Source organism: Isoptericola jiangsuensis (genome assembly GCF_002563715.1).
Taxonomy (GTDB): domain Bacteria; phylum Actinomycetota; class Actinomycetes; order Actinomycetales; family Cellulomonadaceae; genus Isoptericola; species Isoptericola jiangsuensis.
Window position 1 is genome coordinate 2,553,774 of sequence record NZ_PDJJ01000001.1, and the last position, 115,343, is coordinate 2,669,116.

Below are 115,343 nucleotides of genomic sequence, written 5' to 3' on the forward strand. Positions count from 1 at the left end.
CCTGCCGTACCCGGTGGTGCGGGCCCGCACGCGGATGCTGCTCCCCACACCGGCGCGCACGCGGGACGTGGTGCGGCTGGTCCACGAGCACGGCTGCGACTCGGTGTGGTTCGGCGCCGCGGCGCCGCTGGGGCTCATGGCCCCCGCGCTGCGCCGGCGCACCGCCGTGCGCCGGACGGTCGCGACGACGCACGGGCACGAGCTGTGGTGGGCGAAGGTGCCGGGCACCCGGGCGGCGCTGGGCCGGATCGGCCGGTCGGTGGACCACCTGACGTACCTGTCGGACCGCACGGTGGGGGTCCTCGCCGACGCCGTCGGTCCGGAGGCGGCGGCGCGCGCCGTGCGCATGTCCCCCGGCGTGGACCCGGAGACGTTCGCGGGCGCCGACCCGGCGGGCGGCCGGGCGGTGCGCGAGCGGTACGGCATCCCGGTGGACGCGCCCGTCGTGCTGTGCGCGGCGCGGCTCGTGGAGCGCAAGGGGCAGGACGTCCTGGTGCGGGCGCTGCCCGCCGTGCTGGCGGCGGTGCCGGACGCGCGCCTCCTGGTCGTCGGCGACGGTCCCGACGCGGACCGCCTGCGCCGCCTCGTGGCGGAGCACGGCGTGGGTGCCCACGTGGTGCTCGCCGGCGGTCACCCGCACACGGCGATGCCCGCGTTCTACGCCGCGGCGGACGTGTTCGCGATGCCGTCGCGCAGCCGGCGCGGCGGCCTGGAGGTCGAGGGGCTCGGCATCGTCTACCTCGAGGCGCAGGCCGCGGGCCTGCCCGTGGTGGTGGGCGACTCGGGCGGTGCGCCGGACGCCGTGGACGACGGCGTCACGGGGTTCGTCGTGGACGGCACCGACCCGGCCGACGTCGCCGCTCGGCTGGTCGAGCTCCTCGGCGACGCCGCGCTGCGCGCCCGCCTGGGCGCGGCCGGGCCGGGCTGGGTGCGGGACTCCTGGACCTGGGACCAGCGCTTCGCCACGCTGCACGGGCTGCTCACCGACTGAGCGCCCGCCGACGTGCGGGCGGACGCGGCGGGTCACGCCCCCTCCCCGCACGCCGTGGCGAGCCGCGCGGAGCGCACGACGAGCGCGGCGTCACCGCACCGGTCCGTCCGCAGCACCCGCGCACCGGTGCCCGTGTACAGGTCGAGGGCGGCACCGGTGGGGTGACCGTAGTCGTTGTCACCCACGCTGACCAGCACGACCGCGGGCGCCAGCAGTGCGGCCAGCCCCGGGTCCTGGGACGCCGACCCGTGGTGGGCGATCTTGACCACCTCCACCGGGTCCGCGGGGTACCCGGCGGCCCGCAGCCGCGCGGCGAGCGCCCGCTGGCCCGGCTCCTCCAGGTCGCCGAGGGCGACGACGTCGATCCCGGACGCCGTGCGCAGCGCGAGGGCGACGCTCGCGTCGTTGGCACCCACGCCGTCGGCCGCGCCGAGCACCCGCCACGCGACGGTGCCCGCGGCGCCCGCGCGGCCCTCGGCCCCGGCGGCGACCGGCACCCCGACGCCGCCGAGCAGGTCGAGGGCACGGCGCGCCGGCGCGGCGGGCTCCGCGACGGCGGACACGACCGCCGCGGTGACGGGCACGGCGGCGAGCACCGGCTCCAGCCCGCCGACGTGGTCGGTGTGGAAGTGGCTCAGCACGAGCAGGTCGACCCGTGCGACCCCGAGCCGGGCGAGGCAACGGGCGGCGGCGTCCCCGGGCGGCCCCACGTCGACCACGACGGCCGAGTCCGGGCCGCTGCGCACCACGAGCGTGTCCCCCTGGCCGACGTCGCACGCCACCACCTGCCAGTCGGGCGGGACCGGACCCGGTGCCGCGACGCGCGGGACGACGACGAGCACGGCGACCAGGACGACCGCTGCGCCGGTCAGGAGGACGAGCGGCCCACCGCCTCGACGACGGCGTGGGCTCACCCCGGCGCCGCCCAGCGGGTGACGGACCGGGCGCACGGTCGCGTCCGGCGGTCCGGCTCCCGGACCCCGGACCGCGCCGTCGCCTGGCGGCGCGAGCCGGGACCGCGCGCGCCCGGGCCGGACGAGCCGCACCCGCAGGCGTCGCAGCGACCCCGCGGCGTCGGGTCCGGCGGGGGTGTCGGCGGGCGCCCTCCGGACCACGACGGCCAGCACGGCCAGCGTGACGAGCGCGAGCGCCGCGGCACCGCCCGGGCCCGGCCACCAGGGGACACGGCTGCCGGGGACGGCCGCGCCGAGCGTGGCGACGCCGGCGAGCCAGCCGGTGGGGACGCCGGCCAGCCACGCGACGGGTCCGGCGACGGCGGGCAGCCCGGGGGCGAGCACGGTGGCGAGCAGCGCGAGGACGGTGCCCGGGACGAGCGCGGGCGCCGCGAGGACGTTCGCGGGGACGGCCACGAGGGCGACGGCGGGGTCGAGCAGCACGAGGATCGGGCCGCACGCGGCCTGCGCGGCGCAGGGCACGGCGACGGCGAACGCGAGGGCCCGACCCAGCCAGGGCGTGAGCAGGCGGGCGAGCGGCCCGGCGAGCAGCACGATCCCCGCGGTGGCGGCGCACGACAGGGCGAAGCCGTACGACCGGGCGAGCCAGGGGTCGACGACGAGCAGCACGGTGGACGCGGTGGCCAGCGCGGGCAGGCCCTGTCCCGGGCGGCCGAGCGCCAGCCCGAGGAGCCCGGCGGCGCAGGTCCACACGGCGCGCAGCACCGAAGGTTCCGGGCCGACCAGCAGCACGAACCCGACGGCCGCGCCGGCGAGGGTGACGACCCGCCAGCCCCGGGGCACCCCGGCGACCGTGAGGACCGCGGTGACGACGGCCAGCACGATCGCGAAGTGGCTGCCCGACACGGCGGTGGCGTGCGTGAGCCCGGTGACGCGCATGGCGTCGTCGAGGTCGTCGGGCACGCGCGTGGTGTCGCCGAACGCCATGCCGGGCACGAGGCCGCGGGCCTGCGGGCCGAGGGGGTCGGTCACGTCCAGCAGCGCGGTCCGCATGCGGTCGGTGGTCCGCAGGACGGCGGACGGTGCCACGTGCTCGGCGACCGGTCCGGCGGCGGTGGCCTCCGCGGTGGTCCCGGCACCGAACCGGGCCGGGGCGAGGCGGGCCTCGACCTCGACGGCGGACCCGGCGCGCGGCGGCGTGCCGGGCGCGGTGACCCGCACGTGGCCGCGGACGGGCGTCGTGGACCCGCGCGCGCTCACCGTGTCCACCGCGAGCTCCCAGGTGGAACCGCCCCCGAACGGTGCCGGTCGCGCCGCCGACACGACGGTGCCGGCCAGGGTCGAGAGCGCCTCCTGGGCGGCGAGGTCGACCAGGGCGCCGCGCGCGTCCGCCTGCACCTGGACCGACCCGGTGACCGCGACGACCCCGGCGCAGACGAGGAGCAGGTGCGCGACCCACGGCCCGCCCCGCCGGGCGGCGGCGACGCACCCGCCGAGCACCGCGGCGGCGACCAGCAGGCCGACCCCGGCGAGCGGTCGCGTCCCGGTGAGCGCCCAGGCGGCCACCCACACGGCGAACGCGAGCGGGACGAGGCGCAGGTCGCCGGTCACACGACCACGAGGTCGCGCAAGCCCTCGAGCACCGACGGCCCGATCCCGGAGACCTCGGTGAGCTCGTCGACGCTGGTGAACGGACCGTGGGTGTCCCGCCAGGCGACGATCCGCTCGGCCAGCACCGGCCCGACGCCGGGCAGGGTGTCCAGCGTGGTCACGTCCGCCGTGTTGAGCGGCACCGGGGCGCCCGGTGCGGCATCGGCGGTGGCCGCGCCCGTCGCGGACGTCCCGGCGCCGGGCACGGTCGCCACGGGCGGGGTCTCCCCCGGCGCGGGCACGTGCACCTGCTCGCCGTCGACGACGGTCCGCGCCAGGTTGAGCTGCGCGAGGTCGGCCTTGCGGGTCGCTCCCCCGGCGGCCTCCAGCGCGTCCGCCACGCGCGACCCTGCCGGCAGGGTCACCAGCCCCGGGGACGCGACCTGCCCGACGACGTGCACGACCACGCCCGGCTCCGTCGCGGACCCCGTCACCGCGGATCCGGTCGGGTCCGCTGCGGCCCCCGTGGCCGTGACGGCGCCCGCCGCGGAGGGCGCGGACGAGGCGGGTGCGGAGGACACGGCCCCGCCGAGGGCGTCGTCCGACGTCGGCGCGGCCGGGTCCGGCACACCCGCGACACCGCCCTGGTGCCCGGCGAGGTCGACCAGGTCGTCCCCGCCCGAGGGCCACAGCGCGAGCCCCAGGACCACGACGGCCACGAGCAGCAGGGCGCAGGCGGCTGCGACGGCCGTGCGGGCGTCCAGCGCCCACCGCCGCCCGACGGCCGCGTGCGCGTCGAGCGGGTGCCCGTGCGCCGCGCTGTACGCGGCGGCGACGTGGGCGGCCGAGCGCCGCCGGCGCAGGCGGTCCGCGAGCTCGTCCGCGTCCGGCGTACCGCCCGGCGGGTCCCACGGCGCCCCCGACCGCGGCCCCTCGACGGTCGCCGACGTCCCCCGGGCCGCCGGTGGGGTCGGCGGCGGAGGTCCCGCCGCGGGAGCGTCGTCCGGCCAGGGCGGGCCGACGGTCGGGGCCGCGACGGGCGGGGCGGGATCGCCGGCGAGCGCGGCGCGCAGGGCGTCGACGCGGGCCGCGACCGGGTCCGCGGGCCGGGGTGGGATGGTGGTCACGCCCCGACGTTAGGGACGGGCGCTCCCGCCCCGCCCGGCCCGACCGCCCCGCTGTGGAGACGTCAGGCCTGTGGACGCCCGACGCGCACCGTCACCAGGGGCCGCCGGGCTCCAGGTCGTGCACGTGCGTACCCCGGTCCACCACGACGACGGCCAGCGCGCCGGGCCCGACGTGCGCACCCAGCACCGCGCTGACGGGCGACACGACCGGCCGCGTACCCACGCGCTCGGCGAGCTGCGCGGCGACCTCGTCGGCCCGCTCGGGCGCGCCCAGATGGTGCACGGCCAGCGCCGGACGGGCCGCCCGGCCCGCCTGCTCCACCGCCAGGTCCACCAGCCGTGCCATCGCGGCCTTGCGGGTACGGACCCGCTGCACGAGGTCGACGCGGCCGTCCACCAGCCCGAGCAGAGGACGCACCCCCAGCGCGGTGCCGAGCGCCGCCGCGGGCGCGGACAGCCGGCCGCCGCGGCGCAGGTGGTCCAGGGAGTCCACGAGGAAGAACGCGCTCGCGGAGTCCGCGACCTCCTGCGCGCGGCGCGCCACGTGCTCCGTGTCGCACCCGGCCGCCGCGCACCGCGACGCCTCCAGCGCCGCGAAGCCGAGCGCCATCGCCGCGCTGCGGGAGTCCACGACCCGCACCGGCAGCATCGCACGCTGACCGGCCCGCGCCGCGGAGTCGACCGTGCCCGACAGGGCGCTCGACAGGTGCACCGACACCACCGAGCGGGCGCCGCCCGCGACCAGCCCGCGGAACGCCCGCGTGAACTCCTCCGTCGCGGGCTGCGACGTCGTCAGCCGCTCGCCCCGGGCGATCCGGTCCGCGACGTCCTCGGGCGTGATGTCGACGCCCTCGCGGCGCTCGCCGTCGGACGTCACGACGTGCAGGGGCACGACGAGCGGTCCGGCGGCCGGGTCGTCGAGGACGCCGGCCTCGACGAGGTCGGCAGGGTCGGGGAGGCAGGCCGTCGAGTCGGTGACGACTCGCACTGCAGGTTCGTCGCGCATGTCGCAGGCGAGTCTAGCCGCGCGCCTCAGTCGGCCAGCGGCTCCGCGTGCCAGATGCGGTCCAGGTAGTCGCGCATCGAGCGGTCCGAGGAGAAGAACCCGCTGCGGGCGACGTTGAGCACCGCGGAGCGGCTCCACGCCTCCGGGTCGCGGTAGGCCGCCTCCACCCGGTCCTGGGCGTCGAGGTACGCCTGGAAGTCCGCCAGCACCATGAACCGGTCCTCGCCGAGCAGGTTGGACACGACCGGCTCGAACACGGACCGGTCGCCGCCGGAGAACTCGCCGCGCGCCACCAGGTCGAGGGCCCGCCGCAGGACGGGGTTCTCCTCGTAGTAGGCGGACGGCCGGTAGCCGGTCTCCGCGATGGCGGCGGCCTCCGGCTCGGTGAGCCCGAACAGGAAGAAGTTGTCGTCGCCGACGAGCTGGCGGATCTCGACGTTCGCGCCGTCGTCCGTGCCGATCGTCAGGGCGCCGTTGAGCGCGAACTTCATGTTGCCCGTGCCGGACGCCTCCTTGCCCGCCAGGGAGATCTGCTCGGACAGGTCCGCGGCGGGGATGAGGGTCTCGGCGACCGTGACGTCGTAGTTCGCGGGGAACGCGACGCGCAGCACCTGCGAGGCGACCGGGTGGGAGTTCACCACCGCACCCACGTGGTTGATGAGCGCGATGATCTCCTTCGCCATGACGTACCCCGGGGCCGCCTTCGCCCCGAACACGACCGTGCGCGGCACCACCTCCGCGACGTCCAGCTCACCGGAGACGATCCGGTCGTACAACGAGATCACGTGCAGGATCTTCAGGGTCTGGCGCTTGTACTCGTGCAGGCGCTTGACCATGACGTCGAGCATCGTGTCGGTGGGGATCTCGATGCCGTCGCGGCGCTCCAGCAGCTCGACGAGCCGCTGCTTGTTCGCGGCCTTGACGTCACGGAACCGGCGCCGGAACTCGGGGTCGTCCGCGAACGGCTCCAGCTCGCGCAGACGGTCGAGGTCGGTGACCCAGCCGTCGCCGATCGCCTCGGTGACCAGCGCCGACAGGCCGGGGTTCGCGAGCCGCACGAACCGGCGCGGGGTCACGCCGTTGGTGACGTTGGTGAACTTCTCCGGCCACAGCCGCGCGAAGTCCGCGAGCACCTTGTCCCGCAACAGCTGCGAGTGCAGCTCGGCCACACCGTTGACCCTCGTGCCCGCGACGGTGGCCAGGTGCGCCATCCGCACCGCACGGAACGGGTGCTCCGCGATGATCGACATGCGACGCACCAGCAGCTCGTCGTCGCCGTACGTCGCGCGCACCTCGTCGAGGAACTCGTCGTTGATCCGGTAGATGATCTCCAGGTGGCGCGGCAGGAGCCGGCCCAGCAGCTCGACCGGCCACACCTCCAGCGCCTCCGGCAGCAGCGTGTGGCACGTGTAGGCGAAGCAGCGCCGGGTGACCTCCCACGCCTCCTCCCACGCGAAGCCCTGCTCGTCCACGAGGATGCGCATCAGCTCCGGCACGGCGATCACCGGGTGGGTGTCGTTGAGCTGGAAGCAGATCCGCTCGTGCAGCCGGTGCAGGTCGAAGCCCTCGGGCAGGAGCTGGTCGATGAAGTCGCGCAGCGAGCACGCCACGAAGAAGTACTGCTGCTGCAGGCGCAGCTCCTTGCCCTGCGGCGTGGAGTCCTCCGGGTAGAGCACCTTGGAGATGTTCTCCGCGAACGTCTGCGCACGCACCGCCTCGGCGTAGTCGCCGTAGTTGAAGATCTTCAGGTCGAACGCGTGCGTCGCCCGCGCGCTCCACAGCCGCAGCGTGTTGACGCGGCCGTTGCGGTAGCCCGGCACCATGTAGTTGTAGGGCACGCCGAGCACCTGCCAGCCCGGCACCCAGCGGGACCGCTCGACGGCGTCGTCGCCCTCGCCCTCGGTGTACTTCTCCGTATGACCGCCGAACGACACGGTCACCTCGTGCTCGGGGTGCGCGAACTCCCACGGCGAGCCGTTGTCCAGCCAGTGGTCCGGCTCCTCCACCTGGCGGCCGTCGACGAACGTCTGCCGGAAGATCCCGTACTCGTACCGGATGCCGTACCCGATCGCCGGGACCGACATCGTGGCGAGGGAGTCGATGAAGCAGGCCGCGAGCCGCCCGAGCCCGCCGTTGCCCAGACCCGGCTCGACCTCCGCCTGACGCAGCTCGTCCAGGTCCAGGCCGAGCGACGCCATCGCCTCGGCCGCGATCTCCTCCAGGTCCGCGGCGAGCAGCGCGTTGTCGAGCTGGCGTCCCAGCAGGAACTCCGCCGACAGGTACGCCACGGCCTTCGGCTGCCGCCGGTAGTGGGCCGTCGTCGTCTCCATCCAGCGCGCCATGAGGTAGTGGCGCACCGTGCGGGCCAGAGCCAGGTAGGTGTCGTTCGTGCTCGCCCGCTCCAGGACCGTGCCCTGGGTGAAGTTGAGCTCCCGCAGGAACTCCCGGACGAAGCCCTCGACGGAGTGCTCGGGGCTGGTGATGAGCGGAGTGTCGGTCACACTCGTGACCCTACTCACCGCACCCGCCGCTGTCGTCGCGTGCCCGCGGCCGACCCCGAACGGTCACACGGCCGTAGCGCGACGGACACGTCGGCCCGAGGACGAGGGACGGCCCGACCCCCGGACCGGTGACAGCCGGGCCGGGGGCCGGTATGGTCCGGTTCGTCCCCCCCACCCCAGCCCGGGAGCCACCGTGACGTCGCCTGTCACCCCCGTCCGTCGTCGCCTGGTCGCGGCCCTGCTCGGGGTCGCCGTCGTGCTGTCCGGCCTCGTCGTCGCGCCCGCCCAGGCGGCCGACACCACGCCACCCACCGCCCCGAAGATCACCGTCGACCGCTGGCTCCCCGCCAAGTCCAGCCGGTTCTCAGGGCTGTGGGCGTGGTACCCGCGGGCCACGTGGACCGCCTCCCGCGACGCCGGACGGATCGCCGCCTACCAGGTGCAGAGGCGCACCACCGGCGAGTTCGCCTCGCTGTCGCCGTGGGCGACGATCGGCCGGACGTGGCGGTCACCGGACACGCGGAGCGTGAAGACCCAGGTGTACGCGGGTGCCCAGGTCTGCCTGCGGGTCCGCGCCCGAGACGCCGCCGGGAACGTCGGCCCGTGGTCGCCGCGGCGGTGCACGACCGCACCGATCACCCCCATGGTGGGCATCGACCCCTATCCGGCGTTCGTCACCAACGACGGGCCGTTCACCCACGACTACGCCGTGGTCTCGACGCGCCTCGACGACTTCATCACTCGCAGCCGCCACCGGTTCGAGGACGTCCGCGGCGTCCGGGTCAAGGTGCGCACCGGCCCGGACGCGGGCCGGATGAAGGTGTACGTCGGCAAGCACTACCTCGGCACGGTGAACGCCCGGTCGGACCACCAGGGCTGGCACTCCCGGAAGATCCTGGTCCCCGCGGACGAGGCCGGCTCGGGTCGGATCCGCTTCGTGCCGGTCACCAGGGCGCCGGTGCACCTCCGGTTCGTCTGGGCGATCCGCTGACGGCCGACCGGCCTGTCAGGCCCCGACGAGGGTGACGGGCCGCGACCGGCCGCCGGAATCCTTGATGACCTGGACGACGACGTCGGCGTGCGGCTCCAGCGCGCTCACCTTGTCGAGCGGTGCGCCGACGACGAGCTGGAACCCGAGGCCCCGCCAGGCGCCGACGGCGCGGCCCGCGAACCGGGCGTCGGCCTTGATGAACGCCTCGTCGAGGAACACCGGCGCGTAGCGGGGACGCTCGGCACCGGCGTCGCCGAGCTGGTAGCGCAGCGCCGCACCGACGATGAACGCGACGAGCTCCTGCGACTCGCCCCCGGACTTGCCGGAGATGTGGTCGTAGACGCTGACGTGGTTCCCCGCGAGGTCGACGCACTCGGCGCTGATGCGCACGTGGTCGCGCACGTCGACCAGGCGCCGCCGTTCGGCGCTGTCGGGTCGGATGCGGTCGATGAGCCGTGCCATGCGCGCGTAGCGGCGCTCGTGCTCGGAGATCGGCACGTCCCCGGCGGGCGTGGTGGCGAGCTCGCGGAGCTGGCGCCGGAACGAGGCGACGTCCTGCCCCTCCACCGGGGTGGCGGTGATGCGCAGCCGGTGCTCGCCGTCGCGGAACGGGAGCTCGGCGAGGATCGTGTTGACGGGCTCCATGCGGTCGCGGATCTCCGCGACGGCCTGCGCGATGCCGTTGTTGAGACGCGTGAGCTGGTCGCCGGACATCTGCCGCAGGTGCGCGGACCACTTGTCGCGCAGCCGGTAGAGCTGGGCGTACTCCAGCTCCTCGAAGATGCGCAGGTGGTCGGCGAACGCGGCGTCGGGGTCGGTGGACCGGTTCGGGTCGGGCCAGGCGTCGTCGAACCGCTCGAACAGGGTGCGCAGCGCCGTGCGGGCGGCACGCTCGGCCTCCTCGGCGGCGTCGCGCTCGTGGCGCAGCTCCCGCTCGACGGCGGCGACGGCGGTCACGAGGTCGGCCAGCCCCGCGCCCTCGACGGACGCACCCGACCACCCCACCTTCGCCATGAGGTCCGCGAGGTGCCGCTCCTGCGCGGGCGTGGGCGCGATGCCGTCGTCGTCCGCGGCGTCCACGGCGTCGGCGACCTGGTCGACCTGGTCGGTGATCTGCTCCCACGCGCCGGCGAGCTCCGTGACCCGGTTCTGCGAGGCGGCACGCTCCCGGAACAGCTCCTCGAGCCGCGCCTTGAGCTGGTCCTCGTCGGCCTTGAGCGCCCGCAGCACGTCCGAGCCCGCCACGAGGGACTCCAGGCGGCCGCGCCGCTCGTCCAGGCGGGACCGGGCCCCGGCCACGTCGACATCGTCCCACTCGACGCGCAGCGCCTGGCTGTACGCGACGAACTGGTCGGCCTCGCCGCGCTGGGCCAGCCGCGCACCCGCGAGCGCCTCCCCGGCGAGCCGCAGCTCGGTGCGCGCCGCCTCGACGTCGTCGCCGAGCACCTGGAGACGCCGGTGGTTGCTGAAGCCGAGCACCGACGCGCGGCGCCGACCGCCGTGCGCGCCCCTGCGCCCCTCGGATGTCTGACCCGCGCGGGTGAGCGCCAGGTCGTGGCGGGACAGCTCGACGGCGTCGTCCACGCACACGTACGCGAACCGCTCGGCGAGCCGGTCGGCGAGCCAGCCGCCGAACGGTCCCGCCTTGACCTCCAGGCGGCCGCCGAGCAGCGACCGGTCGGTCTCCTCGTGCAGCGGCAGGCCCGTGGTGACGCCCTCGAAGCGGACGCGGACGGGCAGGTCCAGCCCGTCGATCGCGGCCCGGAACGCCGCCAGCCGGGCGTCGTCCACCAGCACGGTGAGCGCGAACCCGCCGAGCGCGAGGCCGATCGCGTCGCGCCACGGCTCGTACTCGCCGCGCACCTCCAGCAGCTCGCCGACGAACGGCAGGTCGTCGGGCGACATCCCGGCGGCGGCCGCCATCGCGACGCGCGCCTCGTGCAGCTCGCGCGGCACGTTGCCGCGCCGCTCGCGCAGCGACGCCTCCTCGCGCTCCAGGTCGGCGACGGCACGCTCCGCGGCCTTGAGCCGGGCGCTCGCCTCGACCACGGCCTCCGACCGGGAGTCGACCAGGGCCTCGCGGTCGTCGCGGTAGCGGCGGGCGTCGGCGTGCAGGCGGTCCAGGTCGCGGCGCGTGGCGACCTCCCGCTCCAGCGGGGCGAGGTGGCCCTCGAGCTCGGCGCGGGCGCGCCGGGTGGTGGCGAGCCGGTGCTCGGCGTCGTGCACGTCACGCTCGGCCGCCTCGATGGCGTCGCCGCCGTTGCGGCGCTGGTCGGCACGGACCTGCTCCAGCTCGCCCTCGGCGGCGCTGATGCGCTCCTCGGCGACGGCCACCCGCTCGGCCGCGGCCTTGTGCTGGGTGCGGTTGCGGGTCTCCGCGTCCCGCAGCAGGTCCAGCCGGGTGCGGTCCCGCCACGCGGTGAACGGCGTCGGGGCGCCGTCCGCGGCCCCGTCCAGGCCGAGGTCGTCGACGGCACGGCGCGCGGCCGCGGCCGAGTCGATGGCGGCGCGGTGCTCCGTCAGGGGGCGCAGCACGTCGACCTGCTTCTGCGCGGTCTCCATCTCGTCGCGCACCTGGGAGAGCTCGTCGAAGTGCTCGACGACGCGCTCCGCGACGCGGATCGTCTCCGGCTCCTCCAGCACGAGCGCCTTGTACAGGGCGTCCACGGTGGTGATCTGCTGCCCCGCCTGGATCCGGCCGAGGAGCTGCATCGCCTTGTCGCCGTCACCGGCGGCGCCGATGCCGAGCGCCGCGTGCAGCCGGGCGGCGAACGCCTTGTCCGTGTCGAACACGGCCGTCACCCCGGCGGCCGTGAGGCCCGGACGGGCGAACCGCTGCGCCGCGAGCGGTTCCAGGGCGTGCAGGTCGAAGTCGTCGTCGACCACCGCCCGCACCGCCACCACCGCGTCGGTGCGCTGCACCCCGCGGGGCACGTACCAGGCGCGCAGGGCCGTCAGTCGCTCCCCCGCCTGCGACGACCACGTCATCGCCACGGCCGCCCACGTGTCCGACGACTCGCCGCGCAGCACGCGGTCCTTCGCGGTGGCCGACCCCGGCGTGCGCTGCTCGTCCAGCTTGCCGCGCACGTACGACAGGACGTTGCGCTGCTCCTGACCGCGCGCCCGCCCGCTCGTCGCGCCGTTCGACGCCCCGTTGAAGGGGGTCGTGTGGCTCATCATGAGGGCGATGTAGGCGTCCAGCAGGGTCGACTTGCCGGACCCGGAGGCGCCCGTGAGCAGCGTCGTCGTCGCGGCGAACCGGATCTCGTGGTGCCCGTGGTAGCCGCCCCAGTTGACGAGCTGCATCGAGCGGGCCGTCCACTGGCGGCCGTCGGACGCCGTCGGGATCAGCCCGAACAGCGACTGCTGCATACGCGGGGCGTCGGTGCTGGTGGCGCTGGTCGTCACGGTCACGCGCTGGTCTCCTCGTCCTCGTCCACGGCCTCGGTGTCCGCCCCGGCGTCGGGCCCGGCGTCGGTCGCCGCGCCGCCGTCGCGCAGCCACGCCGTGAGCTCGCGCAGCCGCTCCACCGGCAGCAGGATCTCCACGACCGGCTCGACCCGGTAGCGGCCCGTCGCGACCTCGGTGAGCACGTGCTCGCGCACCAGGGTCGCCACCGCGTTGTCGATCTCGCGGCGCCGCGCGGCGAGGTTCGTCTCGTCCTGCGCGAGGAACCCGGACGCGTAGTCGACGAGCTCCTCGGCGTCCAGCAGCGCCGTCCGCTCGCCCGCGCCCTGCTCCTGGCGGAACCGGTTGCGGGCCAGCAGCATGAGCAGCGTCTCCACGCGCTTGTACGGCTCGTCCTTGAGCAGCACCGGCACGCTCAGACCGTCCTCGCGCACCTGCCGCTTGTACGCGATCTCGTAGTCGCGGTCCACGACCAGCTCCACGAACAGGTCGTGGCAGCGCGACGCCAGCACGTTCTGGTGCGCCAGCAGCGCCTTCCACTCCGCCGGGTGCGCCGCCGCCGACACGTACCGGCGCTGCAGCACCAGCGCGAGCGCCCGCCGCGCCGGGAAGGGCAGCACGCCGGTGTCGCCGGCGAACAGCGCCTCGACGTCGTCCTCCATCGGCCGGGCCGCGACGAACCCGTCCGTCGGCACCTGGGGCACGTCCGGGGCGACGGGCGACGACGTCGCGTCGTCGACGGCGGGGGTGGCGTCGGTCTCGACGACGTCGGTCATGCGTCGGTCTCCTCGTGCGTCAGGGGGGTGTCGTCCGGCGGGCTGCCGGCGGCCGGTCCGTCGACGGCGGCCGGCCCCGCCGGGGCGAGCGGGACGTGCGGCAGCACCATGTCGCGGGTGCTGCCGTCGGCGCGCACCGTCGTCACCCGGCGCAGCCGCGCCGCCGGGACGTCCGCCGCGGCGAGGGCGTCGTCGAGGGCGTCCGGGGTCGCGAGCTCCAGGTAGCCCAGCAGCTCCACCGGGCGCCGCAGCTCGGCCGGTGCCGAGGTGAACACCTCGTCGACGCTCGCCCCGCCCGACCGCCCGAGCACCCGCGCGGCGTGCGCCGCCGTCTCCGCGTACCGCGGGCCACCCATGCCGAGCAGCGAGTCCAGCTCCGCACCCGACGGGTCGTCGTCCAGGTCCGTCCACGACAGCGCGTCCGGCAGGGACTCCGGACGCAGGTCGTGGAGCTGGTCGCGGAACCGGCCCAGCCGCGCCCGCTCGAACCAGCGCAGCGGCTCCACCCGCGCACCGCGCGACGACGACTCGAACCACTCGGCCATCGCCGCCGTCGCCTCGCGCAGCGCCGCGTCCAGCTCCCGGTCCCGCAGCGGGTTGTGCACCCGCAGCTGCTGCGTGATCGTGCGCGACGCCCGCGTCTGCGCGTCGAGCACCGCGTCCACCGCCGACAGGAGCTGGCCGTGCAGCGCCCGCACCGCCTCGACGCGGTCCGCCGGGACGTCCCCCGCGAACGGCTGCGCCAGCACCGACCGCACCCGCGCGTCCACCTCGCCGAGCAGCTGCGGGTCGCGCAGCAGCTCCATCGCGCCCGAGAACGCCCGCCCCTCCGGCGTGCGCTGCATCAGCGTGTCCGACGCGTCCAGGTAGTCCGCCAGCACGTCACCCGTCGCGCGCTCGTCCTGCCGCAGACCCGTCACGATCGTGCGCTGCAGCTCCGCCACCGACTCCGCGACCCGCGCGAAGTCCGCCGGCAGCTCCCGCACCAGGGAGGCCACGTTGTCCAGCTGCTCCACCAGGCGCTCCCGCGGCACGGGCACGACGTCGCCGCCCGCCTCCAGGCGCGCCAGCTCGGCCTCCGCCCGGGCGATCTCGTCACGCGCGTGCGCCACCTGCTCCCGCAGGGCCGCCTGCTGCGACTCGCGGTCGGGCTGCGCGTCCCGCGCCAGCCCTTCCAGCGCCACGAACAGCGTGCGGATCCGCGACTCGCTCACCAGCGACCGCGTGCCGCGCGTCCGGTCCACGAACGCCAGCGCCTCCGCCGCGTGCGAGCTCACCTGGTACTGCTCGACGCCGTCGTCGTCCAGCGACCGCACGAGCCAGCGGCCCGCCACCCAGCGCGAGCACAGGGCGCGCGCCGGCTCGTCCGGCACGTCCTCGTGGCCCGCCGCCCGCGCGTCGGCGAGCAGGTCGTCGACCTCCACGTGCAGCTGGTCGGTCGGCACCGTCACCCGCCCCGGGGCGAAGATCACCGACAGCAGCGCCACCACCAGCGGCCCCTCACGCCGGTGCAGCAGGGACAGCGACGGCAGCCCGAAGGCGCCCCGGCTGCGAGCCAGGGCGCCCTCCAGGCGGGCGGGAGCGCGGCGAGGCCGGGCCTCCCCCATCAAATGACGATGTTGACGAGCTTGGGAGCCCGCACGATCACCTTGCGCACGGGCGCACCGTCGAGGGCGCGCACCACGTTCTGCTCGGCCAGCGCCGCGGCCTCCAGGTCGGCCTCCGAGATCGACGGCGCGACCTCCAGGCGACCACGGACCTTGCCCTTGACCTGCACGATGCAGGTCACGGTGTCCTCGACGAGGTACTGCTCGTCCGCGACGGGGAACGCCTCGCGCGCCAGCGAGGCGCCGTGGCCCAGGCGCTCCCACAGCTCCTCGGCCAGGTGCGGCGCGATCGGCGCCACCATGAGCACCAGGGGCTCCACGGCGGCGCGCGGCACCGACGCCAGGCCGGTCAGGTGGTTGTTGTACGTGATGAGCTTCGCGATGGCCGTGTTGGGTCGCATCTGCTCCATCTCGACGCGGACGTCCGCGATGGTGCGGTGCAGGGCGCGCAGGGTGGCGACCTCGGGCTCGTCGTCCGTCACCGTGACGGCGCCGGACTCCTCGTCGACCACGTTGCGCCACAGCCGCTGCAGGAACCGCTGCGCGCCGACGACGTCACGCGTGTTCCACGGCCGCGACAGGTCCAGCGGGCCCATCGACATCTCGTAGACGCGGAACGTGTCCGCGCCGTACTGGGCGTACATCTCGTCGGGCGTGACGACGTTCTTCAGGGACTTGCCCATCTTGCCGTACTCGCGCTGCACGGGCTGGCCCTGGTAGGTCCACCCCGACTGCTCGTCGCCCTCGACCTCGGCGGCCGGCACGTAGGCGCCACGGGCGTCGGTGAAGGCGTACGCCTGGATGTAGCCCTGGTTGAACAGCTTGCCGAACGGCTCCAGGGACGACACGTAGCCCAGGTCGTGCAGGACCTTGTGCCAGAACCGCGCGTACAGCAGGTGCAGCACGGCGTGCTCGACGCCGCCGACGTACAGGTCGACGCCGCCCGCGGGTCCGGAGGTGGCGTTGTGCCGCGGACCCATCCAGTACTGCTCGAGGGCCGGGTCGACCGCCGAACCGCCGGTCGCGCGGGCCGCCGAGCCGTCCGTCGGGTCCAGGTAGTTGAGGTAGTACCAGCACGACCCGGCCCAGTTGGGCATGGTGTTGGTGTCGCGGCGGTACTGCTGCGGGCCGTCGCCCAGGTCCAGGGTGACCTGGACCCAGCCGTCGTTGCGGCCCAGCGGCGCCTCGGGCTCGGAGTCGGCGTCGTCCGGCTCGAACGTGCGCGGCGCGTAGTCGGGGACGTCGGGCAGCGCCACGGGCAGCATGTCGGCCGGGATCGCCACCGGGCGGTCGTCGGCGTCCCACAGGATGGGGAACGGCTCGCCCCAGTACCGCTGGCGGGAGAACAGCCAGTCGTTGAGGCGGTACGTGGTGGTGCCCGCGCCGGCACCCTTCGCCTCCAGCCAGGCGATGATGCGCGCCTTGGCGTCGGCGACGCCCAGGCCGTCCAGCGAGATCTCGTCGTTGGCGGAGCGCACGGCCACGCCGTCGCCCGTCCACGCACCCTCGTGACCCTCGGGCAGGCCGCCCGCGGGCTCGACGGTGTGGACGACGGGCAGCTCGAACGCCTCCGCGAACGCGAAGTCGCGCTCGTCGCCGCCGGGCACGGCCATGATCGCGCCGGTGCCGTAGCCCATGAGCACGTAGTCCGCGGTGAAGACGGGGATCGTCTCGCCGTTGACGGGGTTGACGGCCAGGTGGCCGGTGAACACGCCCGTCTTCTTGCCCGCGTCGGCCTGCCGCTCGACGGCGGTCTTCGCGGCGGCCTCGCGGCGGTAGGCGACGACGGCCTCGGACGGCGACGCGTAGCCGCCGGTCCACACGGCGTGCGTGCCGTCGGGCCACGCCGTCGGGACCTCGTCCAGCAGCGGGTGCTCCGGGGAGACCACCATGAACGTCGCGCCGAACAGCGTGTCGGGGCGGGTGGTGAACACCTCGACCTGCGTGCCCGCGCCCGCGGCGTCCAGATCGGTCGAGCCGACCACGTCGAAACGCACGTTCGCGCCGGTGGAGCGGCCGATCCAGTTGCGCTGCATCGCCTTGACCTTGTCGGGCCAGTCGATGAGCGCCAGGTCGTCGGTCAGGCGGTCCGCGTACGCGGTGATCCGCATCTTCCACTGGCGCAGGTTGCGCGTGAAGACGGGGAAGTTGCCGCGCTCGGAGCGGCCGTCGGCCGTGACCTCCTCGTTCGCCAGGACGGTGCCCAGGCCCGGGCACCAGTTCACCGGGGAGGAGTCGACGTAGGCCAGGCGCTGGGCGTCGACGACGTCGCGACGCTCGGCCTCGGTCAGGGCGGCCCACACGGCGCCGCCGGCGTTGTCGCCCTCGTGGCCCGGCACCGGGCGGGTGCCCGCGGCCAGCTCCTCGCGCAGCTCGGCGATGCGGCGGGCGCGGCCACGGCCGGTGCCCACGGTGTCCCCGGGCCGCTCGGCGTCGGCGTCGTACCAGGAGTCGAAGATCTGCAGGAAGATCCACTGCGTCCAGCGCACGTACTCGGGGTCGATCGTGGCGAAGGTGCGCCGCGAGTCGTGCGCCAGGCCCATGCGGCGCAGCTGGCGCTTCATGGTCTCCATGTTCGCCTCGGTCGTGACGCGCGGGTGCTGGCCCGTCTGCACGGCGTACTGCTCGGCGGGCAGTCCGAACGCGTCGTAGCCCAGGGCGTGCAGCACGTTGTCGCCGCACATCATGCGGAAGCGCCCGACGACGTCCGTGGCGATGTACCCCAGGGGGTGCCCGACGTGCAGGCCCGCGCCCGAGGGGTACGGGAACATGTCCATGATGAAGTACGGGTCGCCCGCGGGGGCGGCGCCGTCGGGGCCGGTGAGCTCCCCGCCGGGGTTCGCGGCGTGGAAGGTGCCCCGCTCCTCCCACCGGTCCTGCCACCGCTCCTCGATCCGCTGGGCGAGGGCCGGGGTGTACCGGTGCTGGGGTTCGTCGGGGCGCTGCGTGACCGTGTCGGCGTGGGGCGTGCTCACCTGCGCGAGTCTACCGGCCGGGCACGACGCCCCCCGCAGGGTTTTCGGCTCAGAACGAGCCGACGAGCGCGGGCCCGACGGCGAGCAGCAGCCAGGCGACGGCCACGACGTAGCCGATGACGAGGAACACCCAGTGGTGGGACACGACGGCGTCGCGGACGGTCGCGCCGACCCGCAGGTCTCCGTCGCGCACGGCGCGCACCACCTGGTACCAGAGCAGCGGCCACATGATCGTCCAGACGACCAGGCAGACGGGGCACAGCGCGACCAGCGCGTAGAAGCTCGTCCACATGAGGAAGAACACGAGGCACTGGCCGAGCACGGTGCCGGCGAGCAGGCTCAGGTGGTACCAGCGCGGCAGCCGGGCCCCGGTGAGGAGCACGACGCCGGTGGTGATCACGACGGGGAACGCCGCGACGCCGAGGAACGGGTTGGGGAACCCGAGCAGCGAGCCCTGCCAGGAGCCCATCGCGACCCCGCAGTCGAGGAACACGTTGATGGAGCAGGACGTGACGCGGTCGGGGTCCTGGAGCTTGAGGATCTTCTCGATCGCGAGCCACATCGCGCCGCCGAACCCGATCGCGCCGAGCACGACGAGGAGCGTGCCGTAGGTCCGGGCGGTCAGGGGGCCGGGGCCGGCGGCCGGCGCGTCCGGCGCGCTCACGGTGGTGTCCGTCACGGGCGTGACCGTACCGCACGTCGCTGGGAGCGACTCCCGGGCCTGGTTGCGGTCCCGGTCCGGCCGACGGCGACGGCTCTCAGGCGGCCGGCGTCGTGGCGGGCGACTCGGCGGCCGGGGTGCCCGCGCCCGGCGCGGCGACGGTGGCGGGGTCGCCCGCGGCGGTGCGCCACCGGGCCGTGGCGAGCACGAGGGCGAGACCGACGACGGTGAGCACGAGCCCGACCCACGCCGGGGCGACGTAGCCCCACCCGGCGGCGATGACGAGCCCGCCGAAGAACGCGCCGCTCGCGTTGCCGAGGTTGAGCGCGGAGTGGCACAGCGCGGCGCCGAGGGACTCGGCACGCGGCGACAGGTCCATCAGCCGGGTCTGCATGGCCAGGCCGAGCACCTGGGAGGTGACGCCGAGGAGGAACAGCCCCGCCACCGCGCCGACGACGGTGGAGGCGGTCAGCGCGAACAGCACGAGCGCGACACCGGTGGTGACGAACCCGCCGATCACGGTGCCGAGCACCGAGCGGTCGGCGAACCGCCCGCCGAGCAGCGTGCCGACGGTCATGCCGACACCCATGACGGCGAGGACCCAGGGCACGGCGCCCTCGTCGAGGCCGGTCACGCGGGTGACGGTGGGCGCGACGTAGGTGTAGACGGCGAACAGCCCGCCGAACCCGATGGCGCCGGCGACGAACGCGACCCACAGCGGCCCGTTGGCGAGAGCGCCGATCTCCTGGCGCACGCTGGACTCGACGGGCCCGCGCTCGGGGACGAACCGGAACAGCCCGGCGAGCGCGGCGAGCCCGAAGACCCCGATGAGGAGGAACGCGGCGCGCCAGCCGAGGCTCTGCCCGACCGCGGTGGACAGGGGCACCCCGACGACGTTCGCCACCGTCAGCCCGGTCATCATCATGGCGACGGCGTGCCCGCGGCGGCCCGGACCGGCGACGGCGGCACCGACGGCAGCACCGACGCCGAAGAACGCGCCGTGCGGGAGCCCGGCGAGGAACCGCCCGGCGACGAGCCACTCGATGCTGGGCGCGGCGGCGCTGAGCACGTTGGCGAGCGTGTAGGAGCCCATGAGCACCAGGAGGAGCCTGCGGCGGGACATGCGCGCCGCGGCGACGGTGAGCAGGGGCGCCCCGACGACGACTCCCACCGCGTAGGCGGTGATGGCGTGCCCGGCGACGGGGTCGGTGACGCCGAGGTCGCCGCCGATCTGCGGCAGCAGACCCATCGTGGCGAACTCCGTGGTCCCGATGGTGAACCCGCCGAGGGCGAGCGCGAGCAGGGCGCGGCCCGCACCCGTGGTGGCGGGCGGCGCGGAGCGTGCGGCGGTGGCGGTCACGAAGGTCCTCTCGAAACGATTCGACGGCGCCACGCGGATATCGCGTGCACGCCGTCGGGGATGCGGACAGCCTACGCGCGGACCACCCGGACGCGCGAGGCCGCGAGGTGGCCGAGGTCCACGGCGACGGGACCGTCCGGCCCCTGCCAGGTGAGCGACATCGTGCCCGCGTAGTCGCGGCGCTGGACCACGGTCACCTCGACGTCGAGGTCGAGGCCGAGGCCCGCGAGGTAGCGCAGCGCCTCCGGGTCGGCGTCGGAGATGCGGGCGACGACGCCGCTCGCGCCCTCGGGGAGCTCCTCGAGGGGGACGGCGTCGGGGCGGCGCACCTCGCCGTCGGCGGTGGGGATCGGGTCGCCGTGCGGGTCGCGGTCCGGGTGGCCGAGGCGGGCCGCGATGCGTTCGACCAGGCGCTCCGAGACGGCGTGCTCCAGGACCTCGGCCTCGTCGTGCACCTCGTCCCAGCCGTAGCCGAGCTCGCGCACGAGCCACGTCTCGATGAGGCGGTGGCGCCGCACCATCGCCAGGGCGTGGCGACGGCCGGTGTCGGTGAGCCAGACCCCGGCGTACGGCTCGTGACCGAGCAGACCCTGCGCGGTGAGACGGCGCACCGTCTCGGACACGGTGGAGGGCCCGACGCCCAGGCGGTCGGCCAGCATCCCGGTGGTGACCTTCTGCTCGCCCCACTCCTGCGCCGACCACACGGCCTTGAGGTAGTCCTGCGCGACGGGCGTCAGGTCGGCGGGTCCGGGAGGCGCGCTGTCGGTCACGGACAGAGCCTACGTGCCGGTCGCGGCGGTCACCCTACGGTTCCGCCGTGGCGTCGTCCCCCGCCGCGGGGGCCGAGGCCGGGCTCGACGCCGACGGCGAGGCCGGGGCCGACGTCGGGGACGTCGGGCCGTCCGACGAGCCGGCGTCGGCGACCTCGAGCTCCCCGACCGGCGGCACGGGCACAGGGATCGGCTCGCGGTCCAGGACGGTCGCCGCGCCCGCGGGGGTGATCTCCACGACCTGGAGGTCGAGCATGGTGCGCGTGGTCGGGTCGAACCGCAGCAGGGTCATCTCGGCGGTCCCGCGCAGCGGCCCGACGGTCGCCTGCCCGGAGGCCGCACCCGCGGTGCTGGCGTTGACGTAGCGCATCCCCTGCCCGATCTGCGTCGGCCCCGAGCGCGCGTGCGTGTGGCCGGACACCTGGAAGGGCACGCACCCGGACTCCAGCGCGCGGTTGCCCACGGGCGGGGTGTGGATCAGCAGCAGGTCGACGTCGCCGTCGTCGCACGCGGCCTCGGCCAGGTCGCCCGCCTGCTCCGTCGGGGTCCGCTCGCGGGCGACCGACGTGCCGACCCCCACGCGCGTCTCCAGGACGTCGCGGTCACCGAGGATGCGCACCCCGCCCACCTCGACGACGTCGCCGTCGAGGATGACCTGCCCGCGGGCGGCCTCCTGGTCGGACGTCAGCTGCGAGTCGTGGTTGCCGTCCGCGACGACCATCGGCACCCCGTCGGGCACCGCGTCGGCGAAGGCGTCGACGCAGACCTTCTCCACGGCGGTGCCGTTCATGGTCGTGTCGCCCGCGTTGAGCATCACGTCGACGCCGGCGCGCGTCGCGACCTCCTGGATCGGCCCGGCCATGCCGGTGTTGCAGTGCAGGTCGGACACCACGAGCATCGTCACGACGTCCTCGTCGTCAGGTGCGTCCGTGCCCGTGGCGACCCGGACGGCGTGCCGCACCTCCCAGGCCCGCCAGGCCGCGGCGACGTCGTCGCGCGCGGCGGCGTAGAACGCCTCGTTCTGGTCGTACAGGGCCAGGAGCTGCCCGCCGTAGGTGTCGATGACGCCGGCGAGGCGGCCGGTGATGGTGGCGCCCTCGAGCGCGGTGCCGTCGAACACGGACGAGGCGGGTCGACCGCGCGTCGGCTGCTCGACGTCGGACGCGACGAGCGTCGCCCCGACGAGGGAGACCACGACGAACCCGGCGGTGAGTTGCCACGTGCGCGGCGCGAGGGTGCGGGTGAGCTCGCCGCGGCGCGCCGGCCCGAGCAGCAGCGCCACCCCCCAGCCGACCAGTCCGACGGCGGCGAGCGCGAGCCCGGCCCGCCGCGCCGCGTCGAGGACGAGGGCGTGCGCGACGGCGTCGAACGTCGTCGACGGGCTCGCGTAGAACTGCAGGTAGCCGTCGAGGTCGCCGGCGAGCCGGTCGAGCGTCGTGGTGTCCTCGACGGCCGTGAGGTCGGCGGGGATCTCCTTGACGGTGACGTCCACGCCGAGCCCGACCGGCAGCGGCGAGTCGATCTCGAGGGTGCCGAGCGGGCCGAGGTCGACCACGACGAGGCCGTCGGTGTCGACCTCGTACAGCGCCTCGTGGGGTCCGAGGCCGAGCGTCGCCGAGGCCGTGGTCACGCCGTAGAGCAGGCACGCGACCAGCGCGGCCACGGCGGCGAGCGTCCAGCGCAGCCAGCGGGGAGGTGTGCGTCGTTCCGTCATCGTGGTCCACCTTCACCGAGATGCCCGGAACGCGCCAACCCGGCCGGTCAGACCTCGGTCTCGCGGAAGGTCCGCAGCGCGACGACGGCGGCGACCAGGGCGAGGACGACGCCGATGCCCGCGGTGACGCCCACGCCCGCGGCGAACGCGTCACGGGCGGACGTCAGCAGCGCGTCGGCGGTGTCGGCGGGCAGGCCGGAGGCGACCTGGACGGCTCCGCCGAGGGTCTCGGCCGCGTTGGCGGCGTCGGCCGCGCCCACGCCGTCGGGCACGACGACCCCGCGGTGGTAGGCCGCGGTGAGGATCGACCCGAGGACGGCGGTGCCGAGGACGGCACCCAGCTCGTAGGCGGTCTCGGAGATCGCGGACGCCGCGCCGGCCTTCTCGGCGCGCACGGACGACACGATGAGGTCGTTGCTGATGGTCTCGGCCGCGCCGATGCCGACGGACAGCACGACGAACGCGACGACGAGCGGCGCGAGCTGCCCGGAGCCGCCCCAGAGCGTGACGATGCCGTAGCCGGTGGCGGACAGCAGCAGCGCGACGGCGACGACCCGTGACGGCGGGGCGTGCCGGACGACCCGGACGACGCCGAGGCCGGCGAGCACCATGCCGATCGTGCCCGGCAGGAGCGCGAGACCCGCCTCCACGGGGCTGAGTCCGTGCACGAGCTGGAGGTCCTGGGACACGAAGAACAGGAACCCGACGAGCGAGAAGACGCTGAGCAGGTTGACGACGACGCCGCCGGAGAACGCGGGGACGCGGAACAGCCGCACGTCCAGCATGGGGACGGGTCGGGCGAGCTGGCGGCGCACGAACGCGACGCCGGATCCGAGGCCGATCGCGGCGGCGACGGCCGCGGCGGGAGACGGGCCGTGCGCGACCTCCTTGATGGCCCACACCAGCGGCGTCATGGTGGTCATGGCGAGCGCGACGGAGACGAGGTCGAGCGGCCCCGGCGCGGGGTCCTTGGACTCGGGCAGCGTGAGCGGCGCGAGCACGAGGAACACGACGAGGACGGGCACGGCGAGCAGGAAGACGGAGCCCCACCAGAAGTGCTGGAGCAGGGTGCCGCCGACGATGGGGCCGAGCGCGGAGCCGGCCGCGAAACCGGTGGCCCAGATGGCGATGGCGAGACGGCGCTCGACGCGGTCGGTGAACACGTTGCGCAGCAGCGACAGGGTGGACGGCATGAGCATGGCGCCGAAGAACCCGAGCAGGGCGCGGGACGCGACGAGCGCCCCGGCGGTGGGCGCGAACGCGGCCAGCGCGGAGACGGCGGCGAACCCGACCGACCCGACCAGGAGCAGGCGGCGGCGACCGACGCGGTCGGCGAGCGAGCCCATGGGCACCAGCAGCCCGGCGAGGACGAGCGGGTAGACGTCCACGATCCAGAGCAGCTGGGTGCCGGTGGGCTCCAGCGAGGCGGAGATCTGGGGCAGGGCGAAGCTGAGGACGGTGTTGTCCACGGACACGAGCAGCACGGGCAGCATGAGGACGGCGAGCGCGGTCCAGCGGCGGGCGCCGAGGGTGGCGGCGGGCTGCGTCGGAGTCGTCACCTGGGTGGTCACGACGGTTCCTTCCACGACGACGGACGGCCAGGGCGACGCGTCGCGCCGAACTTCTGTACCGTCCAGCCGGTACAGTATCACTGGACGACGATAAGGTGCCACCTATGCCTCCCGCCCCCGCGGCCCGCGCCAAGGTCCTCCAGGCCTTCGCCGACCTCCTCGTCGACTCCGGCGAGCGCTCCGCCACCCTCGACGCCGTCGCCGAGCGGGCCGGCGTCTCCAAGGGCGGCCTGCTCTACCACTTCCCCTCCAAGGACGCGCTCGTCGAGGGCGTCGTCGACCACCTGCGCGACCTCATCACCGCCGACGTCGCGAGGATGCGCGCCGCCGAGGAGGGTCCCGTCGCCTACCTGCTGCGGACGTCGTCCGACGTCGGCAGCGCGTTCGACCGCACCTACCTCGCCGTCACCCAGCTCGCCCAGGGCCCCTACCCGTGGGCCCGCGCCACCCTCGACCACGCGCAGGAGGCCTGGACCGAGGCCGTCACCACCGAGGTGCACGACGCCGCCGTCGCCCGCGCCATCGTGCTCCTGTCCGACGGCATCTACTACCGCGCCTCCACCGGCATCGCCGCCCCGCCGCTGGCCGAGCTCCTCGCCCTCGTCGGCCGGCTCCGCTCCCCCGCCACCGCCTGACCGTGACCACCACGACACCGGAGCCGTTCCGCCTGGTGTCCACGTGGCTCCTGCGCGCCCCCGCGCCCGTCGTGTGGCGCCTCCTCGCCGACCCGGGGTTCACCTGGCCCGGCTGGTGGCCGCTGCTGCGCACCGTGGACACCCACCCCCGCACCGACGCCGACGGGCGGGCCGCCCCCGGCGCGAGCGTGACCCTGCGCGTGCGCAGCCCCGCCGGCCGCGCCCTGCAGGTCCGCCTCGCCCTCGACGCCGTCACCCCGCCCGGTGACGTGGACGGCGTCGGGCACGCCCGGTTCACCGCCGACGGCGACCTCGCCGGCACCGCGCTCGTCGTCGTTCGCCCCGTGCCGGGCGGCTGCGTCGTCGCCCTGCGCTGGGACGTCACGCCCGCCGCCGACCACCCCGGCCTGGCCGCCCACCGCCACCTGTCGACGCTCGCGCACGCCGCCGTCATGCGCGCGGGCGAGGCCGGGCTGCGACGGCACCTGCGCCGAACGACCGCACCGACCGGCCGCCACCAGCGCTGAGTCGCGTGGATCTGCGCTGAGTCGCGTGGATCTGCGCTGAGTCGCGGAAGATTGCGCCGAGTCGCGAGTCAGCGCGGTTTCGCGCGAGTCAGCGTTGGGCGGCGCGAGTCAGCGCGGTTTCGCGGGAGTCAGCGCTGGCCGGCGCGAGTCAGCGCTGGTCGCCGTCAGCCCGTCTTCTTGCGCTTCTGGCCCGACCCGGACGACGTCTTCGCGGCCTTCTTCTGGGAGTCCACGGAGCGGCGCAGCGCCTCCATGAGGTCGACGACCTCCGCGCCCTCGCCCTCGGGCTGCTCGCCGAAGGTCTCGGCGGGGTCCATGGTGTCGCCCTGCTCGATCTTGGCGTCGATGAGCTGGCGGAGCTGGGCCTGGTAGTCGTCGGTGTAGTCGCCGGGCTCGAAGTCCGCCTCGTAGCTGGACACGAGCTGGGCGGACATCGCGAGCTCCTTGTCGGACACGGTCGTGGAGCCGTCGAGGGCGGGGAAGGCGGCCTCGCGGATCTCGTCGGCCCACAGCAAGGTCTGGAGGGTGAGCACCTCGTCGCGCACGCGCAGCGCGGCCAGGCGGGTGCGCTGGCGCAGCGCGAACTTCACGATGGCGGTGCGGTCGGTCTCCTCCAGGGTGCGGCGCAGCAAGACGTACGCCTTGGGGCTCTTGGAGTCGGGTTCGAGGTAATAGGTGCGGTCGAACAGGATGGGGTCGACCTGGTCGGTCGGCACGAACTCGACGACCTCGATCTCGCGGTTGGCCTCGGCGGGCAGCGCGGCGAAGTCGGACTTCGTGAGGACGACGGCCTGCTCGCCGTCGTCGTACGACTTGTCGATGTGCTCGAACGGCACGGTCTCGCCGCACACCTCGCAGACGCGCCGGTAGCGGATGCGTCCGCCGTCGGCGTCGTGCACCTGGTGCAGGGGGACGTCGTGGTCCTCCGTCGCGCTGTACACCTTGACCGGGACGTTGACGAGGCCGAACGTCACGGCGCCCTTCCAGATCGCCCTCATGACCCCATGGTCACGCGACGGACGGCGGGGCGCGAGCGGTCGGGGCGGCGGGCGGCGGTGCGGTGCGCGCCCGAGGGCGCCGTCAGCCGAGCAGCCCGAGGACGCCGACGACGCCCACGAGGACGGCCAGCACCACCGAGACGCCGACGAGCACGGCGTGCACGGTGTAGAAGCGGGTGGGGCGACCGGCGGCGTCGCGGGCACGCGGGTCGGTGGTCACGCGGCGCCAGAACCGGGGCCACACCACCAGGTTCCACACGGCGGCGACGAGCAGGACGACGGACCAGACGACGGGGATCTCCACCCGGCGAGTATCCCCCGTCTCCCCCACCTGCCGTCCCGGCCGCCGCCCGGACTCTGCGGTCGGGCGGCGGCCGTGGTGCGTCGTCGCGTCAGGAGCCGAGGGCGTCCAGCACGGCGTCGGCCATCGCGGCCTCGCCGCGCGCGTTCGGGTGCACCGGCACGGTGTTGGTGCCCCACAGCAGCGGCTCCACCCAGCGGGTCGTCGACGACGCGCACGCGTCGTGCCCCTCGCTGCGCTGCGCGAGGTCGACGAACGTCGCGCCGGTGTCGGCGGCCGCCTGCTCGACGACGCCGTTGAGCGTGGCCTGCAGGTCCCGCAGGTAGGGGACGTCGCCGCGTGCGATCGGCAGCTTCGCGAAGCAGCCCTTCGTGGGCGGCAGGATCCACGGGTACCCGAGCACGAGGACCTGCGCCTGCGGGGCCCGGGCCCGGACGTCGGCGAGCGCCTGGCGCACGGCGGGGTAGGTGGTCTGCTCGACGGTGTCGGTGAAGCGGTCGCCGTAGCGACGCTCGCACGGGTTGCCGTACCCGAGCGTGGCGGCGCCGGCGGCGGCGCACGCAAGGATCGCGGTGATGAACGTGCTGGAGTCGTTGCCGCCGATGGTGAGGGTGACGAGGTCGGTGTCGGCGGTGAGGGCGTCGAGCTGGGCGGGCACGCGCCAGTACTGGGCGCTGTAGAGGTCGGCGGTCTCGGCTCCGCCGCAGGTGACGTCGGTGAGGTCGGCGTCGAGCGCGGCGGCGGCGACGTGCGGGAAGTTGCGGATGCTGCGCTGGCAGATCGGGCGGGCGTCGGGGTCGAGCGGCAGGACGCCGGACCCGGCGGAGTACGAGTCGCCGAGGGCGACGTAGTCGAGCGGGCCGTCGTCGGCGCCGGCGGGCGGGGCGAGGACGCCGGCGGCGAGGGCCGCGACCAGGGCGGTGAGCGCTGCCGTGAGGCCGTGGCGGGTCCTGCGGGGGGCTGCGTGCATGAGACAACTCCTTCGTCGTTCGTGCCGAGCGGGGCGCGCGTCGTCGAGCGCCTGCGACCGAGCGTGCGGCCACCGGCGCCCGCACACAACCCGGGACGCGGCGTCGCGGGTACCGGGCCGGGCGGCGCCCGGACCTGCGGCGCGCCGCCGCCCGGGCCACGATGTCCCCGTGAGCCCGCCCACCCAGCGCGTGACCGTCGCGGGGCGCACCCTGTCCCTGTCCAACCTGGACAAGGTGCTCTACCCCGCGACCGGCACCACCAAGGCGGAGGTGCTGCACTACCTCACCCGCGTCGCGCCCGCGCTGGTCGCGCACGCCGCGCACCGTCCCGCGACCCGCAAGCGCTGGCCCGACGGCACGGGCGGGCAGGCGTTCTTCCAGAAGAACCTCGACGCGTCGACACCGACGTGGGTGCCGCGCCGCACCATCCGGCACTCGTCGTCGTCGAACGACTACGTCCTCGTCGACGACCTCGCCACGCTCACCTGGCTCGGCCAGACCGCGACCCTGGAGATCCACGTCCCGCAGTGGCAGTTCGGTCGCACGGGCGTCCCGCTGCCGCCCGACCGCCTCGTGCTCGACCTCGACCCGGGGCCCGGGGTCGGTCTGCCGGAGTGCGCGCAGGTCGCCCGGTGGGCGCGCGACATCCTCACCGGCATGGGCCTGGACCCGCTGCCCGTCACCAGCGGGTCCAAGGGCATCCACCTGTACGCGGCGCTCACCGGGCACGGCACCCTCACCAGCGACGCCGTGTCGGCGGTCGCCCGCGAGCTCGCCCGGCACCTCGCCGGCGAGCATCCCGACCTCGTCGTCGCCGACATGAAGAAGTCCGTGCGTCCCGGCCGGGTGTTCATCGACTGGTCCCAGAACAACGGCGCGAAGACCACCATCACCCCCTACTCGCTGCGGGGCCGCGAGCACCCGACCGTCGCGGCTCCGCGCACGTGGGGCGAGCTCGACGACCCCGGGCTGCGTCACCTCACCGCCGACGAGGTCGCCGACCGGTACGAGGCCGACGGGGACCTCCTCGCCCCGCTGCTCGCCGGGCACCTCTCCCAGCTCGAACCCACCCCGGAACGCCTCGCCACGTTCGCCCGGCTCGGCACCTACCGCGCCAGGCGCGACCCGGACCGCACCCCCGAACCGTTCGACGACGGCACCGCGCCGGCGGTCACGGCCGACGCGCCCACGTTCGTCGTGCAGGAGCACCACGCCCGCCGCCTGCACTGGGACTTCCGGCTCGAGCACGACGGCGTCCTGGTGAGCTGGGCACTGCCCCGCGGCGAGCCCACCGACCCCGGCCGCAACCACCTGGCGGTGCAGACCGAGGACCACCCGCTCGCCTACGGCGGCTTCGAGGGGTCGATCCCGGCGGGCGAGTACGGCGCCGGCGAGGTGACCATCTGGGACGCCGGCACGTACGAGCTGGAGAAGTGGCGCGACGACGAGGTCATCGTCACGCTGCACAGCGAGCGCCGCGGACCACGCCGCCTCGCGCTCGTCCGCACCGGCGGGCGGGGCGGCGACGACGAGAACTCCTGGCTGATCCACCGCACCAAGGACCAGCCGCGCGACGCCCGCCCTGCGGTGCCCGACGACGGCGGCGCACCGCACGACGTCGCCCCCGCCACCGGCGGTCCGGTCCCGCCGCGACCCGACGGCTCCGCGGCACCCGACGGCGCGGCCACCGCCCCGACCGCGGACGCCGCGGCGCTCCCGGCGCCGCCCGGCCCCGCACCCCGCCCCATGCTCGCCACGGCCGCCTCCCCCGGCGAGCTCGCACGCCTCGACGCCACCGACTGGGCGTTCGAGGTCAAGTGGGACGGGTTCCGCACGATCGCCGAGGTCCTGCCGCCCGACCCCGACGACACGGCCGACGCCCCCGGCCCCCGCGTGCGGCTCACGTCCCGCTCCGGGCGCGACCTCACGGCCACGTTCCCCGAGCTGCAGGCGCTCGCGGACCGCGTCCCCGCGGACGAGCTGCCCGTGGCGCTCGACGGGGAGGTCGTGGCGCTCGACACCGCGGGCCGCCCCAGCTTCCGCCGTCTCCAGCAGCGCGCGAACCTCGTCAGGCCCCGCGAGGTGGAGCGGGCCCGCCGGGCGGTGGGGGTGGACCTGGTGCTGTTCGACGTCCTGCGCGTCGCGGGGATCGACGTCACCGACCACCCGTACGACGAGCGCCGCGCGATCCTGCGCCGGGTGGTCGCGCCGCGCCGTCCGGTGCACGTGCCCGACGCCCTGACGGGCACCGTGGCCGAGGCGTCCGCCGAGTCCCGCCGCCTCGGGCTGGAGGGGCTGGTGGCCAAGCGGCGCCGCGCGCCGTACGCGAGCGGCCACCGGTCGCGCGACTGGTTGAAGGTCAAGCACGTGGGCGCCCAGGAGTGCGTCGTGGTGGGCTGGCGGCCGCTGCGCGCCGGGACGCCGACGCAGGACCCGCGCTCCGTCGGCGGCCTGCTGCTCGCCGTGCCCGACGGCGACCGCCTGCGGTACGTGGGACGCGTCGGCACAGGGATGTCGGACCGGGAGCGTCGTGAGCTCGCCGCGCGGCTCGCGGACGCCGAGGTCGCCCGCGCCCCGGTCGACGACGTCCCCCGGCCGGACGCCGTCGGCGCCCGATGGGTGGAGCCGACCACCGTCGTCGAGGTGGTGCACGCCGGCTGGACGGGCGACGAGCCCGGGGAGGGGAGCCTGCGCCACACCGTGTGGCGGGGGCTGCGGCCCGACAAGGACCCGGCGTCGGTGGTGATCGAGGCGACGGACGGGGCGCGTCCGGACGCCGGGTGACCCCGGCCGGGCGTCGGGCCCGGCTGGCGTCGGGCCCGGCTGGCGTCAGGCCCGGCTGGCGTCAGGCCCGACGGGCGTCCAGCTCGGCGCGGCTGGTGCGCAGGTGCTCCAGCGCGATCCTTTCCGCGGTCCGTGCGTCGCGGTCACGCACGGCGGCGAGCAGCTCGCCGTGCTCGCGCGCCATCGCGGCGACGTCGTCGTGCTGGCCGAGGAGCCACCGCACCCGGCTCCCGAGCACGGCGTGCAGCTCGGTGACCACGGGGTTGGCGGCGGCCTCCACGACGCGTTCGTGGAAGTCCGCCCCGGCGCGGCGGGCCGCGGGCACGTCGCCGCGGCGGGCGGCGTCGTCCTCGGCCTGCCACGCGGCGGCCAGGGCGGCGAGCTGCGCGTCGGTGCGCCGCAGGGCGGCCAGCCGGAACTGCAGCGGCTCGGTGGCGCCGCGGACCTCCTGGAGGTGGGCGACGTCCTGGGCGCTGAACGTGCGCACCACGGCCCAGGTGCGCGGCCGCGGGGTGACGAGCCCTTCGGCGACGAGGACGCGCAGGGCGTCGCGGACGGGGATCCGGCTGACCCCGAGGTCGGCGGCGAGGTCGCGCTCGACGAGCCGGCTGCCGGGGGCGCGGACGCCCTCGACGATCTGCTCGCGCACGACGCGGGCGACCCGGGCCGACTCGGGCTCGAACGGCGCAGAGGGTGCCGGCGTCATGCCGACATCCTGCCAGGCCCGCCTGCCGGACCCTGGCGGGCTCCGGTGCAGGCCTCGACCGCGCCCCAAGACCAAATGGAATACCATTCCAGGCGGCCCACGCCCACCCCACGCCCCGCCGTCCGCACCGAGGAAGGACCACGCATGACCACCACCCTCTCGACCCCGCCCGCCCCCACCCCCGAGGTCGAGGTCACCGTCCTGCGCGACGTCCGCCCCTGGGGCGGCGCCCGCTCCGACCTCCACCTCCACGACGGGCACGTCACCGCCGTCGTGCCGCACGACCCGACCGTCCCCGCCGACCCGGTCGCGGTCGCCGCCGGGACCGAGGTCGACGGCCGCGGCCTGCTCGCCCTGCCCGGCCTGGTCAACACCCACGCCCACGTCGACAAGTCGTGGTGGGGCCGTGGGTGGGTCAGCTACGGCGGGGAGGCGACCACGCAGGGCCGCATCGCCCACGAGCGGGCGCACCGCGACGAGCTCGGCATCCCGGGCACCGACGTCACCCTCACCGTGCTGCGCGAGCTCCTGCGGCACGGCACCACCGCCGTGCGCACGCACGTCGACGTCGACCTCGGCGTCGGGCTGCGTGGCATCGAGGTGGTCCGCGAGGCGCTCGCCGCGCTGGGCGGCGCGGTGCACGCCCAGGTCGTCGCGTTCCCGCAGGACGGTGTGCTGCGCCGCCCGGGCGTGCTCGAGCTCCTCGACGCGGCGGCCGCCGCGGGGGCCGACCACGTCGGCGGGCTCGACCCCGCCTCGATCGACCGGGACCCCGTGGGCCAGATCGACGGGCTGTTCGCGATCGCCGAGCGTCACGACGTCGGCATCGACGTGCACCTGCACGACGGGGGCGAGCTGGGGGCGTTCCAGATCGAGCTCCTCGTGGACCGCACGCTGCGCGCCGGGCTGCAGGGACGCGTCAACGTCGCGCACGGGTTCGCCGTCGGGGACCTGCCCGCCACCCGGCAGGCCGACCTCGTGGCCGCGATGGGCGAGGCCGGGCTGACGATGACCACGGTCGCGCCGATCGGCGCCGCTCCCCTGCCGCTGCCCGCGCTGCAACAGGCTGGCGTGGCCGTGGGCCTGGGCACGGACGGCATCCGCGACCTGTGGTCCCCGTACGGCACCGGCGACCTGCTGGCGCAGACCACGCAGCTCGCCCGGCTGTCCCGGTTCCGCCACGACGCCGACCTCGTGGCGGCCGCCCGGCTGGCCACCAGCGACGCCGCCGCGTTCGTGGGACGTGCGGTGCACGACCTCGTGCCGGGTGCGGTGGCCGACGTCGTCCTCGTCGACGCCGAGAACGTCCAGGACGCCGTCGTGCGGGCCCCGCGGCGGGAGCTCGTCGTCGCCGCGGGCCGGGTCGTGGCCCGCGGCGACGAGGTGCTCGTCTAGTCGGACCGCCCGGCCGCGGCCCTCACGCCGCGTGCGCGTACACGACCGTGTTGTCCGTGTAGTGGCCCACCGCCGGGTCCCAGGCGCCGCCGCAGGTGATGAGCCGCAGCTCGGGACCGTCGGTGTTCGCGTACACCTCCCGGGTGGGGAACGCGTCCTTGGCGTACTGCTCGACCCGGTCGACGACGAACGTCACGGTGCTGCCGTCCCGGCGGTCCACGTGGACCTTCTGACCGGGCTCCAGCGCCGAGAGCCGGTAGAACACCGACGGCCCGTTCGGGCTGTCGACGTGGCCCTCCAGCACGGCGGGTCCCACGGCGCCCGGGCGGGGCGACCCGTCGAACCACGCCGCCCGGTCGATGTCGTCACCGGCCGGCACCTCGACGGTGCCGTCGTCGGCGAGGCCCAGGTGGAGCAGCCGGGAGTCGACGTCGATCGCCGGCACCCGGACCCGCGTGGGCAGCGGAGCACGGGCCTCGGGCGACGCCTCCGGTGACGCGTCCGGCGACGACGACGGGGCGGCGTCCGGGCCGGGCACGGCCCGTCCCGTCGGGACCGGTGACGGGGCTGTCGTCGGGCTCGCCGGTGCGGCGGACGCCCCGGCGCCGGCCGCGGGGACCGGCGCCGGGGCGTCCTGCTGCGTGGCGAGCCCGACGGCGACCGCCGTCCCGCCGCCGAGCACCAGCCCGGCGGCGAGGACGACGGCCGCGCGCCGGCCCGGCATCAGGACTCCAGGTCGGCGCGACGACGACGCACGGCCAGGGCGGCGGTCAGGCCGGCGCCGGCGAGCAGCGCGATCCCACCGCCCGCGATCAGGCCGGCGTGCTCGACGCCGGCGGTGCCGCCGGTGCCGGTCTGCACGCCACCGGCGGGCATCTCGTCCATCTGCGAGGCGGTGAGGATGCCGCACAGCGCCGGGTCGGTGGCCTCGGCGGGCAGCGACGGGTCCAGGTCGGACTCGGTGTCGCCGTCGTAGGCGCCGCTGCCGTCGTGGTCGACGCCGTGCACGACGAGCGCGACCTCACCGTCGAGGATGCTGTCGGCCAGGTCCTGCGAGACCTCGATCGAGCCGCGCTGGTAGTCGATGTCACCGCCGTCGGCCGTGTCGAAGCGGTCGACCGCCAGGGCGGAGTCGGGCGACGTGTCGCCCTGCGTGGTGAGCGAGACCTGGACCGACCCGTACGACGGGACGCCCTCGGTCGTGGTGATGGTGCCCGAGCCGTCGGAGTCGTCGGCCTCGGACGGGCACTGGTGCGCGGCGTCCTCGCCGTAGTGCAGGTGGGCGGCGTGCGGGCTGCCGGCCAGCAGGCCGGTCGCCGCGAACTCGACGTTCAGGGTCGTGCCGTCGACCCAGACCATGGCGTCGCCGCCACCGTCGACCCCGTTGAGGGGGACCGGGGCGAGCTCGCCCTGGGCGGTGCCGTCGTCGGCCGAGGCCGGCCCGGCGACGGCCAGCAGGCCGGCGAGCGCGAGTGCAGGGGCGGCGAGCGAGGTACGGGTGCGTGCCTTCATGATCGATCCCTTCGTCCCGGGCCGCGTCGTTCGCGACCCGTCGGAGGTTCGGAGCCCCGGGCAACCTGGATGGGTCGGGCCTGCGGGTCGACGCGGAATGCCGACGCCGGGGTGCCGGTTACCGCCCGTATGCGAGCCATCACCTACAGCCGCTTCGGCGGCGCCGACGTCCTTGAGCTGACCGAGCAGCCGGACCCGCACCCCGGGCCCGACACGGTGGTGGTGCGGGTGCGCGCCGCCTCCGTCAACCCGGTGGACTGGAAGGTCCGCGAGGGCTACCTCGCCGGCCTCATCGACACGCAGTTCCCCGCGGTGCCCGGGTGGGACGTGGCCGGCGTGGTCGAGCAGGTGGGCCTGGACACCCCGGAGTACCAGGTGGGCGACGAGGTGTACGGGTACGTGCGCAAGGACGTCGTGCAGGGCGGGACGTTCGCCGAGCTGGTGGCGGCGCCCGTGCGCACCCTCGCCCGCAAGCCCGCGATGCTGAGCTTCGCCGAGGCCGCGGCGGTGCCGCTGGCGGGGCTGACGGCCTACCAGACGATCGAGCGCTCCGGCGTGACCCAGGGTCAGACGGTCCTGGTGCACGCCGCGGCGGGCGGCGTCGGCGCGTTCGCCGTGCAGCTCGCGCACGCCCGGGGGGCTCGCGTCATCGGCACGGCGTCGGCCGGCAACCACGAGTTCCTGCGCGGTCTCGGCGCCGAGCCGGTCGAGTACGGCGAGGGCCTGGCCGACCGGGTACGGGCGCTCGCGCCGCAGGGCGTGGACGTCGCCCTCGACTACGTCGGCGGGGACGCCGTCGCGGTGAGCGCGGACGTGCTCGCCCCGGGCGGCACGATCACGTCGATCGCCGACCCGGCCGCCCGCTCCGAGCACGACGGCGTCTACGCGTGGGTGCGCCCGTCGACCACGGACCTGGAGGCCCTCGGGGCGCTGTTCGACGAGGGCGTGCTGCGCGTCGAGGTGGCCCGGACGTTCGACCTCGCCGACGCCGCGGACGCGCACCGCGCCAGCGAGGAAGGGCACGTGCGCGGCAAGATCGTCGTCACGGTCTGAGCCGGAGGGCGCCCGCGGCCCGCCCGGGCCCGGGCGCCCCGGACGGCGGGCCGGTCAGCCGGCCGCGCCGCGCCCGTGCCGCCAGTAGCCGACGAAGTCGGCGTGCGTCCTGGGGACCCCGCGGTCGGCCACGAGGTGGCGGCGCACGCCGGTCGCGAGCGAGGACTCGCCCACGGAGAACGCGTAGACGTCGCCGTCGAGCAGGTCCAGCGAGCGCACGACGTTGAGCGCGGCCGTGCCCGGGACGGCCGCCGGGTCCACGCGGTGGCGCTCCACCCACCGCACGTCGACCCCGGCAGGGGCGCGGAAGTCCTGCCGGTCGGCGGCGGTGGGGACCTCGACGACGGCGATGCCGCGGGCGTCGTCGGGCAGCGCCTCGCAGATGCCCGCCACGGCGGGCAGGCCCGACTCGTCGGCGACGAGCAGCGTCCAGTCGTGGGGGTGGCGCGGGTTGAATCCGACACCCTGGTCGAGGATGCCGACGGTGTCGCCGGTGCGGGCGGTGGCCGCGAACGTGGACGCGGGACCGGGCTCGCCGGACCCCTCGTGGCCGTGCGCCCCGTGCAGCACGAAGTCGACGTCGATCTCGCGCAGGTCCGGTCGCGCCTCGCGGACGGTGTAGCTGCGCACCCACGGGCGCCGCGCCCTGGGCGTCGTGAGGTACTGCGCGTACCAGCCGAGCCCGGACGTGCGGGTGGGCAGGCGCATCGCGTCCGCGCCCTCGCGCTGGAGGAACAGCCGGAACCACTGGTCGTACCCGACGGTGGTCAGGCGTTCGAGCCCGTCGCCGCCGAAGGTCACGCGCATCATGTGCTCCGAGACCTGCTTGGTCCGCACGACCTCGGCGAGGAGGACGTGGGGCTCGACCGGCTTGCGTCCGTTGTATCCGCTCACCGGCTTAGGTTAGGGCAACCTCACCTGCGAGCGCCAGGGCGTGTCCACCCACCGGGCACCGCGCCCGTCCTGCCGCAGACTGGAGCGGTGCACCGGCCCGGCCCGTCCCCCCGTCCGCACGCCCGCCTCGTGGCCGGCGCGCTCCTCGCCGTGGCCCTCGTCAGCGCGTGCGACGCGACCCCCTCCGCGGACGACGCCGCCTCGCCGTCGTCCGCACCGACGTCCGCGGCACCGGCCACGTCCGACGCACCCGCCCCGGACGGCACCTCCTCCCCCGCACCCGAGGCCCCGACGGCGAAGCCCGTCGCCGTCCGCGCGGGTGACGTCACCCTGACCCTCACCGCACCCGACGCCACGGCCGACCCGGGCCGGGACGGCACCGCGACCGTCACGGTCGACCCGGGCACAGCCACCGGCACGGGATCGGGCACGGGACCGGCGGGAGCCGCCGCCGCACTGTCCGCAGCCCCCGGCGCGACGTTCACCGTGCACACCGACGGCTCGGCCACCGTCGAGCAGGACGGCGTGGCCGTCGGCGGGCTCACCTCGCCCACGGGTGCGGCGCGGTTCCGGCTCGTCGACCCGGGCGTCCTGGCGATCGACGGCGACGCCCCGACCAGCACCACGCTCGGCACGACCGGCGTGCAGGACGCCGCCTGGGGCGACCGCGAGGGCGGCGACTCCCTGGCCGTCACCCCGACGGACTGGGCGCGGCGGGCCGGGCAGGCCGGCGTGGACGTCGTCTGGGCCGGGCTCGTCGCCGACGACCCCGCCCTCGACACCCCGACCATGCACGACCAGCTCGTGTGCCACGCCCTCGGCGCCCCCGACAAGGCGACGTGGAACCTCGAGCCGTGGCGCCCCGACGTCGGGCTGCTCCAGGTGCTGGCCGCCCGGTGCAACCCGACCGCCTGACCCCGCGCGCCCTGATGCACGGGCGTCGCAGCCGCCTCAGCCGAGGACGGCGTGCAGCACCTCGGCCTCCTCCGCGTCCGTGAGCCCGGTGACGGGCGCGTCCGGGTCGGCGTCCAGCCACGCCAGCACGTCGCGCGCGGTGTCCTCCAGGGGGCGCGGGGTGAGCCCGGCCGCGAGCGCCGGGGCGGCGTCGTGCGCGGGCATGCCGTCGTAGGCGGGGCGCGGCAGCCACAGCGGCACGGAGCGCGGGCCGGACCACGGGCGGACGTCGAGGGCGGTCAGGCGGTCGTGGTCGACCCACCGCCAGCGGGGCGCGACGCCGCAGCCGCGGGCGACGGCGGCGAGGTACGCGGCGATCGGGACGGCGGGGGCGACCGCGTCGAAGGTGCCCGCGACGGAGGTCTCGGCGAGGTCGACGATCCAGGTGGCGAGGTCGCGCACGTCGATGGTCTGCACGAGGTCGTCGGGGGAACCCGGGGCGAGCACGTCGCCGTCGTCCGGGGCACCGGTGAGGCGGCGCAGGCGGGCGGGCCAGGCCGTGAACCGGCCGGACGGGTCCCCGGGCCCCACGACCAGGCCGGGCCGGACGACCACCGCGTCGGGGGCACCGGCGCGCACGATCTCCTCGCAGGCGACCTTCAGGGGACCGTACGCGGCGGGGTCGGCCGAGAGGTCGGCGTCGTCGTGGCGGGCCTCGTGCAGGCGCCCTGCGCCGGGTCCGGCCGGGTCGGCGTCGTCGGCGTAGACGCTGATCGTGGAGACCAGCACCCAGCGGGCGTCGGGCCAGGCCCGCACCGCCCGTCGCACGTGCGACGGCTGGCGGCCGACGTCGACGACGGCGTCGAAGCGTCCGGTCACCAGGTCCGCGGGCAGGGGGTCGTCGCGGTCGGCGACGACGTGCCGCGCGCCGGCGGGCACCGACCCGGACCGGCCGCGCGTGAGGGCGACGACGTCGTGGCCGCGGGCGAGGGCGGTCTCGACGACCGCACGGGACAGGAACACGGACCCACCGAGGACGAGGAGCTGCACGTCACGACCCTCGCCGTCCGGCGGGCGCACGGCAAGCGGATACGCCCAGGGCAGACGCCCGTCGGAGCTGCCGCGCGGCGCGGCCCGCCCCGCTCAGCAGGAGGCCGCGACCCCGGGCTGGTAGGCCAGCGCCCAGCAGAGGGTGGCCACGTCGGTGCTCAGCTCCTGCACCTGCTCCTGGAGGGCGTCGAGGTCGTCGGACGTCGCGGCGTCGGACGCCCCGGCGACGGCACCCTGCAGCGCGGTCACGCTCGCGCGGACGTCGGCGAGACCGTCCCGCACGTCGTGCTGGAGCTGGTCGGTGTCCCCCCGGACGTCGGCGAGCCGCGTCTGGAGGTCCTTGGCGCGCCCCTGTCCGCCGTCGGGCAGGCCGGTCCACTCCTCGACGTCCTGGACCCGGTCGGTCAGGACGTCGACGACGGCGGCGTCCGGCGTCGTGCCGCGCAGGTCGACGAGCTGCTGCTGGGTGATGGCGGCCTGGGCGAGCGCGGCGTCGACCTCGGCGGCGAGCTTGCGGTTGGCGGACCACAGGACGCCGACGCCGACGGACGCCGCGAGGGCGAGCACGAGGGCCGCGGCGAGCAGGACGGGGACGACCCCGCGGACCCGGTGCGGTGCGTGGACGACGGGCACGGGGCCGGTGGGGGCGGGCGGCGGCGGTGGCGGGTCGGCCGGGAACATCGACGTGATCGTCGCGGTGGGCCCTGTGTCGAGGTCGCGGCGTCGCGCGATCCTGCCCGTGCCGCGCGCCGAGGGCGACGACGTGCTCACGTCGGTGTCCATCCCACCTCTTCCGTCCTGGTGCGGACCCATGGTGGTGCTCCCGGTGCCGGAGCACAAGGGGCGAAGCGGGTGGTTCCGTCGCGGGGACGCGGCGCGGCGGTGGTCGCTAGGGTCGGACGGGTCGAGCCCGACGGGTCGCGGCGCGTCCCGCCGTCCGCGCCGGGACCGTCCCCGTCCGACCCCTGGAGGTGCCCCCGTGACCACGATGCGTGAGCGGCTGCGCGGCCTGCCGGTGCTGCCCGCCGGCCTGCCGGGCTGGGACGTGCCGGACCTCGCCGCGCTCCCCCGCACGCCGCACGACCTGTTCGAGGCGTGGTTCGTCGAGGCGGTCGGTGCGGGGGCGTCCGCCCCGCACGCGACGACGCTGTCGACGGTGTCCGTCGCGGGCGGGGCCCGGGCTCGCACGGTGCTGCTCACGGACCTCACGGCGGCGGGCTGGTGGTTCGCGGGGCACGCGACGAGCCCGAAGGGGCGCGAGCTGGCGGCGGAGCCGCGCGCGGCGCTGACGTTCCTGTGGCGCGAGACCGGCCGGCAGGTGCGGGTGGCGGGCGAGGTGTCGTCGCACCCGGACGCCGGGGCCCAGGACTTCCGTGGTCGGCGTCCGCCGTCGCGCGCCGCGGGGCTGGTCGACCACCAGAGCGAGGTGCTCGACTCGCTCGCGGAGCACCGGGCGGCGTGGTCGGCGTCCCTGGAGCGGGTGACCGCGGACCCGGACCTCGTGGCGCCGTCGTGGACGGCGTGGTGCCTCGACGCGTCGGACGTGGAGTTCTGGTCCACGGGTGACGGCACAGGTCAGACGCGGGTGCGCTACCGTCGGACGGCCGCGGCGTGGGAGCCAGAGCTGCTCTGGCCCTGAGTGTGACCCACGTCACCCCAGGTCAGCGCGCTTGTGACGTTGCTCTCATTCTTTGTGACAGTTTTCACCATCGTCTTAGCATGGCCCGGTGAACTCGCGCGCAACGGCACCCCACCAGGCCCCCACGGACGCCGTCGACGTCGTCCTCATCGGCGCCGGCATCATGAGCGCCACCCTCGGCACGCTCATCCAGCAGCTCGAGCCGACGTGGTCCGTCCGCATCCTCGAGCGCCTCGACGACGTCGCGCTCGAGTCGTCCAACCCCTGGAACAACGCGGGCACGGGTCACGCCGCCCTCTGCGAGCTGAACTACACCCCCGAGAAGCCGGACGGCACGATCGACATCTCCAAGGCGGTGTCGATCAACGAGCAGTTCGAGACCTCCCGCGAGCTGTGGCAGCACCTCGTCGCCACCGGCAAGATCGCCGACTCCTCGTTCCTGTCCCGCACCCCGCACATGACGTTCGTGCGCGGCGCCAAGAACGTCGACTACCTGCGTCGCCGGCACGCCACGCTCAGCGCGCACCCCCTGTTCCGCGACCTCGAGTACACGACCGACCGGGCCGAGATCGAGCGCTGGGCGCCGCTGCTCACCACCGACCGCGACCCGGCCGAGCCCGTCGCCGCGACCCGCTCCGCCGCGGGCACCGACGTCGACTTCGGCAACCTCACCCGCCAGCTGATCGACGGGATGATCGGCCACGGCGCCGAGCTCCAGCTCCAGCGCGAGGTCACCTCCCTCAAGCGGGTCAAGGGCGGCGGCTGGAAGCTGCGCGTCAAGGACCGCTCCTGGAACGCCCGCCCCCGCACCTCGACCCTCACGGCCCGCTTCGTGTTCGTCGGCGCCGGCGGCGGCGCGCTGCCCCTGCTGCAGTCCTCCGGCATCCCGGAGATCAAGGGCTTCGGCGGCTTCCCCATCTCCGGCGAGTTCCTGCGCACCGACGACCCCGAGCTCGTCGCGCAGCACCACGCCAAGGTGTACGGCAAGGCCGACGTCGGCGCCCCGCCGATGTCCGTGCCGCACCTCGACACCCGCGTCGTGGACGGCAAGAGCTACCTCATGTTCGGCCCGTACGCCGGGTTCAGCCCCAAGTACCTCAAGAAGGGCAAGTACCTGGGCCTGATCACGTCGCTGCGCGCGAACAACCTCGGCCCGATGATGGGCGCCGGCCTGAAGAACCTCGACCTCACCCAGTACCTCGTGGGCCAGGTCGTCGCCGCGCCCGAGACGAAGTTCCAGGCGCTGCAGCAGTTCGTGCCGACCGCGCACCCCAAGCACTGGGAGCGGATCACCGCCGGCCAGCGCGTCCAGGTGATCAAGCGCGACGCCGACGGCAAGGGCGTCCTCCAGTTCGGCACCGAGATCGTGACGGCCGCCGACGGGTCCATCGCGGGCCTCCTCGGCGCGTCGCCGGGCGCCTCCACGGCCGTCTCCGCGATGGTCGACGTGCTCGAGCGCTGCTTCCCCGAGCAGTTCGCCGCCTGGCGCCCGCGCCTGGCCACGATGATGCCGAGCCTCGACGGCGTGCCTGCCGACGCGCGCGGCATCGAGGCCGCCCCGCAGCCCGCCGCCGAGCTCTCCGTGGCGCAGCTCGCCGCGCAGAACGGTGGCGTCCTGCCGTCGAGCGTCTACGACCAGCAGGCCGACCTGCGCGGCTGACCGCCGCCGGACGGCACGGCCCGCCACCCCACGGGGGTGGCGGGCCGTCGTCGTCCCGGGGCGGTCAGACCTCCGCGGCGAGCCGCGCGACGACGCCGTCGACCCGCGGCGTGGGCAGCCCGTGACGGGCGCCGCGCCGGGCCACGGCCCCGCCGATGGCGTCGAGCTCGCCCGACCGTCCGGCCTCCAGGTCGGCCTGGAGGGAGGACCGCATCGTCGCGGGCAGGCCGCGCAGGATCCGCTCCAGCTCGGGCCCCGTCGAGGGCACGCCCTCCGCGGTCGCCACGGCGGCGACCTCCGCGAGCAGCGCGGCGATGAGCCCCGGGTCGGCGTCCAGCGCCGCGCCCAGGCCGTCGTGGTGCACGGACGTCAGCAGGGCCAGGGGCGCGAGGAACCGCAGCTTGGACCACAGCACCTCGGCCTCCGACCCGCCGACGACGAGCGGCAGGTCCGTGGCACGCAGGGCGCGGGCCGTCCACGACTCCTGCGCCGGAGCGGGCACCGTGACGCGCAGCAGCTCGCCGCGGTGCCGCACGACGACGGGTCCGTCCGTGCCGAGCTCGCGGGACGTCTCCCCCGCGTAGGCGGCGCCCACGACGTCGGTCGTCGGCAGCGCGGCGCGCAGGGCCTCCATGTGCTCGATCCCGTTGAGCAGGGACACGACCTCGACGGGCGCGGCCTGCGCCACCGACCCGACGACGTCCGCGAGCCCGTCACCCTTGACGGCCACGAGGACGACGGCACCGTCCGGGACCGCCGTCGTGGCGGGGACCGCCGCCTCCCAGGTGCCGTGCCGGTCGGTGACGACGCGGAGCCCGGCACCGAGGCGCTCGACGGTGCGCGGGCGCCCCACCAGGACGACGTCCGCCCCGGCACGGTGCAGGAAGGCGGCGACCAGGCAGCCCACGGCACCGGGTCCGACGACGGCGAGGGGCGGGACGGTGTGCTCGGCGCTCATGCGTCCCGACCCTAGCCGAGCCCGGCCCGGTCACAGGGCCTGGATGATGTGCTCCACCTGGTCCTTCGCGTCGCCGAACAGCATCGCCGTGTTCTCGCGGAAGAACAGCGGGTTCTGCACGCCCGCGTAGCCGGTCGCCATGGACCGCTTGAACACGACGACGTCGCGCGCCTTCCAGACCTCGAGCACGGGCATGCCGGCGATCGGCGAGCCGGGGTCGTCCTGCGCGGCCGGGTTGACGGTGTCGTTGGCCCCGATGACCAGCACGACGTCGGTGGCGGGCAGGTCGTCGTTGATCTCCTCCATGCCGAGCACGACGTCGTAGGGCACCTTGGCCTCGGCCAGCAGCACGTTCATGTGCCCGGGCAGCCGCCCCGCCACAGGGTGGATGCCGAACCGCACCTCCACGCCGCGGGCACGCAGCTTCTCGGTGAGGTCCGCCACGGGGTACTGGGCCTTGGCGACGGCCATGCCGTAGCCGGGCACGATCGCCACGGACCGGGCGGCGGTGAGGAGCTCGGCGACCTCCGCGGGGAACGTCTCGCGGTGCTCGCCGTCGACGCCGGCGGCAGCGACGGTGCCCGGCTCGGCGCCGAACCCGCCGAGGATGACCGACACGAACGAGCGGTTCATCGCCCGGCACATGAGGTAGGACAGGATCGCACCGGAGGAGCCGACGAGGGCGCCGGTGATGATGAGCAGGTCGTTGCCGAGCATGAACCCGGCGGCGGCCGCGGCCCACCCGGAGTACGAGTTGAGCATCGACACGACGACGGGCATGTCGCCGCCGCCGATGGACGCGACGAGGTGCCAGCCGAGCGCCAGCGCGACCACCGTCATGAGCACGAGCGCGGTGAGCGCGGCACCGTCGGCCCCGGCCCGCGCGGCGTCGAGGAACCACCACAGCAGCCCGGCCGAGGCGACGAGCATCGCGAGGTTGAGCCAGTTCCGGCCCGGCAGGGTCAGCGGGGCCGACCGGATCCGCGCGGCGAGCTTGAGGTTCGCCACGATGGAGCCGGTGAACGTCACCGCACCGATGAGGACGCCGAGGAACACCTCGACGAGGTGCACGGTCTCGGCGTGCTCGGCCGTGAGGAACGACCCGTACCCGACGAGGACCGCGGCGAGACCGACGAACGAGTGCAGGAGCGCGATGAGCTCGGGCATCTGCGTCATCTCGACGCGGCGCACCCGCCAGGTGCCGACCCCGGCGCCGACGACCAGCACCGCCAGGATCAGCGCGCCGGTGACCTGCCACGGGCGCTGCGACGTCTCCAGGGCCAGGGCGACGGTCGCGACGATCGCGAGCGCCATGCCGATGACGCCGAGCACGTTGCCGCGCCGGGCGGTCTCCTGCTTGGACAGGCCGGCCAGCGACAGGATGAACAGGACGCCGGCGACCACGTAGGTGGCCTGCACGGCCGACAGGACCGTCATCGGGTCGCCTCCTGGGTGACGGGCGTGTCGCGCCGGAACATGCGGATCATGCGGTTCGCGACCAGGAACCCGCCGAACACGTTGATGCAGGCCACGGACGCGGCGACGACGGCGAGGGTCGTCACGAGCCAGTCGTCCACGCCGATCTGGAGCAGCGCCCCGACGAGGATGATGCCGCTGATGGCGTTGGTCTGGGCCATGAGCGGCGTGTGCAGCGCGTGGGTCACGGCGCTGATGACGTAGAAGCCGACCACGACGGCGAGGGCGAACACCGTGAAGTGCCCGACGGCGTCGGGCGGGGACGCCGCGATGGCGAGGCCCGCGACGACGGCCCCGAGCGCCGCGAGGACGGTGCGGCGCCGGCCGCGCAGGCGCTGCTGCTCCGCCACCTCCTCGGGGCTGGGCCCGGCGGGCGGCTCGGGCGGCGGCGGTGCCGCCGGGGCGGCGGACACCTGCACGGGCGGCGGGGGCCACAGCACCTCGCCCGCGTGCGCGACCGTCATGCCCCGCACGACGACGTCGTCGAGGTCGAGGACGACCTCGCCGTCCTTGCCCGGGGTCATGAGCGTGAGGAGGTTGACGACGTTCGTGCCCAGGAGCTGGGACGTGTGCCGGGGCAGGCGCCCGGGCAGGTCGGTGTACCCGAGGATCACCACGCCGTTGTCGCTGACGACCCGCTGCCCCGGCACCGTGAGCTCGCAGTTGCCGCCCCCGGCGGCCGCGAGGTCGACGATCACGGAGCCGGGTCGCATGGCGGCGACCATCGTGGCGGTGATCGTGGTCGGTGCGGTGCCCCGGACCAGCGCGGTGGTGATGACGACGTCCGCGCGGGCGGACTCGGCCGCGTACGTGGCCCGGGTGGCGGCCTCCTGGTCGGAGGTCAGGGCGCGGGCGTAGCCGTCGCTGCTGACCTCCTGGGACGCACCGTCGGCCTGCACGAACGTCGCGCCCATCGACTCGATCTGCTCGCCCACCTCGGGCCGCACGTCGAACGCGCGGACCTCGGCGCCGAGCGACGACGCGGTGCCGATCGCGGCGAGGCCCGCCACCCCCGCGCCGATGACGAACACGGTGGCGGGCGGGGTGGTGCCGGCGGCGGTGACCTGCCCGGTGAACATGCCGCCGAACTCCTCGGCGGCCTCCACCACGGCGCGGTAGCCCGCGACGTTGGACTGGGCGGACAGCACGTCGAGGGACTGCGCGCGGGAGATGCGGGGCACGGCGTCGAGCGCCAGCGCCGTGACCTGCCCGGCGGCGAGGACCTCGACCAGCTCGGGGTGCGAGCCCGGGGCGAGCTGGGCGACGAGCGTCGCGCCGGGGCGCAGGAGCGCGATCTCGTCGGGCGTCGGGGCGTTGACGCACGTGACGACGTCGGCCGTCCAGACCTCCCCCGGCGGGACGACCCGCGCCCCGGCCTCGGCGTAGGCGTCGTCGGGCAGCGCAGCACCCGATCCCGCTCCCGCCTGCACGACGACGTCGTGGCCGAGCGCGGTCAGCTTGCGCACGGTCGCGGGCGTGGCGGCGACGAGACGTTCGCCGGCACGCGACTCGCGCGGCACACCGATCAGCATGGTCCGGACCTCCCTTGGTCGAGAACTCCTGCAACCTACCGTGACGAGGGTCGACGCACGAGGACCGCCCGCACCGTGGGACGTCGTCGTCGCCCGGCGGACGTGCGTCCCCGTGCCGCGGGGCGGCGGCCGGCCGGCCGGCGCCCCGCCGCGGGGTCGTCAGGCGCGGGTGCGGAGCCGGGCGCGCAGCCCCAGCGCGACGTCGACCACGAGGAACGCGACGAGCGTGAGCCCGAACAGCGGGACGTAGGACGCGACGACGCCGGCGACCGCGAACAGCGCCAGGGTGAGCCACAGGGGCGCCCGCCGCAGCGCACCGCGGCCGTACGTCGGGCCCGGCCCGCGTCCCGCCTGCCGGGTGGGGCGGCGCTGCCACCACATCCGGTAGCCGAGGACGACCAGCACGACCAGCCCGACCGCCGTGGCGGCGAGGAACAGCAGGTTGGGCAGGCCGAACAGCATGCCGAGGTGGAAGTAGATGCCCCACGAGGTGAGCTTGGCCGGCAGCGGCTCGTCCTCGAAGTCCACCCGGTCGAGCACGTCGCCGCTGTACCCGTGCACGGCGATCGCGTCGTTGTCCATGGGCCAGGTGGTCGCCGACTCCGTCACGGTCCACGTCTCGTGGTGGCTGGCCGGCGGCGCGATCGTGTAGGGCGCTTCCAGGCCCTGTGCGGCGGCCGCGGCCGTGAGCCCGTCCCAGGACGCCCCGTGGTCGAGGTAGTGGTCCTCGATGCCGGCCGCGGCGCTCCCGTGCTCGGCGTGCGGGTCGGCGTCCGCGTCGTAGCCTCCCGTCAGGCTGGTGTCGAGCTCCGGCCCGGGCGCGGAGAGCGCGGCCCGCAGATCGCCGATCCGGGCGCCCGCGAGCTCGGACCAGGTCAGGCCCGTGACGGACAGGACGAGCAGGCCGGTCGCCGCGAGGACGCCCACGACGCCGTGCCAGGACAGGGTGCGGCGACGTCCCGGCCGACCCCGTTCCGGGACGAGGAGCGCCCGGGCGGTGCGCCGGCGGCGGACGGCGCGCGCGACCCACATGGCCACGCCGCCGAGCACGACGACGCCGAGCCAGGACGCCGCGAGCTCGGAGTACAGGGTGCCGTACGTGCCCAGGTGGAGCGAGGAGTGCAGGGTCTCGATCCACTCGCGCACCGGCAGCCACGCCCCGTAGGTGAGGGAGTCGCCCGCGACCTGCGCGGTGTACGGGTCGACGAACACCGTGCGGGCGGCGCCGTCGGGCAGCCCGTCGACGGCGAGGGTGACGCGGGTCGTGGCCGCGGGGTCGCCGGCGACCTCGACGACGCTGATCGTCCCCTCGGGGTGCGCGGCGCGGGCGGCGGCCACCTGGGCCGACAGCGGCGCGACGGTGCCGCCCTCCTGCTCGACGACGAGCAGGTCGCGGTACGCCACGCGCTCGATCGTCGGCGCGAGCGTGTAGAGCAGGCCCGTCGTCGCTGCGACGACGAGGAACGGGCCGACGAGGATCCCGGCGTAGAAGTGGAGGCGCAGCAGGATCGGCTGGAGCGCCGCCCACACGCGCGAGCCCTGCGGCGGGGTCGGTGGTCCGGGCGGTGCGGGCGGGGCGGCGGGGGCGGTCGACGCGGCGGTCGAGGGTGCGGTGGTCACGAGGTGGTCCTCTCGTCGGGGTACGCGCGAGCGCCGGACGAGCCGGGGTGGGTCGTCCGGTGGGTGCTGGGGCGCGGCACCGCCCGGCCGCACGACGGCGTGCGGCACCCCCGAGGACGCGGGACGACGACGGGTGGGTCAGGCGGTGCGCAGGAGCACCGGCGGTCCGCGCCGGGCCCGCAGCACCGGTGAGCGGCGCGGGACGGGGAGGACGACGTGCCCGGCGGCGACCACGGGACGGGCGGGCTCGCGCACGGGCGGCAGCCCCGTCAGCAGCGTGGTGACGACCGCCCGGAACCGACCGACCGTGCGGGCCAGGGCACGGTCGGCCCCGACCGCCAGGGTGGTGATCACCACGACGGCGGCCGCGTGCGCGGCGAGCATCGCGGGGTGCAGGTGGGCGCCCGCGTGCGCGGCCACGTCGGGCTGCACGGCGGCGACGACCTCGGCGAGGGCCTCGGCCCGGTGGTCGGCGTGGCGTCCGCCGCGGGCGAGCTGGGCGGCGGCCGAGGGTGCCACGACGCGCGACGGCGCGAGGAGCTGGAGCCCGTGGTGCAGCACCACCTGGAGCCCGGCGAGGACGGGTGCGAGGGTCGACGGCCGCAGCCGCCACCGCGCCAGCAGGCTGGTCACGACCAGCGTGACGCCCGCGAGCAGGACGATCCCGGCGGCGTCCGGCAGGCCTCCCCCGGCCGCGGTGTGCGCGGCCGCGGAGCAGGCCACCGTCACCGCGGCGAGCAGGACGGCGCGCACGACGCGGAGCGGGCGGACGTCGTCCGCCCGGGCACCGTCGCGGGTCCGGCTCACGGCGCGATCGTAGTGTCCCCCGCCGCCCGCGGGGAACCCCCGAGGTGATCCACGTCACGCCCGGCCCGCGCCGGTGACCTGCGCGGACGCCTCAGTCCTGGCGGGGCCCGACCCACACCTGCTGGACGTTGACGAACTCGCGGATGCCGTGCGGGCCGAGCTCGCGCCCGTACCCGGACCGGCGCACGCCCCCGCTGGGGAGCCGCGGGTCCGTCTTGACGATGCCGTTCACGGCCACCTGCCCGGCGACGATCCGCGCCGCGAGCGCCTCGCCCCGCTCGGGGGCCGTCCACACGCTCGCGGCGAGCCCGTACGGGGTGCGGTTCGCCAGGGCGACGGCGTCGGCGGCGTCGGCCGCGCGCTGCACGACGAGGACGGGGCCGAAGGTCTCCTCGCGGCACGCCGTCATGTCGCCGGTGACCTCCGTCAGGAGCGTCACCGGGTAGAACCAGCCCGGCCCGTCGGGCAGCTCCCCGCCGAGCAGCAGGCGCGCCCCCGCGTCGACGGTCTCGGTGACCTGGCGGTGGAGCGCGCGCCGCAGGTCGTCGCGGGCGAGCGGGCCGACCTGGGTGCGGTCGTCGGCGGGGTCGCCGACGGTGAGCCCGCCCAGGCGGGTGCGCAGCCGCTCGACGAGCTCGTCGTGGACGGCGTCCTCCACGAGCACCCGCTTGGCCGCGATGCAGGACTGCCCGGCGTTGATGGTGCGGGACAGCGCGATCGTGTCCGCGGCGGCGTCGAGGTCGGCGTCGGCGAGGACGAGGCACGGGTCGGACCCGCCGAGCTCCAGCACGGTGGGCTTGATCTCGCCGGCCGCGACCGCGGCGACCGCGGCCCCGCCCCGGGCGGACCCGGTGAACGACACGGCGTCCACGCGCGGGTCCCGGATGACGGCGGCGACGTCCCCCGTCTCCAGCGGCAGGTCGGCGAACACCCCGGCGGGCGCCTCGTGCTCGGCCAGGACGTCGGCGACCAGGTCGCCGATGGCGGCCGCGCAGCCCGGCACGTGCGGGTCGTGCTTCATGACGCAGGTGTTGCCGGCCATGAGCGCGGGGGCGGCGAACCGGGACCAGAGCCACAGCGGCGCGTTCCAGGGCAGGACGCCGAGGACGGTGCCGAGCGGCAGGTGCTGCACGTAGCTGCGGGTCGCGTCCGACGCGATGGTCTCGGGGGCGAGGTAGGCCTCGCCGTGCTCCGCGTAGTGCTCGAAGCACCAGGCGGCCTTGGCGACCTCGGCCCGCCCCTCGGTGACGGGCTTGCCCATCTCCTGCGTCATGAGCGCGGCGAGCTCCTCGGTGCGCTCGTGCAGCCGCGCGGCCACGGCCCGCAGCACGACGGCGCGCCCCGCGTACCCTCGCTCCCACCAGGACGACCGTGCGGCCTCCGCGGCGGCCAGCACCTCCTCGACCCGCTCGGGGCCGGCGGGTGGCACCTCGCGGACGACGGCGCCCGTCGTCGGGTCGGTCGCGATCAGCATGCGTGCTCCTTCCTCAGGCGATCTCGGGGCGCAACGGCACGGGGTCCGCCACGGGTGCCGACGCCGCGGCGTGCTCGGGCTTGCACGTGAAGTCCTCGTCCAGGGTGAAGAACGACTCGCAGCCCCGGGCCGTCACGTGGACGGTGTCGGAGATGCCGACGGTCTTGTCGCCGTCGACGCCCCACATCCACGGGATGAGGTGGAACGTCATGCCCTCGCGCAGGATCGCCGGGTTCCCCTGGTTGAGGCTGGCGATGTAGCCCTCGTCCCAGCTCGGCGGGAACGCGATGCCGATGGAGTACCCCGACCGGGTGATCAGCCGGGCACCCACCCCGTTGTCGGTGATGATGCTGCGCACGATGTTGTCGGCGTCCGACACGGTCAGGCCCGGCCGGATGGCGGCCTTGACCTCCCGCAGGGCGAGCTTCATCCGGTCCTGCGCGACCGCCATCGACGGCGAGAGCTCGTCCAGCACGACGGTGCGCATCATGGCGGTGTGGTACCGCCGGAAGCAGCCACCCACCTCGAGGAACACGTGCTCGCCCGGCTGCACGACCCGCCCCTCCCAGGTGGCGTGCCCGATCATCGTGCGGGGCCCCGAGGTCACGTACGGCATGACCGCCGGGAACTCGCCGCCCGCGCGGAACATCGCCGCGCTGATCTCGGCGGCCACGTCGTTCTCCGTGACGCCCGCCGCGCACGCCTCGATGCCCGCCCGCATCCCCACCTCGGTGGCACGGGCCGCCCTGCGCATGATCGCGATCTCGTGCTCCGACTTGCAGACCCGCCCCTCCTCGACGATGCCGAAGCAGTCGACGAGCCGGCCCTCCGTGAGCGCCGTGTGGACGTAGTCCTGGTGGTAGGCCGGGAAGTAGTAGCTGTTGCGCTCGTACCCGATGTCCTTCGTGTGCAGCCCGAACTCGCGCAGCGAGTGCACCAGCCCCTGGATCGCGTCGCCGGTGTCCGGGTAGGGCCGGGTCAGCTCCACCCAGGTGCGGGCGTGGACGTTCGACTCCTCCATCGCACGGGTGATCATGAACGGCTCGTCGTCCAGCGGCACCACCAGCGCCTGGAAGAACGAGTAGCCGGTCGTCTGGTAGTCGGTGAGGTACATGAGGTTCTCCGGGTCGGTGATGACCACGGCGTCGAGCAGCCGGTCGGCCATGCGGCCGCGCAGCTCGGCGAGGCGGCGCTCGTACTCGGGGAACGGGAAGGTCATGTCGTCGCGCTGGCGCACTGTCGGGCTCCCGTCGGGGGGTCAGGCGGCGCGTCGTACCGCGCCGGCGAGGACGTCCAGGCCTTCGGCCAGGTCGTCGTCGTCGATGGTCAGCGGCGGCACGAGCTTGAGCACCCGCCCGCCCGTGCCGCACGGGCCGATCAGCAGCCCGTGCTCGAAGCAGTCCGCGGCGACGGCCTTCGCCCGTGCGCCGTCACCCACGTCGAGGCCCTGGATCATGCCGCGCCCGCGCACCTCGTGCCCGGCGCCGGCGTCCGCGGCGACGTCCCGCAGCGCCGCGGCCATCACCTCGCCGCGCCGGCGCACCCGGGACATCAGGGCGTCGTCGTCGAAGTAGGTCAGCGCCACGCGCCCGGCCACGAAGCTCAGCCCCTGGCCGCGGAACGTGCCCGTGTGCTCGCCGGGCGACCAGTGGGCGTCGTGCTCGGGCTTGACGAGGTTCATCGCGAGCGGGGTGCCGTAGCCCCCGATCCCCTTGGCCAGGCACACGATGTCGGGGTCCAGGTCCATGCCGTCGAAGCTGAAGTAGGACCCGGTGCGCCCGCAGCCCACCTGGATCTCGTCGATCACGAACAGGGCGCCGAGGTCGTGCGCGAGATCCTGCACCGCGCGCAGCCAGCCCGCGCTCGCCACGTTGACCCCGCCCTCGGCCTGCACCACCTCCACGACGAACGCCGCCGGCGCCGCCAGCCCGCTCGACGGGTCCGCCAGCAGAGTCCGCAGGTGGTCCAGGGAGTCCGCCCCGCCGCCGGGCGCGGTCTCGAACGGGAGCCGCAGCACGTTCTCCAGCGGCACACCGGCCGCGTGCCGGAAGTACTCGTTGCCCGTGAGGGCCAGCGAACCGAGCGTCATGCCGTGGAAGCCGTGCGTGAACGCGACGACGTCGGGCCGCCCCGTGACCTTGCGCGCGAGCTTGAGGGCGGCCTCCACCGCGTTGGTGCCCGTGGGGCCCATGAACTGCATCCGCACGTCCATCCCGCGCGGCTCCAGGACGGTCGCGGCGAACTTCTCCAGGAAGTCACGCTTGGTCGTGGTGGCCATGTCCAGGCTGTGCGCGACGCCGTCGGCCTCGAGGAACTCGATCATGGCCCGCTTCATCCGCGGGTCGTTGTGCCCGAAGTTCAGCACCCCCGCGCCGGCGAAGAAGTCGAGGAAACTTCGGCCCTGCTCGTCCACCTGGCGCGCCCCCGACGCGCTGGCGAACACCGTCGGAAAGGTGCGGCTGTAGCCGCGGATCTCGGACTCCCACTTCTCGAACGCCTCCATCGACCACACCTACGTGGCCCGCGTCACACCTGTCAAGGCGGGCGCTCCCCCGGGCGTGTCCCCCGTCCGCGGCGGTCCGGACACCGGGCAGCGGTCAGCGGCGGGGGCGTCGCCGCAGGTCCGCCAGCGGCGACCAGCGCGGCACCCAGCGGCCCAGGGCCGCGGCGGAGCCCGCGCCGAGCGCCGCGGTGGCCCACACCCCCGCCGCCAGCGACCCCAGCGCCGCACCGCCCGCGAGCACCAGCGGTCCGAGCGCGTCCCCGGTGTCCTGGAAGAGCCGCCACACCGACAGGAACGTCGGTCGGACGTCCGGCGGGGCGACGTCGGCGCCCAGCGTCATGACGATCCCGGACCCCATGCCGTTGCCCACGCCGAGCACGGCCGCGGCCACGGCGACCCCCGCCACCGTGTGCGCGAACGGCAGGATCGCCAGGCCCACGGTCATGACCAGCATCGACGGCACCGCCACCCACAGGCGCCCCCACCGGTCCATGACCTTCCCGGCTGGGTAGAAGAGGAGCATGTCGAGCGCGCCGGACAGCCCGAACAGCAGCGACGTCACCTCGGCGTCCAGGCCCAGGTGCTCGCCCCACAGCGGCAGGACGGTCTGGCGGGCGCCGCGCACGGCGCTGACCAGCCCGATCGCCAGGCCCAGCGTGGCGAACAGGTGCCGGTGCTCGCGCGCGACCTGCCGGACCGACGCCCGCGGGACCGCCGCCGTCGGCGCGGACGTCGTGGGGTCGCGGTCCGAACCCACCAGCAGCAGGATCACCACGGCGGTGGCCGCCGCGCCGGTGCCGAGCCAGAACGCACCCCGGACGGACGTCGCGGCGATGACGGCCGCCCCGGCGAACGGGCCGACGAACAGCCCGATCCGGTGGACGCCGGCCAGCGTGGACAGCACCCGCGCCCGCCGCAGCGGCGGCGTGACCGCCGTGAGGTACGACTGCCGCGCCAGGTTGAACACGGCGTTCGCGGCGCCCAGCGCCAGGACGCCCGCCGCCAGACCCGCCAGCGCGTCGGTGAGCGCGATCGTCGTGAACGCCCCGGCCGCGACCACGCCCGCGACCAGCATCGCCGTCCGGTCGCCCCACCGTTGCGCCAGGGCGCCCGCGGGCAGGTCGAAGAGGATCTTGCCGACGCCCAGCAGCGCGGCGACCAGCCCCGCCACGGTGAGGGACGCGCCCCGCGACGTGGCCGTGGCCGCGACGACCGGGAGCATGGCGCCGATGCCGATCTCCAGCACCAGCGTCGGCGCGAACGCGCCCAGCACCACGGTGCGCAGCGGGAACAGGGGTCCGTGGTCGTGCGGCAGCTCGTCCTCCCGGGTCCGCCGCCCCCGGCACGGGTGGGGACGTCGCGGCCGACGCCCGACGGCTCCGAGGAGCCTACGCGACGCGACCCGACCGCTCCGGGCGGCTCAGTCGCCCGCCATCGCGACCCCGTGCCGCCGGGTCACCGCGTCGATCGCGGCCAGCGACTCCTCGACCGGCCGGTCGGCGGGCACGGCACCCGCGAGGTCGGCGAAGAACCGCCCGGCGCGGTCCCCGGTCGTGACCGCGAGGAAGCGCGCCGTCTCCCCGACGACCTCGAACGTGCACGGCTTCCCGGCGGGGAACATGACGAGCGCGCCGGGCTCCACGTCGAAGGAGGTGCCGTCGACGACGGCGGTCACCCGGCCCTGCAGGAGATACAGCGCGCCGCCCCACGGCGACACGTGCGGTGGTGCGGGCGGGGCGGGCGGCGAGATCACCTCGAAGACTTCGAACGCGCCGCCGTCGCCCTCGACGACGGCCTTGGCGACGTGGTCGCCGTCGATCATGCGGTAGGTCCGGCCCTCTCCGGGCGGGACGTGGACGGGTCCCATGGCTCCTCCTCGGCTCGGTAGCACCGAGCCTGCGCCGGAGCGCGCCGGACGGCACGAGTGGTGCACCACTCGACCGTGAGCGCCCGGCCGGGAGGACCCGACGACGGGGACCGGAGAACGACGAAGGCCGCCCCTCGGGAGAGGAGCGGCCTTCGACTTCGGTGGAGCTGAGGGGACTCGAACCCCTGACCCTCTGCATGCCATGCAGATGCGCTACCAGCTGCGCCACAGCCCCGAGAACCTGGCGTAATGCCCGGTTCGCGTGTTTCCTCCGGGCTTTGCCCCTCGGAACGTTCGTAATCTTAGGCAGACTTCGGCTCAGGTTCCAAATCCGCGTGCGGACCTGCCTGCCAGCGGTCCAGGGGGTACCCGGCACCCACGTTGTGGGCGACGAGCCGCCAGTCCGGGACCGCGCCCGGGGCGGATCGGTGCAGGTGGGACCAGTGCACGTTGTGCATGCCGGCGATCCCGCGCCACGACGACGCGTCCAGACCGAGCAGCCCGGTGATCGCCAGGGAGATCGCCGCACCGTGCGAGACGACGACGAGACACGCGTCACCCTCCAGGGTGTCCGCGTGCTCCCGGACGGTCGCGGCCATGCGCTCGGCCACGACGGCCTTCGCCTCGGCGCGCACGCCCTCGGGGTCGGCCCCGCGACGCCACTGCGCGTGCTGCTCGGGCCAGCCCGTGGCGATCTCGTCGCCCGTCAGCCCCTCCCAGTCGCCGAACGACCGTTCGCGCAGCCGCTCGTCCAGCTCCACGGGCACGCCGAGCTGGCGCGCGTAGGCGCGCGCGGTGTCCGCGGCGCGCACGAGGTCGGACGAGACCACCTTCGTGGCGCGGTGCGAGGCGAGCAGGGCGGACGCGCCCTCCTCCGCCTGCCAGCGACCCACCTCGTCGAGGGGGATGTCGATCTGGCCCTGCAGGCGCAGTGCCGCGTTGTAGGCCGTCCGCCCGTGCCTCAGCAGGACGACGGTGCGAGCAGCCATCGGGTCACAGGTCCCGGTCGAGGCGGATGGCCCCGTCGTCGGCCGGCGCCCCGAACTCGGCGCGCGCCGCCTCCCCGTCGCCGCCCCGGGCGTCCTCGGGCAGGTCGAGGGCCGGGCAGTCCTTCCAGAGCCGCTCGAGGGCGTAGTACACGCGGTCCTCCGCGTGCTGGACGTGCACGACGACGTCACCGAAGTCGAGCAGCACCCAGCGGGCCTCCGCCTTGCCCTCGCGGCGCAGCAGCTTCGACCCCGCCTTGTGCATGGCCTCCTCGACGGCGTCCACCACCGCGACGACCTGCCGCTCGTTGGTCGCCGAGGCGATGAGGAACACGTCGGTGAGCACCAGCTGCTCGCTCACGTCGAGCGCGATGATCTCCTGCGCCTTGCGGTCGGAGGCGGCACGGGCCGCCACCACTGCCAGCTCGACGGCGCGTTCTGTCGCGGTCATCGTCCGTCCTGTTCCCCGACGGACGTCCCCACGGACGCCTGATCGGTCTCGAAGCTCTCCTCGTCGGGCGTCAGCACCAGGTTCCACAGCAGGAGACCCAGGACGAACGCCACGACGACCAGGATGATGTAGTGCAGCCACGTGTACGACGGCTCGGGCTCGTCCCAGTCGTCCTCGTCGTCGTACCCGTCGTCGTGCTCCGGGGCGGCGGCCCCGGTGCCCAGCCCCCCGACGGCGGCCGCGAACGGCGACTCGGGCGCGCCCGCGGGCGGCGGGACCGACGCCGGGGGCTCCGCCCCCGCACCGCCCCAGGGCAGACCCGACGACGACCCGGGCGCCTCGCCGAACGGGGAGGGCGACGCGGGCCACGGCGCCGGTGCCGGCCGCTCGGGCGCGACCGAGCCGGGGAACGGGCCGGGAGCACCGGCCTCGGACGCCGGGGACGACGCGGGGGCGGCACCGAAGGCCGACCGGCGGCCGGCAGCGTCACCGAAGGGGCTCGCCGACGGGGCGGACCCCGCGGACTCCGCGGCCGGCTGCTGCCCGAACGGCGAGCGCGTCCCCGCACCGCCGGACGACGACCCGAACGGGGACGGTGCCGGGGCGGACGGCTCGGACGACGGGTACGAGGCCGCCTGGCCCGACGAGCCGCCGAACGGCGACGGCGGCGCGGGCTGGCCGCCCCCGGACGGGGTGCCGAACGGCGACGACGGCTGCGGGGCCGAGGCGCGGGTGCTGGTCCGGCGCGGCGGCGTCGCGCCCGGCGCGGCGGAGCCGCCGGAGGTGCCCGTCGGGAACCCGGTCGAACGCTCGGTCGCCGTCGACGGCGCCACGGCGCGCGGGGTGTCGTCCCCCGTCGGCGCCTGCACCGGCGTCAGCCGACCGGTCTGGTCGACGCTGCGCATCCCGCCCGACGCCGACGGGGGGCGGACGGTCGGTGCCTGGGGCGCGGACGCCGCCGACTGCTCGCGCAGCGACCGGCGGGACGGCGGTGCCGCCGCGGGGCGCGGGTCCGCCGCCGGGGCGGGCGGGGAGTACGTCGGACCGCCGAACGCGGCCGGCCCCGCACCGGGGACGGGAGCCGGGGGCGGCGACGCCGCTGCGGCGGCCTCGGCCGCCGCCCGCTCGCGCTCGCGGATCTCCCGCCGGGTCAACGGCCGGGAACTGTTGTCACTCATCAAGACCTCGATACAGACCGTGCTTGGCGATGTACTGGACGACGCCGTCGGGGACCAGGTACCAGACCGGCTCACCGGCCGCCGCGCGTCGCCGGCAGTCGGTGGAGGAGATGGAGAGGGCCGGGACCTCCAGCATGGTGACACCGTCCGACGGCAGCCCGTCGACGGTGAGCTGGTGGCCCGGCCGGGTGACCGCCACGAAGTGCGCCATCTGCCAGAGCTCCGTGGCGTCCTTCCAGCTGAGGAGCTGGGCGATGGCGTCCGCACCCGTGATGAAGTACAGGTCGGCGTCCGGCCGCTCGGCGCGCAGGTCGCGCAACGTGTCCACCGTGTAGGTGAGCCCGGGACGGTCGATGTCCACCCGGCTGACGGTGAACCGCGGGTTCGACGCCGTGGCGATGACCGTCATCAGGTAGCGGTGCTCGGCCGGCGACACGCGCGTCGACTGCTTGAAGCTCGGCTTGCCCGTCGGGACGAAGACGACCTCGTCCAGGTCGAGCAGCGCGGCGGCCTCGCTGGCCGCCACCAGGTGGCCGTGATGGACGGGGTCGAACGTCCCGCCCATGACCCCGACCCGGGGTCGGCGCTGGTCGCTCACCGGGACGCCGAGGGCGGTCAGTGCTTGTTGTTCGCGTTGCGGAACGCGTACGTCGCGACGAGCGCGACGACGAAGGCGCCGAAGGCGAGCACCCCGAGCAGGACGGGGTTGATGCCGGCCGACGCGTGCTCGGCGGCTTCCTCGGCGACCAGGACTGCGGTGTGCACCACGGGGAGCTCCTTCGGGGTGTCTGGATCAGAACGGTGGACAGTCTCTCACGACCCCGTGTCAGGGCCGCACGTGCCCGTCGCCGTGCACGACCCACTTGGTCGTGGTCAGCTCGGCGAGGCCCATCGGCCCCCGGGCGTGCAGCTTCTGGGTGGAGATCCCGATCTCCGCGCCGAGCCCGAGCTGGCCGCCGTCGGTGAACCGCGTCGAGGCGTTGACCATGACGGCCGCGGAGTCCACCTCGGCGACGAACCGGTCCGCGGAGCGCAGGTCGCGGGTCACGATCGCCTCGGTGTGGCCCGAGCTCCAGGTGCGGATGTGCGCCACGGCCTCGTCCAGGGAGTCCACGACGCGCACCGCGAGCTCGAGCGCCAGGTACTCCGTCGCCCAGTCGTCGTCGGTCGCGGGCGTCACCTCGACCGACTCGGGCGCGAGCGCGGTCGCCCGCGCGTCGCCGTGCAGCGCGACGCCGGCACCGCCGAGGGCGGCGAGCGCCGCCGGCAGGAAGGCGTCGGCGACGTCGCGGTGGACGAGGAGCGTCTCGGCGGCGTTGCACACGCCCACGCGCTGCGTCTTGGCGTTCATGACGATCTCGACGGCGGTCGCGACGTCGGCGGTGGCGTCGACGTAGACGTGGACGTTGCCCGTGCCGGTCTCGATGACGGGCACCGTGGACTGCTCGACGACGGTGCGGATGAGGTCCGCCCCGCCGCGCGGCACGAGCAGGTCGACCAGACCGCGGGCACGCATGAGCGCCACGCCCCCCGCGCGGCCGTACGCGTCGATGGACTGCACGAGGTCGGCCGGCAGGCCCTGGGCCTCCAGCGCACGGCGCATCACCTCGACGATCACCGTGTTCGACGACGCGGCGGCGCTGCCACCACGCAGAATCACGGCGTTGCCGGACTTCAGGGCGAGCCCTGCGGCGTCGACCGTGACGTTCGGCCGGGCCTCGTAGATCATCCCGACCACGCCCATCGGCACGCGCAGCTGGCGCACCCGCAGGCCGTTCGGCAGCGTCTGGCCGCGCACCACCTCGCCCACGGGGTCGGGCAGCGCGGCCAGGGCCCGCAGCGCGTCGGCGATGTCCGCGACCCGCGCCCCGGTCAGCACGAGCCGGTCCAGCAGGCCGTCGCTCATGCCGGCGGCGCGGCCGCGCTCCACGTCCTCGCCGTTCGCGGCGACGATCTCGTCGGCGGCGGCGACCAGCGCGTCCGCCACGGCGTGCAGCGCCGCGTCCTTCGTCGCCCGGGTGGCCGTGACGAGGGCGCGGGAGGCGACCTGGGACCGCCGCGCGACGTCGCGCACTGCGGACTCCACCTCGGGCTCCGGCCCCGGTCGTCCACCGTCGTGCGTCGTGGCGGGCAGTGAGGCGGACGTCGTGGTGGTCATGGACCGAACACTACGACGCGGACGCCGACGAGGACAGGCCCGTCCGTCCGTCGAGCACCAGGTCGTCGCGGTGCACGACCTCACGGTCGTAGCCCTCCCCCAGGTCGTCGCGCAGCTCGAACGTGGACCGTCCCAGCAGGCCGGGGAGCTCGGCCGCGTCGTAGGCGACCAGCCCGCGGGCGACGACGCCGCCGTCGGGCGCGACCAGCTCGACGGGGTCGCCGGCGTCGAACGCGCCCTCGACGCGGGTGATCCCGGCGGGCAGCAGCGACGCCCGGCCGCCGAGGACGGCGTGCGCCGCCCCCGCGTCGAGGTGCAGGCGCCCCGCGGTGCGGGCGGCGTGCGCGATCCACAGCCGCCGCGTCGTCTCCTTCTTGGCCTCGGCGGCGAAGAACGTGCCGACGTCCTCGCCGGCCAGCGCGGCCCGCACGTTCCCGGCGGCGGTCAGCACGACCGGGACGCCCGCGGAGGCCGCGATGCGCACCGACTCCAGCTTGGTGACCATGCCGCCGGTACCCACCGAGCTGCCGCGGCCCGTCACCTCGACGCCCGCGACGTCCGCGAGGTCGGTGACGAGCGGGATCCGGCGTGCGCCGGGACGGCTGGGGGGCGCGTCGTGGAGCCCGTCGACGTCGGTGAGGAGCACCATCGCGTCGGCGCGCACCAGGTGCGAGACGAGCGCGGCGAGCCGGTCGTTGTCCCCGAACCGGAGCTCGTCGACCGTCACCGCGTCGTTCTCGTTGACGACGGGCACCACGCCGAGCGCCAGGAGCTTGTCGAGCGACCGCTGCGCGTTGCGGTAGCGCGCCCGCCGGACGGTGTCCTCGGCGGTGAGCAGCGCCTGGCCGACACCGATCCCGTGCTCCGCGAACGCCTCGGTGTACCGGGCCACGAGCTGGCCCTGCCCGAGCATCGCGCACGCCTGCATCGTCGCCAGGTCCCGGGGGCGCGACACGAGCCCGGCCGGGCCGATGCCGGCGGCGACCGCTCCGGACGTCACGAGCACGACCTCGCCGCCCGCCCGGCGTCGCTCGGCCAGGACGTCCACCAGCGCGCGCAGCGCCACGACGTCCAGGTGCCCGTCCGGTCGCGTCAGCGACGACGAGCCGATCTTGACGACGACGCGGTGCGCGGCGGGCAGGGCGGAGCGGGGCGAGGTGTTCACGTGCCCATCATCGCCGGTCGCCGGGTCAGTCGTCCGAGGGGTCCGCCCAGTGACCGGCGCTGCGCTCGGTCCAGAGCTCCTCGCGGGCGGCGGTCTTGGCGTCCATGCGCTCGGTGTACTCCTTGCGCTTCTGCCCGCGCGTCGGACGGGACGCGTCCTCCAGACGCAGGTCGGTGCCGCGCGCGCCGAGCAGCTCGACGCCGGCGGCCATCGTCGGCTCCCAGTCGAACACGACGGCGTCGGCGTCGGTGCCGATCCGCACCTCGTCGCCCGCCACCGCGCCGGTCTTGAGCAGCCGGTCCTCGACGCCCAGCTTCGCGAGCCGGTCCGCGAGGAAGCCGACGGCCTCGTCGTTGTTGAAGTCCGTCTGGCGGACCCAGCGCTGCGGCTTGGCGCCCTGCACGAGGAAGTACACCCCGCCGGTGGAGCCGTCCGTGCGCCGCTCGACGGTGAAGCCTGCGTCGTCAACCGCGCGCGGCCGCAGCACCACCCGCGTCGCCTCGGGGGCGGGGGCGGCCGCCCGGGCCTCCTCGACGAGCTCGGCGAGCGCGAACGTCAGCGGCCGCAGGCCCTCGTGGGAGGCCGTCGAGACCTCGAAGACCCGCAGCCCGCGGGCCTCGAGCTCCGGACGCACGAACTCGGCGAGCTCGCGCGCCTCGGGCACGTCGATCTTGTTGAGAACGACCAGGCGCGGACGCTCGGTCAGCGGCACGCGGCCGCCGGAGATCCCCAGGTCGCCGGAGTAGGCGGCGAGCTCGGCCTCGAGGGCGTCGAGGTCGCTCAGCGGGTCCCGGCCCGGCTCCAGGGTGGCGCAGTCGAGCACGTGCACGAGCACCGCGGTGCGCTCGATGTGCCGCAGGAACTCCAGCCCGAGGCCGCGGCCCTCGCTCGCCCCCGGGATGAGGCCCGGGACGTCCGCGATCGTGTAGCGGGTGTCACCGGCCTGCACGACACCCAGGTTCGGCACGAGCGTGGTGAACGGGTAGTCGGCGATCTTGGGGCGCGCGGCCGACACCGTGGCGACGAGCGACGACTTGCCGGCGCTGGGGAACCCGACGAGCGCGACGTCCGCGATCGACTTCAGCTCCAGGACGACGTCGCGCTCCTCGCCCGGCTCGCCGAGCAGCGCGAAGCCGGGGGCCTTGCGCTTCGGGGAGGCCAGCGCCTTGTTGCCGAGGCCGCCGCGGCCGCCCTGCGCGACGACGAACTCCGTGCCCGCGCCGACCAGGTCGGCCAGCACCTCGCCGGAGCGGTCCTTGACGACCGTGCCGTCGGGCACGCGCAGGACCAGGTCGCCACCCTTGGCGCCGTCCCGCTCGTCACCCATGCCCTGCCCGCCGCGCGGGGCGCGCCGGTGGGGCGAGTGGTGGTACTCGAGCAGCGTGGTCGCCTGCGGGTCGACGACCAGCACGACGCTGCCGCCGTCACCGCCGTTGCCGCCGTCGGGGCCGGCGAGCGGCTTGAACTTCTCGCGGCGGATGGAGGCGACACCGTGCCCGCCGTCACCACCGGCGGCGTGCAGGACGACGCGGTCGACGAAGCTGGCCATGGACTGATCCTCTCAGGGACGGCGGACCGGGAACAGCGCGAGGGGCGCACCGCAGCAACGGTGCGCCCCTCGTGCCCCCGGATGGGGGAAGTGCGTGCGGAGGCTCAGGCCTCGACCGTGACGATGTCGACGACCTTGCGGCCACGACGCGTCGCGAACGCGACCGAGCCGGCCTGCAGCGCGAACAGCGTGTCGTCGCCGCCGCGGCCGACGTTCTCGCCCGGGTGGAAGTGGGTGCCGCGCTGGCGGACCAGGATCTCGCCGGCGTTGACGACCTGGCCGGCGTAGCGCTTCACGCCGAGGGACTTGGCGTTCGAGTCGCGACCGTTGCGCGAGGAGCTCGCGCCCTTCTTGTGTGCCATGACGGGCCTGCTTTCTGGGAGGTACGAAGAATGGGAGTCCGCGCGGGCACCTGCCCGCGGGAGATCACTTGATGCCGGTGACCTTGAGGCGGGTCAGCTCCTGGCGGTGACCCTGGCGCTTGCGGTAGCCGGTCTTGTTCTTGTACTTCTGGATGGAGATCTTCGGACCCCGGAGGTCACGGACGATCTCGGCGGTGACCTTCACCTTCGCGAGCTCGGCGGCGTCGGTGGTCACCTTCTCCCCGTCCACGAGCAGGATCGCGGTCAGCTCGACGGAGTCGCCGGCCTGGCCCTTGACGCGGTCCATGACGACGATGTCGCCGACGGACACCTTCTCCTGACGGCCGCCGGTCTTGACGATCGCGTACACCATGTTGATGCTCATCTCTTCTGGTCTTGGCGTGCTCGCACGACGTCGGTCACCGGCTTGGTCTGGAACTCGGCCCGCCGCAGCGGTCGAGTGCGGTGCGCCGAGGGCACACGGGACAGGCGCACCGTGGGCGCGCCGACGCAACACTTTACGCGACGCCCCCGCCCGGGACAAGCACGCCGGTGGCGGCCACGGCGTGACGTGGCGCACGATCCGTCGCGCGCGCCCGGACGTCGAGGGGCGGACGCCCGACCCGCGACGCAGGATGGATCGATGACCGGACCCGTCGGGGACGACGCCGTCGGCCGCGCGTTCGCCGCGGTCGACCGCCGCCTCTTCCTGCCCTGGGCGCAGCGCGGGCACGCCGCCGAGGACCGCCCCCTGCCCATCGGGCACGGGCAGACCTGCTCGCAGCCGTCCACCGTCGCGGCCATGCTCCGCCTGCTCGACGTCCCGCCCGGCACGAGCGTCCTCGACGTCGGCGCGGGCTCCGGCTGGACGACCGTCCTGCTCGCCCGGCTCACCGGCCCCGCCGGCACCGTGCTCGGCGTCGAGCGCGTCCCCGAGCTGGCCGCGTGGGGCGCGGCCAACGTGGCCCGTGCGGCCGTGCCCTGGGCGCGGCTGCTTCCCGCCGCCCGCGGGGTGCTGGGCGCGCCCCGCGACGACGGCTGGCCCCGCGTCCTGGTGTCCGCCTCCCCCGACGTCCTGCCGCCCGCCCTGGTCGACCAGGTCGCCCCCGGCGGGCGGATGGTCATCCCGGTCGCCGGGACGATGCTCGTCGTCGACCGGGCCGCCGACGGGTCGGTGCAGCTCACCGAGCACGGCACCTACCGGTTCGTCCCGCTGGTCGAGGACTGACCGCGCCGGGCCGCGGCTGCCGGCCGGCCGTCGCCGGACCGGCCGCGGACCTGCGCGAGACCTTCACGTCCGCCCGTCGGCGCCGCAACCTACGGTCCCGTAGGCTCGGGCCACCGGCGGCCCCCGTCACCGGCACCACCTCGGCTGAGAAGTCGACACCGACATCTGAGCGAGGCAGGCATGACCGTTGCGAGCACGTCCACGATCGAGACCACCGCACCGCCGCCCAGGGCCGCGCAGCGGCACACCGGGAGCTACGCGCAGCTCTCCCGGGAGGTCCGCGAGGCCGGGCTGCTGCGGCGCAGCTACACCTACTACCTCGTCACGGCGTCCGTGATCGCGGTCGGTCTCGGCGGCGTCGTGACGGGCATGGTCCTGCTCGGCGACTCGTGGTTCCAGCTCCTCATGGCGGGCGCGCTCGGGATCCTGCTGACCCAGATCGCGTTCCTCACCCACGAGGCCGCGCACAGGCAGGTGTTCGCCACGGGCCCCGTCAACGACCGCGTCGGCCGGTGGCTCGCGAACGCCGTCGTGGGGATCAGCTACTCCTGGTGGATGTCGAAGCACACCCGCCACCACGCCAACCCGAACCAGGTGGGCAAGGACCCCGACATCGCCCCGGACACCATCCGGTTCACCCCCGAGTCGGCGCAGGAGGTCCGCGGCCCGATGCGCCTGCTCGTGCGCCACCAGGGCTGGCTGTTCTTCCCGCTGCTCACCCTCGAGGGCCTCAACCTGCACGTCACGTCCGTGCGGTCGCTGCTCCGGGGCGACCCGGCCACCCGGCCGGCGCGCCGGCGCGAGCTCGTCACCATCGCCGTCCGGCTGACGGCGTACGTCGCCCTCCTCGCGTGGATCTTCCCGCCCGGGCTCGCCGCCGCGTTCCTCGGCGTCCAGATGGCCGTGTTCGGCGTCTACATGGGTGCGTCGTTCGCCCCCAACCACAAGGGCATGGCGCTCGTCGAGCCCGGCGCCAAGCTCGACTTCCTGTCCAAGCAGGTGCTGACGTCCCGCAACATCACCGGCGGCTGGTTCATGGACGTGCTCATGGGCGGTCTCAACCACCAGGTCGAGCACCACCTCTTCCCGAGCATGCCGCGCCCGCACCTGGGCCGGGCGCGCGCCCTCGTGCGCGAGCACTGCTCCCGGCACGGCGTGCCCTACACGGAGACGACGCTGCTGCGGTCGTACGCCATCGTCGTGCAGCACCTCAACCGGGTGGGGCTCGGCGCCCGCGACCCGTTCGACTGCCCGCTGCGCCAGGAGCTGCGCGGCTACTGAGCCGCCACCCACCGGTGGGCGCGGCAGCGGGCCTCGTAGGACTCCTGCCCGCCCACGAGCGCGGGGTCGGCGAGGGTCGCGTCGCCCTCGTCCGCGACGAGCCGCACGTGGTAGGCGGCGTCGCGGCCGCACACCACGCACACGGCGGTCAGCCGGGTGACGGACTCCGCCAGCGCCATGAGGCTCGGCAACGGCTCGAACGGGCGCCCGTCGAACGTCACCGTCAGGCCCGCGACGACGACGTCGAGGCCGTCGTCGGCCAGCCCCTGGACGACGTCGACCAGGGCCGGCCCGAAGAACTGCGCCTCGTCGACGGCGACCAGGTCCACGTCGGGCTTCACCAGCGCGGGGATCGCCGCCGCGTCGTCGACGCTCACCGACTCCACCGCCAGGCCGGTGTGGGTCGCGACCCGGCCCACCCCGCTGCGCACGTCGAGGGCGTGCGCGACGACGAGGGTGCCGCGCCCGGCGATGCGGGCGCGGTCCACCCGACGCACCAGCTCGGTGGACTTGCCGGCGAACATGGGTCCGCCGACCACCTCCAGGCGACCGGGGGCTCGACCGTGGTCCATGCGGACCAGTCAAGCACCCCGGCCGCACGGGGTGCTCACGGGGTGGCGGTCAGCGCCTGATCCGTGTCATCAGCCGGCTCAGGAGACCCTTCGTCCCCGGCTCCTTTGCCCGCGGGCTCGGGGGCGGCGACGGGCTCGGCGTCCGCGGGGACGTCCGGCGTGGGCTCCTCCATGGTGGCGGACTCCGCGGCCGGCTCGACGGCCGGCTCGGAGCCGCCGACCTCCGGAGCGGTGTCCGGGGCCGTGGTGTCCGCGTCCACCGCGGCAGCGGGCGCCGGCTCGTCGGCCGGAGCGGCCGACCCGGAACCGTCGTGGTCGTGCTCGTGCTCGTGGGCGTGCGCCGCGGCGGCGGCGATCGTCGCGAGGGTGGCCTTGACCGCCTTGCGCGCCTCCGACTCGTCCTCGGGCAGCTTCGGGACCTCGCCGTGCGGCTGCTCCTCGGTGCGCCCGCCGCGCTTGCGGCGCGACCGCTTGGACGCGCCCTCGGGCTCCGACGCGGGGGCGTGGGCCGCACCGCCGCGCTCGATCGGGTCGTCGTGCACGATGAAGCCGCGGCCCTTGCAGTGCTCGCAGGTGGACGAGAACGCCTCGACCAGGCCCTGACCGACACGCTTGCGCGTCATCTGGACCAGACCGAGCGACGTCACCTCCGCCACCTGGTGCTTCGTGCGGTCCCGGCCGAGGCACTCGACCAGACGACGCAGCACGAGGTCGCGGTTGGACTCCAGCACCATGTCGACGAAGTCGATGACGATGATGCCGCCGATGTCCCGCAGCCGGAGCTGGCGGACGATCTCCTCCGCGGCCTCGAGGTTGTTGCGGGTCACCGTCTCCTCGAGCGTGCCGCCCGAACCGGTGAACTTGCCCGTGTTGACGTCCACGACCGTCATCGCCTCGGTGCGGTCGATGACGAGCGAGCCGCCGGACGGCAGCCACACCTTGCGGTCCATGCCCTTGGCGAGCTGCTCGTCGATCCGGTGCCGCGCGAACACGTCGCCGTTCTCGACGAACCGGGTGACGCGCTCGCGCAGGTCCGGGGCCAGCTCGGCGACGTACGACGAGATCTCCGACCAGGCGTTCTCGCCCTGGACGACCAGCGAGCTGAAGTCGTCGTTGAAGATGTCGCGCACGACGCGGATCGCCATGTCGGGCTCGCCCTGGAGCAGCGCCGGGGCGCTGGTGGAGGACTTGTCCGCCTTCGCGGAGATGGCCTGCCACTGCGACTGGAGGCGCTCGACGTCCGCGCGGAGCTCGTCCTCGGACGCACCCTCGGCGGCCGTGCGCACGATGACGCCCGCGCCGTCCGGCACGACGTCGCGCAGGATCTTCTTGAGGCGGCTGCGCTCGGTGTCGGGCAGCTTGCGCGAGATGCCGGTCATGCCGCCGCCGGGCACGAACACGAGGTAGCGGCCCGCCAGCGTGATCTGCGACGTGAGGCGCGCACCCTTGTGCCCGATGGGGTCCTTGGTCACCTGGACGAGGACGGAGTCGCCCGACTTGAGGGCCTCCTCGATGCGGCGCGGCTGCCCCTCGACGCCCGCGGCGTCCCAGTTGACCTCGCCGGCGTACAGCACGGCGTTGCGGCCCTTGCCGACGTCGACGAACGCCGCCTCCATGGAGGGCAGCACGTTCTGCACGCGGCCCAGGTAGACGTTGCCGACCATCGAGGCCTGCGCCTGCTGGGACACGTAGTGCTCCACGAGGACGCCGTCCTCGAGCACGGCGATCTGGGTCCGGCCGCCCTGCTCGCGCACGATCATGGACCGGTTGACGGCCTCGCGGCGCGCGAGGAACTCCGCCTCGGTGATGATCTGGCGGCGACGACCCTGGTCGCGGCCCTCGCGGCGACGCTGACGCTTCGCCTCGAGGCGCGTCGAGCCCTTGAGCGCCGCGATCTCGTCGTCCACGCGGGGCGTGCGGGCCTCGCGCTCCGTCGTGCGACCGCCACGGCGGCGACGGCGACGGCGACGGCTCGACGACGACTGCTCGTCGTCGACGTCCACCTCGTCGGCGGAGCCGGCGTCGGCCTGCTCGTCACCTTCGGCCTCGGGGGCGTCGGTGCGCTCCTCGCCCGCGGCGTCGTCGTCCGCGACGTCCGCGGCGGCGGAGGACGTCTCGTCCTCGTCGTCCTCGTCGTCGCCGACCTCGTCGTGCTCGGGGCGGCGACCGCTGCGCCGGCCGCGGCCACCGCGGCGGCGACGGCGGCGCGGACGGATCTCCGTCTCCTCGCCGTCGTCCAGGAAGTCCTCCGGGCCGAGCTCGACCAGCTCGAGACCCTCGGCCACGAGCTCCGACTCGATCTCCTCGACCTCGCCCACGGCGGCCTCGTCGGCCTCGGTGAGGTCGATCGGCTCGGTCACGGGTGCCTCGGTCGTCCCGGGCTCGACCTGCTCGGCGTCGGACGCACGGTCCGCGGCGGCCCGCGGGGCGGCCCCGGAGTCGTCCTGGGCACCGGACGGGCGGTCCGCGGCCTGCTCGGCGCGGCCCGTCGACCGGGTGGCCCGACGCGAGCGACCGGTCCGTCCGGTCGAGCCGGCGGTGGTCCGGGTGCCCGCCTCCGCGGCGGGCTGCTCGGTGGCGGGCTGCTCGGTGGCGGGTGCCTCGACGGCGGCCTCGGTGGTGCTCGGCGCCTCGGTGGCGGTGTCGGCCGCGGCCGCCTCGGCCGCCTTGCCCTGCGCGCGGCGGCGGGAACGAGCGGTGGAGAGGTCGGGCGCCTGGAACAGCAGGGCCGTCGTGGCGAGGCGGGGCGTACCGGTGGGCTGCGGAGCGGGCTCCGCCGCGGCGCGACGCGCGCCGCCGCGCGGGGAGCGCGAGGTCGACCGGGTGGACGGCTTCTCGTCCGCGGCCGGGGCGTCCTGCGCGGGTGCGTCCTGCGCGGACGCGCCGGACGCCGGGGTGTCCGTGGACCGGGCGTCCGCGGCGGCCGCGTCGGCCTTCCTCGCGGCTTCGGTGCTGCGCGAGGCACGGCGACGACGAGCCGGGGCGGCCGCCTGCTCCTGCGGCGCCTCGGCCTCGGCCTCGGCACCCTGCTCGGGGGCCGGCTCGGCGGCACGCTTGCGGCCGCGCGACGCGCCCTGTGCGGCGGGCGCACCCGGGCCGGCGGGCAGGACGATGTCGTCGAGGCTCAGCGTCGACGCGGCCGTCGCGGCCGGCTCGGCGGCGACGGGAAGGTCGAGGTCGACCGCGGGCGCGGACGGCGCGTCGGCGCCGTCGGCCTCGGCGGCGGTTGCCGCGACCTCCTCGGTGGGCTCCGCGGGCTCCTCCGGGGCCGCGGCGGCCTCCTTGGCGGGCTTGCGGGTCGCGCGCGACCGGCGGGTCGTCGCCCGGGCGGCGGGGGCCTCGTCCGGCTGGTCCGCTGCGGCCGGACCGGTGGTCTCGGCGGCGGTCGGCTCGACCTGCTCGGCAGCGGCCGGCTCGGTGGGCTCCGCGACGGCGGGCTCGGCCGGGCGGGTCGCGGCGGTGGTGGACCGGGTGGCGCGGCGCGAGCGGCGCGCGGGCTTCTCGGCGGTGGTCCCGGCCGGCTCGGTCGCGGCCGCGGCGGCGGGGGCGGGGGCGGCCGGCTCGACGACGGGCTCGGGGGCCTGCTCGGCAGGCTCGGGCGTCGCCGGGACGACGATCGGCGCGGGCGCCGGCTGGGGGGCGGACGCGGCACGCGTCGCACGGCGGCGCGGTGCGCGGCGCGCGGGGGTGGTGCCGTCGTTCTGCTCGGGGGTCTCGGACGTCACGGAAGGTGCTCCTGCTCCGCGAGGGCCCACCCACACCTGCGGGCCGCCGCGGCGGTCGTCGTCGGTCGGTGGCACCGCTGGGGCGCCACCCGGACGGAAGTCTCGGTCTCGGCCACGACCCTGCCGTCTTCGCGGACGCCGAGCGACCAGTCCCTTCGTGCCCGGTCGCGGCACCGCGTGCGGACGCAGGGGCCGCAAGCTCGCCGACCGCCGGAGGGTGTGCCCCGGTGGTCATCGAGCCAGTATCGCACCTTCCACCGCTCGCGGCTGCGCGGTTCATGACGCGGCGTGGCGTCCGCCACATCCGGACGAACCGGGTTGACTTGTGAAGGCCTTCACGAAAAGGTCGTGAAAGTCTTCACAACCCCCCGGTCGGGTGGCGCCGTTCATCGTGCGGACCTGCGACGACGGTCCTACCGTCGATCCCAGGCCCTCGAACGGCCGGCACCGGCCGGGACGGCACGCACCGAAGGAGTCCTCGTGGACGCACTCGAACTGGCCCGGTGGCAGTTCGCCATCACGACCGTCTACCACTTCATCTTCGTGCCGCTGACCATCGGGCTCGCCCCGATCGTCGCCGGCATGCAGACGGCCTGGTTCATCACGAAGAAGGACCACTGGCTGCGCCTGACCAAGTTCTTCGGCAAGCTCCTGCTCATCAACTTCGCCCTCGGCGTCGTCACCGGCATCTGGCAGGAGTTCCAGTTCGGGATGGCGTGGAGCGAGTACTCCCGGTTCGTGGGCGACGTGTTCGGCGCCCCGCTCGCCATGGAGGCCCTCGCCGCGTTCTTCGTCGAGTCCGTGTTCCTCGGCGTCTGGATCTTCGGCTGGGACCGGGTCTCCAAGAAGATCCACCTGGCCTCCATCTGGCTGTTCGCGCTCGCCACCAGCCTGTCGGCGTTCTTCATCCTCGCGGCCAACTCCTGGATGCAGCACCCCGTCGGCACCGTCTACAACCCCGAGACCGGCCGCGCCGAGATGGAGTCCATCTCCGCGGTGCTCACCAACAACACCCTGTGGGCCGCGTTCCCGCACACCATCACCGCCGCGTTCCTCACCGCCGGGACGTTCGTCGCCGGCATCGCGACGTGGTGGATGGTGCGGCTCGCCCGCTCGAGGACGCCCGAGAACGTCGAGAAGGCGCGCACCGTCTACCGCCCCGCCGTCCTGGTGGGCGTCTGGGTCATGATCGTCGCCGGCATCGGCGTCGGCCTCTCCGGCGACATCCAGGGCAAGCTCATGTACGAGCAGCAGCCCGGCAAGATGTCGTCCGCCGAGGCCCTCTGCGAGGGCACCGAGTCCGCCGAGTTCTCCATCCTCGCCATCGGTCCCCTCCAGGCGGGCTGCGAGGACGTCAACCACGTGCTGTCGGTCCCCGGCCTGACGAGCTACCTCGGCACCGGCCACTTCTCCGGCGAGGAGTCCTACCTGCCCGGCGTCTACGACGTCCAGCGCGAGTACGCCGAGCGCTACGGCGACGTCACGGTCGACGGCGAGCCCGTCACCTACACGCCCCCGCTCGCCATCACCTACTGGTCGTTCCGCCTCATGATCGGTCTCGCCGCGTTCTCGGTCGCGCTCGCCGTCGCCGCCCTGTGGTTCACCCGCAAGGGCCGGGTGAGCGACAACGTGTGGCTCTCCCGCCTCGGGCTGCTGGCCATCCCCATGCCGTTCCTCGCCTGCTCCTTCGGGTGGATCTTCACCGAGGTCGGCCGCCAGCCCTGGGTCGTGGCGCCCAACCCGACCGGCATCGACCAGGTGCGGCTCCTCACCGACCGCGGCGTCTCCACCGCCGTCCCCCCGGGAGTCCTGCTCGCCTCCATGATCATCCTGACGCTCGTCTACGCCGTCCTGGCGGTCGTCTGGTACCGACTCATGCACCGGTACACGATCGAGGGCGTGCCCGACGCCGTGCGCGACGAGTCGCCCGAGGCGCAGGACCCCGACGAGACCGACCGACCGCTGTCCTTCGCGTACTGACGCGGAAACCGACTGGAGACCTGACGTGGACCTCGCGATCCTCTGGTTCGTCCTCATCGCCGTCCTGTGGACCGGCTACCTCGTGCTCGAGGGCTTCGACTTCGGCGTCGGCATGCTGCTGTCGATCCTGCCCCGGGGTGACAAGGAGCACCGGGAGAAGGAACGACGCGTGCTCGTCAACACCATCGGACCCGTCTGGGACGGCAACGAGGTGTGGCTGCTCACCGCGGGCGGGGCGACGTTCGCCGCGTTCCCCGAGTGGTACGCGACGATGTTCTCGGGCTTCTACATCCCGCTGCTGATCATCCTGCTGGGCCTCGTGGCGCGCGGTGTCGCGTTCGAGTACCGCGGCAAGATCGCCGACGCCGTCTGGGCGCGCCGCTGCGACTGGGCCATCCAGTTCGGCTCCTGGATCCCGGCGGTGATGTGGGGCGTCGCGTTCGGCAACCTCGTGCGCGGCCTCGCCCTCGACGACGCCCACCAGTACGTCGGCGGGTTCTGGGCGCTGCTCAACCCGTTCGCCCTCGTCGGCGGGCTGACCACCACCGTGCTGTTCCTGCTGCACGGCTCCGTGTTCGTCGCGCTGAAGACCGACGGGGACATCCGCGAGCGCTCCGCCCGCCTCGCGTCCGGCCTGGCGGTCGTCGCGCTCGTCGTCGCCGGCGGCTGGGCGATCTGGGCGCAGGTCGCCTACTCCGCCGCCTGGACCTGGGTCGCCGTGCTGCTCGCCGCGGGCTGCCTCGTCGGCGTCGTCGTCACCACCCGGGCCCGCCGGGAGGGCTGGGCGTTCACGCTGTCGGCGATCACCCTGGTCGCCGCGGTCGTGCTGATCTTCGGCTCCATGTACCCGGACGTCATCCCCGGCCTCGACGGCGGCAACTCGCTCACGGTCGCCGAGGCGTCGTCCACGGACTACACCCTGACGATCATGAGCTGGGTCGCCGTCGTGCTCACCCCGCTGGTGCTGGTCTACCAGGGCTGGACCTACTGGGTGTTCCGCCGCCGGCTGTCCACGAAGGACATCCCGGCCCCGGCGGGGCTGTCCTGGCAGAAGATCAAGGACGCGGCGTTCTGACGTGAGACCGCTCGACCCCCGGCTGCTGCGGCAGGCCCGGGCAGCCCGCTCGTACGTCGTCCTCACCACCGCGCTCGGCGTGGTGTCCGCCGCCCTCGTGGTGGTGCAGGCGGTCGCGATCGCGTCCGTCCTCGGTCCTGTCGTCCTGGCGACCAGCCCCGGCGGCGACGGGGAGGTCGACGGGACGTCGCTCGCCCGGTGGCTGACCGTGCTGGCGTGCGTGGTCGTCGGGCGCGCCGTCGTCGCCTGGGCGCAGGAACGGTTCGGGCGCCGGGCCGCGACGCTCGTCGTCGCGGACCTGCGCCGCCAGGTCGTGGCGCACGCGGTCGCGCTCGGGCCGCGGCCGCCGGCCGGGACGTCGCCGTCCGACGTCGCGACGCTCGCCACGCGCGGCCTCGGCGACCTCGAGCCGTACCTGGTGCGGTTCCTGCCACAGCTGCTGCTGACGGCCCTCGTCACCCCGGCGGCCGTGCTGGTCGTGTGGGGCCTGGACTGGGTCTCGGCCGTGGTCGCGGTCGTCACGATCCCGCTGGTGCCGTTCTTCATGTGGCTCATCGGCACGATGACGGCCGGCACGTCCGAGCGGCGGCTCGCCACCGTGGAGCGGCTGGGGTCCCAGGTGCTCGACCTCGTCGCCGGGCTGCCCACGCTGCGGGCGTTCGGCCGCGAGATCGGTCCCGGGGCCCGCGTGCGGGCGCTCGGCGAGTCGTCGCGGCGCGCCACCATGGGCACGCTGCGGATCGCGTTCCTGTCGGGCGCGGTGCTGGAGCTGCTCACCACGCTGTGCGTCGCCGTCATCGCCGTCGGGGTGGGGCTGCGCCTCGTGTACGGCCACATCGAGCTCGTCCCGGCGATCGCCGTGCTCGTCCTCGCGCCCGAGATCTTCCTCCCCCTGCGCCGCGTCGGGTTCGAGTTCCACGCGTCGACCGACGGCATCGCCGCCACCGAGCGGGCGTTCGGGGTGCTGGGTGCCCCCGTGCCGGCGCCGGCCGTGCGCCCCGCCCCCGCCGCGACGGGCGGCGAGCTCGTGCTCGACGACGTCACCGTGCGGGCCCCGGGACGCGACGTCGACGCGCCCGCGCACCTGTCGGCCCGCGTCCGGCTGGGCACCGGGCGGCCCGGGGGCGGGCGGGTCGTGGCGCTGCGCGGCCCCAGCGGCGCCGGCAAGTCGACCCTGGTGCTGCTGCTCCTCGGTCTGCTGCGCCCGGACTCCGGGCGCATCCTGCTGCAACCCCCCACGGGCGCCGACGACCCGGTGGACCTCGCCGACGTCGACGCCGCCACCTGGTGGGACCAGGTCGTGTGGGTGCCGCAGCGCCCCGCCGTCGGCCCCGGGACCGTGCGGGACGTCGTCACCGACGGTCGGACCGTGGACCCCGCCGACCTCGCCGCGGCCGCCGCGACCACCGGCCTCGACGCCGTCCTCGCCGATCTGCCCGCCGGGTGGGACACACCGGTCGGGCTCGGCGGCGTCGGCCTCAGCGTCGGGCAGCGGCAGCGCGTCGCCCTCGCCCGGGCCCTCGTCGGCGCCGCGGACCGTCCCGTCGTCGTCCTCGACGAGCCCACCGCCCACCTCGACGCCCGCGGCGAGCGCTGCGTGCTCGACACGGTGCGGGCCTGGCGCGACGCCGGGCGCACCGTCGTCGTCGTCGCGCACCGCGCGTCCCTGCTGACGCTCGCCGACCAGGTCGTCGACGTCGCCGCCCAGGAGGTGGCCCGTGCCTGACCGTCCGTGGAGCACCCACGACCCGCTGCGCCGGGTCCTGCCGCTGCTGGAGATCCGCTGGTCGCGCGTGGCACGCGCCGTCGGCCTCGGCGTGCTGACCCTGACGTGCGCGATCGGTCTCGCCGCCGCGGCGGCGTGGCTCATCGCCCGCGCCTCCCAGATGCCACCGGTGCTCACCCTGTCGATCGCGACCGTCGGCGTGCGCGCCTTCGGCACCGGCCGCGCGTTCTTCCGCTACCTGGAACGGCTCGCCTCCCACGACGTCGCGCTGCGCGGCATGGCGGCGCTGCGCGCCAACCTGTACGACCGGCTCGCGCGGGGCGGCGCCGACGTCGTGGCGCTGCGCCGCGGCGACCTGCTCGCCCGCGTCGGCGGCGACGTCGACACCGCGGGCGACGTCGTGGTGCGGGCGCTCGTGCCCGGCGCCGTGGCCGTCGTCACCGGCCTCGCGGCCGTCGCGCTGCTCGGCGTGTTCCTGCCCGCCGCCGCCCTCGTGCTGCTCGGCTGCCTGCTGCTCACGGGCGTCCTGTCGCCGTGGCTCGCCTCCCGGGCGTCGGCGTCCGTGGAGGTGCGCGGCGCCGCGGCGCGCGGCGAGGTGTCCGCGCGCACCCTCGAGCTGCTGGAGGACGGTCAGCAGCTCCGCGTCGCAGGCCGGGTCACCGACCGGGTCGACGGGCTGCGCACCGCCGACGACCGGCTCGCCGCCGCCACCGCCGACGGTGCCCGCGTGTCAGCCCTCGGCGCGGCGATCGAGGCGGGGGCGCAGACCCTCGCCGTCCTCGGCTGCCTGCTCGTCGGCATCCCCGCCGCGCTGGCGGGCGACCTGTCGGCCACCGAGCTCGCGGTCGTCGTCCTCACCCCGCTCGCCGTGTTCGAGGTGACCTCGGCGCTGCCGGGCGCCGCCGTCCAGCTGCGCCGGTCGCGGGAGGCCGCCCGGCGCCTGCTCGACCTCCTGCCCGCCGACGCGGCCGCCTCCCCCGCACGGCGGCCCGCCGCGCCGGACGCCGCCGACCCGACCACCGCCGCCGCCCGGGATGTCGTGACGGACGGCACGTTCCTCGGCCTCGACGACGTCGGCGCGGGCTGGCCCGGGCACCCGCCGGTGGTGGCAGGGGTCGACCTGACGCTGCGACCCGGGTCGGTGGTGGCGCTCGCCGGGCCCTCGGGCGTCGGCAAGTCGACGCTGCTGCTCACGGCGGCGGGGCTGCTGCCCCCCACGTCCGGGCGCGTCGACGGCGGCGGGCTGTTCGTCGCGGAGGACGGCCACGTGTTCGGCACCACCCTCCTGGAGAACCTGCGGGTCGCCCGCGCCGACGTCGCGGCCGACGAGGCCACGGAGGCGCTCGCCGCGGTCGGGCTCGACGCCTGGCTCGCGGGGCTGCCCGACGGGCTCGGCACGGTGCTCGGCACCGGCGCGACCGACGTGTCCGGCGGCGAGCGCCGGCGTCTCCTCGTCGCGCGGGCGCTGCTCGCCCCGCACCGGGTGCTGCTCGTCGACGAGCCCGCCGAGCACCTCGACGCCGCCACGGCCGACGCGCTGGTCGACACGCTGGCCGCCCTGGCCCGCGAGACCGGGCGCGCCGTCGTCGTCGCGTCGCACCGGCTCACCCCGCTGGGCACCGCCGACGAGGTGCTGTGGCTGGGTCGCGCGGACGACGGGCCGGCGCGCGTCCTGGCCCGGGGGCCACACGCCGACCTGCTGCACGCCGAGCCCGACTACGGCTGGGCGGCCGCCCAGGAGGACGCGGCCGCGCTGCCGGCCCGCTGACGTCCGCCCGACGGCCGCCCGCTCGGGTAGCGTCACCGCCGTGAAGATCCTTGTCCCGAGCAACGTCCCCTTCGACCTGACCCTCGACGTCGACGGCGTCGTCGTCGCGCCGTACGTCATGCGCGACCCCGTGCCGGACGAGCACGCGGACGCCGAGGCGATCGTCACGTGGGCGAACCCCGCCCCGCTGCTGCGCGACGCCGCCGAGCGGCTGACCGCGCTGCGCTGGGTGCAGACCCTCAGCGCGGGACCGGACCTCGCGCTCGCCGCGGGGTTCGGCCCGAACGTCGTCGTCGCCTCGGGCCGCAGCCTGCACGACGCGACCGTCGCCGAGCACACCCTGGCCCTGCTCCTCGCGTCCGTGCGCCGCCTCGACCGCACGCTCGACGCCCAGCGGCGCCACGAGTGGGACCGGTCGCTCGGCCGGGAGCAGGCGCGCGACGAGCCCGCGTTCACCCTGCACGGCGCGCACGTCGTGCTGTGGGGGTTCGGCTCCATCGCCGTGCGCCTCGCCCCGCTGCTGGAGGCGCTCGGGGCCCGCGTCACCGGCGTGGCGTCCACCGACGGCGAACGCCACGGCTACCCGGTGGTCGCCCAGGAGCGGCTCGCCGAGGTCCTGCCCGGCACCGACGTGCTGGTCTCCCTGCTGCCCGCCACGCCCGCCACCCGGCACGCGCTCGACGCGTCGGTGCTGGCGCTCCTGCCGCCGCACGCCCGGTTCGTCAACGTGGGCCGGGGCAGCACGGTGGACGAGGACGCCCTGGTCGCGGCGCTGCGCTCGGGCACGCTGGCCGGGGCGGCGCTCGACGTGACCGACACCGAGCCGCTGCCCGCCGACTCGCCCCTGTGGGACGCCCCGCACCTGATCCTCACCCCGCACGTCGCGGGGGGCCGCCCGCAGGGCGCGGCCGCGTTCGTCACCGAGCAGGTGCGGCGCTGGCTCGCCGACGGCCCGGCCGGGCTGCGCAACGTCGTCGCCCGCTGACCGGGCGCGCGGCGTGGCGCGGACCGGTGCGAGGCGGCTCGGTCCGCGCCGCGTCGGGCGCGACCAGCGTTCCTGGCGCTACCAGCGGCCCTGGCGCGGGCGCGGCTGGCAGCGCGGACACGTGAACGACGACCGGTTCATGAACTCGTCGCGCCGCACCGGCGTGCCGCAGCGCGGGCACGGCTCCCCCGCCCGGCCGTACGCGGCCAGGGAGCGGGAGAAGTAGCCGGACTCGCCGTTGACGTTGACGTACAGGTCGTCGAAGCTCGTGCCGCCCTGCGTGAGGGACTCGGCCATGACCTCGGTGGCGGCGTCGAGCACGCGGTGCACCGTCGGGCGGGTCATCGCGTCCGTGGGCCGCGCGAAGTGCAGCCGGGCGCGCCACAGCGCCTCGTCGGCGTAGATGTTGCCGACCCCGGACACGACGGTCTGGTCGAGCAGGGCGCGCTTGACGCCGGTGCGCCGACGGCGGACGCGCTCGACGACGGCGTCGCGGTCGAGCGCGGGGTCGAGCAGGTCGCGCGCGATGTGCACCACGGGCTCCGGCACGGCGGCCAGCGCCGACCCCTGCCCCCCCGGCGCCCCGTCACCCGTGGGGGCGAGGTCCGTCACCGACAGGTGGCCGAACGTGCGCTGGTCCACGAAGTCGAGCAGCCGCGCGCCGGACGGCGCGTCGTCGAGGTGGAGCCGCACGCGCAGGTGCGGGTGCGCCCAGTCCCCCGCGACCGCCGGGTCGCGCACCAGGAGCTGGCCCGACATCCCCAGGTGGGCGAGCAGCGCCGCCGCCGGGGTGCCGCCGTCGGCGGGGGCGAGCGGGAGCCACAGGTACTTGCCGCGCCGCACGGCCCCGGCGAGGCGCTGGCCGCGGAGCTGGTCGGCGAACCCGGCCGGGCCGCCCGCGTGCCGGCGGACCGAGTAGTCGCGGAACACCTCGACGTCGCGCACCACGGCGCCGACGACGAGCCGGTCGAGGCCGTCGCGGACGGTCTCGACCTCGGGGAGCTCAGGCACCCGCGGCCTCGGGGGCGTCGGCGCCCGGCAGCGGCGTGGCGACGACCAGCCGGTACGCCTCCTCGGCGGCCGCCTGCTCGGCGTGCTTCTTGGCCGACCCCTCGCCCAGCCCCACGACGGGACCGGTGGTCACCCGGGCGTGGAAGTGGCGGGCGTGCTCGGGGCCCTCGCCGACCACCTCGTACACCGGCGCGGTGAACCCGCGCGCGGCGGCGGCCTCCTGCAGGGAGGTCTTCCAGTCGAGCCCGGCACCCAGGTCGGCGGCATGGTCGAGCGTGTCGTCCACCAGCCGGTGCACGAGCCCGCGCGCGACCTCCAGACCGTGCGACAGGTAGGTGGCGCCCAGCAGCGCCTCGACCGTGTCGGACAGGATGGAGTCCTTGTCGAAGCCGCGGGTGCGCACCTCGCCCTTGCCGAGCAGGATGTAGCGCCCCAGCTCCAGCTCACGCGCGACGGCGGCGAGGGACCGCTGCGAGACGGTCGCGGCCCGCATCTTCGCGAGCTCGCCCTCGGGCTTGTCCGGGTGGCGCCGGTACAGCGCCTCGGTCACGACGAGACCCAGCACGGTGTCGCCGAGGAACTCCAGGCGCTCGTTCGTGGGGATCCCGCCCGCCTCGTGCGCGAACGACCGGTGCGTCAGCGCAAGGACGAGAAGCTCGGGGTCCAGGTGGACCCCGAGCTTCTCGAGAAGGGCGGTCGGCTCCGGTCGAGCAGTACCGCGTGCCGGCATGTCAGCCCGCGTGCTCGGTGCGCAGCGCCTCGGCGTACTGGCGCCCCTTGTAGGTGCCGCAGGTCGGGCACGCCGCGTGGGACAGCTTCTGGCCCTTGCAGTTCGGGCACGTGGCGAGCGGCGTCGCGGTGGTCTTCCACTGCGAGCGGCGCGCACGGGTGTTGCTGCGCGACATCTTGCGCTTGGGAACAGCCACGGTCAGCTCTCTTTCGTCTCGTCGGACACGCCCGATTCCTCGAGCATGGTCTGCAGCGCCGCCCATCGAGGGTCGACGACGTCATGGTGGTGCCCCGGGTCGTCCGCCAGTCGCGCTCCGCACTCGGAGCACAGACCAGGGCAGTCCGGCCGGCACAGCGGTTGAAATGGTAGTGCAGTGACCAGCGAATCCCGAACCGCGGGCTCGATGTCCGCCAGGTCGTCCGTCAGCACCGGCTCGTCCTCGGCGTCCTCGTCGCCCGACTCCTCGGCCGCGGTGGCCCGCTCGGGGTAGAGGAAGAGCTCCTGGACACGCACCGTCACCTGGGTGGACACGTCGTCCAGGCAGCGGACGCACTCGCCGACGGCCGTGGCGCGCACGACCCCCGACACCAGCACGCCCTCCATGACGGACTCGAGCCGCAGGCCCAGCGTCATGTCGGCACCCTCGGGAACACCGATCACCTCCGTGCCCAGGTCGGAGGGCGCAGCGACGACGCGCGCGACCTCCCGCATGGTGCCGGGACGCCGCGTGAGCTCGTGCGTGTCCAGCACGAGCGGCGAGCGCTTCTCGGTGACGATGGCGAATCTCCAGGTGACTGGCGCGCCGCGGAGGCGGTGCGCAGGGGTGTGCCGTGGATGACGGCGGGAAGGACGGCCCGAAGGGCCAGCGACCCAGTCTACGCGATCGTCCGACGTGGGCCAACGCCGCGTGCGCGTGACGTACGCAACGCCGCGCCGGCGCTCAGCGGCGGTCGTCCTCCGGCTCGTCGCCGGGCCATCGCGGCTCCTGCACGTGGTCCCAGCGCACGCGGGGACCGCCGGTGTCCAGCCGCTCCGCGAGGCGCGCCCGCCCCGCCCGGACCTGGGCGGAGACCTTGGTGAGGTCGTCCTCGAGGTCGGCCAGCCGCCCGTCGCAGTACTGGTCGGCGTCGGCGCGCAGCCCGGCGGCCTTCTGCTCGGCCTCCGCGACGATGTCCGCGGCCCGCGCCTGCGCCTGGACGACGACCTGCTCCTCCTGCACGAGCTCGATCGCCCGGGCGCGCGCGGTCGCGAGGATCTCCTCGGCCTGCCGGTGCGCGTCGTCGAGCGCCTGCTCGGCGTCCGCGAGGACCTCGTCGGCGCGCGCCACCTGCGTGGGCACGGCGGCCCGCAGGTCCGCGACGAGCCCGAGCGCGTGGTCGCGGTCGATCTTGACGTTCGTCGACAGCGGCGACGTGCGGGCGTTCTCCACGAGCGCGGCCAGGTCGTCGATGATCTCGAGCAGCCCGGCGGTGGGGTTGGGTGCGGTCTGGGTCATGACGGTGCTCCTCACGCTCGGTGCGCGATCGCGGCGCGCACCGCCTCGGCCGCGGCGCGCGGCACGAGGTCGTCGATCGGCCCGCCGTGGCGGGCGATGTCCTTGACGAGCGACGACGCCACGTGGGCGAAGCGCTGCTCGGCCGGCAGGAAGACGGTCTCGACGCCGCCCAGGTGCCGGTTCATCAGGGCCATGGGGTGCTCGCCGTCGAAGTCCGCACCACCGCGCAGACCCTTGACGACGGCGGTCGCGCCGACGTGACGGCAGAAGTCGACGAGGAGCCCCGGGACCTCCTCGACCCGCACGTCGGCCAGGTCCGGGTCCTCGGCGAGGGCCGCGCGGGCCACCTCGACCCGCTCGGTCGGGCTCAGCAGGGCGTTCTTCGACGCGTTGACGGCGACACCGACCACCACGACGTCGAACAGGCGGCGGGCCCGTCGCACGACGTCGAGGTGACCGAGGGTGATCGGGTCGAACGACCCGGGACAGACGGCGATGCTCACGCCGACACCGTAGGCGCCGTCCTCACCGATCCGTGGGAGGTTCGTCGGCGTCGCCCGGATCTGCGTCCGACCCGCCGGCGTCGACCACCTCGGCGTAGTGGACGGTCGTGTCGCCGTACGTCTTGGCGGCGAACCGGGCGAGCCGGGCGGGCCACGCGGGCTCGCCGCTGCGCTTGGCCCGCTCGACGACGACGACGGCCGACGACGCCAGCACGCCCGGTACGGCGAGGTCCGCGAGGACCGCGTCCAGGACGTCCGCGGCGAGGTCGTACGGCGGGTCGAGGAGCACCAGGTCGAGCCCGTCCCCCGCGCCGGCGCGGGCGGCGTCGGCGAGGCGTGCCGCGTAGCGCTCCGCCGGCTCGGCGAGCACCCGCACGACCGCGCCGAGACCGAGATCGGCGACGTTGCGGCGGGCGACCTCGGCGGCCTTGCGGCCGGAGTCGACGAGGGTGACGCGGGCGGCCCCGCGGCTCGCGGCCTCCAGGCCGAGCGCCCCGGAGCCGGCGAACAGGTCGAGGACGTGGCCGCCGTCGACGACGCCGTCGTGCTCCAGGCGGGAGAACATCGCCTCCCGCACGCGTTCGCTGGTGGGTCGGGTCCCCGACGGCGGCACGACGAGCGTGCGGCCCCCGACGGTCCCCGCGACGATCCTGGTCATGGCGTCGAGCCTAACCGTCGGCCGGGGTCAGGACCCGAACGTGACCTCGGCCACGACGGGACGGTGGTCGCTGCCCGTGCGGGCCAGCACGGCCAGTCCGGTGACCTCCGCGCCGCGGGCCAGCACGTGGTCGATGCGCACCAGCGGCACGGCCGCGGGGAACGTCCCGCCGAACGCGCCGGCCGGGGTGACGACCTCGGCGAGGACGGGCCCCAGGCCCCGGTCGAGCAGGGTGGCGTTGAGGTCGCCGCCGACGACGAGGACGGGCGCCGGGTCGGCGGCCAGCACGTCACCGAGGAGGCGGAGCGTCTCGTCGCGCGCGGCGGACGTGAAGCCCTCGCGCGGCGCGAGCCGCACGGACGGGGCGTGCACGGCGTACACGCGCGGGTCCACCCCGACCGGCCGGTCCACGACGACGCGCAGCCCGCGCTCCCAGGTCGCGCCGGCGCCGGCCGGCCGCAGGTCCAGGCCCTCGACGTCCGTCAGCGGGTACCGGGACCACACCCCCACGGTGCCGCGCACCGCGTGGTGGGGCAGCGCGGGGGCGAGCAGGTCGGTCAGCACCTCGGCGACGGCGGGCGTCACCTCGACGAGGGTGACGACGTCGGGGTCGGCGGCGAGCAGCGCCTCGGCGGTGCCGCGCAGGTCGGCGTTGGTGTCCGCCACGTTGTGCTGGACGACCACGAGGTCGCCCCGGCCGTCCGGGGCCGGTGCGGCGAGCGGCCAGCACACCCATCCCCACGCCCCGGCGGCGAACGCGACGGCGACCACCGCCGTCCAGGAGCGGCTCGCCACGGCCGCCGCGCCGAGCAGCAGCACGCCGACGCCGAGCCACGGCAGGACCGTCTCCACGAGGCTGCCCACCCCGTAGGCGTCCGGGACGTCACGGTGCAGCACCACCAGCAGGGCGACGGCCACGGCCGCGCACGCCACGAGCGCGCCGGGTGCGCGGCGGCGCGGCCGGACGGACGCCGCGCCGGACCGGCCGCGCGGGGCCGTGGCCGTGGTCGCCGGGCCTGCGTGGTGTCCCGTGGGGTGCTCGTGGAGCTCGGTGCGCACCCGCCGACGGTAGTCGCCGGCATCGGCGCAGGTCAGCAGGCTCGCCCGGTCAGGCGCGCTCCAGGTACTCCTCCTGGTCGGCGTCGAGCTGCGCGGCGATCGCGGCGGCGAGCTCGGGGTGCCCGACCAGCCCGGGGTCGGCGTCCACCACGGCGGTGGCCTCCGCGCGGGCCTCCGCGATGAGGTCGGCGTCCTGGACGACGCGCAGCAGGCGCAGCGAGCTGGACCGGCCCGACTGCGCGGCGCCGAGCACGTCGCCCTCGGAGCGCAGCTCCAGGTCGAGGCCGGCCAGCTCGAACCCGTCCGTCGTGGCCGCGAGCGCCTCCACGCGCGCGGCCGCCGGGGTGCCGGGCTGCGCGGTGGACACGAGCAGGCACAGGCCCGGGTCGGCGCCGCGGCCGACGCGGCCGCGGAGCTGGTGGAGCTGGGAGATGCCGAACCGGTCGGCGTCGAGCACGACCATGACGGTGGCCTCGGGGACGTCGACGCCCACCTCGACGACGGTGGTCGACACCAGGACGGGCACCTCGCCGGACGCGAAGCGGGCCATGGCGGCGTCCTTGTCGGCGGGGGTCATCTGCCCGTGCAGCACCCCGACGTCGACGCCGGCGAGGCGGGGCTGCGCGCGCAGCTCGTCGGCGACCTCCAGGACGGCGCGCAGCGGGGCGCGCTCGGTCGTGGCGGCGCCGTCGAGGTCGAGGAACTCGGGCACCTCGTCGAAGTCGGCGGCGGCCCGGGCCGGGGCGTCGTCGTCGGGGTGGATGCGGGCGCACACGACGTAGGCGCGCCGGCCGGCGTCGACCTCCTCGCGGACCTTGGCCCACACGCGCTCCATCCAGCGCTCGTTGGCGGCCGGCACGACGTGCGAGGTGATGCCGGAGCGGCCCGCCGGCACCTCGCGCAGCGTCGAGGTCTCCAGGTCGCCGAACACCGTCATGGCGACGGTGCGCGGGATGGGCGTGGCGGTCATGACCAGGACGTGGGGCGCGACGCGCCCCTTGGCCCGCAGGGCGTCGCGCTGCTCGACGCCGAACCGGTGCTGCTCGTCGACGACGACGAGCCCGAGGTCGGCGAACTGCACCTGGTCGCCGAGCAGGGCGTGGGTGCCCACGACGATGCCGGCGCGGCCGCTCGCGGCGTCCAGCAGGGCCTCCTTGCGGGCCGCGGCGCCGAGGGAGCCGGTGAGCAGCGCGACGGTGGTGGCGCGGTCGGCCCCGCCGAGCATCCCCTGCTCGGCCAGCGGCCCGAGCATCGCCCGCAGCGTGCGGGCGTGCTGGGCGGCGAGCACCTCGGTGGGGGCGAGCAGCGCCGCCTGTCCCCCGGCGTCGACGACCTGCAGCATGGCGCGCAGCGCGACGACCGTCTTGCCGGAGCCGACCTCGCCCTGCAGGAGGCGCTGCATGGGCCGCGGCCGGGCGAGCTCGTCCGCGATCTCGGCGCCGACGTCCCGCTGGCCCGCCGTGAGCGTGAAGGGCAGGGCGGCGTCGAAGTCCGCGAGCAGGCCGTCGGGGCGCGCGGGCCGGGCGGTGGCCTCCTGCTCCGCGGCCCGGGCGCGGCGCTGCGCGAGCGCGGTCTGCAGGACGAACGCCTCCTCCGTGCGCAGGCGACGGCGCCCGGCCTGCCAGTGCGCGGCGTCGTCGGGGACGTGCACGGCACGCAGCGCGGCGAGGCGGGTGGGGAGCCGGAGACGGTCCCGCACCTCGGCGGGCAGCGGGTCGGGCACGTCGTCCTCGGTGAGCGGGTCCAGGACGGTGCGGACGGCGCGCTGGAGCCGCCAGGTCGGGACGGCGGCGGTGGCCGGGTAGATCGGGATGGGACGGGACGCCTCGGTGACGGCGTCGTCGGCGTCGTCGGCGTCGACCCCGACGAGGACGTAGTCGGGGTGCGTGAGCTGCCGGGAGCCGCGGTACTCGGTGACCACGCCGGTGAACAGGCCCTGGCGCCCGGGGCGCAGCTTGTCCTCGTGGGGGCGCAGCGCGCCGGGCCGCTTCGCGAAGAACGTCAGGGCGAGCTCGTGCCGGCCGTCCGTGACGGTGACCTGGAGCAGCGCCCCGCCCCGGCTGCGCATCTGCCGCACGGTCGCGCGTGCGACCTGCGCCATGACGGTCACGTGCTCGCCGAGCGCGAGACGGTCCATGTCCGTCATCGTGCCGGGCTCGCCGTAGCGCCGCGGGTAGTGGCGCAGCAGGTCGTCCACGGTCGTCAGACCCATCGTCGCCAGCGGGTTCGCGGCCCGGGCGCCGAGGGTCGTGGCCAGGGGCTCCGCGAGCCGGTCGCTCACCGCGTCTCCTCCTCCGCGGCGGCGCCGACGGGCTCCGCCGTCGCGTCCTCGGCCGGCTCGACACCGATGCCGACGCCGGACCCCGGGCGGCCCGTGGGCAGCACGACGACGTCCGCGTCGGACGCCAGCGCGGTCGCCGCGTCCTCCAGGTCGTCGAGCACCCCGGCCGGGAGGTCGGCGTCGGGCAGGAGCGCGACGATCCCGGGCGCGACGACCCCGGCCACGAGCGTCCCGAGCGTGCCCACGGCCTCCGCGGCCGACGTGCGGGCGGTGCGCAGGCGGGCGAGCGCGGCCCGCACGACCTGCGGGACGTCGGGCGGCGCGCCGTCGCCGGCGACGTCGAGCGCCCCGGCCAGCGCGGCCACGGCGGTGACGAGGTGGACGTCGTCGTCGGCGGCGACCACCGTCACCTCCGGGCCGGGTGCGGCGGGCCGCCCGTCCCGCTCGACGTCGCGCGACCGGATGGTGGCGGTCGCGCGTGCGAGCCGGTCGGCGTCGAGGACGTCGCCCGGCGCGAGCACGAGCACGTGCGGCGCCCCGGTGCCGAGCACGGTCTGGGCGACGTCGTCGACGGTGGGCGCGGTGTCGAGGTCCAGCAGGACGACGGCGCCGCCGGAGGCCAGCTCGGCCGCGAGGCGCGGCGCGGACGTCGTGACGACGACCGCCCAGTCCTCGGCGGCGACGGCCAGGTGCCGCACGTACACGCGCGACACGGCGCCGCGCCGGGCCCAGCGGCGGGGCACCTCCAGGGCGGTCTCCAGGTCCGGGGTGTGGACGTGGGCCTGCCACAGCGAGTCCGCGTCGTCGTCCCCGCCGTCGCTGCCGCCCACCACGACGACGGAGTCGCCGACCTCGTCGAGGTCGGCGCGCAGGGCGTCGGCGACCGCGCCGGGGCGGAACCCGGAGGCGTGGTGGGGCCGGTGCAGGACGAACATCAGCTCGACCTCGTCGGCGGCGGCGTGCTCCGCGGTGTCCGGGGCGGGCGCGGCCGGGTCGGCGTCGGGCGGCGGGCGGTGGCCGCGCAGGTCCATGTCGAGCAGCACGGTGCCCATGCTGGCGTCCGCCTCCGACAGCCCCTGCGCGACGAGGTCGACGTGGCGCCGGGCGGCGGCCAGGGCGTCGAGCACGAGCACGAGCCCGCACGCGCCCGCGTCGAGCACCCCGGCGTCACGCAGGGGGGCCAGCGCGCCGACGCTGCGCAGCGCGGCCTCGCGCGCCCCGCGCCGGGCGGCGTCGAGCACGGGCAGGTGCGTCGGGGAGCCGAGGGGGCCCACCATCCCGCCGGCCTCGGCGTGCCGGGCCGCCGCGGCGGCGGACTCGGCGGCGGTGAGGATGGTGCCCGGGGCGGGCCGGGCGACCGCCTGCCGGGCGGACCGGGCGGCGACGTCGAGGCCGGGGCCCAGCCCGTCGCCCCGGCTGGCGGCGACCGCCAGTCCGCGGAACCACTCGCTGAGGATCACCCCGGAGTTGCCGCGGGCCCCGAGCAGCGCGGCCCGCGCCGCGAGCCGCAGCAGGCGGCGCCCGCTCGCGTCCTCGTCCGCCTCGTGGACGGCCGCCGAGGCCTCCCGGACGGTGAGGTACATGTTCGTCCCGGTGTCGCCGTCGGCCACCGGGAACACGTTGACCCGGTCGAGGTCGGCACGGGACGCGCCGAGCGCTGCGGTGGCCGCACGCAGCCACGTCCGGACGACGTCGGGGTCGATCAGCTCGGGCCGCTCCACGCCCCCACCGTAGCGGTGACCCAGGGCACGTTGAGGGCGGCTCCGCCGATCGGCTATCATCGTGTGGTTGCCCGGAGGATCTGGGCACCCCCAAGACCACTCACCTCACGCCCTGGTGCACTCGTGCGCGGGTCGTGTTCGACGATTCAGGAGACACCGTGGCTGCCAACTGCGACGTCTGCGGCAAGGGCCCGGGCTTCGGGCACAGCATCTCGCACTCTCACATCCGCACCAAGCGCCGCTGGAACCCCAACATCCAGCGTGTGCGTGCCGTCGTCGCGGGCACGCCGAAGCGCGTGAACGTGTGCACGTCGTGCCTCAAGGCCGGCAAGGTGCAGCGCCGCAGCGCCTGATCTCTCCGGCGCCGGTGCGCGCCGCGATCCACGCAAGAGCCCGTCGGGTTGATCCCGGCGGGCTCTTCGTCGTCCCCGCACACGGTTGCTCCATGCAAAGAGATGGTGAAGTGTTCCCCAATTCCTCTTGGCCCGCGGGGTCGTGCGTGGCAGGCTGAGCCCATGAAGGTGGAGACCGACAACGACGTGCTGATCCGCTCGGCCACCCGTGCCGACGCCGCCGACATCGCCCGGGTGCACATCACCTCGTGGCGCGGCGCGTACTCCCACGTGCTGCCGGCCGAGTACCTCGACTCCCTCGACATCGCCGAGCGCACGGCGCAGTGGGAGAAGATCCTCGATGGCGGGTCCGGGACGACGCTCGTGGCCCAGGCCGACGGCCGCACCCTCGGGTTCGCGAGCTTCGGGGCGTCGCGCGACGAGGACGCCGAGGACGGCTGCCTCGAGCTGTACGCCATCTACCTGGACCCCGAGTCCTGGGGCCGCGGGGTAGCGCGCGACCTCATGCGCACCATCCTCGCCGAGGTCCCCCCGCACGTGCGGATGACCCTGTGGGTGCTGTCGCAGAACGAGCGCGCCCACCACTTCTACCGCCGCCACGGCTTCCAGCCGGACGGCGTGGAGCGGATCGAGGACATCGCGGACGTGCCGGTGACGGAGGTCCGCTTCGCCCGCGCGGCCGAGCGCTGAGCGCTGAGCCGGAGCGCAGCGGACGGTGCGGGCCGAGGAACGAGGCACGCGCCGGGAGCGGAGCGCAGGCTCAGCGCGACCACGAGGATCGAGCGCTGAGCCGGAGCGCAGTGGACGGTGCGGGCCGAGGAACGAGGCACGCGCCGGGAACGGAGCGCAGGCTCAGCGCGACCACGAGGATCGAGCGCTGAGCCCTGAGCCGGAGCACCAAGCCTTGTCGTTGTGGGCGGGGCCGTGGGGTCGGCTCAGGGGCGGAAGTGGTCCCAGCCGGGCGTGACGTCGGGCTCGGCGCCGTCGAGCAGGACGCGGGGCGCGCCGTCGGCGGCGGTGACGACGCCGATCGGGCGGAAGGGCGCGGGGAGCCCGGCGGCGGCGACGTGGGCGGGGAACGTGGCGAGGAGGCCGTGGTCCTCGCCGCCGGACAGCACCCAGCGTCGGGCGCGGTCGGGGTCGCCGTCGTCGCCGGTGGTGACGGACACCTGGACGGCGGCGGGCAGGAGCGCGACGACGTCGGGGCCGAGGTTGCCGGCGGCGAGGTCGAGGGTGACGCCGGAGGCGCGGGCGAGGCGGCCGGCGTCGCGCAGGAGGCCGTCGGAGACGTCGAGCATGGCGGTGGCGCCCGCTGCCGCGGCGGCGGGTCCGGCGGCCAGGGGCGCGTCGGGGCGCAGGTAGGCGCTGACGTACGGGTGCAGCGGTCCGCCGCCGTCGGGGGCGCCGTCGGCGGGTGCGGCGGCGCCGCAGGCGAGCAGGTCGAGGCCGGCGGCGGACGTGCCGAGGGTGCCGGCGTGGGCGACGACGTCGCCGGGGCGGGCGCCGCCGCGCAGCACGGGGTCGCGGCCCTGGAGGTCGCCGTGGACGGTGACGGACACCACGACGGTGTCGCCGCCGGACAGGTCGCCGCCGACGACGGCGGCGGGGGCGGACGCCTCGGCGAGGCCGCGGGCCAGCCCGGTGACCCAGTCGACCTCGAGGTCGCCGGGGACGACGAGGGACACGACGAGGGCGGTGGGCCGGGCGCCCATCGCGGCGACGTCGGCGAGGTTCTGCACGGCGGCGCGGCGTCCGACGTCGTACCCGGTGGACCAGTCGCGGCGGAAGTGGCGGTCCTCGACGAGGACGTCGGTGGTGACGACGTAGCGGCCGTCGGGGGCGCGGACGACGGCGGCGTCGTCGCCGGGGCCGACCTGGACGTCGGGGCCGGTGGGCAGCAGGGGGAAGATGCGGGCCAGCAGCTCGTTCTCGTCGAGGTCGTGCACGCGCGGCGTGGGGTCGGTCACGAGGGGAACCCTAACCGGCCGGGTGGTCCGTCCCGGCCGGTAGCGTGGGCCCGTGCCTCTCCCCCGCGCGTCCGCCCCTGCGGCCCTCGGCTGCCTGTTCCTGCTGTCCGCCTGCACCCCGACGATCGGGGTGGAGGCCGCGCCCGGCGCGGCGGACCCGGACTGCGCCCCGGTGATGCTGGCGCTGCCGGACGTCCTGGCGGGCGACCTGGGGAAGGTGGGCACGAACGCGCAGGCGACCGCGGCGTGGGGTGAGCCGGGTGCCGCGGTGACGTTCCGGTGCGGCGTGGACCAGCCGGGCCCGTCGCCGGACTGTCAGCGGGTGGAGTCGGGGCAGGGCACGGTGGACTGGGTGGCGGCGACGGGCGAGGACGGCACGTGGCGGTTCACGACGTACGGCCGGGAGCCGGCGATGGAGGTGACGATCCCGCCGACGGTGCTGGAGGACCACTCGTCGTCGTTCGTGGGTGACCTGACGTCGGCGGTGACGCTGGTGGACGCCACGAAGGAGTGCACCTGACCGGTGCGTGCGGCGACACCGCGGGTGTGCGAGCGTGGCCCGATGGACTCCCGTCTGAGCTTCGTCACGCTGGTCGTCGCGGACCTGGCCGCGTCCCGCCGCTTCTACGTGGACGGGCTGGGCTGGGAGCCCGCCCTGGACGTGCCGGGCGAAGTGCTGATGTTCGCGGTGGCGGACAAGGTGGTGCTGTCCCTGTGGGACGAGGCCGCGGCGGTCGAGGAGATCGGTCCGGTGACGCGGGGCGGGACTCCCCCGGTGACGCTGGCCCACAACGTGGCGGACCCGGCGCGGGTGGACGAGGTCCTGGGCGACGCCCGCCGGGCGGGCGCGCCGCACGTGTCGGGGGCGACGGACCGCTCGTGGGGCGGCCGGTCGGGCTACTTCGCGGACCCGGACGGGTTCCGCTGGGAGGTGGCGTACAACCCGGGCGAGATCGGGGCGAGCGTGCTGCCCTGACCCGGCCCGGGCGGGCGCGGCGGGTCAGCGCAGGCCGGTGGGCCGTTCCAGCGCGAGGCTGATGAGCTCGTCGACCAGCTCGGGGTAGGTGACGCCGGTCGCCTCCCACATACGCGGGTACATGGAGAACGGCGTGAAGCCGGGCATCGTGTTGATCTCGTTGACGACGACCTCGTGGTCGGGCGTGACGAAGACGTCCACGCGGGACAGCCCCTCGGCCTCGACCGCCTCGAAGGTGCGCACGGCGAGGTCGCGGACGCGCGCGGTGACGTCGTCGGGCAGGTCGGCCGGGCAGGAGAGCTGCACGTGGGCCTCGTCGAGGTACTTGGCCTCGAAGTCGTAGAAGGCGTGGGTGTCGTCGACGACGATCTCGCCGGGCAGGGAGGCGCGGGCGCGCTCGCCGCGGCGTCCGCCGAGGACGGCGCACTCGATCTCGCGGCCGACGATCCCGGCCTCGACGACGACCTTCGGGTCGTGCTCGCGGGCGGCCTCCACGGCGGCGGGCAGGTCGGCGAGGTCGTCGACGCGGGTGATACCGAGGGACGACCCGGCGCGGGCGGGCTTGACGAACAGGGGCAGCCCGAGCCGGGCGACGCGCTCGGTGCAGGCGGCGGGGTCGGCGGTCCACTCGTGGGGCTTGAGGACCTCGTAGGGGCCGACGGGCAGCCCGTGCCCGGCGAGCACGAGCTTCATGAAGTGCTTGTCCATGCCGACGGCGGAGGCGAGCACGCCCGCGCCGACGTAGTGGACGTCGGCGAGCTCGAGGAGCCCCTGGACGGTGCCGTCCTCGCCGAACGGCCCGTGCAGCAGCGGGAAGACGACGTCGACGTCGCCGAGGACGGCGGGGACCTCGCCGGGGGCGAGGACGCGCAGCGCCTTCTCGCCCGTGGTGAGGGACAGCACGACCTCGGCCCCGTCGTCGGCGGTGACCTCGGGGAGGCGGCCGTCGGCGATCTGCCAGCGCTCGACCCGGTCCTCGGCCACGACCCACCGGCCGGTGCGCGTGATGCCGACCGGCACGACGTCGTAGCGGTCGCGGTCGATCGCGCCGAGCACGCCCGCGGCGGTGGCCGCGGAGATCGCGTGCTCGCCGGAGCGGCCTCCGAAGAGGAGGGCGACGCGCGGCTTGCGCGCGGGGTCTTCAGGCTGCGTCTGGGACATCGGCCCGACCCTACCGGAACGGGCCGGGCCGACGCCCCGACGGCGCCGGTCAGGCCGCGCGCAGCTCCTTGCGCAGGATCTTGCCCGCGGCGGACTTCGGGATGACGTGCGTGAACTCGACGAGGCGGACCTTCTTGTAGGGGGCGACCTGGGCGGCGACGTACGCCATGACGTCGTCGGCGGTGAGCGCGGCGCCGTCGGCGACGACGACGAACGCCTTGGGCACCTCCTCGCCGGCGCCGTCGGGCACGCCCACGACGGCGGCGTCGGCGATCTGCGGGTGCGCGAGCAGCAGGGCCTCGAGCTCGGCGGGCGGCACCTGGTAGCCCTTGTACTTGATGAGCTCCTTGAGCCGGTCGACGACGTAGAACGCGCCGTCGGCGTCGACGGTGACGATGTCGCCGGTGTGCAGGAACCCGTCGGCGGTGATCGTGTCGCGCGTGGACTGCTCGTCGCCGAGGTACCCGACCATGACGTTCGGGCCGGCGCACAGCAGCTCGCCGGGTGCGCTCATGCCCTCGGCGGGCACGTCGATCTCCTCGCCGGTGGCGGGGTCGACGACGCGCGCGAGCATGTTGGGCACGAGCAGGCCGATCGAGCCGGGCGAGAGGTCGTCGCGACCCACGGGGATCGTGTGGGAGACGGGCGACATCTCGCTCATGCCGTAGCCCTGGGTGACGCTCGCCTGCGGGAGCCGCTCCCCGACGAGGGCGGCCAGGTGCTCGTCGAACGGCGCGGCGCCGGACATCATGAGGCGGACGCTGGACAGGTCGGCCTGGGCGGCGAGGGGGTGCTTGGCGACGGCGAGCGCGATGGGTGGCGCGACGAACAGGACGGTGGCGCGGTGCTCGGCGACGACCCGCAGGTACTCCGCGAGGTCGAACCGCGGCAGCGTCACGACGGTGGAGCGCTGGTACAGCGCCCCGTTCATGAGCACGGTCATCCCGTAGATGTGGAAGAACGGCAGGACGGCGGGGATGACGTCGTCGGGGGTGAGCGGGATGAAGGGCTCGGCCTGCAGGACGTTCGCCACGAGGTTGCGGTGGGTGAGCATCACGCCCTTGGGGAGCCCGGTCGTGCCGGACGAGTAGGGCAGCACGGCGAGGTGGGTGGCGGGGTCGAGGGTGACGTCGGGCGCGGGGGCGCCCGCGGTGAGCAGGTCGCGCAGCCCCGGGTGCCCCTCGGCCCCGTCGAGGACGACGACGGCGTCGCGCGCCAGCCCGACGGCGTCCGCGCCCCCCTGGGCGGCGGGGAGCAGGGCGGACACGGTGACCAGGGCGGTCGCCCCGGACGCGGCGAGCTGCTTGGCGACCTCGGCGCCGGACGCGAGCGCGTTGATCGTGGTGACGGTGATCCCGGCGCGCAGCAGGCCGTGGAAGACGGCGACGAACGCGGGGACGTTCGGGCAGTGCAGCGCCACGACGTCGCCGGGCCGGTGCCCGCGGGCGGCGAACGCGCCGGCGAGGGCGTCGACCTGGGCGCGCAGCTCGCCGTAGCTGGTGGTGGCACCGGTGGGTCCGTCGACGACGGCGGTCCTGGCGAGGTCGGCCTCGGTGAGGGAGGCGAACAGGAAGTCGTAGAGCGAGACGTCCGGGATCTCGACGTCGGGGTGCGGGCTGCGGATGACCAACGGTGGCTCCTCTCGGCGACGCGGTCCTCGTCGACCACGTTCGGGCCAGCGTAACCGAAAGAACCGACCGGCCGGTATGCCCGGGTCGGACTCCACCCGCCCGCTCCCGCACCGGCGCCGACCGCCCCGGCACGGCATCGATGCTTGAATCGGAGCCATGACCTCGACGCTCCCCGACGACCTGCTCGCGTCCGTCCGCGGCCGCGCCGCCATCCACGACCGCGAGAACACGTTCTTCGCCGACGACCTGGCGGACCTGCGGGACGCCGGCTACCTCGGCGCCCTGGTGCCGCGCTCCCTGGGCGGCGCCGGGCTCACGCTGCGCGAGGTGTGCCACGAGCAGGCCCGCCTGGCCGGGGCCGCCCCCGCCACGGCGCTCGCCGTGAACATGCACCACGTGTGGACGGGCGTGGGCCGCTACCTGCACGAGCGCGGCGACGACTCCCTCGACTGGCTGCTCGCCGACGCCGCCCGGGGCGAGGTGTTCGGCTTCGGCTACTCCGAGGCGGGCAACGACCTCGTGCTGCTCGGCTCGCGCACCGAGGCCCGCCCCGACGGCGAGGGCGGGTACACGTTCCACGGCCGCAAGATCTTCACCTCCAACTCCCCCGGCTGGACGCGCCTCGGCGTCATGGGGCTCGACTCCACGACCGACCCCGACGACCCGCGCATCGTCCACGCGTTCCTCACCCGCGACGGCGGCGGGTTCGAGATCCTCGACGACTGGGACACCCTCGGCATGCGGGCCTCGCAGTCGTGCACGACCCTGCTCGACGGCGCCCACGCGCCCGCCGACCGGGTGCTGCGGCGCCTGCCCCCCGGCCCGAGCCTCGACCCGTACGTCCTGGGCATCTTCACGAGCTTCGAGGTCCTGCTGTCGTCGGTCTACGCCGGCATCGCGGACCGCGCGCTGGCGCTCGCCGTCGAGACGGTGGGACGCCGCACCTCCATGAAGACCGGCAGGGCGTACTCCCAGGACCCGGACATCCGGTGGCGGATCGCGACCGCGGCGCTCGCCCAGGACGGCGTGTGGCCGCAGATCGACGGTGTCGCCGGCGCGATCGACGCCCTGGAGGACCGGGGCGCCCGCTGGTTCCGCGACACCGCGGGACTCAAGGTGCGGGTCACCGAGACGGCCCGGCAGGTCGTCGACGAGGCGATCCGCTGCTCCGGCGGGTCGACGTACTTCAACCGCTCCGAGCTCGGCCGCCTGTACCGCGACGTGCTGGCCGGGATCTTCCACCCGAGCGACGACGAGTCCGCGCACTCGACCGTCGCGCAGTCCCTCCTCGGCCCCGTCGAGGCGTAGGCCGCCGCCGGGCGCCCGTTCAGAGGCGCCCGGCGACCCGCGCCCGCTCCAGCCCGCCCAGCAGCAGGTCGAGCGTGAACTCGAACTCGGTCTGGCTGTCGCACCAGCCGAGCGTGGGGTCGCCGGCGGCGTGCACCTCCGCGGCGACCATGGCGGCCGTGTAGGGCAGGGCCGCGGCCATGGCCTCGGTCTCCGCCTCGGTGGCCTCGGCGTCGTCGCCCCCTCCGGGGGCGAACAGCTCCTGGGTGAACCCGAGGACCATGCTGCCGAGCGCGTGCATGGCGCGGTGCGCCAGGTGGTACGAGCAGCCGCCGCGCACCATGACCCCGAGGACGTCCTCGTAGAGCTGGAAGACGGCGGGGCGGATGCCGCTGCGCGACGCCAGGAGCGGCGGCGCCCACGGGTGGGCGAGCATGACGGTCCGCGCGGCGAGGCACCGCGCGCGGACCTCGGCGACCCACGCCCCCTCGCCGTCCTCGGCCGGCGGCCGGTCGGCGAGCGCCGCGGCGACCTGGGCGGCGACGACGTCGATCAGACCGTCCAGCAGCTCGTCCTTCTTGCCGGGCAGGTGGTGGTAGAGCGACATCGCCTCGACGCCGAGGCGTGCGGCGACGCCGCGCATGGTGAGCGCGGCGAGGCCGTCGTCGTCCGCGAGCGCGACGGCGGCGTCGAGCACGCGGTCACGGGTCAGCGCCCGGGTGGCGGCCATCGGACTCCTCTCGCCCTCTTCCCTCGCCGCCACCTTACGTCGTATGGTTCCCTTACGACGTAAGGCTGCGTCGTCGCCGCCTCGAAGGGACCTCCCATGCACCCGCTCGTCGCCCGTCCCCTGGCCCGCACCACCGGCCTGCTCTACCTCGCCCTGGCCGTCACCGGCATGCTGGGCTTCCTCGTGATCCGGCCCCGACTGGTCGCCCCGGGCGATCCCGACGCCACCGTCGCGAACGTCGTCGCCGCCGAACAGCTCGCCCGCGGCGCCGTCGCGCTGGAGCTCGCCGTCGTCGTCGCCCAGTCGCTCGCCGCACTCTGGTTCTTCCGCCTGTTCCGGCGCCTCGACGCCGTCAACGCGGGCGCGGTCACCGCCTTCGGCCTCGCCAACGCCCTCGCGATCCTCGGCAGCGCCGCCGCCCTCGGCACCGCCGTCGACTCCGCCCTCGCCGGGGACGCCGCCTCGACCGCCCTGATGTTCCTGCTCTCCGAGCACCTCTGGGGCGTCGGTGGCGTGTTCTTCGGCCTCTGGCTGGTCCCCATGGGGCTGCTCGTCCTGCGCGCCGGGATGCCCCGCGTCCTCGGCTGGTTCCTCGTCGCCGGCGGCGCCGGGTACGTGCTCAGCACGTTCTGGCAGGTCCTGGTGCCCGCCGCGCCCGTCGTCGGCGACCTGCTCGTCGTCCCCGCGACCGTGGGCGAGCTCTGGATGATCGGCGCGCTGCTCTGGTACGGCTTCCGGCGCGCGCCCGCCGTCGCCGCGCCGGAGCCGGCCGAGCCCGCGCTCCAGCGCTGATCCCCCGCGTCGAGCGTCTCTGAAAGTCCGCCATCGGGCCGTCTTCCCGGACTTTCAGAGACGCTCGACGCGTACGGCAGGGCCGACGGCGTCGCCTAGGATGCGCGCCATGACTCTCGACCGGGGCACCGTCGCCCGCTACGCGACCGGGTCGGTCGGCACCGGCGGCTTCAGCACGCTGCCCGGCCTCGTGCTCGTCTACTACCTGACGGACACGCTCGGCGTCGCGGCCCTGGCGGCGGGCCTCATCGTCACGCTGGCCAAGGTGTGGGACGTCGTCATCGACCCCGTCATCGGCACGGCCAGCGACGCCGACAAGGCCCGGCACGGGACGCGGCGACGGCTGATGGTGGTGGGTGCCGTCGCGCTCCCCGTGTTCTTCCTGCTGACGTTCGCGGTGCCCGCGTCGTGGGGGCCGGGCGCGGGCGCGACCTGGGTGCTGGTCGCCTTCCTCGCGGCCGCCACCGCGTTCAGCCTGTTCCAGGTCCCCTACATCGCGCTGCCCGCGGAGCTCACCGACGACTACGCGGAGCGCACCCGGCTCCTCACCGCACGGGTCGTGGTGCTCACCGTCGCCATCCTCGCGTTCGGCGGCGGCGCGCCCGCCCTGCGCACCGCCGTGCCGGACCCGCACGCCGGCTACCTGCTCATGGCCGCGGTCGCGGGCCTGGTGCTCGGGGTGTCGCTGTACGTGTCCGCGGGCGTCGAGCGGGGCCGTCGTGCCCCGTCGACTCCGGCCGTCGCGGCCCGCCCGCGCCCGGCCGCCCCCGCCGCGCCGTGGTACCGGCGGTCGGGCGCCGCGTACCGCGACGGCATCGAGGCGCTGCGCGCCAGCCGCCCGTTCCGCCTGCTGCTGGTCACGTTCGTGCTCCAGGCGCTGGCCACCGGCACGATGCTCGCGGGCGCCCAGTACGTCGCCCGGTGGGTGCTGCACGACGAGGCCGCGGTGACCTTCCTCTTCGCGGCCCTCGTGGCCCCCGCCGTCGTCTTCGCCCCCGTGTGGGGCGCGGTCGCGCGGCGCGTCGGCAAGGAGCGCGCGTTCCTGGCGGCCTCGGTCGTGTTCACCGTGGCCGCGGCGTCCCAGGTCGGCCTCGCGTGGGCCCCGGGAGCCTGGGTGTACGCCGTCGTCGCGGTGGCCGGGGCCGCCTACGCGGGCCTCCAGTCCCTGCCGATGGCGATGCTGCCCGACGTCGTGTCCCACGACGCCGCCACCCGCGGCCCCGGACGCGCCGGCGCCTTCTCCGGCCTCTGGACGGCCGGGGAGACGACCGGCTTCGCGCTCGGCACCACGGTGATGTCCGTGACGCTCGCCGCGACCGGCTACCTGTCCTCCCGCGCCGGCCAGGACACGGCGCAGCCCGACTCCGCGGTGCTCGGTATCGTGCTCGCGTTCTCCGTGCTGCCCGCCGTCCTGGTCGCGCTCAGCCTGGTGACCCTGCGCCGCTACCCGCTGCGCCGGGCCGACATCGACGCCGCGCGACCCGCGGCCCTCCCCGAGGAGACCGCATGATGTTCGCCACCGCCCCCGCCGACGTCCTGGCCCGGCTCGACGCCCTGCGCGCCGGCGACGCCCCCACCCACGGCGGGCACGTCCTGAGCTACGTCTACGACTCGGGCGAGGCCGAGCTCGACGAGCTGGCCGCCGCGGCGGTCCGCGCCATGCAGCCCGTCAACGGGCTGGACCCGACGACGTTCGGGTCGGTCGCGGCGCTGGAGCGGGACCTCGTGGCGTTGACCCGCGACCTGCTCGGCGGCGACGAGGACGTCGTGGGCACCGTGACGTCGGGCGGCACCGAGAGCTGCCTGCTCGCCGTCAAGACCGCCCGCGACGCCTGGCTCGCCGCCCGCGGCCTGGAGCCCGGCACGGCGCGGCCCCGGCTGGTCGCGCCCGTCACCGTGCACGCCGCGTTCCAGAAGGCCGCGCACTACTTCGGCCTCGCCCTCGACCTGCTGCCCGTCGGCCCCGACGGCGCCGTGGCCGCCGCGACGGTGGTCGACCGGCTCGGCGACGACGTCGCGCTGGTCGTGGTGTCCGCGCCCTCGTACCCGCACGCCGCCCTGGACCCCGTCGCCGAGGTCGCCGCCGCCGCGCACGCCGCCGGGATCCCGGTGCACGTCGACGCCTGCATCGGCGGGATGGCGCTGCCGTTCTGGCCGGGCCTGCCCGACTGGGACCTGCGCGTGCCCGGCGTGACCAGCCTGTCGGTGGACCTGCACAAGTACGGGTACGCCCCCAAGGGCGTCTCCGTGCTGCTGCACCGCGGCCGCGACCGGCAGCGCGGCCAGTACTTCGCGACGACCCGCTGGCCGGGCTACCCGGTGGTGAACCCCACCCTGCTGGGCTCCCGCTCCGGCGGGCCCCTGGCCGCGGCGTGGGCGATCACGCAGGCGCTGGGCCGCGACGGGTTCGCCGAGCTCGCCGGGCGGTCGTACCGCGCGACGACGGCGCTCGTCGAGGCCGTCGGGGCGATCGAGGGGCTGCGCGTCGTGGGCGACCCGACCGGTCCGCTGCTCGCCGTCGCCACCGACGACGGCGTCGCCCCCGAGCGGCGCGTGGACCCGCACCTGTGGGCCGACGCGGCGACCGCGCACGGCTGGGTGATCCAGGCGCAGCCGTCGTGCCCGCAGCCCGACGGCACCGTGCTCCCCCACACGACCCACCTCACCGTGACGCCGGTGACCGAGCGCGTGCTCGGCGACCTCGTGCCCGCCCTCGTCGCGGCGGCCGACACCGTGCGCGGGCAGGCCCGCCCGGAGGCCACGGCCCTGGTCGCCCCCCTCGCCGCCGCGCTGGCGACGGGTGCGCCGGTGGGCGCTGCACAGGACACGCCCGACGACGGACCCCAGGGCGCACCGCGGACCGCGGCCCCCGGGACGCTGGACTCGGCCACCGCGGGCGCCCTGCTCGGCGGCCTGGGACTCGACCCGTCGCGGATCGGCGACGACGGCCCGGGCGTCGGTCCGATGGCACCGCTGCTCGCCGCCGTCGAGGCGCTGCCCGCGCCGGTGGCGGAGCGGCTGCTGGTGGAGCTCCTGGCCCGCCTGGTCGAGCCGCGCACCGCGAGGTAGGACCGCAGCGCGGGCGGCGGACGTGCGGTCGCCAGCCCGGGGCAACGGTCGCGCGGACGTAGGCTGACGCCCATGTCGCAGCAGCACCCCCGGCCGGAATCGCCCCACCCGTCAGCACCGGTCGCCCCCGGCACCCTCGCCGTGACTGCCGGACGCCCCCCGCGCGTCCAGGGCGGTCCCGTCAACCCGCCGGTGGTGCTCAGCTCCACCTACGTCTCCGCCGGTGATCCGACCGGCGCCCGCCTGTACGCCCGCATGGGCACCGAGACGTGGGAGCCGTTCGAGGAGGCCGTCGCGGCGCTCGAGGGTGCGCGGCACGGCATCGTCCTCGGCTCCGGCATGGCGGCGATCGCCGCGGCGCTCGGCGACCTCTCGGCCGACGACGTCGTCGTCGTGCCGCGGCACTCCTACCAGGCGACGCTCGGGTTCCTCGACGACCGGGCCGCCCGCCGCGGCGTCGAGGTGCGCCGGGTCGACATCGCCGACACCGACGCCGTCGTGACCGCTCTGGACGGCGCCACCGTGCTGCTCGCCGAGTCGCCCACCAACCCCATGCTGGAGGTCGCCGACCTGCCCCGGCTCCTCGCCGCGGCCCGCGAGCGCGGGGTGCGGACGGTCGTCGACAACACGTTCGCCACCCCCCTCGGCCAGCGGCCGCTCGCGCTCGGCGCGGACGTCGTCGTGCACTCGGCCACCAAGTACCTGGCGGGGCACTCCGACGTCGTGCTCGGCGTCGTCGTCACCGACGACGACGAGGCCGCCGCGGACATCCGCGCCTACCGGACCATGCACGGCGCCATCGCCGGGCCGATGGAGGTCTACCTGGCGCTGCGCGGGCTGCGGACCCTGCACCTGCGCGTCGAGCGGGCGAACGCGAACGCCGCCGAGCTCGCGACGCGCCTCGCCGGGCACCCCGCCGTCGTCGAGGTGCGCCACCCGTCCCTGCCGACCGACCCGGGGCACGAGCGTGCCGCCGCCCAGATGACCGGGTTCGGCGGGATCATCGGGCTGCGGCCCGCGGGTGGGGCGGCCGGCGCCGACGCGCTCGTGGACGCGCTGCGCCTGTGGGTGCCCGCGACGTCGCTCGGCGGCGTGGAGTCCACGCTGGAGCGTCGTCGCCGGTTCGCCACCGAGTCCGTCACCGTGCCCGAGGACCTGCTGCGGATGTCCGTCGGCATCGAGGACGTCGAAGACCTCTGGGCCGACCTCGCGCAGGCGCTCGACACCCTCGTCCGACGGGCCGGACGGCACCCGCGACCCTAGGCTCGTCGGACGGCCCGGCTCGGGTCGTCCGACGAGGAGGCCGCATGAGGACGACGACCGCCCGCACCACGACGCTCGCCGCCGCCGCGGTGCTGCTGCTCGCCGCCTGCGGCGGCACCGACCTGCCGGGCTACGGCTCCGGGGTCGACCCGACGGGCCCGGCGGCGTCGGCGAGCAGCAGGGGCCCGGCGCAGGACGGGTTCACCGACCCGGCGGAGGTGGCCGAGGCCGAGCCCGGCGGCGCGATGCTCCTCACCGTGACGGACGTGCGGGTCGAGGAGCACGACGGGTTCGACCGGGTCGTGCTGCTGCTCGACGGCGACGGCTCCCCCAGCTGGCGGGTCGGCCACGTCGACGCGGCGCTCGACCCCGGCACCGGGGAGCCCGTGGCCGTGGACGGCGACGCCGTCCTGGAGGTCGCGCTGACCGGCACCGCGATGCCGATGGACTCCGGCGTCACCGAGTACGGCGGGGACCCGGTCGACGGCCCGGGGGGCGCCGTCGAGCAGGTCGTCTACGGGTTCGTCTACGAGGGCACGACGTCGGTGTTCGTGGGCGTCACCGACGAGCGCCCGTTCCGGGTCGAGGTCCAGGAGGACCCGCCGGCGGTCACCGTGGACGTGCAGCACTGAGCGCGGCCGGTGCGGGGCCGTGGACGACCACGCGCCCCGCGACCAGCGGCAGGGCGCCGGGCGTCAGGAGACGACGCCCTCGGCCTTCTGCGGGCGCGACAGCAGGGCGCGGGCCATCTCCTCGACCGACAGCCCCTCGTGCAGGACGGCGACGACGCCGGCGGTGATGGGCATGTCGACACCGTGCTTCTCCGCGAGCTCCAGCACGGACCGGGAGGACTTGACGCCCTCGGCGGTGGTGCCGGTCGCGACGAGGGCCTCGTCGAGGGTCATGCCCTGGCCGATGTGCTTGCCGAGGGTGTGGTTGCGCGACAGCGGCGAGGCGCAGGTCGCCACCAGGTCGCCCATGCCGGCCAGCCCGGCGAACGTCTCGGGCTGCGCGCCGAGCGCACGGCCGAGACGGGTGATCTCCACCAGGCCGCGCGTGATGACGGTGGCGGTGGTGTTCCAGCCGAAGCCGCGGCCCTGCGCCATGCCGATGGCGAGCGCGATGACGTTCTTCACGGCGCCGCACAGCTCGACCCCGACGACGTCGGTGTTGGTGTACGGGCGGAAGTACGTGTTGGAGCAGGACTCGGCGACGAGACGGGCGTTGTCCTCGTCGGGGCACGCGACGACGGTGGCGGTGGGCTGCCGGTTCGCGATCTCCTTGGCGAGGTTCGGGCCGGAGACGACGGCGACGCGGTCGAGCGAGATGTCGAGCGCCTCGGACACGACCTGGCTCATGCGCTTGTCGGTGCTGAGCTCGACGCCCTTCATGAGGGAGACGACCACGGCGTCGGGCTCCAGGTGCGCGCGCAGCCCCTCGAGGGTGCGGCGGGCGACCTGGGACGGAATCGCGACGACGACGACGCGGGCGCCGGCGAGCGCGGCGGCGGCGTCGGTCGTGGCGGCCATGGTGGGCAGCTCGACGTCGGGCAGGTACTTGGTGTTGCTGTGCTGCTGGGCGACCTCGCGGGCGACGGCCTCGTCACGGCCCCACAGGGTGACGTCGCACCCGGCGTCGGCCATGACCATCGCGAACGTGGTCCCCCAGGACCCGGAGCCGAGGACGGCGGCCTTGACGCCGCTCACGGGCGCTCCACCGGCGGGTAGTGCATCTTCTTCTCCTCGTGGTCGGGGTGCTTGCGCAGGTCGAAGCGCCGGGCGGGCGGCTCCTCGTCGCGCAGCACGGCGAGCTCGGCGGTGATGGCGTCCATGACGCGGTTCATCACCTCGCGCAGCGTCGCCGAGTCGATCGGGCGGTCGTACAGGTCGGACAGGTCGACGGGCCGGCCCGCGCGCACCTGGACCCGCTTGCGCGGGAAGGGCTTCAGCAGGCGGCCGTACCGCGGCAGGATGTCGGTGACGCCCCACTGGGCGACGGGCACCACGGGCAGCTTCGTGACGAGCGCGACGCGGGCGAGTCCCGTCTTCGGCTCCATCGGCCACAGGTCGGGGTCCCGGGTGAGGGTGCCCTCGGGCAGGATCGCGACGCAGGCGCCGTCGCCGAGCTCCTGGCCCGCGCGCTCCAGCGACTCGGCCGCCGCGGCGCTGCCGCGGTCCACCGGGATCATCTTGGTGGCCCGCATGATGCCGCCGAGGACGGGCGCCGTGAACAGGCTCTTCTTCGCCATGACCCGCGGCTCGTAGCCGTGGTCGTACAGGTAGTGCACGAACGTCAGCGCGTCGAGCTCGGTGGCGTGGTTGGCCGCCGCGATGAACCCTCCGGAGCGCGGGAAGTTCTCGCCGCCGCTCCACTCGTAGCGGCACATCGAGAACATGAGGGTCCGCACGGCCACGCCGATGAGGCGGTAGAGGCGGGACTCGGGTCTGGCTTTCGGCACGGGTCCAGAGCCTACCCGCCCGCCGTGCGGACGTCGGGTCCGTCGGCGGGCGGGCGGGGCGTGGTCAGTCGCGCGAGACGTCGGCGCCGAGGGCGACGAGCTTGTCCTGGAAGGACTCGTACCCGCGGTCGATGAGCGAGATCCCGCGCACCGTCGAGGTGCCCTTCGCGGCGAGGGCCGCGATGAGGTGGGAGAACCCGCCGCGCAGGTCCGGCACCTCGATGTCCGCGGCCTCGAGCGGCGTCGGGCCGGACACCACGGCGGAGTGGTGGAAGTTGCGGGCGCCGAACCGGCAGTCTCCGCCGCCGAGGCACTCCTTGTACACCTGGATGGTCGCGCCCATCTGGCGCAGCGCCTCGGTGAACCCGAACCGGTTCTCGTACACGGTCTCGTGGACGATCGACAGGCCCGTGGCCTGCGTGAGCGCCACCACGAGCGGCTGCTGCCAGTCGGTCATGAAGCCGGGGTGGACGTCCGTCTCCAGCACGATCGACTTGAGGTCGCCGCCGGGGTGCCAGAACCGGATGCCGTCCTCCTGGACGTCGAACTGGCCGCCGACCTTGCGGAACGTGTTGAGGAACGTCATCATCTCGGGCTGCGTGGCGCCCTTGATCGTGACGTCACCGCCGGTGGCGAGCGCCGCCGACGCCCACGAGGCCGCCTCGATGCGGTCCCCCAGCGCGGTGTGCGAGTAGCCGTCGAGACGGTCCACGCCCTCGATCCGGATGACCCGGTCGGTGTCGACCGAGATGATCGCGCCCATCTTCTGCAGGACGGCGATGAGGTCCATGATCTCGGGCTCGGTCGCGGCGCCGGACAGCTCGGTGATGCCCTCGGCGCGCACGGCCGTGAGCAGCAGCTGCTCGGTCGCGCCGACCGACGGGTACGGCAGGGAGATCTTGGTGCCCTGGAGGCGGCGCGGGGCGCGCAGGTGGATGCCGTTGGGGCGCTTGTCCACCACGGCGCCGAACTGGCGCAGGATCTCCAGGTGGTAGTCGATCGGCCGGTCGCCGATGCGGCAGCCGCCCAGGTCGGGGATGAACGCCTCGCCGAGCCGGTGCAGCAGCGGGCCGCAGAACAGGATCGGGATGCGGCTCGACCCGGCGTGGGCGTCGATGTCCGCGACGTGCGCGGACTCCACGTTCGACGGGTCGAGGTCGAGCACGCCGGCGTCGGCGTCGTACTTCACGTTGACGCCGTGCAGCTCGAGCAGACCGGACACCACGCCGACGTCGCGGATCTGCGGCACGTTGCGCAGCACGCTGGGCGACTCGCCCAGCAAGGAGGCCACCATCGCCTTCGACACGAAGTTCTTCGCGCCACGCACGGAGATGGTGCCCTGCAGCGGCGTGCCGCCGTTCACGTACAGCAGATCAGTCATGGCCTCGTCGTTCGTCCTGTCGTCACTCGGGTGTCGCAGCGGGTCGGCGCTGCGGCCGGGGGCGGGGCGCGGGGGGCCCTCGTCGCGCAGGGTCGCGCGCCGCGATCGATCCTGCACCTGCGGTGCCGGTGGTGCCAACATCCGGCACCCCCGCGGTATTCACGTTCACCACACCTTCACCCCGCGAGCGCGGACTCGCGCGACGCCGCGCCGCACCTCGCCAGGTCGTGACCGGGCCTCGACCGTCCCATGGCGTGCGCATGGCGGCGCCGCGCCGACGGCGCCGTCAGCGCCCCGGACCGGGGTCCGCCGCGACCGCGGGCTCGGGGTCGGCGGGCCCGCCCGCCGCGTCGGCCGGCGGGCGTCCGGAGGACATGAGGGCGGCGCAGACGACGCCCACGACGAGCACCACCACGACCATGACCAGGGACTGCGCGGCGGCGTCCGCGAACCCGCGGCCGACGGCCTCCTGCGCGGCGGCGGCGACCTGCGCGGCGACGGCGTCGGGCATGCCGTCGGGCGGCTGGAACGACCCGGCCGACGCGGAATCGGCGCTGCCCGCGGCGGCGGTGATGCCGTCGACGAACGTCTGCCGGTACTGCTCGGGCAGGCGCTGGGCGACGTCCTGCGCGGCGGCGGGGATCGTGACGCCCAGACGCGAGGACAGCAGCGCGACGACGGCGGCCGAGCCGATGACGCCGCCCACCTGGCGGGTGGTGTTGAACGCGCCAGCCCCGGCCCCGGCGGTGCGGGCGTCGAGGCCGGAGGTCGCCAGGTTGGACAGCGGGGAGAACGTGAGGCCGGTGCCGACGCCGAACAGCGCCATCGGCGCCAGGAGCTGCCAGGGCGGGCCGTCGGGGTCGAGGGTGAGGGCGAGCCACGCCACCGCGCCGCCGATCGCGGCGAACCCGGCCGCGACGACCCACTTGCCGGGCACCCGGTCGGACAGCCGGCCGGCGAACGGGGCGACGACGCCGGACACGAGCGAGCCGGGCGCCATGACGAGCGCCGCCTGGATGGGCGTCAGCCCGAGGACGGACTGCAGGAAGATCGTCAGGGGGAAGAAAATGGCGATCATCGCGAACGACACCGCCATGCCGTCGACGTTCGCGAGGCTGAAGTTGCGGTGCCGGAACAGCCGCAGCGGCAGCAGGGCCTCGTCGCCGCGGCGGTGCTGCCACCACACGAAGGCCGCGACGACGGCCAGGCCCAGCCCGACCGTGTTCCACACGGTGAACGGCCCCCACAGATGGCCCCAGTCGTAGGTGGAGCCCTCCTGGAGCCCGAACACCACCAGGCCGACGCCGAGGACGGACAGCACGACGCCGAGGACGTCGATCGTGGACTCGCGGTGCGCGAGGTGCGGCAGGCGGCCGCCGGCCAGCCAGAGGGCCACGACCCCGACGGGGATGTTGACGTAGAAGATCCACTCCCAGCCGACGGTCTCGACCAGCACCCCGCCGAGCAGCGGCCCGGCGATGGTCGCCACGCCCGCGGTGGCGCCCCACAGGCCCATCGCGGCGCCGCGCTGCTGCGGCGGGAAGACGCGCGTGATCATCGACATCGTCTGCGGGGTCATGAGGGCCGCGCCGACGCCCTGCAGGGCGCGGAACGCGATGAGCCAGCGGATCTCGGGGGTGCTCCCGAGCTCGCCGGAGAACCCGCACAGGAACGAGAAGACGGTGAAGACGACGAGCCCGGCGACGAAGATCGCCTTCTGCCCGTAGCGGTCGCCGAGCCGGCCGGACAGGAGCATGAGGGTGGCGTAGGTGAGCAGGTAGGCGCTGTTGACCCAGCCGACCTCGACCAGCGACGCGGAGAACGCCTCGGTGAGGGTGGGGATCGCGATGTTCACGATCGTGGTGTCCACCATGATCATGAAGAAGCCGAGGATCAGCGGCGGGAGCACGCTCCACGCGGACCGGCCGTGCAGGTCGACCAGCGGCGTCACGGTCCGCCCGGAGTCTGAGGTCATGGGAGACATGATGCTCCCCGCAACCGTCCGGCTCCACCGCTCCGCAGGGCGCGCACGCGACCCCGGTGATACCCTCGGGGGTATGAGGGGATGAGGCAGAGGAGCCCATCATGACCGCACGTGTCCTGGTCCTCGGCGGCAGCTTCGCCGGGATGACCGCCGCCCTGTCCACCGCGTCCCGGCTCGGCCGCGACGTCGACGTCACCGTCGTGGCGGCGTCCGACCGGTTCGTCTTCAACCCGTCCCTCATTTGGCTGCCGTTCGGCCGCCGGGGACGCACCGACATCTCCTTCCCCGTCGAGCCGACCTTCGCGCGCCACGGCGTGACGTTCGTCCACGGCGCCGCCACGCGCGTCGACCCCGACGCCCACCGCGTGGAGACGACCGCCGGGACGTTCGACTACGACTACCTCGTCATCGCCACCGGCTACCGGAACGACCTCGACGTCGTCCCCGGCATGCGCGAGACCCCCACCATCACCACCCTGCAGGGCGCCGAGCAGACCTACGACGCGTGGCGCCGGTTCCTCGACGACCCCGGCGACGTCGTCATCGGCGCCACCCAGCGCGCCAGCTGCTTCGGCGCCGCCTACGAGTTCCTCTTCAACACGTCCTACCAGCTGCGCCGCGCCGGCCTGCACGGCGACGTCAAGCTGCACTACGTCACCTCCGAGCCGTACGCCGGCCACTTCGGCATCGACGGCATGCCGGGCGCCCGCACCCTCATGAAGATGTTCGCGAGGAAGGAGGGCATCGACGTCGAGACCAACCAGTCCATGACGCGGATCCGGCCCGACGCCGTCGAGCTCGCCGACGGCCGCGAGGTGCCCTACAAGTTCGCCATGATCGTGCCGCCGTTCCGCGGGCAGGACTTCCTCGCCGAGACGCCCGGGCTCGTCGACGCCGGCAACTACGTCCCCGTGCGACCCACGTACCAGTCGGAGCGCTGGGACGACGTCTACGCCGTCGGGATCGCCGCCGCCGTCCCCGTGCCGTGGACCACGCAGGTCGCCACCGGCATCCCCAAGACCGGGTTCCCCAGCGAGCAGCAGGCCCACATCGCCGCGAAGAACATCGTCTCCCAGGTGCGCGGCGAGGAACCCGTCGAGGCCAAGGAGTTCGCGAAGATCCCCGCGCTGTGCGTCATGGACGCCGGGAACAACGGCGTCGCGATGGTCGCCGACCACATGCTGCCGCCCCGCAAGGCCGCCGTCATGGTGCCCGGCCCCCAGAACCACGCCTTCAAGGTCGGGTTCGAGAAGTACTCGCTGGCCAAGATGAAGGCCGGGCGGGTCCGGCTGCCCTGACTCCCCCGCACGGCGGCCAAGGTCCCGGCCGGTCCGGGACCAACGGCCCTGCCGGGCGCCGACCGCGCGCGGGACGATCGGACGAGCACCACCCGCACCGTCGCCGCGCAAGGAGGCCGTCATGGACGCGTCCGCCACCACCGCCGCACGACCCGGCGTCGGGGCCCGGCGCGCCGGCTACGTCGTCGCCGCGGGCGTGCAGGTCCTCGTCCTGGTGGTCCTGCACGTCTGGCCCGGCTGGCAGGCCGCGCCGTTCCTCACGGAGGCGACCGTCGAGGTCCTGCCCGCCGTGAACGCCTCGATCGTCGCCGGCCTCGTCGCCCAGCTCGTCTACGTCGTCGCGGACCCGCCGCGGCTGCGCGCGTTCGGCGACGTCGTCGTCACCGCCGTCGGGCTCGTCGCGATCGTCACCGTCTGGGACGTCTTCCCGTTCACGTTCCCCGGCCAGACGTTCGACTGGGAGCTGCTCGTGCGCATCCTGCTGGTGCTCGCCGCCGTCGGGAGCGTGCTCGCGATCCTCGCCGGCCTCGTCCGGCTCGTCACCGGGAAGGGGTGAGCCCGATGACCTCGGACGTCCCCGTCGCCCCCGGACCTCCCGTCCTCGTGGACGCCGACCCGCCCACCGACCTGTCCCGCGGGCTGTGGCTGGTCAAGTGGCTCCTGCTGTTCCCGCACGTGGTCGTCCTCGTGTTCCTGTGGCTCGCGTTCGTCGTGCTCACGGTCGTCGCGTTCGTCGCGATCCTGTTCACCGCCCGCTACCCCGCGTGGATCTTCCGGTTCACCGCGGGCGTGCTGCGCTGGAGCTGGCGGGTGTCCTACTACGGCTACGGGGCGCTCGGCACCGACCGCTACCCGCCGTTCACGCTCGCCGACGTGCCCGACTACCCGGCCCGCCTCGAGATCACCCCGCCCGGACGCCTGTCCCGCGGGCTCGTGCTCGTCAAGTGGTGGCTGCTCGCCCTACCCCACTACGCCGTCGTCACCCTGTTCCTCGGGGCGAGCGGCAGCCGGACCCTCGAGACGGCGTCCGGGGAGACCGTCGTCGTGGACGTCCCGCCCTACCCCGGCCTCGTGGGCCTGCTCGTGCTCTTCGCGGCCGTCGTCCTGCTGTTCCGCGCCCGCTACCCGCGCGGCATGTTCGACCTCGTGATGGGCATGCAGCGCTGGGTGTGGCGCGTCACCGTGTACGCCGGGCTGATGACGGACGTCTACCCGCCGTTCCGGCTCGACCTGGGCGCCCGGGACCCCGCCCGCCCAGCCACCTCACCGCCCGGAGGCACGCCATGACCCACACCTGGAAGATCACCGTCCAGCTCTTCGACACCGACGACCTCGTGCGCGACGGCCGGCTCACCACCGCCCACGCCGTCCTGACGACGTCGGCCGGCACCACGCTGGAGGGGCACGGCGAGGCCCGCCGCAACCCCGACGACCCGTCCGTCCCCGAGATCGGCGAGGAGCTCGCCACCGCCCGCGCGCTGCGCGACCTCGCCGACCGGCTCCTCGCGGCGACGTCGGACGACATCGCGGCGTTCGAGCACCACCCGGTGCACCTGACCGCCTGACGCGTCACCCCGCGGCTCACCCCGGGGCGACGAGCACCGCCGCCCCGGGGAACCGTCCCGCGCGCAGGTCCGCGAGCGCCCGGTCGGCCGCGTCGAGCGGGTAGGGCACGGCGTGCACCCGGAGGCCGATGCGCGCGGCGAGCGCGAGGAGCTCGCGGCCGTCGGCGCGCGTGTTCGCCTCGACCGAGCGCAGGGTGCGCTCGTGGAACAGGTGCCGCTGGTAGTCCAGCGGCGGGACGTCGGACAGGTGGATACCGGCGACGGCGAGCGTGCCACCGGGGCGCAGGGCCTCCAGCGCGACGGGGACGAGGTCCCCCACGGGGGCGAAGAGGATCGCGGCGTCGAGCGGCTCGGGCGGCGCGGCGTACGCGTCGGACGCCGACGCACAGCCGAGGTCGAGGGCGAGACGTCGCGCGTCAGCGCCACGGGTGAGGACGTGCACGCGGGCGCCCGCCGCGAGCGCCACCTGCGCCGTCAGGTGCGCGGACCCGCCGAACCCGTACAGGCCCAGCACTCCCCCGGGCGGCAGCTCCGCCCGGCGCAGGGCGCGGTAGCCGATGATGCCCGCGCACAACAGCGGCGCGTGGGTGGACGGGTCCAGGGCGTCCGGCCAACGGTAGGCGTACGCCGCGGGGACCGTCACGTGCTCGGCGTACCCGCCGTCGTCGTCCCAGCCCGTGTACCGCGAGGAGCGGCACAGGTTCTCCCGGCCGGCGCGGCAGTCCGCGCACGTCCCGCAGGTGCGGCGCAGCCACGCGACCCCCGCCCGGTCGCCGAGCGCCCAGCCCTCTGCCTCGTCGCCGAGGCCCACCACCCGGCCCACCGCCTCGTGGCCCGGCACCACCGGGGTCCGGTGCGGTGGCAGGTCGCCGTCCAGGACGTGCAGGTCCGTGCGGCACACGCCGCACACCTCCACCCGCAGCAGCAGCTCGTCCGGCGCCGGGACCGGGACCGGGACGTCCACCCTGGCCAGGACGCCGGGCGCCGTCACCTGCCATGCGCGCATCACGCCACCTCCGGCTCCCAGCGTGCCGCGCGGGCGGGCGACCCGCAGGGGGTCAGGCGTCGCAGCGGCCGGAGTCGACGGCGGCGTCCAGGTCGGGGGCCTGCGCGACCACCGGCATGAGCTCGTTCGTCGTCACGCCGTAGCCGAGGTCGTCGTCGGACTGCGAGCGCCCGAACACCACCCCGACGACCTCGCCGTCCGTGGACAGCACCGGCCCGCCCGAGTTGCCGCCGCGCACCTGCGTGGCCAGCGCGTACACGTCGCGCTCCACGGTGCCGCTGCCGTCCGACGCCGCGATCTGCACCGGCCCGGCGTCCAGCACCTGCGCGGCCACCGACGTGAACGGGCCGCCGAACGGGTAGCCCTGCACCACGGCCGGGTCGCCGACGTCCAGCGTCGGCGCGACCGGCAGCGGGTCGGCGTCCAGCCCGTCGACCGCCACCACGGCGAGGTCGGCGGCCGGGTCCACGTAGACGACGCGACCCTCCAGGGCCGTGCGGCCCGGCAGCTCGACCAGCGGCCGGTCCACGCCCGCCACGACGTGCGCGTTCGTCACCACCCGGTCGTCGGCCGCCACGAAGCCCGACCCGGTCACGCCCGTCCCGCAGGCGTCCGCGCTCCCCCACACCTTCGCCACGGACTGCGCGGCGCGCGTCAGCGCCGGGTCCGCCAGGTCCACGTCCGGCGCGGTCGTCGTGCGCCGCGGGTCCAGCAGCCCGTCGAGCTGCGGCAGGCCGTCGTCCAGCACCGCCGCGCGCGCCTGCGCCAACGTGCGCTGCACCGGGTCCGGCGTCCGCTCCTCGATCGCCCGCAGCACCACCGACGACGACATCGCCCGCGCCACCCCCGGCATACCCGTCGCCTCCAGCGTCGAACCGACGAACGACACCGCGACCACCGCCACCAGCAGGCTCGCCACCCCGCCCAGCAGCCGCTCCAGCGGCCGCAACGCCGTCCGGTCCACCGGACCCCGCAGCGAGTGCCCCACGCTCGTGCCGACCGACGCCCCGACCAGCGGCACCAGCACCGCCAGCACCACCGTCAACGGGCCCCGCCACGGCGTCGTCGGCAGGACGTCGAACAGCAGGGGCAGCCCCAGGTAGACCACCACGCCGCCCACCACCAGACCGACCAGGCCGCCCACCGTCGCCAGCAGGCCGCGGGACAGGCCCGACGCCAGCGCGGCGAGGAGGATCACGACCAGCACGATGTCGACAGGGGTCACGGCGTCCTCCAGGAAGGGTCAGCGAGGACGACCGAGGATACGCGCCCCACCTGGGCAGCGACCGGCGACGGGCCCGGCGGCCGCCGTCGACGACTCAGAACAGCGGCCAGGGCACCGCCGGCATCTCGCCCTCGGGCGACGGGAACCGGGCCGTCCGGAGCAGCCGGTCGCAGCGCTCCGCCAGCGCGGCGATCTCGTCGTCGTCGAGGAGCCGGGCGAGCCGGCCGCCGAGCCCGTCGTCCCCGTGCCCCGCCAGGTCGGCGCGGACCCGCCGGACGGCGTCGAGCTCGTCCGCCCGCAGCGCCTCCCCGATCCAGCCCCACAGCACCGTGCGCAGCCGCGGCTCGGTGTGGAACGTGACGCCGTGGTCCACCCCGAGGCGGCGCCCGTCGGGCAGCGGCAGCACGTGACCGCCCTTGCGGTCGGCGTTGTTGACGATGACGTCGAAGACCGCCATGCGGCGCAGCGCCACCGAGTCCTCATGGACGAGGCAGACCGGCTCGTCGTCGGCGCCGCTGCCCTCCAGCACCGTGCGCCAGCCGTCCCGCGGGGCGCGCTGCGCGGGGACGACGTCGACGGGGTCCTGGCCGGGGTCCCGCTCCTGCCAGAGCTGGACCATGCCCGGGCCGAGCGGACCGTCGCGCAGCCACGTGCGCGGCACCACGCCCCCGCCGAGCGACTCGGAGACCCAGAACGCGGCGACCTCCCGCCGGGCGAGCGTCCCGTCGGGGAAGTCCCACAGCGGCTTCTCCCCGGCCACGGGCTTGTAGACGACGGTGGTCGCGCCGATCCGGCCGACGAACGTCGCATTGGACGCCACCTGGATGCGGCCGACCACGTCGAGGGTGCCGGCGTGGAGGATGTCGGCGTCGAGGTCGGTCACGTCGCTCGCCGGGTCGCTCACCGCGTCCTCAGTCACCCGAGCCCGGGGCGCACTCGTGCCCGTCGGAGTCCACCGGCATGCCGCACAGCGGGCAGGCGGGGCGACCCGCCGCGACCACCCGCCGGGCGCGCTCCGCGAAGGCGCGGGCCGTGCCCACCGGGATGCGCAGGAGCAGCATCTCGCTGGGCGCCGCGTCCTCGGCGTCGACCCCCACGCCGTCGGCGTCGTCGGCGTCGATCGGCTCCTCACCGACCGGGAACGCCTCGATGACCAGCTGCGCGGTCCGCGGGTCCCAGCCCAGCCGCATCGACCCCGCCCGGAAGTCCTCCTCGACCGGCTGGTCCAGCGGACCGTCGTCGACCAGCTCGACAGGCGCCTCGGCCGGGATGGACAGCTGGCCGTCCGCCTCCGCCAGCCCGTCGAGCAGCCGGTCGATCATCCCCGCGAGCACCGCGGACTGCTGCTTCTCCATCGCGACGCTCGTCGTCCGGTCGCCCGCACGGGCCTGCAGGTAGAACGTGCGCGACCCGGGACGGCCGACCGTCCCGATCACGACCCGGTCGGGCCAGTCGAACGAGTGCACCAGAGTCGTCATGACCCCACTCTAGGAGGCGCCCGCGCCGGCACCCCCGCCGACCGGCGCGTCACCCGCCGGGGCGGCACCGCGCAGCCAGGACAGGTCGCCGGCGTCGGTGTTCGTCGCCACGACCTCCGGCCGGTGCGGCCCGTACCGCACGATCGACACCGACGCCGGACCCACCGCGATCCGCTGGAAGAGGTCCAGATGCATCCCCAGCGCGTCCGCCAGCACCGCCTTGATGATGTCGCCGTGCGCCACCGCCGCCCAGACCGCGCCCGCGCCGTGCTGGTCACTGATGGCCGCGTCGTGGCGGCGGATCGCCGCCACCGACCGCGCCTGCATCGCCGCGAGCGACTCACCGCCCGGGAACGTCACCGCCGACGGCTGGCCCTGCACCTGCGACCACAACGGCTCCCGCGCCAGGTCCCGCAACGCCCGGCCCTGCCACCGCCCGTAGTCGCACTCGGTGATGCCGCGCTCGACGACGGTAGGCGGCGCCGGGTTGTCCGCGCCCTGCTGGTGCTCGACGATCGCACGCGCTGTCTGCCGGCACCTCTCCAGCGGGCTCGTCACCACCGCAGCCAGCGGCACCACTGCCAGACGGGTGGCGGTGCGGACCGCCTGCTCCCGGCCGGTGGCGTCCAGTCTGACCCCTGCCGTGCGGCCCGCGAGGATGCCCTTGGCGTTGGCGGTCGTACGGCCATGGCGGACGAGCAGGACGGTCGGCATGACTCGGAGCCTACGGCGTCCGCCGAGGCAGAACAGAGGCTCGGAGCTGCACCTGCGCGCAACTCCGAGCCGCTGGTCGAGCGATCGTTCCTGACCGACGCCGTGTCGGTCAGAAGTTGATCGTCTAGAGTTGATGACCCAGAATCGTTGAGATTCCGCGGTTCCAGAAGTCTTTGCTGCGAGCCGTGCCCCCTGCGTGCCCCTATGGTCAGCCCAAGTTGTCTGTGCCCTGCCCATCGACAGCCGCGGTTGGATCGACTCGTACAGACAGCGAGGCGATCGCGCTGCGAGTCGAGTTCAGACGTCTGAGCGCCCACCAGGCGAATGCGCATCGATGAGGTGCGGGCTCGACACCCAGGCGGTGGGCGCCTCACCTTCCGGCTCGCTGACCGCCAGCGTGCGGCCGCTGGCCACGGATCGGCACCCCGCCTACCTTGTGATCCAGTTCGACAACGCCGCATCCACCATCTCCCGGTCCGCGTCGGTCCACGCGACCGTGCGGCAGTCTGCCTCAAGCCACACGACTCCCACCGGCATCAAGAAGGAACCCCGTCGAGAACGTCTCCCGACCATAACCAAGAAGCGTTCACCTCTCCCGTGGTAGGCCCGGAACCATCGCATCCACCTACCCGAGTAAAGACTCCAGTCGGCGAGTGCACCGATCAGTCAGCGAAGCCGGAAACAAACTCCCAATTCCCCGACCTCGCGGCCTCGAGGTTCTCCATCGTGAAATCGAAGCAATCTGTCGATCCTGCGCAAAGAGTCGAACTATTGGAAATATGAGTAGGGAGCTGCTCACAATCTCCAATCCCATTCTGGCCGCTATCCAGATCAGCCTCCACACGCGCCAGGGCGATAAGCCTGTCGTACAGGTTTCCGCGAACGACGCCTAGAACCCCAGCGAACAGATTTAGGTCTTGACCAACCGGCTCCACATCATTGTTATCGAACCACTCATACGTTCCATGCTCGGCCAAGTTCGAGAACTCCCAGAACGCGACCGTGAAAGACGTGTCTATTTTATTGACGCACTCGACGACCTCCTCGGAGAAGATAACCCTCATCCGATTGCTCGCCGCGTCTAAGGCGCGCATCTCCTTGAAGGATCCGGCGGCGAGTCGCAGTCCGCTCGGGTTCCAAAAACCCTCGGTAGACAAAATTGAAGCGTCCCACTCTGTGTGGCCATCAGCTATGGCACGAGCCTCACGATTGACCCCGCCAGCCTTGCTTACTGCATCCGAGTATGCCATTGCATATGCATCCAGCACCTCACGCCTCAACTCAGTTGTCGCGTTGGACTCCTCGGCCCGTGAAGTCCTTTCGGAAACGACGATTGCAGATCCGCCGCCAATCAATCCGCCGATCACAGCACTCAAGATCGCGGTCCACGCTATGCCTCTCTTGGAATCGTCGACCCCGTCTGACATTCCCCAAGCCTCCCTGCTGGATCGCCACCTGAGTATCCACCGTAAGTACACCACTGCCGCACCTCGTTCTCGCTTCCGAGATGCAACTTTCACCCCCGAGTCCGCACGAGTTCGGCTGATCACCTAACACTTGACCCTCGGCGCGCGTGGCGACCTGCGGGATCTCGGCACGCCGCCGCGCCGCCGACATTCGCCCCTAGCAGCGGGCCGTGAGCGCCCGCACGCTGGTCCTGCTGGCTCAAGGACGTCGGGCCTGCCGACGCTCACTGACGTCGGCCACCAAGGCGCTGGAGCCAGGGTCAGGCACTCGCTGCGCCTTCGGGGGAGCCCGCACCCCGACGACGGCACAGCAGCAAGCTCCTGACCGGGCTGCGGTCCGTCGCCAAACGCGCTCAAGAGGACCTGGTCGGCCCTGCCGATGGCCCCTTGGCCCCCCGCGCCTCACCGAGATCGCCGCCGCCCTCGCCCTGCGCCACCTCAACGAAAGCCCGACGATCACGCGGCAGACAATGCCTAACACCCGGGGAGGGTTGCGCAGGGCCCTATTGTGTGGGCCATGAGCGAGATGATTGCCCCGACAGGAGGGGCTATTACGCCGGATGAGTCCGGGGTCCTTGGAGACCTGGCCCGCTTCGAGGCCACCGTCCGGGCCGAGCTCGAACGCGTCGGGCTGCCATCCCAGGACGTCTTCGTCGACGTACACGAGCGCGCCATGATGGTCTCGAACGTATCAGGCGTTCTCGCGCCACTCGCGCCCGCGATCCGCGACCGCTCACACTACATCAGCAAGATGATCGCAGCCGCGACCGTTGGCCTGTTCGATGCAGCGTTGAACTACCTCTGGGACGAACTCGTCAACGAGCTTCGCCAACGGGTCGCGGGCTTCGACCTCAGCTATTTTTTCGACATCGCGGTCGGAGCCAGCGAGTTGCGCAAGTCTCTGAAGACCGAGGATGACCTCAAGAAGATCAGCGACCAGAATCTCCTCGAGGCTTCCCGCGAGATCGGCCTTCTCACCGACGTCGGCTTCCAGAGGCTGGACCACGTGCGGTACATGCGCAACCACGCTAGCGCCGCCCACCCCAATCAAGTCACACTCACGGGACTCGATCTGGCCCAGTGGCTGCAAGTGTGCATCCGCGAGGTCATCACGACCCCGCCTGACACCGTGACTGCGCACACCGGCAAGCTACTGGCGAACATCAAGAAGGATCGCCTCGACGCCGACGCGATCCGGGACGCAGCGGTGTTCTTCGACCAGTTGCCACCCGACCGCGCGGCCACACTCGGCAACGGATTCTTCGGTCTATATACCGCCCAGAACCGCACACCTGTCGTTGCCGACAATGTCAGGACCCTGTGGCCTAAGTTGTGGCCGTTCATTGACGAGGACACCCGCCAGAGCTATGGTGTGCGCCATGCTCGAGCCCGAGCTTCCGCCGACACCGGCGTTGCGACCGCCGCTCGTGAGCTTCTCGACCTCGTCGATGGGGCTGCCTACCTCAACGCCGATGTGAGGGCCGCCGAGATATCCGAGGCGCTCGACGCACTCATGAGTGCTCATCAGGGCTGGAACAACTTCGCCAACGAACTCCCGGCGGCGCGCCGCGTCGCTAATCTCGCGGGCGACCAGGGCAACATCCCCGAGCCTGTCAAGGCCCAGTACGTATCGACCTTGGTAAAGACATTCTTGGGGAATAACTCCGGCGTCTCCTGGGCGGCTGCTGAGATCTACAAGGCACTACTGCAGCAACTCGACGGTGGCGCCGCGGGGCGCATGCTCCGCAGCTTCATGGACCCCGATGTCTCGTACCGACTAAGTTCGCGGATCGGTCAGGGCCAATGGCGCGAACTTCTCGAAATCGTCGAACCCAAGCTCACGTCCCAGACTGATAGGGCGCTCCTCGACGCCATCCGCGCATTCTCCGGCACTCCAGACAAACTGCGGCTGGACACGGCCATCACGAAGAAGGTCAAGCAGAGGCCACACTGATCCATCTCCGAGCCCGTGGGGAGGCTGTCGGCGGCATCGGGCGTCAAGTGACACCTCTGCCTGTGCCGACCAGAGTCATCCCACAAACAGCCAGCTCACCGAAAGCTGGGGACTGCGCCACTGACCTTAGGTGCCGGGCACCCAGTGCGTGCGGTCGCACCGTGGGCGGAGTCAACTGCCTGGCGAACCCCGCAATGATTCCGCGTGATCCACGCAAGCAGGCCCGTCGCTGCCTCCGCGCGTGCCGCCGAGGTCCGACCGAGGTGGTCCACGAGACCCGACGTCGCCAGGGCACCGGGGCCGAACTGCTGACCGAAAGCACTGCGCTGCTCGACCCACCAAACTGCGAGGGTCGACGTCGCCTCAACCAGGGTGGTGAACAGGCCGAGCTCGGCCGCCGTCGTCGGCTGCAGCTGCTGGCCTGCGTCGAGGCGTGCGAGCGCCCAAGGCCGCCAGTCGATGTGACAGCGGCGCACGATCGCTCGCGTCGACGGCGTTCGCCCTGAAGCGATTGCGTCGAGCGCGGCAGCGACGTCGGCCCGTAGACCGGGCGAGTGATTGCGCCGGATGGCCTCTGCGATCGTGGCCCATGCTGCATCCCCGAGCCGGGACTCCACCAGCAGGCGAAGCGCAGCCAGTGCGGTGAGCCGTGGGTCTGCAGCGTTCGGGACGGCCGGTTCGTCGAGCAGCGGGAGGGTTTCGCTGCGGTGGATGTAGGTG

At 74.9% G+C, this 115,343-nt stretch carries 100 protein-coding genes, 1 tRNA gene and 1 pseudogene (2 of these 102 cut by a window edge); 32 read left to right on the forward strand and 70 right to left on the reverse strand.

Going from position 1 to position 115,343, the window contains the following annotated elements; all coding sequences use genetic code 11:
- Positions 1-991, forward strand: the 3' portion of a protein-coding gene (locus ATJ88_RS11735) for a glycosyltransferase family 4 protein (RefSeq protein ID WP_170023612.1). 149 nt of this gene lie to the left of the window's left edge; 991 of the gene's 1,140 nt are visible here — the last part of the coding sequence; the start codon falls outside the window, past its left edge; the stop codon is at positions 989-991.
- A 32-nt stretch (positions 992-1,023) separates the two neighbouring features.
- Here the strand turns inward: ATJ88_RS11735 and ATJ88_RS11740 are convergent, their stop codons facing one another.
- The 4 genes from ATJ88_RS11740 to ATJ88_RS11755 all read right to left on the reverse strand — a co-directional run bounded on the left by ATJ88_RS11740 (position 1,024) and on the right by ATJ88_RS11755 (position 8,129).
- The gene (locus ATJ88_RS11740; protein ID WP_098463980.1) at positions 1,024-3,516 is read right to left on the reverse strand and encodes a ComEC/Rec2 family competence protein; all 2,493 of its coding nucleotides are present in this window, start codon (positions 3,514-3,516) and stop codon (positions 1,024-1,026) included.
- On the reverse strand, positions 3,513-4,622 hold the full coding sequence (locus ATJ88_RS18805; RefSeq protein ID WP_245852374.1) for a ComEA family DNA-binding protein: 1,110 nt from the start codon (positions 4,620-4,622) through the stop codon (positions 3,513-3,515). Before ATJ88_RS18805 ends, ATJ88_RS11740 begins: the two co-directional genes overlap by 4 nt.
- 91 nt (positions 4,623-4,713) lie before the next feature.
- Complete coding sequence (locus ATJ88_RS11750; RefSeq protein ID WP_098463981.1) at positions 4,714-5,628, reverse strand: DegV family protein; 915 nt, start codon at positions 5,626-5,628, stop codon at positions 4,714-4,716.
- Between the two features lie 26 nt (positions 5,629-5,654).
- Complete coding sequence (locus ATJ88_RS11755) at positions 5,655-8,129, reverse strand: glycogen/starch/alpha-glucan phosphorylase (RefSeq protein WP_098463982.1); 2,475 nt, start codon at positions 8,127-8,129, stop codon at positions 5,655-5,657.
- A 193-nt stretch (positions 8,130-8,322) separates the two neighbouring features.
- Between ATJ88_RS11755 and ATJ88_RS11760 the strand changes: the two genes are divergently transcribed.
- Entirely contained in the window at positions 8,323-9,120 is a 798-nt protein-coding gene (locus ATJ88_RS11760) for a hypothetical protein (RefSeq protein ID WP_098463983.1), read from the forward strand.
- Positions 9,121-9,135: 15 nt separating this feature from the next.
- On the opposite strand, the gene ATJ88_RS11765 is transcribed toward ATJ88_RS11760, so the two are convergent.
- The 9 genes from ATJ88_RS11765 to ATJ88_RS11805 form a co-directional block, all read right to left on the reverse strand.
- Positions 9,136-12,534, reverse strand: a complete 3,399-nt coding sequence (locus ATJ88_RS11765; RefSeq protein ID WP_342744848.1) for an ATP-binding protein — start codon at positions 12,532-12,534, stop codon at positions 9,136-9,138.
- On the reverse strand, positions 12,531-13,304 hold the full coding sequence (locus ATJ88_RS11770) for a DUF4194 domain-containing protein (RefSeq protein WP_098463984.1): 774 nt from the start codon (positions 13,302-13,304) through the stop codon (positions 12,531-12,533). Before ATJ88_RS11770 ends, ATJ88_RS11765 begins: the two co-directional genes overlap by 4 nt.
- A complete protein-coding gene (locus ATJ88_RS11775) occupies positions 13,301-14,911 on the reverse strand; it encodes a DUF3375 domain-containing protein (RefSeq protein ID WP_098463985.1) in 1,611 nt (536 codons plus the stop codon). Before ATJ88_RS11775 ends, ATJ88_RS11770 begins: the two co-directional genes overlap by 4 nt.
- Positions 14,911-17,886, reverse strand: a complete 2,976-nt coding sequence (gene leuS, locus ATJ88_RS11780) for a leucine--tRNA ligase (protein ID WP_098463986.1) — start codon at positions 17,884-17,886, stop codon at positions 14,911-14,913. The genes ATJ88_RS11775 and leuS overlap by 1 nt, the downstream gene beginning before the upstream one ends.
- A gap of 49 nt (positions 17,887-17,935) precedes the next feature.
- Entirely contained in the window at positions 17,936-18,565 is a 630-nt protein-coding gene (locus tag ATJ88_RS11785; protein WP_245852376.1) for a vitamin K epoxide reductase family protein, read from the reverse strand.
- 79 nt (positions 18,566-18,644) lie between these two features.
- Positions 18,645-19,907, reverse strand: coding sequence for an MFS transporter (locus ATJ88_RS11790; RefSeq protein WP_098463987.1), 1,263 nt, complete (start codon positions 19,905-19,907; stop codon positions 18,645-18,647).
- A 71-nt stretch (positions 19,908-19,978) separates the two neighbouring features.
- Positions 19,979-20,677 carry a metal-dependent transcriptional regulator gene (locus ATJ88_RS11795; RefSeq protein WP_245852378.1) on the reverse strand — a complete coding sequence of 233 codons (699 nt, stop codon included), beginning with the start codon at positions 20,675-20,677 and terminating at the stop codon, positions 19,979-19,981.
- A gap of 34 nt (positions 20,678-20,711) precedes the next feature.
- Positions 20,712-22,391, reverse strand: coding sequence for a metallophosphoesterase family protein (locus ATJ88_RS11800; protein ID WP_098463989.1), 1,680 nt, complete (start codon positions 22,389-22,391; stop codon positions 20,712-20,714).
- Positions 22,392-22,438: 47 nt separating this feature from the next.
- Positions 22,439-23,962 carry an MFS transporter gene (locus ATJ88_RS11805; RefSeq protein ID WP_245852380.1) on the reverse strand — a complete coding sequence of 508 codons (1,524 nt, stop codon included), beginning with the start codon at positions 23,960-23,962 and terminating at the stop codon, positions 22,439-22,441.
- A 104-nt stretch (positions 23,963-24,066) separates the two neighbouring features.
- Between ATJ88_RS11805 and ATJ88_RS11810 the strand changes: the two genes are divergently transcribed.
- Both ATJ88_RS11810 and ATJ88_RS18360 read left to right on the forward strand, forming a co-directional pair.
- Positions 24,067-24,597, forward strand: a complete 531-nt coding sequence (locus tag ATJ88_RS11810) for a TetR/AcrR family transcriptional regulator (RefSeq protein ID WP_098463990.1) — start codon at positions 24,067-24,069, stop codon at positions 24,595-24,597.
- Positions 24,598-24,599: 2 nt separating this feature from the next.
- Positions 24,600-25,124, forward strand: coding sequence for an SRPBCC family protein (locus tag ATJ88_RS18360; RefSeq protein ID WP_098463991.1), 525 nt, complete (start codon positions 24,600-24,602; stop codon positions 25,122-25,124).
- Positions 25,125-25,288: 164 nt separating this feature from the next.
- Here the strand turns inward: ATJ88_RS18360 and ku are convergent, their stop codons facing one another.
- The 3 genes from ku to ATJ88_RS11830 form a co-directional block, all read right to left on the reverse strand.
- On the reverse strand, positions 25,289-26,122 hold the full coding sequence (ku, locus tag ATJ88_RS11820) for a non-homologous end joining protein Ku (protein ID WP_098463992.1): 834 nt from the start codon (positions 26,120-26,122) through the stop codon (positions 25,289-25,291).
- An 82-nt stretch (positions 26,123-26,204) separates the two neighbouring features.
- Entirely contained in the window at positions 26,205-26,426 is a 222-nt protein-coding gene (locus tag ATJ88_RS11825) for an SCO4848 family membrane protein (protein WP_098463993.1), read from the reverse strand.
- A gap of 88 nt (positions 26,427-26,514) precedes the next feature.
- A complete protein-coding gene (locus tag ATJ88_RS11830; protein WP_098463994.1) occupies positions 26,515-27,393 on the reverse strand; it encodes an SGNH/GDSL hydrolase family protein in 879 nt (292 codons plus the stop codon).
- Positions 27,394-27,562: 169 nt separating this feature from the next.
- Between ATJ88_RS11830 and ATJ88_RS11835 the strand changes: the two genes are divergently transcribed.
- Entirely contained in the window at positions 27,563-30,178 is a 2,616-nt protein-coding gene (locus ATJ88_RS11835) for an ATP-dependent DNA ligase (protein WP_245852382.1), read from the forward strand.
- 61 nt (positions 30,179-30,239) lie between these two features.
- Here ATJ88_RS11835 and ATJ88_RS11840 read toward each other — a convergent pair whose 3' ends face one another.
- Positions 30,240-30,884, reverse strand: coding sequence for a GntR family transcriptional regulator (locus ATJ88_RS11840; protein WP_098463996.1), 645 nt, complete (start codon positions 30,882-30,884; stop codon positions 30,240-30,242).
- A 144-nt stretch (positions 30,885-31,028) separates the two neighbouring features.
- Between ATJ88_RS11840 and ATJ88_RS11845 the strand changes: the two genes are divergently transcribed.
- Positions 31,029-32,279 carry an amidohydrolase family protein gene (locus ATJ88_RS11845; protein WP_098463997.1) on the forward strand — a complete coding sequence of 417 codons (1,251 nt, stop codon included), beginning with the start codon at positions 31,029-31,031 and terminating at the stop codon, positions 32,277-32,279.
- Positions 32,280-32,301: 22 nt separating this feature from the next.
- On the opposite strand, the gene ATJ88_RS11850 is transcribed toward ATJ88_RS11845, so the two are convergent.
- Positions 32,302-33,003: a class F sortase gene (locus tag ATJ88_RS11850; protein ID WP_098463998.1), complete on the reverse strand. Its 702-nt coding sequence runs from the start codon at positions 33,001-33,003 to the stop codon at positions 32,302-32,304.
- Positions 33,003-33,791, reverse strand: coding sequence for a CHRD domain-containing protein (locus tag ATJ88_RS11855; RefSeq protein WP_211287509.1), 789 nt, complete (start codon positions 33,789-33,791; stop codon positions 33,003-33,005). The genes ATJ88_RS11850 and ATJ88_RS11855 overlap by 1 nt, the downstream gene beginning before the upstream one ends.
- 129 nt (positions 33,792-33,920) lie before the next feature.
- On the opposite strand from ATJ88_RS11855, the gene ATJ88_RS11860 reads away from it, so the two are divergent.
- Positions 33,921-34,844 (forward strand): NADP-dependent oxidoreductase, encoded by a 924-nt coding sequence (locus tag ATJ88_RS11860; protein ID WP_098463999.1) that lies wholly within the window; start codon positions 33,921-33,923, stop codon positions 34,842-34,844.
- Positions 34,845-34,898: 54 nt separating this feature from the next.
- Here the strand turns inward: ATJ88_RS11860 and ATJ88_RS11865 are convergent, their stop codons facing one another.
- Positions 34,899-35,738: a siderophore-interacting protein gene (locus ATJ88_RS11865; RefSeq protein ID WP_098464000.1), complete on the reverse strand. Its 840-nt coding sequence runs from the start codon at positions 35,736-35,738 to the stop codon at positions 34,899-34,901.
- An 87-nt stretch (positions 35,739-35,825) separates the two neighbouring features.
- Here ATJ88_RS11865 and ATJ88_RS18100 point away from each other — a divergent pair, with 87 nt between their 5' ends.
- Entirely contained in the window at positions 35,826-36,653 is an 828-nt protein-coding gene (locus ATJ88_RS18100) for a DUF2599 domain-containing protein (RefSeq protein WP_141538664.1), read from the forward strand.
- A gap of 36 nt (positions 36,654-36,689) precedes the next feature.
- Here ATJ88_RS18100 and ATJ88_RS11875 read toward each other — a convergent pair whose 3' ends face one another.
- On the reverse strand, positions 36,690-37,682 hold the full coding sequence (locus ATJ88_RS11875; protein WP_098465313.1) for an NAD-dependent epimerase/dehydratase family protein: 993 nt from the start codon (positions 37,680-37,682) through the stop codon (positions 36,690-36,692).
- A 93-nt stretch (positions 37,683-37,775) separates the two neighbouring features.
- Positions 37,776-38,465: a hypothetical protein gene (locus ATJ88_RS11880; protein ID WP_098464001.1), complete on the reverse strand. Its 690-nt coding sequence runs from the start codon at positions 38,463-38,465 to the stop codon at positions 37,776-37,778.
- A 205-nt stretch (positions 38,466-38,670) separates the two neighbouring features.
- On the opposite strand from ATJ88_RS11880, the gene ATJ88_RS11885 reads away from it, so the two are divergent.
- Together ATJ88_RS11885 and mqo are read left to right on the forward strand one after the other, a co-directional pair.
- Positions 38,671-39,321 carry a pyridoxine/pyridoxamine 5'-phosphate oxidase gene (locus ATJ88_RS11885; RefSeq protein WP_245852644.1) on the forward strand — a complete coding sequence of 217 codons (651 nt, stop codon included), beginning with the start codon at positions 38,671-38,673 and terminating at the stop codon, positions 39,319-39,321.
- Positions 39,322-39,409: 88 nt separating this feature from the next.
- A complete protein-coding gene (gene mqo, locus ATJ88_RS11890) occupies positions 39,410-40,981 on the forward strand; it encodes a malate dehydrogenase (quinone) (protein ID WP_098464003.1) in 1,572 nt (523 codons plus the stop codon).
- Between the two features lie 64 nt (positions 40,982-41,045).
- Here the strand turns inward: mqo and ATJ88_RS11895 are convergent, their stop codons facing one another.
- From ATJ88_RS11895 to rplU, 21 genes are all read right to left on the reverse strand, one after another.
- Complete coding sequence (locus ATJ88_RS11895; protein ID WP_098464004.1) at positions 41,046-41,939, reverse strand: ketopantoate reductase family protein; 894 nt, start codon at positions 41,937-41,939, stop codon at positions 41,046-41,048.
- A gap of 30 nt (positions 41,940-41,969) precedes the next feature.
- On the reverse strand, positions 41,970-43,376 hold the full coding sequence (pntB, locus tag ATJ88_RS11900; RefSeq protein WP_098464005.1) for a Re/Si-specific NAD(P)(+) transhydrogenase subunit beta: 1,407 nt from the start codon (positions 43,374-43,376) through the stop codon (positions 41,970-41,972).
- Positions 43,373-44,947 (reverse strand): Re/Si-specific NAD(P)(+) transhydrogenase subunit alpha, encoded by a 1,575-nt coding sequence (locus tag ATJ88_RS11905; RefSeq protein ID WP_098464006.1) that lies wholly within the window; start codon positions 44,945-44,947, stop codon positions 43,373-43,375. Before ATJ88_RS11905 ends, pntB begins: the two co-directional genes overlap by 4 nt.
- A gap of 159 nt (positions 44,948-45,106) precedes the next feature.
- Entirely contained in the window at positions 45,107-46,567 is a 1,461-nt protein-coding gene (locus tag ATJ88_RS11910; RefSeq protein WP_211287510.1) for a PepSY-associated TM helix domain-containing protein, read from the reverse strand.
- Positions 46,568-46,705: 138 nt separating this feature from the next.
- Complete coding sequence (locus tag ATJ88_RS11915) at positions 46,706-47,374, reverse strand: hypothetical protein (RefSeq protein ID WP_098464007.1); 669 nt, start codon at positions 47,372-47,374, stop codon at positions 46,706-46,708.
- A gap of 91 nt (positions 47,375-47,465) precedes the next feature.
- Positions 47,466-48,848 (reverse strand): aldehyde dehydrogenase family protein, encoded by a 1,383-nt coding sequence (locus ATJ88_RS11920; protein ID WP_098464008.1) that lies wholly within the window; start codon positions 48,846-48,848, stop codon positions 47,466-47,468.
- 13 nt (positions 48,849-48,861) lie between these two features.
- Positions 48,862-50,085 carry an ectoine hydrolase gene (doeA, locus tag ATJ88_RS11925; protein ID WP_098464009.1) on the reverse strand — a complete coding sequence of 408 codons (1,224 nt, stop codon included), beginning with the start codon at positions 50,083-50,085 and terminating at the stop codon, positions 48,862-48,864.
- A 21-nt stretch (positions 50,086-50,106) separates the two neighbouring features.
- On the reverse strand, positions 50,107-51,351 hold the full coding sequence (locus ATJ88_RS11930) for an aspartate aminotransferase family protein (RefSeq protein WP_098464010.1): 1,245 nt from the start codon (positions 51,349-51,351) through the stop codon (positions 50,107-50,109).
- A gap of 94 nt (positions 51,352-51,445) precedes the next feature.
- Positions 51,446-52,627, reverse strand: a complete 1,182-nt coding sequence (locus ATJ88_RS11935) for an MFS transporter (protein ID WP_245852386.1) — start codon at positions 52,625-52,627, stop codon at positions 51,446-51,448.
- A 144-nt stretch (positions 52,628-52,771) separates the two neighbouring features.
- Positions 52,772-53,218: a cupin domain-containing protein gene (locus ATJ88_RS11940; RefSeq protein WP_098464012.1), complete on the reverse strand. Its 447-nt coding sequence runs from the start codon at positions 53,216-53,218 to the stop codon at positions 52,772-52,774.
- A gap of 162 nt (positions 53,219-53,380) precedes the next feature.
- Positions 53,381-53,453 (reverse strand) — tRNA-Ala (locus tag ATJ88_RS11945).
- A 67-nt stretch (positions 53,454-53,520) separates the two neighbouring features.
- Positions 53,521-54,207 (reverse strand): histidine phosphatase family protein, encoded by a 687-nt coding sequence (locus ATJ88_RS11950; protein ID WP_098464013.1) that lies wholly within the window; start codon positions 54,205-54,207, stop codon positions 53,521-53,523.
- Positions 54,208-54,211: 4 nt separating this feature from the next.
- Entirely contained in the window at positions 54,212-54,655 is a 444-nt protein-coding gene (gene rsfS, locus ATJ88_RS11955) for a ribosome silencing factor (protein ID WP_098464014.1), read from the reverse strand.
- Positions 54,652-55,833 carry a hypothetical protein gene (locus ATJ88_RS11960; RefSeq protein WP_141538666.1) on the reverse strand — a complete coding sequence of 394 codons (1,182 nt, stop codon included), beginning with the start codon at positions 55,831-55,833 and terminating at the stop codon, positions 54,652-54,654. Before ATJ88_RS11960 ends, rsfS begins: the two co-directional genes overlap by 4 nt.
- Positions 55,826-56,452, reverse strand: a complete 627-nt coding sequence (gene nadD, locus ATJ88_RS11965; RefSeq protein WP_425432701.1) for a nicotinate-nucleotide adenylyltransferase — start codon at positions 56,450-56,452, stop codon at positions 55,826-55,828. The genes ATJ88_RS11960 and nadD overlap by 8 nt, the downstream gene beginning before the upstream one ends.
- Positions 56,449-56,601 carry a hypothetical protein gene (locus tag ATJ88_RS18365; RefSeq protein WP_170023614.1) on the reverse strand — a complete coding sequence of 51 codons (153 nt, stop codon included), beginning with the start codon at positions 56,599-56,601 and terminating at the stop codon, positions 56,449-56,451. The genes nadD and ATJ88_RS18365 overlap by 4 nt, the downstream gene beginning before the upstream one ends.
- Positions 56,602-56,659: 58 nt before the next feature.
- The gene (locus ATJ88_RS11970; protein WP_098464017.1) at positions 56,660-57,991 is read right to left on the reverse strand and encodes a glutamate-5-semialdehyde dehydrogenase; all 1,332 of its coding nucleotides are present in this window, start codon (positions 57,989-57,991) and stop codon (positions 56,660-56,662) included.
- Between the two features lie 10 nt (positions 57,992-58,001).
- The gene (gene proB, locus ATJ88_RS11975; RefSeq protein WP_098464018.1) at positions 58,002-59,156 is read right to left on the reverse strand and encodes a glutamate 5-kinase; all 1,155 of its coding nucleotides are present in this window, start codon (positions 59,154-59,156) and stop codon (positions 58,002-58,004) included.
- A 25-nt stretch (positions 59,157-59,181) separates the two neighbouring features.
- Positions 59,182-60,705: a GTPase ObgE gene (obgE, locus tag ATJ88_RS11980; protein WP_098464019.1), complete on the reverse strand. Its 1,524-nt coding sequence runs from the start codon at positions 60,703-60,705 to the stop codon at positions 59,182-59,184.
- A gap of 104 nt (positions 60,706-60,809) precedes the next feature.
- The gene (gene rpmA, locus ATJ88_RS11985) at positions 60,810-61,067 is read right to left on the reverse strand and encodes a 50S ribosomal protein L27 (RefSeq protein WP_068200391.1); all 258 of its coding nucleotides are present in this window, start codon (positions 61,065-61,067) and stop codon (positions 60,810-60,812) included.
- Positions 61,068-61,131: 64 nt separating this feature from the next.
- Positions 61,132-61,440, reverse strand: coding sequence for a 50S ribosomal protein L21 (rplU, locus tag ATJ88_RS11990; RefSeq protein WP_098465315.1), 309 nt, complete (start codon positions 61,438-61,440; stop codon positions 61,132-61,134).
- A gap of 270 nt (positions 61,441-61,710) precedes the next feature.
- Here rplU and ATJ88_RS11995 point away from each other — a divergent pair, with 270 nt between their 5' ends.
- Both ATJ88_RS11995 and ATJ88_RS12000 read left to right on the forward strand, forming a co-directional pair.
- Positions 61,711-62,295, forward strand: coding sequence for a protein-L-isoaspartate O-methyltransferase family protein (locus tag ATJ88_RS11995; RefSeq protein WP_098464020.1), 585 nt, complete (start codon positions 61,711-61,713; stop codon positions 62,293-62,295).
- Positions 62,296-62,475: 180 nt separating this feature from the next.
- A complete protein-coding gene (locus ATJ88_RS12000) occupies positions 62,476-63,576 on the forward strand; it encodes a fatty acid desaturase family protein (protein WP_098464021.1) in 1,101 nt (366 codons plus the stop codon).
- On the opposite strand, the gene ATJ88_RS12005 is transcribed toward ATJ88_RS12000, so the two are convergent.
- Together ATJ88_RS12005 and ATJ88_RS12010 are read right to left on the reverse strand one after the other, a co-directional pair.
- Positions 63,570-64,148: a thymidine kinase gene (locus ATJ88_RS12005; protein ID WP_098464022.1), complete on the reverse strand. Its 579-nt coding sequence runs from the start codon at positions 64,146-64,148 to the stop codon at positions 63,570-63,572. The genes ATJ88_RS12000 and ATJ88_RS12005 overlap by 7 nt on opposite strands.
- Positions 64,149-64,183: 35 nt before the next feature.
- Positions 64,184-67,873 (reverse strand): Rne/Rng family ribonuclease, encoded by a 3,690-nt coding sequence (locus tag ATJ88_RS12010; RefSeq protein ID WP_245852389.1) that lies wholly within the window; start codon positions 67,871-67,873, stop codon positions 64,184-64,186.
- Positions 67,874-68,353: 480 nt separating this feature from the next.
- Between ATJ88_RS12010 and ATJ88_RS12015 the strand changes: the two genes are divergently transcribed.
- The 5 genes from ATJ88_RS12015 to ATJ88_RS12035 are packed head-to-tail and all read left to right on the forward strand — an operon-like array spanning position 68,354 to position 75,407.
- Complete coding sequence (locus ATJ88_RS12015; RefSeq protein WP_098464023.1) at positions 68,354-69,853, forward strand: cytochrome ubiquinol oxidase subunit I; 1,500 nt, start codon at positions 68,354-68,356, stop codon at positions 69,851-69,853.
- 25 nt (positions 69,854-69,878) lie between these two features.
- Positions 69,879-70,928, forward strand: a complete 1,050-nt coding sequence (cydB, locus tag ATJ88_RS12020) for a cytochrome d ubiquinol oxidase subunit II (RefSeq protein ID WP_098464024.1) — start codon at positions 69,879-69,881, stop codon at positions 70,926-70,928.
- Between the two features lies 1 nt (position 70,929).
- Positions 70,930-72,654: a thiol reductant ABC exporter subunit CydD gene (gene cydD / locus ATJ88_RS12025; RefSeq protein WP_098464025.1), complete on the forward strand. Its 1,725-nt coding sequence runs from the start codon at positions 70,930-70,932 to the stop codon at positions 72,652-72,654.
- On the forward strand, positions 72,647-74,422 hold the full coding sequence (gene cydC, locus ATJ88_RS12030) for a thiol reductant ABC exporter subunit CydC (protein ID WP_098464026.1): 1,776 nt from the start codon (positions 72,647-72,649) through the stop codon (positions 74,420-74,422). The genes cydD and cydC overlap by 8 nt, the downstream gene beginning before the upstream one ends.
- A gap of 40 nt (positions 74,423-74,462) precedes the next feature.
- Complete coding sequence (locus ATJ88_RS12035; RefSeq protein WP_098464027.1) at positions 74,463-75,407, forward strand: phosphoglycerate dehydrogenase; 945 nt, start codon at positions 74,463-74,465, stop codon at positions 75,405-75,407.
- Between the two features lie 78 nt (positions 75,408-75,485).
- On the opposite strand, the gene mutM is transcribed toward ATJ88_RS12035, so the two are convergent.
- The 10 genes and pseudogenes from mutM to ATJ88_RS12085 all read right to left on the reverse strand — a co-directional run bounded on the left by mutM (position 75,486) and on the right by ATJ88_RS12085 (position 84,865).
- Positions 75,486-76,418 (reverse strand): bifunctional DNA-formamidopyrimidine glycosylase/DNA-(apurinic or apyrimidinic site) lyase, encoded by a 933-nt coding sequence (mutM, locus tag ATJ88_RS12040; protein ID WP_098464028.1) that lies wholly within the window; start codon positions 76,416-76,418, stop codon positions 75,486-75,488.
- A complete protein-coding gene (gene rnc, locus ATJ88_RS12045) occupies positions 76,411-77,148 on the reverse strand; it encodes a ribonuclease III (protein WP_098464029.1) in 738 nt (245 codons plus the stop codon). Before rnc ends, mutM begins: the two co-directional genes overlap by 8 nt.
- Position 77,149: 1 nt before the next feature.
- On the reverse strand, positions 77,150-77,344 hold the full coding sequence (rpmF, locus tag ATJ88_RS12050; protein ID WP_098464030.1) for a 50S ribosomal protein L32: 195 nt from the start codon (positions 77,342-77,344) through the stop codon (positions 77,150-77,152).
- Between the two features lie 2 nt (positions 77,345-77,346).
- Positions 77,347-77,898: a YceD family protein gene (locus ATJ88_RS12055; protein WP_245852391.1), complete on the reverse strand. Its 552-nt coding sequence runs from the start codon at positions 77,896-77,898 to the stop codon at positions 77,347-77,349.
- A 190-nt stretch (positions 77,899-78,088) separates the two neighbouring features.
- On the reverse strand, positions 78,089-78,643 hold the full coding sequence (locus tag ATJ88_RS12060) for an ATP synthase subunit B family protein (RefSeq protein WP_098464031.1): 555 nt from the start codon (positions 78,641-78,643) through the stop codon (positions 78,089-78,091).
- Positions 78,644-78,654: 11 nt separating this feature from the next.
- On the reverse strand, positions 78,655-79,146 hold the full coding sequence (gene coaD, locus ATJ88_RS12065; RefSeq protein ID WP_098464032.1) for a pantetheine-phosphate adenylyltransferase: 492 nt from the start codon (positions 79,144-79,146) through the stop codon (positions 78,655-78,657).
- A 22-nt stretch (positions 79,147-79,168) separates the two neighbouring features.
- Positions 79,169-79,810 (reverse strand): annotated as a pseudogene (gene rsmD, locus ATJ88_RS12070) (16S rRNA (guanine(966)-N(2))-methyltransferase RsmD); the annotation flags it as partial.
- Positions 79,811-79,831: 21 nt separating this feature from the next.
- Entirely contained in the window at positions 79,832-80,863 is a 1,032-nt protein-coding gene (locus ATJ88_RS12075; protein WP_211287511.1) for an endonuclease/exonuclease/phosphatase family protein, read from the reverse strand.
- A gap of 49 nt (positions 80,864-80,912) precedes the next feature.
- A complete protein-coding gene (locus ATJ88_RS12080; protein ID WP_141538667.1) occupies positions 80,913-83,144 on the reverse strand; it encodes an ATP-dependent DNA helicase RecG in 2,232 nt (743 codons plus the stop codon).
- On the reverse strand, positions 83,141-84,865 hold the full coding sequence (locus ATJ88_RS12085) for a DAK2 domain-containing protein (RefSeq protein WP_245852393.1): 1,725 nt from the start codon (positions 84,863-84,865) through the stop codon (positions 83,141-83,143). Before ATJ88_RS12085 ends, ATJ88_RS12080 begins: the two co-directional genes overlap by 4 nt.
- Before the next feature lie 158 nt (positions 84,866-85,023).
- Here ATJ88_RS12085 and rpmB point away from each other — a divergent pair, with 158 nt between their 5' ends.
- Together rpmB and ATJ88_RS12095 are read left to right on the forward strand one after the other, a co-directional pair.
- Positions 85,024-85,218, forward strand: coding sequence for a 50S ribosomal protein L28 (rpmB, locus tag ATJ88_RS12090; protein WP_068200337.1), 195 nt, complete (start codon positions 85,024-85,026; stop codon positions 85,216-85,218).
- Positions 85,219-85,380: 162 nt separating this feature from the next.
- Positions 85,381-85,908, forward strand: a complete 528-nt coding sequence (locus ATJ88_RS12095; RefSeq protein WP_098464035.1) for a GNAT family N-acetyltransferase — start codon at positions 85,381-85,383, stop codon at positions 85,906-85,908.
- 245 nt (positions 85,909-86,153) lie between these two features.
- Here the strand turns inward: ATJ88_RS12095 and ATJ88_RS12100 are convergent, their stop codons facing one another.
- Positions 86,154-87,185: a thiamine-phosphate kinase gene (locus tag ATJ88_RS12100; protein ID WP_098464036.1), complete on the reverse strand. Its 1,032-nt coding sequence runs from the start codon at positions 87,183-87,185 to the stop codon at positions 86,154-86,156.
- A gap of 52 nt (positions 87,186-87,237) precedes the next feature.
- On the opposite strand from ATJ88_RS12100, the gene ATJ88_RS12105 reads away from it, so the two are divergent.
- Positions 87,238-87,705 (forward strand): DUF3515 family protein, encoded by a 468-nt coding sequence (locus tag ATJ88_RS12105; protein WP_098464037.1) that lies wholly within the window; start codon positions 87,238-87,240, stop codon positions 87,703-87,705.
- 42 nt (positions 87,706-87,747) lie between these two features.
- Positions 87,748-88,161: a VOC family protein gene (locus ATJ88_RS12110; protein WP_098465320.1), complete on the forward strand. Its 414-nt coding sequence runs from the start codon at positions 87,748-87,750 to the stop codon at positions 88,159-88,161.
- 24 nt (positions 88,162-88,185) lie between these two features.
- Here the strand turns inward: ATJ88_RS12110 and ATJ88_RS12115 are convergent, their stop codons facing one another.
- Positions 88,186-89,322, reverse strand: a complete 1,137-nt coding sequence (locus tag ATJ88_RS12115) for a D-alanine--D-alanine ligase family protein (RefSeq protein ID WP_098464038.1) — start codon at positions 89,320-89,322, stop codon at positions 88,186-88,188.
- A gap of 49 nt (positions 89,323-89,371) precedes the next feature.
- A complete protein-coding gene (locus ATJ88_RS12120; RefSeq protein WP_098464039.1) occupies positions 89,372-90,952 on the reverse strand; it encodes an AMP-binding protein in 1,581 nt (526 codons plus the stop codon).
- 157 nt (positions 90,953-91,109) lie between these two features.
- Here ATJ88_RS12120 and ATJ88_RS12125 point away from each other — a divergent pair, with 157 nt between their 5' ends.
- Positions 91,110-92,261 (forward strand): acyl-CoA dehydrogenase family protein, encoded by a 1,152-nt coding sequence (locus ATJ88_RS12125; RefSeq protein ID WP_098464040.1) that lies wholly within the window; start codon positions 91,110-91,112, stop codon positions 92,259-92,261.
- 19 nt (positions 92,262-92,280) lie between these two features.
- Here ATJ88_RS12125 and ATJ88_RS12130 read toward each other — a convergent pair whose 3' ends face one another.
- The gene (locus ATJ88_RS12130; protein ID WP_098464041.1) at positions 92,281-92,970 is read right to left on the reverse strand and encodes a TetR/AcrR family transcriptional regulator; all 690 of its coding nucleotides are present in this window, start codon (positions 92,968-92,970) and stop codon (positions 92,281-92,283) included.
- A gap of 96 nt (positions 92,971-93,066) precedes the next feature.
- Here ATJ88_RS12130 and ATJ88_RS12135 point away from each other — a divergent pair, with 96 nt between their 5' ends.
- From ATJ88_RS12135 to ATJ88_RS12155, 5 genes are all read left to right on the forward strand, one after another.
- A complete protein-coding gene (locus tag ATJ88_RS12135) occupies positions 93,067-93,762 on the forward strand; it encodes a DUF4386 domain-containing protein (protein ID WP_098464042.1) in 696 nt (231 codons plus the stop codon).
- A gap of 109 nt (positions 93,763-93,871) precedes the next feature.
- Positions 93,872-95,272, forward strand: coding sequence for an MFS transporter (locus ATJ88_RS12140; RefSeq protein ID WP_342744849.1), 1,401 nt, complete (start codon positions 93,872-93,874; stop codon positions 95,270-95,272).
- Positions 95,269-96,831, forward strand: a complete 1,563-nt coding sequence (locus ATJ88_RS12145; RefSeq protein ID WP_098464044.1) for a pyridoxal phosphate-dependent decarboxylase family protein — start codon at positions 95,269-95,271, stop codon at positions 96,829-96,831. The genes ATJ88_RS12140 and ATJ88_RS12145 overlap by 4 nt, the downstream gene beginning before the upstream one ends.
- A gap of 72 nt (positions 96,832-96,903) precedes the next feature.
- Entirely contained in the window at positions 96,904-98,094 is a 1,191-nt protein-coding gene (locus ATJ88_RS12150; protein ID WP_098464045.1) for a trans-sulfuration enzyme family protein, read from the forward strand.
- Positions 98,095-98,138: 44 nt separating this feature from the next.
- Positions 98,139-98,726 (forward strand): AMIN-like domain-containing (lipo)protein, encoded by a 588-nt coding sequence (locus ATJ88_RS12155; RefSeq protein WP_098464046.1) that lies wholly within the window; start codon positions 98,139-98,141, stop codon positions 98,724-98,726.
- A 63-nt stretch (positions 98,727-98,789) separates the two neighbouring features.
- Here ATJ88_RS12155 and ATJ88_RS12160 read toward each other — a convergent pair whose 3' ends face one another.
- The 4 genes from ATJ88_RS12160 to ATJ88_RS12175 all read right to left on the reverse strand — a co-directional run bounded on the left by ATJ88_RS12160 (position 98,790) and on the right by ATJ88_RS12175 (position 103,908).
- Positions 98,790-99,800 carry an NAD(P)H-dependent glycerol-3-phosphate dehydrogenase gene (locus tag ATJ88_RS12160; protein ID WP_098464047.1) on the reverse strand — a complete coding sequence of 337 codons (1,011 nt, stop codon included), beginning with the start codon at positions 99,798-99,800 and terminating at the stop codon, positions 98,790-98,792.
- Positions 99,797-100,552 carry a lysophospholipid acyltransferase family protein gene (locus ATJ88_RS12165; protein ID WP_098464048.1) on the reverse strand — a complete coding sequence of 252 codons (756 nt, stop codon included), beginning with the start codon at positions 100,550-100,552 and terminating at the stop codon, positions 99,797-99,799. The genes ATJ88_RS12160 and ATJ88_RS12165 overlap by 4 nt, the downstream gene beginning before the upstream one ends.
- Before the next feature lie 64 nt (positions 100,553-100,616).
- Positions 100,617-101,933 carry a UDP-N-acetylglucosamine 1-carboxyvinyltransferase gene (murA, locus tag ATJ88_RS12170; RefSeq protein WP_098464049.1) on the reverse strand — a complete coding sequence of 439 codons (1,317 nt, stop codon included), beginning with the start codon at positions 101,931-101,933 and terminating at the stop codon, positions 100,617-100,619.
- 286 nt (positions 101,934-102,219) lie between these two features.
- Positions 102,220-103,908: a DHA2 family efflux MFS transporter permease subunit gene (locus tag ATJ88_RS12175; protein WP_098464050.1), complete on the reverse strand. Its 1,689-nt coding sequence runs from the start codon at positions 103,906-103,908 to the stop codon at positions 102,220-102,222.
- A gap of 110 nt (positions 103,909-104,018) precedes the next feature.
- On the opposite strand from ATJ88_RS12175, the gene ATJ88_RS12180 reads away from it, so the two are divergent.
- From ATJ88_RS12180 to ATJ88_RS12195, 4 genes are all read left to right on the forward strand, one after another.
- Positions 104,019-105,215: an NAD(P)/FAD-dependent oxidoreductase gene (locus ATJ88_RS12180; protein ID WP_098464051.1), complete on the forward strand. Its 1,197-nt coding sequence runs from the start codon at positions 104,019-104,021 to the stop codon at positions 105,213-105,215.
- 121 nt (positions 105,216-105,336) lie between these two features.
- Positions 105,337-105,771 carry a hypothetical protein gene (locus ATJ88_RS12185; protein WP_098464052.1) on the forward strand — a complete coding sequence of 145 codons (435 nt, stop codon included), beginning with the start codon at positions 105,337-105,339 and terminating at the stop codon, positions 105,769-105,771.
- A 5-nt stretch (positions 105,772-105,776) separates the two neighbouring features.
- On the forward strand, positions 105,777-106,502 hold the full coding sequence (locus ATJ88_RS12190; protein WP_098464053.1) for a DUF4389 domain-containing protein: 726 nt from the start codon (positions 105,777-105,779) through the stop codon (positions 106,500-106,502).
- Positions 106,499-106,780: a DUF1876 domain-containing protein gene (locus ATJ88_RS12195; RefSeq protein WP_098464054.1), complete on the forward strand. Its 282-nt coding sequence runs from the start codon at positions 106,499-106,501 to the stop codon at positions 106,778-106,780. The genes ATJ88_RS12190 and ATJ88_RS12195 overlap by 4 nt, the downstream gene beginning before the upstream one ends.
- Positions 106,781-106,796: 16 nt before the next feature.
- Here the strand turns inward: ATJ88_RS12195 and ATJ88_RS12200 are convergent, their stop codons facing one another.
- The 6 genes from ATJ88_RS12200 to ATJ88_RS18105 all read right to left on the reverse strand — a co-directional run bounded on the left by ATJ88_RS12200 (position 106,797) and on the right by ATJ88_RS18105 (position 112,630).
- Positions 106,797-107,786 carry a zinc-binding alcohol dehydrogenase family protein gene (locus ATJ88_RS12200; protein WP_098464055.1) on the reverse strand — a complete coding sequence of 330 codons (990 nt, stop codon included), beginning with the start codon at positions 107,784-107,786 and terminating at the stop codon, positions 106,797-106,799.
- A gap of 52 nt (positions 107,787-107,838) precedes the next feature.
- Positions 107,839-109,011: a MarP family serine protease gene (locus ATJ88_RS12205; protein ID WP_098464056.1), complete on the reverse strand. Its 1,173-nt coding sequence runs from the start codon at positions 109,009-109,011 to the stop codon at positions 107,839-107,841.
- Between the two features lie 94 nt (positions 109,012-109,105).
- Entirely contained in the window at positions 109,106-109,915 is an 810-nt protein-coding gene (locus ATJ88_RS12210; protein ID WP_245852395.1) for an SCO1664 family protein, read from the reverse strand.
- Between the two features lie 7 nt (positions 109,916-109,922).
- Positions 109,923-110,489 (reverse strand): DUF3090 domain-containing protein, encoded by a 567-nt coding sequence (locus tag ATJ88_RS12215; protein ID WP_098464057.1) that lies wholly within the window; start codon positions 110,487-110,489, stop codon positions 109,923-109,925.
- 9 nt (positions 110,490-110,498) lie between these two features.
- Positions 110,499-111,203 carry an MSMEG_4193 family putative phosphomutase gene (locus tag ATJ88_RS12220; protein WP_098464058.1) on the reverse strand — a complete coding sequence of 235 codons (705 nt, stop codon included), beginning with the start codon at positions 111,201-111,203 and terminating at the stop codon, positions 110,499-110,501.
- A 662-nt stretch (positions 111,204-111,865) separates the two neighbouring features.
- Positions 111,866-112,630, reverse strand: a complete 765-nt coding sequence (locus tag ATJ88_RS18105; RefSeq protein WP_141538668.1) for a hypothetical protein — start codon at positions 112,628-112,630, stop codon at positions 111,866-111,868.
- 556 nt (positions 112,631-113,186) lie between these two features.
- Between ATJ88_RS18105 and ATJ88_RS12230 the strand changes: the two genes are divergently transcribed.
- Entirely contained in the window at positions 113,187-114,623 is a 1,437-nt protein-coding gene (locus ATJ88_RS12230) for a hypothetical protein (protein ID WP_098464060.1), read from the forward strand.
- Positions 114,624-114,718: 95 nt separating this feature from the next.
- Here ATJ88_RS12230 and ATJ88_RS12235 read toward each other — a convergent pair whose 3' ends face one another.
- Positions 114,719-115,343: the 3' portion of a hypothetical protein gene (locus ATJ88_RS12235; RefSeq protein WP_098464061.1), read on the reverse strand. The gene runs 320 nt beyond the window's last position; 625 of the gene's 945 nt are visible here — the last part of the coding sequence; the start codon falls outside the window, past its right edge; its stop codon occupies positions 114,719-114,721.

Coding starts and splice junctions, on each gene's coding strand:
- ATJ88_RS11750 (WP_098463981.1), bottom strand. CDS start 5,628: ATGCGCGACGAACCTGCAGTGCGAGTCGTCACCGACTCGACGGCCTGC.
- ATJ88_RS11770 (WP_098463984.1), bottom strand. CDS start 13,304: ATGACCGACGTCGTCGAGACCGACGCCACCCCCGCCGTCGACGACGCG.
- ATJ88_RS11775 (WP_098463985.1), bottom strand. CDS start 14,911: ATGGGGGAGGCCCGGCCTCGCCGCGCTCCCGCCCGCCTGGAGGGCGCC.
- ATJ88_RS11800 (WP_098463989.1), bottom strand. CDS start 22,391: ATGACGGAACGACGCACACCTCCCCGCTGGCTGCGCTGGACGCTCGCC.
- ATJ88_RS11810 (WP_098463990.1), top strand. CDS start 24,067: ATGCCTCCCGCCCCCGCGGCCCGCGCCAAGGTCCTCCAGGCCTTCGCC.
- ku (WP_098463992.1), bottom strand. CDS start 26,122: ATGAGGGCGATCTGGAAGGGCGCCGTGACGTTCGGCCTCGTCAACGTC.
- ATJ88_RS11830 (WP_098463994.1), bottom strand. CDS start 27,393: ATGCACGCAGCCCCCCGCAGGACCCGCCACGGCCTCACGGCAGCGCTC.
- ATJ88_RS11840 (WP_098463996.1), bottom strand. CDS start 30,884: ATGACGCCGGCACCCTCTGCGCCGTTCGAGCCCGAGTCGGCCCGGGTC.
- ATJ88_RS11845 (WP_098463997.1), top strand. CDS start 31,029: ATGACCACCACCCTCTCGACCCCGCCCGCCCCCACCCCCGAGGTCGAG.
- ATJ88_RS11850 (WP_098463998.1), bottom strand. CDS start 33,003: ATGCCGGGCCGGCGCGCGGCCGTCGTCCTCGCCGCCGGGCTGGTGCTC.
- ATJ88_RS11855 (WP_211287509.1), bottom strand. CDS start 33,791: ATGAAGGCACGCACCCGTACCTCGCTCGCCGCCCCTGCACTCGCGCTC.
- ATJ88_RS11860 (WP_098463999.1), top strand. CDS start 33,921: ATGCGAGCCATCACCTACAGCCGCTTCGGCGGCGCCGACGTCCTTGAG.
- ATJ88_RS11880 (WP_098464001.1), bottom strand. CDS start 38,465: ATGGACACCGACGTGAGCACGTCGTCGCCCTCGGCGCGCGGCACGGGC.
- ATJ88_RS11885 (WP_245852644.1), top strand. CDS start 38,671: ATGCGTGAGCGGCTGCGCGGCCTGCCGGTGCTGCCCGCCGGCCTGCCG.
- ATJ88_RS11895 (WP_098464004.1), bottom strand. CDS start 41,939: ATGAGCGCCGAGCACACCGTCCCGCCCCTCGCCGTCGTCGGACCCGGT.
- pntB (WP_098464005.1), bottom strand. CDS start 43,376: ATGACGGTCCTGTCGGCCGTGCAGGCCACCTACGTGGTCGCCGGCGTC.
- ATJ88_RS11905 (WP_098464006.1), bottom strand. CDS start 44,947: ATGCTGATCGGTGTGCCGCGCGAGTCGCGTGCCGGCGAACGTCTCGTC.
- ATJ88_RS11920 (WP_098464008.1), bottom strand. CDS start 48,848: ATGCTGATCGCGACCGACCCGACGACGGGCGCCGTCGTCCGCGAGGTG.
- ATJ88_RS11930 (WP_098464010.1), bottom strand. CDS start 51,351: ATGGAGGCGTTCGAGAAGTGGGAGTCCGAGATCCGCGGCTACAGCCGC.
- ATJ88_RS11940 (WP_098464012.1), bottom strand. CDS start 53,218: ATGGGACCCGTCCACGTCCCGCCCGGAGAGGGCCGGACCTACCGCATG.
- ATJ88_RS11950 (WP_098464013.1), bottom strand. CDS start 54,207: ATGGCTGCTCGCACCGTCGTCCTGCTGAGGCACGGGCGGACGGCCTAC.
- rsfS (WP_098464014.1), bottom strand. CDS start 54,655: ATGACCGCGACAGAACGCGCCGTCGAGCTGGCAGTGGTGGCGGCCCGT.
- ATJ88_RS11960 (WP_141538666.1), bottom strand. CDS start 55,833: ATGAGTGACAACAGTTCCCGGCCGTTGACCCGGCGGGAGATCCGCGAG.
- ATJ88_RS11970 (WP_098464017.1), bottom strand. CDS start 57,991: ATGACCACCACGACGTCCGCCTCACTGCCCGCCACGACGCACGACGGT.
- obgE (WP_098464019.1), bottom strand. CDS start 60,705: ATGGCCAGCTTCGTCGACCGCGTCGTCCTGCACGCCGCCGGTGGTGAC.
- rpmA (WP_068200391.1), bottom strand. CDS start 61,067: ATGGCACACAAGAAGGGCGCGAGCTCCTCGCGCAACGGTCGCGACTCG.
- rplU (WP_098465315.1), bottom strand. CDS start 61,440: ATGGTGTACGCGATCGTCAAGACCGGCGGCCGTCAGGAGAAGGTGTCC.
- ATJ88_RS11995 (WP_098464020.1), top strand. CDS start 61,711: ATGACCGGACCCGTCGGGGACGACGCCGTCGGCCGCGCGTTCGCCGCG.
- ATJ88_RS12000 (WP_098464021.1), top strand. CDS start 62,476: ATGACCGTTGCGAGCACGTCCACGATCGAGACCACCGCACCGCCGCCC.
- ATJ88_RS12005 (WP_098464022.1), bottom strand. CDS start 64,148: ATGGACCACGGTCGAGCCCCCGGTCGCCTGGAGGTGGTCGGCGGACCC.
- rnc (WP_098464029.1), bottom strand. CDS start 77,148: ATGCCGGCACGCGGTACTGCTCGACCGGAGCCGACCGCCCTTCTCGAG.
- ATJ88_RS12060 (WP_098464031.1), bottom strand. CDS start 78,643: ATGACCCAGACCGCACCCAACCCCACCGCCGGGCTGCTCGAGATCATC.
- ATJ88_RS12095 (WP_098464035.1), top strand. CDS start 85,381: ATGAAGGTGGAGACCGACAACGACGTGCTGATCCGCTCGGCCACCCGT.
- ATJ88_RS12110 (WP_098465320.1), top strand. CDS start 87,748: ATGGACTCCCGTCTGAGCTTCGTCACGCTGGTCGTCGCGGACCTGGCC.
- ATJ88_RS12115 (WP_098464038.1), bottom strand. CDS start 89,322: ATGTCCCAGACGCAGCCTGAAGACCCCGCGCGCAAGCCGCGCGTCGCC.
- ATJ88_RS12125 (WP_098464040.1), top strand. CDS start 91,110: ATGACCTCGACGCTCCCCGACGACCTGCTCGCGTCCGTCCGCGGCCGC.
- ATJ88_RS12130 (WP_098464041.1), bottom strand. CDS start 92,970: ATGGCCGCCACCCGGGCGCTGACCCGTGACCGCGTGCTCGACGCCGCC.
- ATJ88_RS12135 (WP_098464042.1), top strand. CDS start 93,067: ATGCACCCGCTCGTCGCCCGTCCCCTGGCCCGCACCACCGGCCTGCTC.
- ATJ88_RS12140 (WP_342744849.1), top strand. CDS start 93,872: ATGACTCTCGACCGGGGCACCGTCGCCCGCTACGCGACCGGGTCGGTC.
- ATJ88_RS12145 (WP_098464044.1), top strand. CDS start 95,269: ATGATGTTCGCCACCGCCCCCGCCGACGTCCTGGCCCGGCTCGACGCC.
- ATJ88_RS12150 (WP_098464045.1), top strand. CDS start 96,904: ATGTCGCAGCAGCACCCCCGGCCGGAATCGCCCCACCCGTCAGCACCG.
- ATJ88_RS12155 (WP_098464046.1), top strand. CDS start 98,139: ATGAGGACGACGACCGCCCGCACCACGACGCTCGCCGCCGCCGCGGTG.
- murA (WP_098464049.1), bottom strand. CDS start 101,933: ATGACTGATCTGCTGTACGTGAACGGCGGCACGCCGCTGCAGGGCACC.
- ATJ88_RS12175 (WP_098464050.1), bottom strand. CDS start 103,908: ATGACCTCAGACTCCGGGCGGACCGTGACGCCGCTGGTCGACCTGCAC.
- ATJ88_RS12180 (WP_098464051.1), top strand. CDS start 104,019: ATGACCGCACGTGTCCTGGTCCTCGGCGGCAGCTTCGCCGGGATGACC.
- ATJ88_RS12185 (WP_098464052.1), top strand. CDS start 105,337: ATGGACGCGTCCGCCACCACCGCCGCACGACCCGGCGTCGGGGCCCGG.
- ATJ88_RS12190 (WP_098464053.1), top strand. CDS start 105,777: ATGACCTCGGACGTCCCCGTCGCCCCCGGACCTCCCGTCCTCGTGGAC.
- ATJ88_RS12195 (WP_098464054.1), top strand. CDS start 106,499: ATGACCCACACCTGGAAGATCACCGTCCAGCTCTTCGACACCGACGAC.
- ATJ88_RS12200 (WP_098464055.1), bottom strand. CDS start 107,786: ATGCGCGCATGGCAGGTGACGGCGCCCGGCGTCCTGGCCAGGGTGGAC.
- ATJ88_RS12215 (WP_098464057.1), bottom strand. CDS start 110,489: ATGACGACTCTGGTGCACTCGTTCGACTGGCCCGACCGGGTCGTGATC.
- ATJ88_RS12220 (WP_098464058.1), bottom strand. CDS start 111,203: ATGCCGACCGTCCTGCTCGTCCGCCATGGCCGTACGACCGCCAACGCC.
- ATJ88_RS18105 (WP_141538668.1), bottom strand. CDS start 112,630: ATGTCAGACGGGGTCGACGATTCCAAGAGAGGCATAGCGTGGACCGCG.
- ATJ88_RS12230 (WP_098464060.1), top strand. CDS start 113,187: ATGAGCGAGATGATTGCCCCGACAGGAGGGGCTATTACGCCGGATGAG.